The organism is Streptococcus macedonicus ACA-DC 198 (genome assembly GCA_000283635.1).
Lineage (GTDB): Bacteria > Bacillota > Bacilli > Lactobacillales > Streptococcaceae > Streptococcus > Streptococcus macedonicus.
The window spans coordinates 491,201-606,543 of the sequence record HE613569.1; the positions used below are offsets into that span (position 1 = coordinate 491,201).

Here is a 115,343-nt window from a genome sequence, read left to right on the forward strand (position 1 = left end):
TGATAAAGCGCTAGATTTTTACCATAAGAAAACTGAGCAAACTTTTGAATGTCTTTGAGTGTTGCTTCGTCAATTTCCATATTTTTACTTAACATGAAATGAACAATAGTGTCTTCTGTAACGTAAAGTTTATCATTAGCGTCGATTTCTAAAAGATAAAGCCGTTTTTTCTTTTCAATTTTAGTGATTTTCATATATTCATTATAACAAAAATGTTAAAATAGAAGGGATTAGAATTAAAGTGTAGAGATGGGAGGGTGAGATGATGAAAGGTGATAAGAATAAAATAATTGATTGGGAGACAATTCTTCAGAAAAAAGAGCTTTCTGAGTTAGCAGAGGAAGATTTTTGGGATATGGATGATTTCATGTTTGACGATGATGTGCTTGATTTTGCTGGCAAAAGAGATGAACAAGTTGTGCCTAGAGATGTTCGGTTATCGGATGATTTGTATTTTGATATCAAGGGTCTTAAAGAGATGCTCGATTCTTTGGCTGGGAATTCTGAACAAATGTCTTTTGTTTTTTTTAGTGAAAAATTGAGATTAGCATCGCTTTATAAGGTAAATGGACTTTATCAAAAGGCTTTAACACAGTTTGAGGAGTTAAATAAATGTGATGAAAATGGTGACTATGGTTGTCATTATGAAATTGTGTCACTTTATATTTTGGTGTCGGATTATGCATCAGCTAAGGCTTTCTGTGAGAATTGTGTTTCTTATGAACATGATTATTTGCTACAAACGCTTCTTTTGATTGGTGCGATTCTTGCGGATGATGATTTTACTGCTCATGAATTGCTCAAACGATTATTTGATGAAGTTGAGGGATTTGAGGACTTTTGTTTATGTTCGGGTTTGTCATTGAGCAAGGTCTTGGCAGAAGATGATTCTGGTTTAAAACTTGAGTATGCTGAAAATGATATTGAGACTGTTTATGCAGCGTTTCGTCTTGTTTTGCCGTTGGTGGAGAGAGCAGCAAGTTATCTTTCGGGGTATTTGAGCAGTTATTGTTTGGATACGGTAATGGATATACTGTTGGATGAGCTTGATTTTTTGACGACAGCGCAGCTTGATGTCTTTGAAGAAAATGGTATTTATAGCATCAATGATTTCAAAGTATGGTCTGAAGAAGAGATTTTGGATTTGCCGAAAATTGAAAAAGTTACGATAGAAAATTTAAAAGATATAGGAGTCATATTTAGTCACTAATGAATTTAAAAGTAAAGCAAAAAATTCCTTTGAAAATTAAGCGTATGGGAATCAATGGTGAAGGGATTGGATTTTATAAGAAAACCTTAGTGTTTGTTCCGGGTGCTTTGAAGGGTGAGGATGTTTTTTGTCAAATTACAGCGGTTAAACGTAATTTTGCACAAGCAAGACTGATAAGTATTAATAAAAAATCGAAATTTCGTGTGGAGCCTGCATGTCCGATTTATCAAAAATGTGGTGGTTGTCAAATCATGCATCTTCGTTATGATAAGCAGTTAGAGTTTAAGGATGATTTGATTGCTCAGTCGTTGAAAAAATTTAAGCCTGCTGGCTATGAGAATTATGATATTCGCCATACGCTTGGTATGGAGGTACCATATCATTATCGTGCTAAGTTGCAATTTCAAACACGTTCATTTAAAGGAAGTGTAAAATCAGGTCTTTTTGAAGAAGGTAGTCATCGTTTGGTTGATATTAGAGATTGCTTGGTGCAAGATGAATTGACGCAAGCGATTATTAATCGTGTGACTGAACTTTTAGAAAAGCACCACATTCCAATTTACGATGAACGTAAAATTGCTGGGGTGCGTACGGTTATGATTCGTAAAGCTATTGCGACTAATCAAGTGCAGCTGATTTTTATCACTAGTCGAGATGTTTTTTTAGCCCCTGTCATTAAGCAATTAACGGCTGAATTTGACATGATTAAAGGAATTGCTGTTAATATCAACCGTTCTAAATCAAGTGAGATTTATGGTGAAAAAACTGAAGTTATCTGGGGAAATGCTGATATTTCTGAGGAAGTTTTAGATTATCAATTTTCGCTTTCACCACGAGCTTTTTATCAGTTGAATCCACAGCAAACAGAAGTGTTATATGGCCAAGCTGTTGCAGCGCTTGATGTTTCAGAAAATGACCATGTTATTGATGCTTATTGCGGTGTTGGGACAATTGGTTTTGCATTTGCAGCTAAGGTAAGGAGTATTCGTGGTATGGATATTATTCCAGAGGCGATTGCTGATGCCAAGAAAAATGCGCAACGTATGGGCTTTGAGAATACTCACTACGAAGCTGGACGCGCAGAGGATATTATTCCTAAGTGGTACAAGGAAGGTTACCGTGCGGATGCTTTGATTGTTGACCCACCACGTACGGGACTTGATGATAAGCTTTTGGATACTATTTTAAAATATCAGCCTGCTAAAATGGTTTATGTGTCATGTAATACCGCAACGTTAGCTCGAGATTTGGTCAAGTTGAGTAAAGTTTACGACGTTCATTACATTCAGTCGGTGGATATGTTTCCGCATACCGCACGGACCGAGGCTGTAGTGAAGCTACAAAAGAAGGAATGCTGAGAATCCTTGATTTCAAGCAGTTTTTCAAACATTTTGTATTTATTCCAGATGGTCTAGGAGGACTCAAAAAAGTGCAAAAAAAGGAGATTGAAGTTAGCGTTTTTATCCTGCCTGTCTGTGGAAGACACAAATATTAGATGTTTCAACGTAAACGAGAACATTTTAATAAGTGTTCTCGCTTTTTTAGTACGACGGGCATGTAGTACATCTGAGGTGAAAGTCCTCTGCGGGCACCCGCTACCGGTGAACCCAATAGCGACTCCCAAGCCTGACTATCGTGAGGTAGCGGGGAGAGGAAGGGATAGCGAAATCGTGGCACTACGAACAGAAACGTGATACGAAGGCGTATATAGCGGACAAGGTGGCTAAGAACATTAAAGTCCCAAAAGGTAGTCGTAACCTATATGCGTAAATCACGAGTGTAAATGAGGAAAGATGTACGACTTATCCCGTGAGGTCTCATGGGCGTCAATAAGACGTAGTAACAACGAATCATGAGAAGTCAGCCGAGGCCATAGTAGTGAAGAAACTTCTGTAATGGAAGTGGAGCGAAGGGCTAAACTATTAACCGGAGTATACCTACTTCACTTGTGTCTGTAAAAGAACGGTCTGATAGAACTGGAGGCGGTCACGTATTGACTAGAAGAAAGTTCGCCAATATAAGATATCCTACAGACACCGAAACAAGAAAGGAATACACACATGTCACAGTTACTAGATAATATCCTATCTCGTTCAAATATGTTGGACGCTTACAATCAAGTTAGAGCTAATAAAGGTTCTGCTGGAATTGAGCGACTAAACTGGGTCATCCGAGGTTGGATAAACTACTTTTCTATGACGAACATGAAATCAGTCATGGAAAGCATTGATGAACGATTAAGAACTCGAATAAGAGTTATTATCTGGAAACAATGGAAGAAGAAATCTAGGCGATTATGGGGACTTCTCAAATTAGGAGCACTGAAGTGGATAGCGAATAAAGTATCTGGCTGGGGAGACCATTATCAATTAGTGGCTCAGAGGTCTGTACCGAAACGTGCCATATCAAAACCAGTCCTCGCTAAACGTGGACTGGTTTCTTGCCTAGATTATTATCTAAAACGACATGCGTTAAAAGTTAGTTGAACCGCCGTGTGCCGAACGGCACGCACGGTGGTGTGAGAGGGACTAGAAATTAGTCCCTACTCGATTTATAGTGAGTAATCACTTACCTGTCAAGTGCTTTTTAAAATTTAAATTGAAATTTGCTTACAAAATTAAGAAGCATCAAGCTTTCCCTCATACAAAGATGCTATATTATAGTAATAAAGAGAAAGGACGATTTGAATGAGCTATTCTAAACTTTTAAAAGAAATAATGTACGATGAAGATAATATTTCATATACAGAAAGAGGGATAAAATCACTTTTTTCTGCTCCAGAGACTGCTAAAATTATAATCATAGCACAAGCACTGGGGATTCATGCTCAAGAGTTAGGTATATTTTTCAATGATTTAAGCGGCGATAAGCTTCGTGAATGGTTAGGTATTGATAGAGAATGTTTTTATGATTCTGGATATTTCGCAGTGGTCCCAATGGATTATTATTTTCCTGGAAAAGGTAAAACGGGGGACTTACCTCCAAGAAAAGGATTTGCAGAAAATGGCATAAGAAAACATTAGATCTCATGCCAAATAAACAATTAATACTTTTGATTGGTGCCTATGCTCAACGATATTACTTAAAACAAAGATCGACGGAAAAATTAACCAATACTGTAAAGAATTTCGATAGATATCTACCTGAATTTTTCACCCTTGTGCACCCTTCGCCACGTAATAATATTTGGCAGTCCAAAAATCCTTGGTTTCTAGATCAGGTTATTCCTGTTTTGCAGGAACGTGTTAAAGCAATTCTTAAATAAAGATTCGGAAATATACAGAGGATTGTTTTTATAGTCAAAATTTTTAGAACTGACACTATCGTAACTGAATAGAATTATAAAAATATAATTCTATGATTAATATCATTAAATCAATTGAACATAGTTAGATGTATTTGAAACAATCTAGACATTCTAGTATTTTTAAAACTTGATATAAATCAATTATTATATTTCTATGCTCGGTTATACTGGATATAACAAAGGAGGTAGAAATCATGCAAAGATGGTTATCACGTTATCGGAATTGGTTGACAGCAATAACTGGTGTTCTTATTATTCTTGCTTTTTCATCCAAATGGGTTTTTAGTAGTGAGCAGGGATCAGCTTATCTACTGTTTGTAGCTTCATTAGTTGGCGGTTTACCAATTTTTGTTCAAGCCTATCAAGCTCTTAGAGTTAAGGTCATTAGCATCGATCTCTTAGTAACTCTTGCTATTTTAGGGGCATTCGTTATTAAAGAGTTTGAAGAATCAGCTATTGTAGCTTTTCTCTTCTTGTTCGGTGCATACTTAGAACAAAGAACATTAGCCAAGACACGTTCTGCGATTAAGAATCTTGTCGAATTGGTGCCGGAGACTGCATTTCGGAAAGCACACAATGGTGACTTTGAAGAGGTGTCGGTTGAAGAAGTTGAAGAAGGTGACATTCTTATAGTAAAAACAGGTGGTAAAATCCCAGTTGATGGTGAAGTTATATTTGGCGCTGGTACCACAAATGAATCTAGCATAACAGGTGAGCCTATTCCAGTTTCTAAAGGTCTAGGAGATAAAGTTTTTGCTGGTACTATTCTCGAAAATGGGACCATACAACTTCGTACTGATAAAATTGGGGAAGACACAACTTTTGGGAAAATTATTGAATTAGTCGAAGAAGCACAAGACTCCAAATCAAAAGCTGAAAGATTTATTGATCAATTTTCAAAATACTATACACCTGCAGTTTTGTTGCTTGCTATTCTCGTTTGGCTTATTAGTCGCAATATTGAGTTAGCCGTTACTATTTTGGTTCTCGGATGTCCTGGTGCATTGGTTATTGGGGTACCAGTTTCAAATGTGTCAGGGATTGGAAATGGCGCACGACATGGTATTTTATTTAAGGGTAGTGATGTCATTACAAACTTTAGTAAAGTTGATACAATGCTATTTGATAAAACAGGAACATTAACTTATGGTAACCCTCAGGTTGCACAGACAATCTACTATAGCAGTGATAGGAGTCTTGCTGAGAGCTTACTGGCTAGTGTTGAGAGAGAATCAGATCATCCGCTCGCGAAAGCAATTGTGAAAAATTACTCAGGTTCTTTAGTAGAGGTAATTGACTCAACAGAGGTCGTTCAAGGTGGGGGAGTTGTTGCTCGTATTCAAAATCACCAAGTTCTCGTAGGGAACTCTTATTTGATGAATCAATATAATATTCCTTTCACTAACCAGATGAAGAGCGACATAGCAGGGATGGAAGCAGAAGGGAATTCAATTGTCCTAACTGCTATTGATGGACAAATAGCTCTTATTGTAGGGATTCGCGACCAGATTAGACAAGGAGTCAAGGAGGATTTAGAGACGCTTAAGAATATGGGAGTAAAAAATCTCATTCTATTGTCTGGAGATAATCAAGGCACAGTTGATTTAGTTGCTAGTCAGTTAGGCTTAACCGAGGCTTATGGTCATCTATTACCAGAAGACAAGGCAGAATTTGTGAGAAAACGTCAGGCAAGTGGAGAAATAGTAGCATTTGTCGGAGATGGTATTAATGATAGCCCATCATTGGCCTTGGCAGATATTGGAATTGCCATGGGAAACGGTACAGATGTTGCCATTGAAACTTCAAATGTTGTTTTGATGAATTCGGATTTTCACAGAATCCCTCATGCGATCGGATTGGCTAAAGCTACACGACGTAATATGATTGAAAATATCTTCATTTCATTGCTAGTCGTAGTAGTTCTTCTTATCAGCGTTCTCTCAAGTTCGTGGATGAATATGGCTATTGGCATGTTTGTTCATGAAGGTAGCATTCTCCTAGTTATTTTGAATGCTATGAGGCTTTTAAAATATAAAAGAAAATAGAGATTCTTGATATAAATCAATTTTTTATTCTAAATATCGTACTATACTAAAGATATAATAAGGAAAGGAAGTAAAGATGATGAAAAAAGCTATACTACAGCTTGAAACACTGGCTTGTCCAACATGTATGCAAAAAATTGAGGGAGCCATTAAAAGTGTAACAGGTGTCGATAAGGAAAGTGTCAAAGTTCTATTCAATGCCAGTAAGGCAAAAGTAAATTTTGACGCTAGTATGACAAACATTAATGAAATTGTGAAGGCAGTGCAAGCAATTGGCTATGATGTCCTAAAAGCATCAGAAAAATAATAGGAGAAAGTTACAATGTTAAAACAATTTTTTGAAGCAAACGATGAGATGCTTGATCTATATACAAATGCTATTACAAAAGCTCATGGGAAAAATCATCCAGAAGTCTTTGATGTTCGCAAAGTTTATGAAACAATTCAACATAAAATTAGGGATAATAATTTGGACCTATCAAATGAATTTTCAGAACTAAGAGCTCTTACAAAAGATTATACAATTCCAGATGATGCTTGTGAGACATTTACTAAAACTTATCAGCTATTAAAACAATTTGATGAATTATCTCAAGAATAGATTTTATCAATTAGAAAGAGGCTATCCATGGTTCAACACATTTGTGTGACACTTGTACCATTATTTAATTATCTGTCAGAAGATGAACAGATTAAAATTAATAGATTGGCACAACACAAACAATTTAAAAAAAATGAAATTGTTTTTAGACCAGGAGATGAAAATCTAGACATCGTGGCTCTCGGAAGTATGAAAGTATTCCAACTGTCTACAAATGGTGATGAACAGCTTTTACGGGTCGTTGAACCAGGTGGCTATGAGGGTGAGAATCAGTTGTTCGGTATTAAAAATGAATCTCTTTTTGGTGAAACTCTTGAAACAACTGAAATTTGTAGATTAAGTAAACAAGCTTTTGATCAAGTAATGCTTAGGAATCCACAAATAGCTCTTAAATTATTTGAATTAAGTGCGCAAAAGATGATTCAAGTGGAGAAGCAGGCCCATATTTTATCTATGGAGCGTGTTGAGGAACGTTTAGCGAACTACCTCTTGGATCTGTCAAAAGTAGCGAACGATTATCGGTTCAGTTTACCTATGAAGATGATTGATATCGCGCGATATATAGGGACTACCCCTGAAACTCTTTCTAGAAAATTTAGATTTCTTGAGGATAATAGATTGATAAAACGTTCAGGTAGAAAAATAATTATTCTTAACGGAGATGGCTTAATTGATTTATGAGGTGAAAAATGTCGTTTGACAAATTAAAGGAATATCTACCCTATCGAGGAGAAAAATATATTAAGCCGGAAAAGGCTGGTAATTATCGCCAGTATATGGTGGATTTAAGGGACCTAGCTCGACAGGCCCGGGATGAATTCAGTTTAATCAGTAAATCTTTTGAAGACAGGGTAAAGCCATTTAAAGCAGAGGGTTCTGTTGCAAAGTTTAAAAACAAATCATACTACTAATTGTTTTACAATAAATTATGCTGGGATACCCATTAAAACTTTAATTTCAGTACAGACTGAAAAGCCGAAGAGATTTCCTTCTTTTCGGCTTTCTTTATATATTCCTCGAATGGTTTCCATGCCCTTAATCGTGGTGGAGGCCGTACGGAGGCTTTGGTAAAATTTACTGCGACGTTTAATTGGACGATGATCTTGTTCAATGAGATTATTGAGATATTTAACTGTTCGATGTTCTGTTTTTAGATAGAATCCTTTTTTCTGTAGCTTTTTAAACGCACTACTTATAGATGGGGCTTTATCTGTAACGAGAACCTTTGGCTCTCCGAATGGCTTCTTTAATCGTTTTAAAAACGCATATGCTGCTTGTGTATTTCGCTTTTTACGTAACCAAATATCTAAAGTTAGTCCATCTGCATCAATTGCTCGATATAAATAGTGCCACTTTCCTTTGATTTTGATATAGGTTTCGTCCATTTTCCACGAATAAAAAGACTGTCTATTTTTCTTTTTCCAAATTTGGTACAGAACTTTACCGTATTCCTGTACCCAACGGTAAATGGTTGTATGACAGACATTAATCCCACGGTCATAAAGAATTTCTTGAACTTCTCGATAACTTAGATTATATCGAAGATAGTAACCTACAGCGACAATAATTACATCTTCCTGAAATTGTTTGCCTTTAAAGTGATCCATCTTTTGTCCTCCAAGCTATCTTTTTCCTCTATTCTATCTTAAAATTAGTTTATCAGGAAACTTTGCAACAGAACCAAGCAGAGCGTGTTAGTCAATGGATGAATCAATCTCAGCTATGTCGTCCACATTTTTGGTGTTACTTCCGATTGCCTTCCGATGATTTGGATGATTCAGCATTGGCTATTCGTCTTTATGGGGAATCTGATAATTTTGGAATTTCCGTTGAGGTTAGTTTTGTAGAAAGAAGGAGGTCTGAAAACAGTTTAGAGAAACAAAATAAAGTTTTGAATCTTCTTCCTTTTGGAGCCATGTATTATTTTGTACAAAAAAATGGTATAAGTTTCAAAATGGATGCAACAGAAGAAAATCGAAAGAGTTTACTAAAACAGGTCAAATCGGGTGAGGTTCGTAAGGTCTTGGTTAAACAGGATATTCCAATTGAGACTGACCACTCATTAGAACGGTTAATTGATGATCTATTAAAAAGTTTTGATGAATTACTGCCATTTTATAAGGAAACAAAGAAATAAACTAAAGGATAGGTAGAAGTAACACCTATCCTTTAGTTATAAAAATTATAGAAAGTCAAATTTATCCCAAAAAGAACGAAATAGTATAATTTTCTTTCCATTTCTATTTATTAATCCTTCTTCTTGAAAAGCTCTTAATTTACGGGATATAGTTTCAGGACTGGTAGCTAGATAGCTGGCTAGTTCTTTCAGTGAGACTGGTATCGTAATGGTCTCTTCAGTCATTACCTCTGAAGGGAGAGAGAGCTGACTGAAGTAGGTAGCTAAACGATCCTCTATTGAATCAATTGCCAGTAGTTGCAGTTGCTTCTCAATCTCTAAAGATTTGTAGGCATTTAATTGAAGTAGTTTGCAGCTTAATTGTGGGTAAAGATAGATTAACTTATTGAAATCTGACTTATATAGGATACATACTTTTGTTTCTTTAATGGCCTCTCCATAAAGAGAATCATTTGAGAGACCAAAGAGATAATTCTCTCCGTCATATTCTCCCTCATTAACAATACGAATAAGCTGTTCCTTACCAATTTTACTCAGTTTATAGATTCTCATAGCACCAGCTGAAATAATCGATAGCTGCTCTGGATCATCAGGAGAAAAAATAATTTCTCCCTTTTTAAAGGTTTTATGATATAGCAATTCTTGAACCTTACTCTGTTCATCGCAAGCAAGATTATTAAAAAGAGGAACCCGATGAACGCAGCCAATTTTTGTCATATTTTTATTCTCCCTTGCATTCTTTTATATTTCCTAAAAAATTGACCATGGTCAATTTTTTTTAATTAGGGAAGATATATAATTAAATCACTATATGTAGTGTCTGTTTTTATCATCAAATACAGTATATAGGAATTATACATATTAGGAGGGAAAAATGCAAGTGATTAGAATATACTATATCAGTCTTAGCGGGAATACGACTAATTTTCTTGAAAGATTAGATCATTATCTCCAGAGGGAACTTCAAGAGAAATTGGATTATGTTAATGTCAAGGATTTAGTAAAAAATAATGAATCATTGGAATTTGAAATCAAAGAACCTTACTTTGCTTTTCTACCAGCCTACCTTGAAGGAGGGAATGGTGTTACTACTGGTAATATCGAAATATTAACAACACCCCTCCGTAGGCTTATTGCATATAAAAAAAATAGTAAATATTGTATGGGCATCATCGGAAGTGGTAATCGAAATTTTAATAAACAATTCTGCCTGACAGCTCACCAGTATTCTGAGGAATTTGGATTTCCAGTATTAGATGAATTTGAATTACGAGGAACTGAGGAAGATGTTATTCGCATTTCAAATCGATTGAATACTAGGTTAATAGAGTGGAGATACAGTTCAGAGCTTGTATCATATAGGCACTTACCTAATCTGACATCACATCATATGCCTCATCCCTTGCGGCACAGTCATCATATTAAAGATGGGACTTGGGAAAAGATAACTATTTGGTCCGGGAAGATAAAGATTTTCGAATTGAGAGAGAATGGAGATGTTCTCAAAGAGTGTACTTATGACACTAGCAATCAACCACCATTTATTGAACCCCAAACATGGTATAAACTCTCTCCGTTAACGGAAGACCTAGTATTTTCCATTGATCTCTTTTGTAAAAAATCCGATTTTTTACATCAATAAAGGTAAAAATATAAAAATAGAAAGAAGACTAGAATGACAAAAGATTATTTTATTCTGAATAATATGTTAAATGTACCGGTAGAGGGACAGATTCCACTTCATTATGACAGGGAGGCGTTAGAAGAATATTTAAATACAGAAATTAGGGATAACTTGAAAACCTTTGATAGTATCGATGAGAAATTGGATTATTTAATTAGTCATGATTATATTGATGAAAGTGTTTTGAGTATTTATGGTAAAGATAATAGGATCTTTATCAAGGAGCTATTTAAGTTCGCCTATAACTATGGTTTTAAATTTCAAAGCTTTATGGCTGCCTATAAATTTTATAATCAGTATGCAATGAAAACAAATGATTCGAAATATTATTTAGAAAACTTTGAGGATCGTGCTGTATTTAATGCTTTGTATCTTGCGAATGGGGACAGGAATCTTGCTCATAAGATACTAGAAGAACTTATTTCCCAAAGATATCAACCTGCAACACCAACATTTCTAAATGCAGGTAAGAAGAGGCGGGGAGAAATGGTTTCATGTTTTCTTATTGATATTGAAGATTCTATGCTATCGATTGGTCGGAATATTAATTCAGCTTTACAGCTTTCTAGAATAGGTGGAGGCGTAGGGGTTAATCTATCCAATCTACGTGCAACAGGATCCCCTATAAAAGAAATTGAGAATGCTTCTTCGGGTGTGCTGCCTGTTATGAAATTACTGGAAGATTCATTTTCCTATAGTAATCAACTAGGACAACGAAATGGTGCAGGAGTAGTGTATCTTAATGTTTTTCACCAAGATATTCTGGAATTTTTATCTACTAAAAAAGAAAATGCAGATGAGAAAATTCGAGTTAAGACATTATCGCTAGGATTAGTAGTACCTGACAAATATTATGAGCTGCTTAAAACAAATGAACCAATGTATCTTTTTAATCCTTATCACGTTGAGCGAGTTTATGGTATCCCGTTTTCTTATGTTGATCTAACGAAAGAGTACGATACTATGGTGGCTAATGATGAAATAGAAAAAACTGTAATTAATGCTCGTGAATTAGAACAGGAAATTTCACGTTTACAACAAGAATCTGGTTATCCATATATTTTAAATATTGATACAGCTAATCGAACTAATCCTGTAAAAGGAAAAATTATTATGAGTAATCTTTGCTCAGAAATTCTTCAACCACAAGAACCGTCTATATTAAATCCAGATTTAAGTTATAAAAAGGTGGGGACCGATATTTCTTGCAACCTTGGTTCAATGAATATGGTAAACCTTATAAAATCTAAAGATTTTGGAAAGTCTATAGAATATGCGATTCGGGCGCTCACCACTGTTACTGATCGGGGTGCAATCAGTGAAGTTCCAACTGTGGCTAATGGAAATTCGCTCTACCATACAATTGGGCTTGGTGCAATGGGACTTCATACAGTTTTAGCTCTTAATGGTATTGACTATGAATCTGATGAAGCCTTAGAATTTGTAGATGCTTTCTTTCTGGCTATGAACTATTACTCTTTAAAGGCCAGTCACCAAATTGCAGTGGAAAAGAACGAAACTTTTCATGATTTTGAATACTCTCGCTATGCTGATGGAAGCTATTTTAATTATTATCTAGCGAAGGAATTTCATTTTACATCTGAAAAAGTGGCAAAGATATTTGAAAATATCTTATTACCGACAATTGAAGATTGGCAGTTATTAAAAGAAGATGTCATGAAAGATGGTCTCTACCATCGAAATAGACTAGCTATTGCTCCTAATGGTTCTATTTCTTATATCAATGAGACTAGTGCATCTCTTCACCCAATTACTCAATTAATTGAAAATCGTCAAGAGAAAAAAGTTGGTTCAATCTTTTATCCTGCTCCATACTTGTCGAATAAAACACTTAGATATTATAAGACAGCTTACAACATGGATCAACGAAAAATTATTGATATCTACGCTAAAGCTCAGCAACATATTGATCAAGGAATGAGCTTGACACTCTTCATGCGTTCTGTATTACCTGAAGGTATCTATGAGTGGAAGAAGCAAGGAAGTTCAAAATTAACAACTCGAGACTTAAATCGTCTTCGTAATTATGCTTGGACAAAAGGGATTAAGTCACTCTACTATGTTCGGACATATACGGAAGATGACGAATTCAATAGTGTAAATAATTGTGAATCTTGCATGATTTAAGGAGGTACTATGTCAAAAAACTATTTATATTATAGAGCCATTAACTGGAATGTTGTCGAGGATGAATTTGACAATGCAGTATGGGAAAGAGCTACATCACTGTTTTGGTTGGATACCAGGATTCCAATTGAAAATGATTTTACGAATTGGGTAAAGCTTAATTTGGAGGAACAAGAACAATTAAAGCGTTTACTGATACTTTTAACGAATTTGTCTACTAATCAGTCCATAGAGGTAGGTGAAATTGTTCGAAATGGTAAGTGTTCGCAACAAGAAGTTGCTATTTTAAATAATATTCAATTTATCGAGATGGTCAATACCAAAGCTTATAATCGAATATTGCTCACCTTTGATAAAGAGATTAATCTTAAAAAGTCATTTGAGTGGGTTGACAATGAATCACGTGTACTGGAATATTTGAATGATATTAATACTGTTTATAGAGAATCGAGTCTAGTTAAAAAAAGGTTCATAGCGCTATGTGTAGAAGGTCTCCTGAACTATGCTTATCTTGCATACCTTTTTGAGTTATGGATTAATAAAGAATTTAATAACCTCGGAAGTATGTTGGAAATGATTATCCGTAATGAGTCCTTGCATTGCTTTTATTTTAGTCATAAGATAAAGCTTCTACTAAAAGAATCAGACCTGCAAGAGGTTGAACGCTTCAAAGCATGGGGTTATGAAACTGTCGACCACTTTGTAAAGTTGGGGATTAATTTAATTGGTGACTTTTATTATTTGAAGGAGAGTAAAATAATCGCTAAAAACTTAATATTGCAGGAAGCTAATAATATTCTCATGGGGATTGGATTGAAAGAGCAATTTAGTTTTAATGCTGAGGTGTTGAAAGGAATAAATTATCGGTTAAATAACTTACGCGAGCATCATTTATCCATCTCTAGTAACAAATCAGCTTCAACCGATGAAGAGATTATGGAAGAATCTGATTACGAATTCTAGAGGAGAATATGTAATATAGGGATATAGGCTTAATTTGGTAATTAAACTAGAAATTAGGATTAGTGTCATTGATTTGGAATTAGTCTATGATACATAATTTTAAGGAACGGGGGTGATAGATACCGTTATCGTATTAATGAAAAAGGATAACAATAGATTGATCAATCTTATTACTGACTAGATATATATCGTATTAAAATCAATAATAGAGGTCTCAAGTCTTTATGATTAAGTAGGGGTAGGAACTTGCTTAGTAATTAGAAGGATAAGTTATTATGCATAAATTGCATTAGAGACTTATTAGAAAAAGTGATAATAGAGGGTAGAAATAAATAAAACTACTGTTTAAGAAAGGAATTATATTATGACAACATTTTTTGGGAAAAACGTTACAGTTTCAGCAGAGAGACAACTACATGTTGGTGATACAATGTCAGATTTTACACTAATGTCAAGTGACTTAACTCTTAAAAGTTTAAGTGATTTTGACGGGAAGAAGAAAGTTATCTCAATTGTTCCTTCACTGGAGACTGATTTATGTTCAACACAAACACGTACATTTAACAAGGAATTATCAGAACTAGAGGATACGGTTGTTATCACTGTATCAGTTGATTTACCATTTGCTCAGGCGCGGTGGTGTGGTGCTGAAGGATTAGATGTCGTTTTACTTTCTGACTATTATGATAATAGTTTTGGTAAAGCATTTGGTGTTCTCATGGGTGAGTGGCATTTACTAGCTAGGGCAGTCTTGGTTCTAGATTCTCAAAATACTGTTCAATATACAGAATATCTTGAAAATATCAATGAATCTCCTAATTATGAGCAGCCTATTAAGGTTGTTAAATCACTATAAGTGTGTGTTTTACGTACATCATATACTATTGATATATTGGTAATATTAATAAGTACAAAGGTAAGGGGAAAAGAATGCTAAATAAAACAATGAATTGGCAGCTTATAGAAGATGAATTAGATGAATATGTCTGGGATAAAGCAACTGCGCAGTTCTGGTTGGATACAAGGGTTCCTGTTTCGAATGACCTATTAGATTGGGGAAAACTTTCTGATATGGAAAAGGAGGTGGTGAAAAAAGCAGTTGGAGGACTTGCCTTATTGGATACGTTACAATCCGAAGAGGGCTTATATGCATTAAAGAAAAATGCAAGAACCTTAAAAGAGAAGGCTGTGTTGAGCGACTTCACCTTTATGGAATCCATCCATGCCAAAACATATGGAACTATTTTAATTTCACTTAATACATTCAAAGATATAGAAGAAATATATAATTGGATGAACAATGACCGTAGAATGCAATTTAAAGCTAGAAAGATTAATGAGATCTATCAGAACGGCACACCTATGCAGGTTAAGGTTGCAAGTGTCTTTTTAGAAGGAATATTGTATTATAGCAATTTCTTTATCCCCCTTTGGTACCGAGGTCAGAATAAATTAGCTAACTTAGCAGAACTTATTAAATTGGTTATACGAGATGAATCAGTACATGGTACATATTTAGGGTATAAGTTTAGACAGGACTTTAACGAGTTATCGATTACTGAACAAGAAAACTTTACTAATTGGATGTATTCCTTTCTAGAGGAGCTGTTAGACAATGAGTTTGCATATACTGAAGAAGTGTATTCTGAAATCGGACTAGTGGAAGATATTAAAACATTCGTGAAGTACAATGCAAATAAATCTCTGCAGAATATGGGATTTGATATATATTTTAAAGATGCCTCAGCAAATGATGTAAATCCAATTGTAATGAATGGCATTTCTATTGAAACAGCAAATCATGATTTCTTTTCACAGGTTGGTGCAGGATATCTAATGGGAGAAGCGGAGGAAATGCTAGATGATGATTATATTTTTTAAAAGGAATAACAAAAACGGGAGCTCCATTAGATGAAAACAACTAAACAACACAAAAAAGTTATCCTTGTTGGTGACGGTGCCGTAGGTTCTTCATACGCCTTCGCTCTTATTAACCAAGGAATTGCTCAAGAATTTGGAATTATTGAAATTCCTCAACTGTTTGAAAAAGCTGTAGGCGATGGACTTGATCTTAGCCATGCGCTTTCGTTTACCTCGCCTAAAAAAATTTATGCTGCATAATACTCAGACTGCGCAGATGCTGACCTTGTTGTCATTACTGCGGGTGCACCTCAAAAACCGGGTGAAACCCGTCTGGATCTTGTCGACAAAAACCTTGCTGTCAACAAATCCATTGTTACTCAAGTGGTTGAGTCTGGATTTGATGGCATTTTCCTTGTGGCTGCCAATCCGGTTGATATTTTAACTTACTCAACATGGAAATTTTCGGGTTTCCCTAAAGAACGTGTTATTGGGTCAGGGACATCACTTGATACTGCTCAATTTCGTCAAGCCCTTGCGGAAAAAATTGGAATTGATGCCCGATCTGTTTTGGGCAAAAGCCTGAAATCAACTACTCCTACATATAGCAAATACGGACTGAAACATGGCAAGCTGATGCGTGATTGGTTATTCGAACAGATTAAATAACGTTTTAAGAGTAGAAAATAGCTAACGAAAGATGTCACTTTATTTTTGACAGTAAAGGATTTTCTCGATATACTGGTGAAAAATTACGTTCGAGAGGGTATCCTAGGACATATGACAGTTATCATTCGTTTGGCTCGTTTAGAGGATGCCAAAGATTTACTTGCTATTTATCGTTATTATGTTGAAAAGACGGCTATTACTTTTGAGTATGAGGTGCCAAGTTTAGAGGAATTTCGGGAACGAATGCGTTCTATTATGGCTTTTTATCCGTATTTGGTAGCAGAAGAGGCAGGGCAGATTTTGGGTTATGCTTACGCGTCATCTTTTCATCCAAGAACTGCTTATGCTTGGTCGGCTGAGGCAACGGTGTATTTGGACAAGGCTGCGCGTGGAAAAGGTGTAGGACGTCAAATTTACCGTGCTTTGGAAGAATACTTGATAAAAATGGGAATTTTGAATCTCAATGCTTGCATTGCTTCAACTGAGACAGAAGATGCTTATTTGACAAATGGCAGTGAAAAATTCCACCGTGCCCTTGGTTACCAGTTAGTCGGAAAATTTCACCAGTCTGGCTATAAATTTAACCATTGGTATGATATGATTTGGATGGAAAAAATGTTAGGTGAGCACGATAACCATGTAAAACCTGTCAAATCAATTCATGAAGTTACACAAAAAGCTTAACTCATATCATATTCTGAGTTAAGCTTTCATTTATAAACATGAAATGCAGGTTTAGTGGAGTAGTTTGACAAGAATGAGTTGGGTAACTTTTTCTTGCTAGAAAAGTGATTTCATGTTACTATAAGTAGGTAGCCGCTATAGTTAAATGGTATAATAGAGCAATGGTAATGCTCCGTTCCGAGTTCAATTCTCGGTGGCGGCAAAGATAGTTTGGAAGCCTCGCTTGAGGCTTTTTTAGTGGAAATTTAAGCTTGTCCTTTGCCTTTCTTCCAAATCATAATCCCAACCAATCCTTGAGCAAACATGCCGAGGTAGCTGAAAGCGACGATTTGGTTTCCAATGGAAATAAATAGCATAAAACTAAGAAGGTCAACCAAAAGCCAAATGTAGTAGCCATCAAGGTGCCCTTTTACTTGTCGTTGTTGAGCAGTGAATGATAGTCCGTTTGTCAAAGCATCGAGGACAATTTTTTGTCCACCCATCCAGTAAGACAGAAAGCCAAGTCCAATTGTCCAAAAGAAAATAGCGAGAAAGACGTCTTTGGCTCCGAATTTTTTATCGACAACAAGTTCACCATTATCATTACGGCGTTTTTTCCAACTGTAATGCCCGATAAATTCGGTTACAAGATAATAAAAACTTGTAAACATATCACCGTAAATGCCTTGCATTCCAGCAACTAAAATCCCAGCGATATTTTGAATCCCATTTGCCTTAAAGGTGTGCTGCCATTGGAGCGCCAAAGTCCATGTTCCGATAAAGCCAAAGATTGACATGATAATTGAGAGAGTATTTAAGGCGGTAAAATCACCTGTGACTAGTGTCGGTAACATGCCATAGAGAGTAAAGCTAAGTGACGCCAGAAAAGTGATAATGACAAACATTTTTTCTTTAGTGTTTAGGCGATTCCATGCAAGGTTGAAAGAATTTTTAAGTGATAATTGTTTTTTCAAAATATGTTAATCTCCAATTCCAATTGATTTCATTTCTTGACGGATCATTTGATAAACTTTTGCCCAGTCCTCCGATTTTGTAACATCGATATGGTCGGTGTTGATTTTCATTTTAGGACTGTATTGGTAGTTTTCATACCAGCTGTTGTAGTGTGTGTGAAGGAGTTTGTAGTAATCAGTGAGCCCGTTAGTATTATCAGGCTGTTCAAAATCACGTCCACGTTTTTTGATGTTGTTCATGATGTGGTCAAAACTGCCTTCGAGGTAAATGAGCAAATCAGGGGATTTTTTAGGAAGTCCGTCAATCTCCTCCATCATGTTATCTAACAATTCTAGGTAAATCTTATATTCTTGTTCGCTGATACTGCCTTGAAGGGTATTGATATACGTAAAGAGAGCATCTTCGTAGATGGAACGGTCTAAGACATTATTATCAGTATAATAAGCTTTTTTAATGGCTTTAAAGCGTTTATTTAGAAAATAAATCTGCAAAGCAAAGCCGTATTTTTCAGGGTCTTCATAATATTTATCTAAAATAGGGTTGTTATCAACAGGTTCAAAGAAAGCTGTTGTGCCTAATTCTTTGGCTAAAAGAGAAGTATAGGTAGTTTTTCCAACTCCTATCATTCCTGCTAGAATAATCACGATGGTAATGCACCTCCAATATGCTAATGTAAGTGAGAATAGTTATGGAAATAGATTTGAGCATCTATTTAGAAAATGGTAGTAAATGTTTGGTGGAAGTTATGGTATTGTGGAAATAAGAAGATAGCCTCCTTTCTCTAAGTATTATCTATGTAGTGGTAAGAAATCGTTCTTGTTGAAACTGCATATTAAACACAATATCTTGTGTTCCGTATAAAATCTTAGCACTATATTTTGTGTTTTGCAAGACTTGAAAATTATTATTTTTGTGCTATACTGATTACTTTTATCTGAACGGATAGCTTGAACAAAATAACTAAAAGCATCCTGCTAGGTTACCATAAAGGTAATATCAGAATGCTTTTTATTGATGTGAATCTGCTTAATCAGGCAGTTTGGTTAAGTCGTAATAGTGTGGAATAATGTCCTCGTACTCATTGTTTTTATTGAGGAATCCTGCAGGAATCGTTCCAAGTTGGTGGAAGCCTAGTTTTTGATAGAGGGCAAGTGCGGCTTGGTTTGATTTGACAACGGCATTGAATTGAAGAATTCTAAATCCTAATTTTTTAGCAGTCCCATAGAATGGCGGACGAGTTTTTCACCGATATGTTGTCCACGAAAATGACTATCAACAGTGTAGCTGGTGTTGCAAATATGTCCACAACGTCCCACATTGTTTGGGTGAAGAATATACAAACCGATAATTTGTCCAGTATCTGCTTGGTAGGCAACGCCTGTGTAAGTTTGGACTTTGAAAAAGGCTTTTCCTGTCTCAAGAGTTAAGGTTTCAGTTTGTGGAAAGGCTACTCCGTCGGTCACGACTTGATTCCAAATCGCAATGGCTTGAGCGGTATCTTCGTCAGTAAATGATTTAAATTGAAGGTTCGTGTTTCTCCTCTTTTCGGAAAAAAACTTATCACTATTATAATGATTTTAACGGAATAATTCAACGGCAAAACTTAAAGCAATGTTTGCAATGCGGTCTTTGGTTTCAAGGTCAGCATCGTTAGCTAAAGTTCGAGGTTCCCAGGCTTCAGCGTCTAGATTATCAGCCGAATAAAAGCATTGAAAATGATTAATCTTGCGGAAGTTGGCAAATGCGGTAATCGCAGAGCATTCCATATCAACGGCGATAGCACCTTGTGTCTTTCGATTTGCCGTCTTTTGATGAGTTCACGGTAAATGCAGTCAGTTGTCCAAACCTTTCCTTCTGTATAGGAGATATTTTAGGCGTCAAGAAACTGTTTGAACTGTTTGCGATAGGTGTGATTGAGCGCAATTTCACTTGTTGGCGGAGCGTAGTGATAGCTTGTGCCTTCGTCGTGAATAGCGATTGTAGGAATGATGATTGAGGACACCGCACGTGCCAAAAACAAGGATAATTTCAGCACCCATAGCAATAATATCCTCTAAAATAGCAACATAGCCACTTGCCCCAATATAGGAGTTGAAAAAAGCAATTTTTTGCCCCTGAAACTTTAGCTCATAGATTAGAATTTCCAAATTTGCGACACTTGTTTTTGTGATTTCATGGTGAGGAAATTCAGCTAAGATTCGTGCGAAAGTTCCTCTTGCAAAACAGGTCACAGCGGTTTTGGGAAAATCTGGCAAATCTTGGATGACATTCCCTGGGTTAATAATCGCCGTTTGCTGATGGTCAAATTGTGATAAAATCATGCCAACACATCCTCCTTGAATTTCAAAATATTTTTAACATTTTACTTAAAAACTTTGGAAAAAACAAGATAATTCACTAAAAATGATGGTTTTTCTGAAAATTTCCCTGTAAAAAGAAATGATTCGTGGAAATCATGTTACAAATCCTTTACAAACTTCTCTTTTTGCCTATGTTTGTGTTATAATATGACCTAGGAAATCAGACGAGAGGTGTTTATGACTTACGAACAAGAATTTTTAAAAGAATTTGAAGCTTGGGTAGACTCACAAATCGCAATCAACGAAATGGCGATGGAAGCTAGTCGTAAGATTGTGGAAGAAGATAAGGATGAACGCGCAGCTGATGCCTACATCCGTTATGAAAGTAAGTTAGATGCTTACAAATTTATCCAAGGCAAATTTGCTAATTATAAATCCGGAAAAGGTTTCCACGAATTACCAGATAATCTTTTAGGGGAGAGAAATTACTAAAATGGCAAAGAAAAAGAATCGAAAAAAAGAGTACTTATTGAAATTGAAACGCGCAGGCATTATCAAAACTGCTGCAACAGCAACTGCTAAAGTAGCTACTAATGTTGTTTCAAAAGCGACTCTTAGTTTGGAAGAATTTTCAGCGATTTCTGCCGTAGAGGGCATTCGACCAAAACTTATTGAAACACTTTATAATGAAGGGATTAAATCAGTTTCCGATTTCAAAAACTTTACTGAAAAAGACGTTTTGGCCTTTAAAGGAGTTGGTCCAGCAACTGTTAATAAATTGAAAGAAAATGGTGTAGCTTTCAAAGCTTAATCTATTTGCGTTAGCTGACTAAATCTGTTAAAATAAAAACATTCAGAGGTGTCTTAAAAACCATTTGTTACAGAGAGCGGTGTGGTTGAGAAATCCGTACAAATATTAAGACTGGTTGCTGAACGTTGTAACTGAATAATCAAGTTGCGAGTGCTAGTCACTCGAATGTGGGTGGTACCGCGGATTTATAAAAAGTTCGTCCCTGTCGAAAGACAGGGGCGATTTTTTACCACCAAAATAGGAGAGAGCTTATGATTAAAATTTTAGGTCAGATTAAGGACAGTAAACTTCCTGATATTGAGACAGAACGGCTATATTTACGCCCACGTCTGGTCTCAGATGCTGAGGATATTTTTGCTTATGCGAGCTTGCCAGAAGTGACTTGGCCAGCTGGTTTTCCACCTGCAGAAAGCGTAGAAGCAGAGGCACATTATCTTGAAAACATTATGCCAAAGCGCTGGGTTGAGCAAAAGGTACCGTCTGGTTATGGTATTTGCTTAAAAGGGACAAATAAAGTCATTGGTTCGGTTGATTTTAATAAGCGCCATGCTGATGATGTTCTTGAAATGGGCTATCTGCTTCATCTAGATTATTGGGGGAAAGGATTCGTGCCAGAAGCTGCGCATGCGCTGTTGGAAGTTGGATTTACCCTACTCAATCTCCACAAAATTGAAATTGAATGTTATGGTTACAATAAAGCAAGCCAACGTATTGCTGAAAAACTAGGTTTCACCCTCGAAGCTCGAATCCGCGACCGCAAAGACGCACAAGGGAAACGTTGTGACCTGTTGCGCTATGGATTGTTGAAAAGTGAGTGGGAGGGGAGATGATGAATCTTGTCATTATTGGTGCACAAGCTTCAGGTAAGATGACGATTGGTCAAGAAATTGAAAAGATGACTGGTATGACTTTGTTTCATAATCACGATAGCATTGATTTTGTTATGCGTTTTATGGAATATGGACCTATCTCAACTGAACTCATTCGAAAAATTAGAATGAATTTTTTTGAAGCTTTTGCTCAGAGCAATAAACCTCTTATTTTTACTGTTGTAATTGATTTTAATGATTCAAATGATATTGATTTTTTGAGACAGATTCAAGATGTTTTTCACTCATTTAATAGAGAGGTCTTGTTTGTAGAACTTGAAACGGATTTAACTGAACGGCTTCGGCGTAATCGTACTGAGCATCGCTTGCAGTGCAAACCATTAAAACGTGATTTAGAATGGTCTGAAAATGATATTCTGTCAACGATGACATTTGCCCAATTTAATCCAGAGAAGTCACCAGAATTTCTTAAGTATTATTATAAAATCAATAATACTGATCTATCCGCTCGTGAATCAGCACAACTTATTTTACAAAAATTAAATGATATTGAAAAAATGTAGAAAGGACACATTATGTCAAAAGAACTTTCACCAAAATATAACCCGGCTGAGGTTGAGGCTGGGCGTTATCAAAAATGGTTAGATGAGGATGTTTTCAAGCCTTCTGGCGATAAGAAAGCTCATCCGTATTCTATCGTTATTCCACCACCAAACGTAACTGGTAAACTTCATCTTGGTCACGCTTGGGATACTACTTTGCAAGATATTATTATCCGTCAAAAACGTATGCAAGGTTTTGATACTTTATGGCTTCCTGGTATGGACCATGCGGGGATTGCAACACAAGCAAAAGTTGAGGCACGTCTTGCTGAAGATGGTATCTCACGTTACGACCTTGGTCGTGAAAAATTCCTTGATAAAGTCTGGGAATGGAAAGATGAATACGCATCAACAATCAAACAACAATGGGGTAAAATGGGTATCTCTGTTGACTACTCACGTGAACGTTTTACACTTGATGAAGGATTGTCAAAAGCGGTTCGTAAAGTCTTTGTTGAACTTTATAAAAAAGGTTGGATTTATCGTGGTGAATTTATCATCAACTGGGATCCAAAAGCTCGTACAGCCCTTTCTGATATCGAAGTTATCCATAAAGATGTTGAAGGTGCTTTCTACCACATGAACTATATGTTGGAAGATGGTTCACGTAGCCTTGAAGTTGCCACAACTCGTCCTGAAACAATGTTTGGTGACGTAGCCGTTGCGGTTAACCCAAATGATGACCGTTACAAAGATTTGATTGGCCAAAATGTTATCCTTCCAATCGTTAACAAAGCTATTCCAATCGTCGGTGATGAACACGCTGACCCAGAATTTGGTACTGGTGTAGTTAAAATCACTCCAGCACACGACCCTAATGACTTCTTAGTTGGTCAGCGTCATAACTTGCCACAAATCAACGTCATGAATGATGACGGTACAATGAACGAACTTGCTGGTGAATTTGCTGGTATGGACCGCTTTGAAGCTCGTAAAGCTGTCGTTAAAAAATTGGAAGAAATCGGTGCACTTGTTGAAATTGAAAAAATGGTTCACAGCGTTGGTCACTCAGAACGTACTGGTGTGCCAGTTGAGCCACGTTTGTCAACACAATGGTTCGTTAAAATGGACCAATTGGCTAAAAATGCTATTACTAACCAAGACACTGATGACGAAGTAAAATTCTACCCACCACGTTTCAACGATACTTTCCTACAATGGATGGAAAACGTTCATGACTGGGTTATCTCTCGTCAATTATGGTGGGGTCACCAAATTCCTGCATGGTACAATGCTGAAGGTGAAATGTACGTTGGTGAAGAAGCTCCAGAAGGTGACGGATGGACTCAAGACGAAGATGTTCTTGATACTTGGTTTAGTTCAGCCTTATGGCCATTCTCAACAATGGGCTGGCCTGACACAGAAGCAGAAGACTTCAAGCGTTACTTCCCAACATCTACATTGGTAACTGGTTATGATATCATCTTCTTCTGGGTGTCACGTATGATTTTCCAATCATTGGAATTCACAGGACGCCGTCCATTTGAAAACGTGCTTATCCACGGTCTTATTCGTGACGAGCAAGGACGTAAAATGTCTAAATCACTTGGTAACGGTATTGACCCAATGGATGTTATCGAGAAATACGGTGCTGACGCTCTTCGTTGGTTCTTATCAAACGGTTCTGCACCAGGTCAAGACGTTCGTTTCTCTTACGAAAAAATGGACGCTGCTTGGAACTTCATCAACAAAATCTGGAATATTTCTCGTTACATTTTGATGAACAATGAAGACCTTACGCTTGACCAAGCTAGCGCAAATGTTGACAAAGTTGTTGCTGGTACGGGTGGTAACGTAACTGACCGCTGGATTCTTCACAACTTGAATGAAACAATTGCCAAAGTTACTGAAAACTTTGATAAATTTGAATTTGGTGTGGCTGGTTATATCCTTTACAACTTCATTTGGGATGAATTTGCTGACTGGTACGTTGAATTGACAAAAGAAGTGCTTTACAGTGACAATGAAGATGAAAAAGTTATCACTCGTTCAGTTCTTCTTTACACCCTTGATAAGATTCTTCGTTTGCTTCACCCAATTATGCCATTTGTTACTGAAGAAATCTTTGAACAAATTTCTGAAGGTTCAATCGTAACAGCTGAATACCCAACAGTTAACCCAACGTTTGAAAATGAAGCTGCGCATAAAGGTGTTGAAAGTCTTAAAGACCTTATCCGTGCTGTCCGTAACGCACGTAGCGAAGTAAATGTTGCTCCAAGTAAACCAATTACACTTCTTGTGAAAACAAGCGATAAAGAATTGGAAAACTTCTTTAACAGCAATGTGAACTATATCAAGCGCTTCACAAATCCTGAAAAACTAGAAATTTCTTCTACCATTGAAGCACCAGAATTGGCAATGTCTAGTGTGATCACAGGCGCTGAAATCTTCTTGCCACTTGCTGACCTTCTTAACGTTGAAGAAGAATTGGCACGTCTTAACAAAGAACTTGCTAAATGGCAAAAAGAATTGGACATGGTCGCACGTAAACTCGGCAACGAAAAATTCGTCGCTAACGCTAAACCAGAAGTTGTCCAAAAAGAACGCGACAAACAAGTCGATTATCAAGCCAAATACGATGCAACAGTCGCTCGTATCGAAGATATGAAAAAATTGGTGAAATAATAAATCGATTATAAAAGAACGCCCCACTTCAACTAATGGTTGAAGTGGGGTTATTGGTGGAATTAAAGTAGAAAAATAAAATTAGATAATTAATTTCAATCTATTTGATTGATATAGTTTCCAATTTTTCTTTTTAGTTCTTCCTATTCAAGAGGAGATAGCAATTCTTGAATATACTGAGACTCTTTTTAACTTATGAGCTGTCCACTATCAAGATATGTAGTAGTATAAATAATGATTCTAAATCTTGGAAACTTTTTCCAATTTTTCTATTTTTTAAAAGAATCCATATGTATTTAATTAGTAGGTTAGTTTTTTCTTCATTGAGTTTTTCTTCGCTTAGGTAATAAGTCAGAGAATATAACTCAATATTAGCTGTACATTCTGTTACATTATCTTTAAAAGTTTCTAAGAACTCTAAGTATTTATCGTTATTAAGACTATCCTCTTGAATAATAAGGGCAAGTAATGAAAAAATGTTATAACTTTTATTTTCTTGTAATATAAGTTGTCTTAACCAATCGTTTTCATATTTGAATTTTTTTGACTTAAGAAAATCAAATTAACCATATAGTTGAAGTTATTATGTTGAAACATAATCTCTTTAAGTTTTATATATTCCAGTGCTATTAGTAGTGAATAACTCAAAGCTTTGTTATTATTAATTTTTGTTTTGAGCAAGTTAGAAACTAAGTTTGCAAAAAGCTCTCCAGTTTTATTTGGCATTCTTTTATGATAATAAATGTATCCAAGAAATATTTCATAATTAATTTCTTCAGTATTTACATCGTAATCATATAAGAATACACCTTTCATAAATTGTTTGTATGGATTGTATGAGAGGTTGTCGATGATTTTTTTATTCTGTTTAGATATTCTTCCTTGTGTTTAATCACTAATTCTATTAAAATACTTAAATATCCACCCAATTCAGAACCGAAAAATAGAATTATATCAAAATCTTTATTATCTGATAAGGAACTATCCAAATTGTTAGGAGATATACTAAAAAGTTTATTGATTATTTGTGTATTTAAATTATTTTGTTGAACGAAGTATGTGAAAAATTTTTCCTTATCATGTGAAAAGTGATTATCATTCATATTTTTTAAGCAGGTACTTATCGAAAAATTTATAATATTTTTTGGCAATTCTTCAATAATTGCAAGCTTATAAAATAGAGAAGAGTATCTGTTGAATAACTTTTTACTATTATTGCTCAAGAAAGTCCAAAATTTTTCTTGCAATTCTGTATTGAATTATTTGTCAATAATTCAATACAGAAATCGATTGTAGCATTAACAGTGTTCTCTTCCCAAAGCTTTTTAGGATTAAATTGATTTTCTTGAGAAGTTAACAAAATATTAAGAAGTTCTTGCTCTGATAAATTTAAAATCTGTTCTGCGGTTATAAATGAATTATTTCGAACAATAAAGGATGCTCCTCCAGTAATTAATTCGTGATAATTATCGAGAGGGAGTATTTGTTGTTCCTCAAGTTTTGAAGAATGTCTTTGTACAAAACTATTAAGTTCAGAGCCAAAAGTTTGGTCATTGAAATTAATATTGTTAATTAATTTTTCGACTAAATTACTTTCTAATGATATATCATTATCTAATTTTACTAATATTTTTTGTATGATTTTTCTAGAAATTAATTCTTCAGGAATTTTTTCTAGAAGGGATTCTTCATTGATAAAAATATGATTCTTGCTTAATAGTATATATATAATATTTATAAAATTCCACCTTCTAAAATTAATTCTTCAATTTTTGAGGTACGCAGATGACTGTGTTATGGCTGTAGGAAGTAGAGCATTAGCTATTCGAGTGATGCATTCTGTTACTCGCTATATTGAGAAATGTCTCGGTCTCAAGGTTAACGCTAGTAAGACCAAAATCACTAAGCCAACTCGTCTAAAGTATCTCGGCTTTGGCTTTTGGTATCAACCTAAAATAAACCAATGGGTAAGTCGTCCTCATCAAGATAGCGTTAAACGGTTTAAGGAAAAGTTAAAACTTCTTACCAGCTGTAAGCATAGTATAGAACTAGGTATGAGAATTCAACGGCTTAACTGGCTAATCAGGGGTTGGATAAATTACTTCCGTATCGGAGTGATGAAAACAATTCTCACCAAGATAGATAAGCATTTGCGAATTCGTTTACGAGAGATTATCTGGAAGTAGTGGAAAACCAAAGCTAAACGGCATTTGGGATTGCTTAAATTAGGTGTTCCTAGGTGGTTAGCAGACAAGGTATCGGGTTGGGGTAACCACTATCAACTGGTAGCCTGTCAGTCTGTTCTTAATCAATCTATATCAAAACCAATCCTCACCAAACGAGGATTAGTCAACTACATGGAACGACATGTTAACAGTTAATGGAACCGCCGTATGCCGAACGGCACGTATGGTGGTGTGAGAGGGACTACAAGTTAGCCCCTACTCGATTTATACTTATGCTAAACGAAAGGAGTCCCTATGTCATTTGAATCGGATATTTTTAGGAAGAAGCGGGTAGTGTTTGAGTGCTTGGTGCCGTTTGGTTTTCAGAAATCACAGGGTGGTTATGAGTTCCGCGAAACTATTTTGGACGGCGCTTTTGAAGTGCATGTCCATATTGCGGTAGATGGGGAGGTGTCAACTTATGTGATTGATACTGATTTGAACGAGGAATATCTTGCCATTCATGTGGCGCAAGCAATGGGAAATTTTGTTGGGCAAGTCAGAGAAGCTTATCTTGCGGTGCTTGAACGTGTGGCGGCAGATTGCTTTGAAGCTCTGCCATTTCTCAATCCACAAACCAATCGTCTCGCACACTACTTGCAAGCGACATATGGCGACATGTATGACCATCCTTTTGAAAAATATCCTGAGTTTTCGTCTTACCGTTATCCGCAGAATCATAAGTGGTATGCGTTGATTATGACGGTTGCGCGTGGAAAGTTGGATTTGGGCGATGAAACGTGGTCAAAAGAGGCGTTAGAACAGAAAATCGAGATTATCAATATCAAAGTTAATCCCAAAGACTTGCCTCGATTGCTTGAAATAAGAGGCATTTACCCATCTTACCATATGAGCAAGAAATCATGGGTGTCGCTAGTGCTGGACGAGACGGTTTCGGATGATTTGCTTTTTTCTTTGGTGAAAAATAGCAGAGCTTTAGTTTCAGGGAAAAGTCTTGGGAGCTTATCTGGGCCTGATTATTGGATTATCCCTGCCAATCTGAAATATTACGATATCGATGCGGAATTTGCAGCAAATTCGATTATTAATTGGACACAAAAAGCCAGTATTAAAGCGGGTGATTATGTTGCCATTTATATTACGGCACCAACACGCGCCCTTCGCTACCTTTGCCGTGTCTTAGAATCCGACATTCCAAATAGCGGTTATCGGGAAGAAAAATCAATTAAAAAATTAATGAAAATTGAGCTATTGCAAACTTTTTCAAATAGCCAATTTCCAATTGCTGTGCTGAAAGAATGTGGTGTCACTAACATTCGTGGACCACGCCGTATGACAAAAGAATTAATTACCTTGATTGATCGAACATAAAATCGTGAAATCTTGTGCGAAAGTGCAAGATTTTTTGTGTTTTATTTTAAAAAGAATTGAAAGAATATTCCAAAAAATACTTCAAAAGTATATACTATTTTAAAAACGGGGGATATTTTTTATATGAAAAAAGCAGAACAGAAAAATGCTAGTTTGCTTGTTTCAAGCAGCGCCATTTCAAAAATTGGAGATGTTTTATTTGATTATGTTAACAATTCATTCTTAGCTAGTTTTAATATGAATTCAATGGTGTTAGTTGGGGTATATCAATCACTTGAAAACATTATGGGAGTCCTTTTTAATCTTTTTGGTGGTGTGATTGCTGACCGTTTTCGTCGAAAGAAAATCATCATTTTGAGTGATTTTTTAAGTGGTCTAGCTTGTATAGCCTTGTCATTTATCAGTGATAATACATGGTTAATTTATGCGATTATTGTAGCCAATGTGTTTTTGGCATTTTTATCATCTTTTTTCAACACCTGCTTATAACGCTTTTACGAAAGAAGTGGTGGAAAAAGACAATATTGCTCTACTAAATTCTTACTTGCAAACAGCGGCTACGGTTGTCAAAATTGTGATTCCAATCGTTGCGGTCGGCGTTTATCGCTTGATAGGTATTCATGGTTCTCTGCTTTTGGATGGTGTTTCCTTTATATTATCAAGCATCATTGTAGTCTTTGTTTCTCCGATTTTAGAAGAAAATACAAAAAACAATCATTTTTCAATGGCTAGTATCTTTCAGGATTTAATCAGTGGCTTTCGTTATTTGGCACAAAAACGCCAAGTTTCGGTTTTGATTGCTCTATCGGCTTCTGTGAATTTTTTTATGGCTGCTTATAACCTATTACTACCTTACAGCAACCAAATGTTCCCGAAAATTACTGAGAATATTTACGGAACATTTTTGATAGCTGAAGCGGTTGGTGGGCTTATTGGTGCTCTTATCAGCGGTAGGGTTAATAAGAAATTATCAACTGACTTGTTAATGACTTTTTTGGCAGTTGCTGGTTTATTTCTTGGTTTAGCACCAATTTTGTACCATATTTTTCCAAATGTTGTTTTTCTGGCGCTATCACCAGCTTTTTGTAGTATCTTTTTGACGGTCTTTAACATTCATTCTTTTTCGCTTGTTCAAAGAGAAGTTGATAGCAATTATTTGGGGCGTGTTTTGGGAATTGTCTTTACAATAGCGGTGCTTTTTATGCCCCTTGGAACAGCTATTTTTACAATCATACTGCGCCCAGACTATGAATTTAATTATCTATTCGTTGGCTTAGCAGTAATCATCTTATCTTTCATTTTCTTGATGTCACTACGCAAAATAAATGATAAAGAATAATATTTGGTCAGAAAATCCTTTTTTAGAAAACTTTTGAAAATTATAACAGTTATTAAAAAAGAATCATTTTAACAATATAAAAAGACTTTGAAGAAGATTACACACACAACTTTTTCAGGTCTTTTTTCTTATATTTTTTTGATAAAAATGACTGAAATTCCTTGATATGATTGACTTATTCTAAATAAATGTAAGGTTTTATAACATAAACTCAAAAAAATTGTAGAAATTTTCAAAAAAGTATTTATTTTTTAAAATCTTAGGTGTATAATAGCTCTATCGTTGTAAAAGCGGTCACGAAATACAAAATTATCTCACTATCTTTATTTATCATTTTGGTATTTCAATAAAAAATTTTTAAGGAGAAGCATATGAAGAAAAGCTTTATTCAGCAACAGCAGGAGATTTCTTTTGTCAAGAATACTTTCACTCAATATTTGATTGATAAACTTGACATCGTTGAAGTGCAAGGACCTATTCTCAGTCAGGTCGGGGATGGTATGCAAGATAATTTGAATGGTATTGAAAATCCCGTATCAGTGCACATAAAACGTATTCCTGATGCTGAATATGAAGTTGTTCATTCACTTGCTAAGTGGAAACGTCATACCTTAGCACGTTTTGGCTTCAATGAAGGAGAAGGGTTTTTCGTACACATGAAAGCTCTCCGACCAGACGAAGAAGAATTAGATCCAATCCACTCTATTTATGTTGACCAATGGGATTGGGAAAAAGTTATTCCAAATGGTCGTCGCAACATCGAATATTTGAAAGAAACAGTTGAACAAGTTTATAAGGCTATTCGTTTGACAGAATTGGCTGTTGAAGCTCGTTTTGATATCGAAGCTGTTTTGCCTAAGAAAATCACATTCATCCACACAGAAGAATTGGTAGAACGTTATCCAGATTTGACACCGAAAGAACGTGAAAATGCTGCCGCTAAAGAATTTGGAGCAATTTTCCTTATCGGTATTGGTGGTATTTTGCCAGATGGTCAACGTCATGATGGTCGTGCACCTGACTACGATGACTGGACTTCTGAATCAGAAAATGGTTACCACGGTCTTAATGGTGATATCATTGTTTGGAATGAAGCTTTGAATTCTGCTTTTGAATTGTCATCAATGGGTATTCGTGTTGACGAGGAAGCTCTCAGACGTCAAGTTAAAATCACTGGTGACGAAGATCGTTTACAACTAGAATGGCATAAAGCTCTTCTTAATGGTCTCTTCCCACTTACTATCGGAGGTGGTATCGGTCAATCTCGTATGGCAATGTTCTTGCTCCGTAAGAAACATATCGGAGAAGTTCAATCAAGTGTTTGGCCACAAGAAGTTCGTGACACTTACGAAAATATTCTTTAAGTAGAAGAAATCTTATTTTAAGGACTAAGAAAAGTCGGCTAGGATAACTAGTCGGCTTTTTGATTTTGGGAATAGAAAAAGTTGTTAGAGCGATTTTCTAACAACTTTTGTAAAATTATTTAAATTAAATTGCTTACCACGGAAGACCTGCTGCAGCAATTTCAGCTTTTGAAGCGTATTGTCCATTTGGACGATGCCATCTGCCACGAGCATCTCTAGAGTATCCACTAGCAGTTTGTTGTTGTGCCTGTTTAGCAGCAGCTTGTTCTTGAGCTTGTTTAGCAGCTTCGGCTTCTTTGGCTTCAATAGCTGAAACGACAGCGTTGATATGGTTGTTGAAAGCTTCCTTTTTAGTTGAATTATTTACCGCATTAACTTTAATTTTAGCATCATCAATGTTATCACGCGATTGGTTATTTTCAAGGTTTTTAACCGCAGTTTCTGCTTTATCTTCTAGTTCTTTTTCTTTTTTAGCTTCAATGGCTGTTTTGACAGTTGCGATACGCTTTTGAAATTTCTCTTTTTTGTCAGCGTCTGTAACAGCATCAACTTTACTTGTTGCTAAAACAAGATTAGCCTGCGTTTGGTCTTTTTCGAAATTTTTTACGGCAGTTTCTGCACTGTTTTCAATCTCTTTAGTCTTTTGAATTTCCTTTTTGCCGATTTCAATGTAATTAGCATTTTCTTCTTTAAAATCAGCCATTTCATCTTGGCTATCTTTTAAGTCTGATTTGGCTTATTTGGCATCTTGGCTAAGCTGTTCAATCTTATCCTCTGCTTGGGAAAATTCTTGACTTTGGTTACCTTGATTAGAAAAACTAGCAATCAATAATACCGATAAAATGGTAATGGCAAGATTTTTCTTGTCTTTAAAGAAAGTTTTAAAATTCATCATAACTCCTTTATCCTAAAAACTTTGACAATTAAAATTATCACAATAATCACATCAAATCTCATTTTTAGTGTAAAGATGACTTGATCATTTTTTAAGGTATTTTATTTGAATTTTGCTATAATGGTTATTATGAGAGTTGTAGCAGGAAAATTTGGTGGGCGTCCTTTAAAGACGCTAGATGGAAAAATTACGCGTCCGACAACAGATAAGGTTAAAGGTGCTATTTTTAATATGATTGGTCCATTTTTTGATGGTGGACGTGTTTTAGATTTGTTTTCTGGTAGTGGAAGTTTAGCGATTGAAGCTATTTCACGCGGAATGGATGAAGCTGTGCTGGTTGAACGCAATCGTCAAGCGCAAGCTATTATTTTAGAAAATATCAAAATGACAAAGTCTGAGCAGCAATTTCACTTGTTGAAAATGAATGCTAATAAGGCAATTGGCGTTGTTAGTGGACAGTTTGATTTGGTACTTTTAGATCCACCATACGCTAAGGAAGAAATTGTCAAAAATATTACGGAATTAGAAGAAGCAGGGCTTTTGTCTGAGGATGTCATGCTGGTTTGTGAGACGGATAAAGCTGTTGATTTACCAGAAAAAATTTCAAATTTTGGCATCTGGAAACAAAAAACATATGGCATTAGTAAGGTTACGGTATATGTTAGGTAGAATTGAGTGATTTTATCACTAATGGAGACAATATGGCTAAAATTGGTTTATTTACGGGGTCTTTTGACCCTGTGACAAATGGGCATCTTGATATCATAGCACGTGCAAGCAAGTTGTTTGACACACTTTTTGTGGGCATTTTTTACAATAAAGCTAAGAATGGCTTCTTTAGCGTTGAAGAGAGACGGCAGATGTTAGAAGAAGCACTGCAAGAATTTCCGAACGTTAAAGTGATTACAGCGCGTGATTCTTTGGTGGTGGATATTGCTAAGCGTTTAGAAGTTGGTTATCTCGTGCGTGGTCTCCGTAATGGGAAAGATTTAGAGTACGAGGCTGATTTAGCGTTTTATAATCATTATCTGGCGTTAGAGATTGAGAGTGTTTTTTTATTGAGCTCTCCTGATTTGGTTCATGTCTCATCAAGTCGCATCCGTGAATTGATTTATTTCCATTCAGATATTTCAGATTTTGTGCCAACAAGTGTTGTCAAAAAAGTGGAGGAAAAATATGGCAATCTTAAAAAGATTTAAAGAGATTTTGAAAAAGTTGGGTCGTATTTTATATCGCTTTAAGTGGTGGATATTAGGTGTTGTAGGCATTGCTTTCTTACTATTTAGCTTGTTGTATCCGCTTGATTACTATATTGAAATGCCTGGTGGTGTTTATGATATTCGTAGCGTTTTAACAGTTGATAATAAGGAAGATGATGAAGATGGCTCTTATAATTTTGTGGCTGTCAAGGTTAGTCAGGCGACCTTGGCACAATTGGTTTATGCTTGGTTAACTCCCTACACAGAAATTTCGACAGCCGCAGATGTGACTGGTGGTTATAGCAATGCTGATTATCTTCGTATCAATGAGTATTACATGGAAACCTCTCAAAATACAGCGACTTATCAAGCCTTAACCTTGGCAGGAAAGGAAGCGACGCTTGATTATCAAGGGGTTTATGTTTTAAATGTTAGTGATAATTCGACGTTTAAAGGGATTTTGAATATCGCTGATACGGTAACTGGGGTTAATGGTCAGACATTTAACAGTTCGGCAGAATTAATGGCCTATGTGGCTGATTTGGATTTAGGGTCTGAGGTAACAGTTCAATATACATCAGACGGCGAAGCAAAAGAAGCCACAGGGAAAATTATTGAATTGTCAAATGGAAAAAATGGTATCGGAATCGGTTTGGTAGATCATACGTCGGTGTCATCAGATGTTGATGTTGATTTTCATACGAGTGGTGTCGGTGGTCCAAGTGCTGGTTTGATGTTTACGCTTGATATTTATGACCAATTAAATGGTGAAGATTTGCGTAAAGGTCGTAAAATTGCTGGTACAGGTACGATTGAATCAGATGGTTCAGTCGGGGATATTGGTGGCGCAGCACTCAAAGTTGTTGCTGCTGCTAAAGCTGGTGCGGATATTTTCTTTGTTCCAAATAACCCTGTGGATGAGGAAACATTGAAAAAAGATCCTGATGCGAAAACGAACTATGAAGAAGCTGTCGAAGCTGCTAAAGACCTCGATACCGATATGAAAATCGTCCCAGTCACAACGGTCCAAGAAGCAATTGACTATCTACGAAACAATGATTAAAACGAAAACATCTCTGTGAGTACGGAGATGTTTTTTGTTCACTTTAAATTAATTTTTTCTTAAGCTTCATTGGGTAAAATTTTCTTAAAATGTAGCAGTAGATTAGTAACAATAGATAGGAGGGAGTTATGACGAACTGGCAAAAGCGATTTGTGATTTGGTTTAATCTTGCCATTTTATTTATATTTTTAGATGTGAGTTTGTTGATATTTATTCGGTCGATTAATAGCGATGGAGTTTATCAGACAATGGAAATGAAATGGTTAACATTTTTGATGTGGACTCTCTGTTATGCTTTTGTTTGGATGTGTCAGGGTGTGGGATATATGTTTTTTAAACACATTAAACAAGCAAGAAAACAAGAAGATAGGCATGTGGTTTAATAGTAGATGATGAGTTGGATTTATAGAGTCTGATTCATTTTTTATGCTTAGTTTAATAAAAACAATACTTTAAATGGTATGAGAAATAGGAATTTTTCCTCGCTTTTCCACATGGGATTTTGTATGGCGTGTTTTACCATGGTGACGAAGTTTGCGAACAACCCCACGAGCACCATGTGAAAGAGACGTGTCGTCAAAGTGACCGCGATAGATAGCTCTATAAATGGTTTGATAACTAATGACGTGTCTTTCTCGTTCTAAACGTAATTGTCCCTCAATTTCTTCTGGCGACCATTGACACTCAAGAAAAAGATGCTTGACGGTCTGACTGAGTTCAGTGTCTATTTCTAATTTCCTTTTTCGCCCACAATGCGATTTAGCGAGACGATAAGCTGTTTGTGCCCTACTAGGCGAATAGTTGCCTTGTTTGGAATGACGTTTTAATTCACGGCTAATACTTGAGGGGTGCCGATGTAATAGTCGTGCTATTTGAGAAAAGGTCATCCCTTTAGTACGATAAATACTTTCTCGTTCATCTATGGTAAAATGATGGTAGCTCATAAGATTTCCTTTCGTAAGATGTTTGTTCAATCCTATTTTACTAGAAAATCTTATGAGTTTTTATTGTGCACTTATATTGTAAATTCAAGGTCAAAAAAATTCTTTGCAGAACGAATTGGGACATTTGTTTTGGTTTTTCTTGGGACAGGAGCAGCTGTCTTGGGCAGTGGAGCAGATAGTGTTGTTGGCTATGCGTAGATTGCATTGGCATTTGGCTTAACGATTGTGGCTTCTGCTTACAGTATTGGTACAGTTTCAGGTGCGATTTGAATCCAGCGGTTTCGATTGCAATGTACTTGAATAAACGTATTGAAGTAAGGAACTTGGTACTTATATTTTAGGACAGGTTGTGGGAGCACTTCTTGGCAGTTTTGCACTTTTAGCCATTACTGGTGATAATGCTACTTTAGGGCAAAATGTTGTTGCGGATGGCTACAGTCTTGTGACAGGCTTCTTAGTAGAAGTGATTTTAACCTTTATCTTTATTTTAGTTATTTTAACAGTAACTTCGAGTCGAAAAGGCAATGCTCAGTTGGCAGGTTTGGTTATCGGACTGACCTTGACGTTAATTCATTTTGTTGGTATTCCAGTAACGGGTATGTCAGCTAATCCAGCACGTAGTTTAGCGCCAGCGCTTTTGGCAGGTGGAGATGCTTTAAGTCAAATTTGAATTTTCATCTTGGCACCAATTGTTGGTGGAGTTCTAGCTTCTATTGTTTCGCAAAGTTTACTTGAAACAGAATAACATATGATAATCTGCATTAGTTTTAACTAGTGCAGTTTGTGTGTACAGATGTTTTTTAAAGGGCTCTCATTTAGGATGTTAATTAAAAAGAGTAAAAGGAGATGTTAAAAATGATGATTAAGTTTCGGAGAAGTAGGCATGTCGGCTAAAGGTAAGCGGTTATTGGTAGTGATAACGCTACTTGGTATCACGACAGTTTGTTCTGTTATTGGCTATCATGTTGACCGCCGTAACGATTTTAAAAGGGCTTATGAACATGGAACGTTATTTGAGCAGCCAGATGTGTTAATGAACAGTCAACGTTATGTAACTGTTATTGAAGAGGCTGACTATGAAGTGGATAAAGTTGATTACGTCATGCATAATCGGATTGTACCGCTCACGACAACTGGTACGCCAGCGATTACGATTGAGTCATCAAGCAATAGTAGTGCCTTTTTTGTGACATTTGAAACGACAGAAGATGAGCAAGAAGTGTCGGTTTATTTTGAGTTAGATGGTGATTTTAATATCGCTTATCAAATGGTAAGAGATGCTCAAGGAAATGATGTTGCTATAACAACGACGCAACAGACGAAATTACTCAATATCGTCAAAAAAGAAGTAAGAAAGATGCTTAAAACGATTTATCGGACAATGTATCCTTAAAAAGTAGTAGGATGAGTTAGCTTTTTAAAGTCTGGCTTATTTTTTTTGTGATAAAAATGGCTTAAAAACGCTAGAATATCACTATTTACACGGAAAATGCTATAATAAAACTATGACAGAAAAGCTAACGATTTTACATTTAAATGATTGGCATTCGCATTTTGAAACCTATCCAAGATTAAAACGATTCTTCCAAGATTATGCTGACCAAGATGCTGAGGTTATCAAGATTGATGTTGGTGACAATATTGATCGTTGGCATCCGATGACTGATGCAACGCAAGGAAAATATAATGTTCAATTGATGAATGAGCTAGGCATTGATTTTGCGACAATTGGGAATAACGAGGGCATTGGACTAGCTAAAAAGATGCTCAATCAAGTCTACGAAAGTGCCAATTTTGATGTGATTTTAGGAAATTTAGAGGATAAAGCTGGGCGTCCAACGTGGGCTAAGCCTTACAAGGTTTATGAGACAGCTCTTGGGACAAAGATTGTCTTTTTAGCCTACACTTTTCCTTATTACCTAACGTATCATCCAGGTGGTTGGCAAGTGCTGGACCCAATCACATGCTTAAAGCGTGATTTGGAAATTCCAGAGGTCAAATCAGCAGATTTCCATATTTTATTGAGTCATCTTGGTTTGCCATTGGATGAAAAAATCACCGCAGAAGTGCCAGAAATTGACTTGATTATTGGTGCTCACACGCATCATGTCTTTGAGGACGGTGCTTGTCTTAATGGCACTTATTTAGCCGCTGCTGGAAAATATGGTCAGTTGGCTGGTGAAATCAACTTGACCTTTGAGCACCATGAGCTGAGCGATATCACCATTCATACCCACGAAACGAGTCATATGCCAAGTAAGCCTGGTGATAAAGAATGGATAGAAACAGTTGAAGCGAATGGTCGCAAACTGTTAAGCCAAGAAGTAGTCAAATCTTTTGACCATGAATTAAGCCTTGATGAGTCATGTCAAATCGTTATGGCAGCAATGAAAGAATACGCTAATGCAGATATTGCCATGATAAATTCTGGTTTAGTGGTGACCCCATTTTCTAAAAATGTCACCAAGGATACACTACATCATTCCTTACCACATCAAATGCGCTTGGCAAGACTAGAAGTGACGACTAACGAATTAACGACGATTTGCAAAGACGTCTTTTCACAAGCAGAATTGTTAGCTAATCAACAAATCCGTGGCATGGGCTTTCGCGGAAAGGAATTTGGTAGGGTTTTAACTAGCGGCTTTGATTACAAAAATGGAAAAATAGTGTATAATAAAAAGGTTACGAATGAAAAGGACACTATCAGTTTAGTCTTAGTTGACCAGTATTACTTTGCACGTTATTTTGAGACCATAAAATCTCACCAAGCAGAGTTACTTTTTCCCGAATTACTACGTGAACTGGTAGAGACCTACCTTAAAAAATAATATGAATTTTAGCGATTAAGAGAGGAGACCGATGAGAAAAGATATCTCTCCTGAAATGTACAATTACAATAAATTCCCCGGTCCGCAATTTGTGGTGTTCTCTGACCGTGTCAAGAGTGATGATATTGAATTGTTAATTTTGGAAAATGAGAAGAATGCTTTTGATGCAACTGTGTTTAGTCAACGTTTTTCAGGAATTTTACTAAAATACGATTATATTGTCGGTGATTGGGGAAATGAACAGTTACGTTTGAAGGGATTTTACAAGGATGACCGAGATGTTAAGAAAACAAATCGCATCTCACGTCTAGACGATTACATTAAGGAATATTGTAATTTTGGTTGTGCTTATTTTGTGCTTGAAAATTTAGAGCCTCGTCGTGTTAAATCTGACGACGATAAGCCAACGAAACGTCATAAATCACAAAAACGCTCATCACAGAAAAAGAAATCAGAACCTAAAAAATCTGACCGCTCGGCAAATAAACATTTTAAGAGCCAAAAACGTAAAGATACAAAAGTATGTGGTGAACATCAACAAAAACGAGAACAACAAAAAGAAATTCAATCGGCAAAAAAACAATTTGTGATTCGCCGAAAAGAGAAATAGGAAGGATTTGGTATTTACAGAATGCAAACAGAAACTAAGGACATGAAGCCCTCGATTTACGGTTTAACACGTGATGAATTGATTGAATGGGCAATCGAACACGGGGAAAAGAAATTCCGTGCGACACAAATTTGGGATTGGCTTTACCGTAAACGTGTCCAATCTTTTGAAGAAATGACAAACATCTCAAAAGATTGTATCGCTGTTTTGAATGAAAACTTCTGCTTGAATCCTTTGAAACAACGTGTGGTTCAAGAAGCTTCTGACGGAACAGTCAAATATTTGTTTGAATTGCCTGATGGCATGTTGATTGAAACAGTATTGATGCGCCAGCATTATGGCTTATCAGTCTGTGTGACATCACAAGTTGGTTGTGACATGGGGTGCTCATTCTGCGCTAGCGGATTGATTAAAAAACAGCGTGATTTGACAAGTGGCGAAATTACATCACAAATCATGATGGTGCAAAAATATTTTGATGAACGTGGTCAAGATGAGCGTGTGAGTCACGTGGTTGTCATGGGAATTGGTGAACCATTTGACAATTACAACAATGTTTTACGCTTCCTACGTACGATTAATGATGACAATGGTTTAGCAATTGGTGCGCGTCATATTACGGTTTCAACATCAGGTTTAGCACATAAAATCCGTGATTTCGCCCACGAAAGCTTGCAAGTGAACCTTGCTGTGTCACTTCATGCGCCAAACAACGAATTGCGTTCACAAATCATGCGTGTTAACCGTTCATTCCCACTTGAAAAACTTTTTGCAGCGATTGAATATTACGTTGAAACAACAAATCGTCGTGTGACATTTGAGTATATCATGCTAAATGAAGTCAATGATTTTCCAGAAAATGCGCAAGAATTGGCTGATTTGACGAAGAAAATCCGCAAGTTGTCTTATATTAACTTGATTCCGTACAATCCAGTATCAGAGCATGACCAATACAGCCGTTCAAGTAAAGAACGTGTAGCTGCTTTTTACGATGTTCTCAAGAAAAATGGGGTTAACTGTGTCGTTCGTCAAGAACACGGAACTGATATTGATGCAGCTTGTGGACAGTTGCGTTCAAATACTATGAAACGTGACCGTCAAAAAGCTGTTGCTGAAAAAACAAACTAATGATGTCAAGATTTTTGGATAAGACTGCTGAATTAACGCCAATGGGACGTCGGATTATAAAGGTGCTTGTGGTTTTATACGCCATAGCCATTTGTTTGATGTGCTTTAGCCCACAAACGACCATTGATGGTATTGAAACACCAAATATCATTTATTACGGTCGTTTACGTTTCTTGCTTATGCCCTTTAACACGTTTGTTGGGTTTAGCCAATTAGACGGATTTTTGGAGATTTTTTTGGTAATTGCGCAAAATGTGATGAATATTTTTCTGCTTTTTCCCTTAATGCTAGGGGTGGTAGCATTATGTCCGAAATTGAGAACGTCGCAAAGAGCTACGTTATTGGCGTTTATTATCAGTCTTTGCATTGAAACTACACAGATTGTGGTGGATTTGCTGTACAATGCTAATCGTGTTTTTGAAATTGATGACCTTTGGACAAATACCTTGGGTGGTTTGCTAGCCTTTTTAGCTTATCAGTGGTTTGTCAAACAATATCAGAAATATCAAAGAGAAAATTAGGTTATAAAGAGTGAGATGACTATTTTCCAATGAATAGTTGTCTTGCTCTTTTATTATTGAAGTCGTGAGTCGTGTTTTAGTTTACGTGGTGTGAAATAATGCTAAGATGAGTTGATGAGGAAATATAACTTGACTTAGAGTTCACTCCAAGGTGTATAATAGCAGCTAGAAAGTAGGTTTTATGAAAATTATAAAAGATCTCTGGTGGTTTTTTCGTCAGGAGAAAAGGCGCTATCTGATTGGGATTATTTCTCTGAGTTTGGTGGCGGTTTTAAATCTTATTCCACCTAAAGTTATGGGAACAGTTATCGACCGTGTGACGGCGGGCGATTTAACACACTCTGAATTACTATTAAATTTATTGTGGCTAGTCTTATCAGCAGTTGCCATGTATTTTTTGCGTTACATTTGGCGCATGTACATTTTTGGAACGTCTTATCGTTTGGGGCAAATTATGCGCTTTAGGCTTTTTGACCATTTCACAAAAATGTCACCGAGTTTTTATCAAAAATACCGAACAGGTGATTTGATGGCGCATGCAACGAATGATATTAATGCCTTGACACGTTTAGCTGGTGGTGGTGTGATGTCAGCAGTTGATGCCACGATTACAGCCATGGTAACCTTAATTACCATGTTTTTTACGATTTCTTGGCAAATGACCTTGGTTGCCATTATTCCGTTGCCGTTCATGGCTTATGCAACCAGTCGTTTAGGACGTCAAACGCACAAGGCGTTTAGTCAATCTCAAGCGGCTTTTTCAGAGCTTAATAACAAGGTTCAAGAGTCGGTTTCTGGTATCAAGGTGACTAAATCTTTTGGTTATCAAGATGATGAGTTACAGTCTTTCCAAGAGACCAATGAAATGACTTTCAAGAAAAATATGACGACCATGAAGTATGATGTCATGTTTGACCCTTTGGTGCTTTTATTTATCGGAGCAAGCTATGTGTTAACATTATTTATGGGAGCAATCATGGTTGCGGCTGGTCATGTGACGGTCGGTAGTCTGGTAACGTTTATTACTTACTTAGATATGCTTGTCTGGCCTTTGATGGCGATTGGTTTTTTATTCAATATGGTGCAACGTGGATCGGTTTCCTATGAGCGAATTAGTCAGCTATTGCAACAAGAATCAGATGTTAAAGAAGCCGAAAATCCACTCCCAGCGATTAAAAATGGGCGTTTGGTTTACGATATCGATGCTTTTCACTATGAAAATGAAGAAACGCTTGCGGATATTCATTTTGCGCTTGAACAAGGTCAGACTTTGGGCTTAGTTGGGCAAACAGGTTCTGGAAAGACAACTTTAATTCGCTTGCTACTGCGGGAATATGATTTGCAAGAGGGACAAATCACGCTTGACGGGCATGATATTAGAGAATATCGATTGGCTGATTTACGTCGCTTGATTGGCTATGTTCCCCAAGACCAATTTTTATTTGCGACGAGTATTTTAGAAAATATTCGTTTTGGGAATCCGAAAAGCTCTTTGGCGCAGGTTGAAGCAGCAGCTAAATTAGCGAGGGTTTATGACGATATTGTAGCAATGCCTGACGGTTTTGAGACAGTGATTGGTGAAAAGGGTGTCAGTCTGTCTGGTGGGCAAAAGCAACGTATTGCCATGAGTCGTGCCATGATTCTTGACCCTGATATTTTGATTTTAGATGATTCTCTTTCAGCGGTTGATGCCAAGACCGAGCATGCAATTATTGAAAATCTTAAAGAAACACGGCAGAATAAGTCAACGATTATCACGGCGCATCGTTTAAGTGCAGTGGTTCATGCTGATTTGATTTTGGTGCTGCAAGACGGACATATTATTGAGCGTGGTCGTCACGAGGAACTTATTAAACAAGGTGGTTGGTACGCTGATACCTATGAAGCTCAACAATTAGAAATGGAAGAAGATGCTGATGAAGAATAATGCAAATCAATGGCGGGTTTTTAAGCGTCTCATGAGCTATCTCAAGCCATATAAATTTTTGACAGCTTTGGCTTTAGCTTTGCTATTGTTGACGACGGTGGTAAGAAGTGTCATTCCTTTGATTGCTTCTTACTTTATCGATCATTTTTTGACTGATATGAATCAGACAGCTATGTTGATTTTGGTTGGTTATTATCTCATGTATGTCTTGCAGACGATTATCCAATATTTTGGGAATTTCTATTTTGCGCGTGTGTCATACAGCATTGTCCGAGACATTCGTCGAGATGCCTTTGCCAATATGGAAAAACTGGGAATGGCTTATTTTGACCAGACGCCAGCAGGTTCGATTGTGTCGCGTTTAACCAATGATACGGAAGCTGTCAGTGATATGTTTTCAGGAATTTTGTCTAGTTTTATTTCAGCGATTTTCATTTTCACGGTAACGTTATTGACCATGTTAAGATTGAACGCTGTTTTGACGGGTTGGGTTGCTATTTTTCTCCCCTTTATTTTTATTTTGGTTAATCTTTATCGTAAGAAGTCGGTTGCAGTCATTGAAAGGACACGTGCTTTGTTGTCGGATATTAACAGTAAACTTTCTGAGAGTATTGAAGGGATACGTATCATTCAATCTTTTAGTCAAGAGGACCGTTTGAAAGACGAATTTGAAGCGATTAATGAGGAGCACGTGCTCTATGCCAATCGTTCCATGGCGTTAGATAGTCTTTTTCTTCGCCCAGCTATGTCGCTGTTAAAACTCCTTGCTTATGCTATTTTAATGGCTTATTTTGGTTTTCGTGGCATGGAAATTGGGATTTCAGCAGGGTTAATGTACGCTTTCATTCAGTATGTTAATCGATTATTTGACCCTTTGATTGAAGTGACGCAGAATTTTTCAACGCTACAAACGTCAATGGTTTCAGCTGGTCGTGTGTTTGATTTGATTGATGAACGGCAGTACGAACCTGAACAAAAAAATGGCGAAGCAACCGTGCAAGCTGGGAATATTGAATTTAAAAATGTCAGCTTTTCTTATGACGGTGAACGCCAAATTTTAGATAATATCTCATTTAAGGTAAATCAAGGCGAAACGATTGCCTTTGTTGGCTCGACAGGTTCTGGTAAATCATCGATTATCAATGTTTTCATGCGCTTTTATGAATTTCAGTCTGGAGAAGTTTTGCTTGACGGCGTTGATATTCGTGAGTATCCTAAAGAAGAGTTGCGCCGTAATATCGGTCTCGTTTTGCAAGAACCTTTCTTATATCATGGTACAATTAAGTCCAATATCAAGATGTATCAGGATATTTCAGACGAAGCTGTTCAAGCCGCTGCGGCATTTGTAGATGCTGATCAATTCATTCAAAAATTACCTGAAAAATACGAGACAAAAGTCACCGAACGTGGTTCGAGTTTTTCAACAGGACAACGTCAGTTAATAGCTTTTGCAAGAACCGTGGCTAGTCAGCCTAAAATCCTTATCCTTGATGAAGCGACAGCTAATATTGATTCTGAAACTGAAACCATTGTTCAAGAATCATTGAAAAAAATGCGCCAAGGTCGGACAACGATTGCTATTGCGCACCGTTTGTCAACGATTCAAGATGCTAATTGCATTTACGTGCTGGACAAAGGCAAGATTATCGAATCTGGCAACCATGACGAACTCCTTAGCCAAAAAGGTACTTACTATCGCATGTATCAATTACAAGCAGGCATGATGGAGAACTAAGGGAGTGAGACAAATAAAGTCTCTAGTGGAGACTTTATTCATGAACCTAAAAATTAAAAGGCGAATCAGTAGTTTCGCAGAAACTTGATTTCTCAGTAAGTCTTAATTTCTTGTTGCTGACCTAAAACGGTCTATCCCCAGATTGTTGAAGTCCAAACTACTGCGTCTTGTAAATAATAACTATGTAAACAAAGAAGCTGAGCACTTTTTGTCCCAGCTTCTTTTTTAGTCTCTAAAACATGACAAAAGTCATGTGATATCATGACATTATGAGCTAAAAAGCTTGGCTATTTTTTCATAAAATAAATTTATCACAGATGAGAAAATTGGAGATAATGAAATGATAACAGTTGAGAATTTATCTAAAACAATTAAAGGAAAGTCGATTTTGCAAGATATTTCCTTTGAAGTAGTTGCTGGAGATTGTGTGGCATTGATTGGTCCTAATGGCGCTGGTAAAACAACCTTGATGTCATGCTTGTTAGGTGATTTGAAAATCAGCAAAGGAAAGATAGTCATCAATGCTTTAGCACCGAAAAGTCAGCAATTAAAAGAAATCGTAGCCGTGTTACCACAGGAAAATCGTTTGCCGCAAAAGTTAAGAGTGTCTGAACTCATTGAATTTTTCAAGTCCATTGCCAAGACACCTTTAGTAGACCAAGAAATTGATAAGATTTTGCAATTTAGCGAGGAACAAAAAGCCCAATTGACAGAGAAATTGTCTGGTGGACAAAAACGCTTATTAGCATTTGCCTTATGCCTCATTAGCCAACCGAAAATTCTTTTCTTAGACGAACCAACGGCAGCAATGGATACCTCAACACGTCAGCATTTTTGGCAGATTATCCAAAGTCTGAAAGCAAAGGGTGTAACGATTTTTTATTCGAGCCATTATATTGAAGAAGTGGAACATACGGCAGAACGCATTTTGGTCTTGCATCATGGAAAATTGCTGCGTGATACGACACCGTTTGCCATGCGAGAAGCTGAACACGAAAAACAGCTGACTTTACCAAAAACCTTTTTGCCGATAGTGGAAAAATTACCACATATTGATAATATTGAACTGAAAAACGACACGGTGACATTTATGACCAAAGAGATTGATAGTGTCTGGCAGAAATTGCAAGAGCAAGGTTGCCAGATTACCGATATTGAAATTCAAAATAAAACGTTATTAAATACATTGTTTGACCAAACACAGGAGGATGAAAAATGATTGCTTTATTGAAAATTGAATGGATTAAAACATGGCGTTTTTGGATGACCTTTGTTTTGTCGATTGGTATGCCTGTTTTCTTTTTCTTGTTTTTCTCAGGTATGGAACTGTCGTCGAATTCTGAAGAACAAAAAGTGCTTGTGACAGCTTACATGCTGACAATGACTGCTTTTTCTATGTCAAGTTTTGGATTTTTCTCATTTCCAGCTATGCTTGTTGAGGATAAAACGAATCATTGGTTGACTTATATTGAACATTCTTCTGTTCCTATTTGGCAGTATTATTTGGCAAAAGTGATTCGTGTCTTGTTTTGCTTCTTACTTTCTATCGTGGCGACCTTTTTATTTGGAGCTATTTTCCGCGGGGTGAGCATGCCACTTAGTCGTTGGTTTGGAGCAGGTGCTTTGTTGTTGGTATCAAGTTTCCTTTTCTTAGCATTTGGGCTATTAATTTCACAAATTAAATCACAACAATTAATGACGATTGTCGGAGATATTTCTTTCATTGGTTTAGCCATTATCGGTGGTTCATGGATGCCGATTGAGAATTTCCCAGACTGGATGCAAAAGATTTCTAAAGTAACACCAGTTTATCATGTGAATCAATTGGTGACACAGTTTGCTCAAAAGGGGCAGATAAATGGCAAGTCCTTGATTATCATACTCGGCTATGTCATAATAATAGCAGCATTAGCGCTTATGATTAAGAATAAAACTGAGGTTAAATGATATTGAAAAGAATTAGGGGCATTCATCCGTTATTTTATATGCCATTAGCATTTCTAGCATTCCCTGTTTTAGGGGCATTCTTTTTTGATTACCCAACTTGGACACTTGGGATAACTTTTCTGTTTTTACTAAGCTATTTATTTCTCACACATTTTGAAGAAAATATCCTAACAAACCTTTGCTGGATTTTTATGCTACTTTATATTGTTTATATGACAATTTATGTAGATGGTGGCATGATGTGGTTTACCTTTTATTTTAATAGTTTGCTAGTTTTTCGATTTCAAGATAATTACACTTCCTTTCGATTTCTCGCTTATGATTTAGCAATGCTGTTTATGATTATTGCTGGTGTCAGTTTGGCAGATGACTTATCGTCACGGGTAATGATTTTTTTGGTTCCTGTTGTTAATTATGGCATTTTAGTTTATTGGATGGATGATCAAAAAAATGAAATTCAACGAAAAGCAATCATGGAAAAGAATCGCACCATTAATCTTTTATTGGCTGAAAATGAGCGAAACCGTATTGGGCGTGATTTGCATGATACTTTGGGGCAAGTTTTTGCGGCAATGACCTTAAAAACAGAATTAGCACTCAAGCAATTGGAAAAAGAAAAATATGACCTTGTCAAAAAAGAGTTGGAAGAATTGAATCAAACCAGTCGTTCTTCCATGCATGATGTCAGAAACATTATCAATAATCTCAAATTCAGAACGGTGAGCGAAGAAATTGAGCATTTGAATGAGTTTTTTGCCATGACAGATATTGATTATCAGCTGCAAAATGATTTGAATGTGGAAGCCATGGCACCCTTGATGCAGTCAAGTATCGGTATGATTTTGCGTGAATTAAGCAATAACGTCATCAAGCACAGCCAAGCGCAAACTTGCCGTATTCACCTTTTTGAAAACCAAGAAAAATTAGTGATGACCATTACAGATGATGGAATTGGTTTTGACGACTTAACAGGAAATGAATTAAAATCCATTCGTGACCGTTTGCTGTTTGTCAAGGGAGATATGGAGATTTTATCTCAAGCTAAACCAACTATGATTCAAGTTAGTATCAGTTCAAAGGAGAATTAAGATGAAATTGTTAGTTGCCGAGGACCAATCCATGTTGCGAGACGCGCTGTGCCAATTGCTTCTTATGGAAGATGATGTCGATGAGATTTTGCAAGCAGGAGATGGCGTGCAAGCTATTGGCATGTTACAAGTGGAAAATGTTGATGTGGCTATCCTTGATGTGGAAATGCCGAAAAAATCAGGTCTGGATGTTTTGGAATGGATTCGAAAACATAAGGAAATGAAAGTGATTATTGTGACCACGTTTAAGCGCGTGGGCTATTTTGAACGAGCCGTTAAGGCAGGTGTTGACGCTTATGTCCTAAAAGATCGCTCAACATCAGAACTCATGACGACCATTCACACGGTGCTTGCAGGGAAAAAGGAATACTCATCAGAGCTCATGGAAAACATGATGACCCAAGATAACCCACTTAGCCAACAAGAAAAACGCATATTACAATTAATATCACTTGGCAAAACAAACCAAGAAATCGCTGATACCCTTTACCTCTCAAACGGAACTGTCCGAAATTACATCTCATCTATCCTTAACAAATTATCCGCCAACAACCGCGTAGAAGCCATAAGAATCTCCGAAGAACACGGATGGGTGTAGGGGGAAATTTTTTCTAGCTGAAAGCAACTGCTTGGCAATGTAATATCATCAATGAAAGCGCATCTTTTAAAAGTTGATACCATGTATATTTTTTGTTTCTGAGATGAGGTGGTAGAAAATTATGCGTAACTATTTTATTGTCTTTGATAATATTTATCTTCGTTTTGCTGGTTTGCCAAGTATTATTCATTTATTAATTCAATTTGTTGCTTTTTTATTTTGGCTGAGGGATTTTTTCGTACCTACTCTCGAAAAGAATATTACAAAAGGTTGTGAATAGCTTGATGTAGATTTGTGACTTATTTCACTGGCTTTATTGAAAGAAAAAGAGATTTCTGAAGTATCTTTTTGACCTTAGCGATATCATTTAGCGTGATATGGCTGATTGATACAGCTAAGAAAGTCAAAGGAAATTAAAAGAACTTTGCTAAATGTGGTGGGCGGTAGCACTTGCTGTTGGGGGCATGGTAATAAGTGAAGATGGTTTACCCATTATTCCATCTGTTTTTATCACCAAAAGGCAAAACAAGCGGTGATCTATTTCTTTACGCTTTATGGTGGCTTGAGTTTAGTCATAAAATAAGGCTTTGAGTTGTTTTGTGTGAATTCGTATCGGATGGGATTTTTAGTGACTTCTTTTATGCACCTCTATAATGGAATGGTGAAAAAGGGCAATCAAGACTTTATCAAAAGTGTTTTTTCTATTTTTTTTATTCTTTGCATTTATGGATTTTAGCTATGATAAGTGTTGTTATAAAGTGAAATTATTTTAGAGGAGGTTGAGGCAAAGATGCGCAGCCTCTTTGTTTATGTCACTCAAACCAATTATCGTGGAAGGTATCAATAAAAGATATTTTCTTTGGTCTGGAGAATAAAAAATAAGTTGTTTTGAAAAAACATGTTAGATGATATAATGATGATATGAATAAAGAAAGATTGCATATTGTTTTAAACACAGACATTATTGACCAGTTGAATCTTGCGAGTGGGCAAGAGCTGGAAGCCGAGTTATACGCTGATAAATTAGTGCTGCAAAGAGAAGAAGAGGCTGAACGGCGTACCCTTTCGAGTTGGGTATTAATTATTGCGACTGTTTTGCTTAGTGTGGTCTTTTTTGCCATTAGTTCTATGCAGGACAAGAGTCAGATTTTATTAGTTGGCGACTACTCGATTATCACCTTTTTGATTGGCTTTGGCGGGGTGCTAGGAATGGCAATTTTTACCATTACCTTCATTCTCAATCGTCGTCTATTTCTGGGTGGGCTAAAAGCACGTGTTTTCTGGCGGATGCTTCCCGTCATTATCATATCCTTTACGGTTATTTTGTTGCTGGCTTTGCTAGGGTTTGGTTGGCTATTGGAACAGATTTTTACAGGAGCGTCTTTTGATAAATTAACAGCTACCTTGCTTTTAGGGATTTCGATTTATGCTCTAAGTGCGCTTTGGGGGCAAATAGCAGAGCAGATTAGAGCAAGTTGGTTGACGACAGTATTTATGGTTATTATGATTAGTGGCGTTTTTATCTCCATGGCAACCAATAGTTCATTGCAATGGTGGCACTTTAATCTTAGTTTTTTAGGAACAAAAGAAGCTAAAGATAGCTGGCAATTCAATTTGACCTTAATGTTGTCGGCGCTGATTTTAATTGCGTTGGTTGATTACCTCTTTATCGCTCTCGGTGAAAAATACGGCAGAAATTGGAAATTACGACTGATGCGCGTGATGCTAACTCTACTAGGGCTTGATTTGGGTGCTGTTGGCTATTTTCCAAATAATGCCAACTCACATCTTTTGCATACCCGTGTGGCTGGTTACTTGGTTTTTATTATCATTGCCTTGATTATCAGTATTAAATGGCTTTTACCAAATGTGACCCGAGATTTTCTGGTAATGTCGTATGTGATTGGAGGCATGTTAGTTGGACTCGAAGTAGCTTTTGAGGTGGTTCACTATTTGTCTTTGACAGCATTTGAAATAAGTGCTTTCTTATTAGCTTTTACATGGCTAATTAGGCTTATCAATCATTTGGAGCGCCTACCTGTTCCAGAAAAGAAAATCATGACCGTTACGCTTGAATCATTTTAATCTTTTTAACATCATCTCTAAGCTTTTAGTCTGAAAATACGGGTGACTAGTGGTTTGGAGATATTTTTTCACATTAAAGCTCTTTTTAGGGGCTAAAAACGTACATTTTGGTGAAAAATGTTGTATTTTTTAGAAAATTCTCAAAAAACGCTTGACAAGGAGAAAAGCGGTGGGTATAATGTTAATCAATCAGAAAGTAACAAGGATTTGCTTACAGAGAGCCCGTGATTACTGTGAACGGGTAGCAGGTGGTTGTGAAATTGGGCTGATGGTATATTGTTGAAGATAAGAAATAGTTTTCAGGTGAGCACCCCTTATCGTGCAGCTCCTTGCTAGAGGAGATAGAGATGACGGAGCATGATTTTCCGTTAAATTGAGGTGGCACCGCGCTAATAGATTAGACGTCCTCACACAGAAGTTTTTTTCTGTGTGAGGTTTTTTGTTTAGCATAAGTGAGTTAGGTAGCAAACTGCGAAAAGATTTCTTAAAAACAAAGTGAAGCAAACGCTGATGATGAGTTGAGAATTAGTGGTACGTTTCAGGTAGGCACTCCTTATTGTGCAGCTCCTTGTTGGAGGAGATAGAGATGACGAAACTTATTTTTCGTTAAATTGAGGTGGCACCGCGCTAATAGATTAGACGTCCTCACACAGAAGTTTTTTTCTGTGTGAGGTTTTTTGTTTAGCATAAGTGAGTTAGGTAGCAAACTGCGAAAAGATTTCTTAAAAACAAAGTGAAGCAAACGCTGATGATGAGTTGAGAATTAGTGGTACGTTTCAGGTAGGCACCCCTTATCGTGCAGCTCCTTATTGGAGGAGATAGAGATGACGAAACTTATTTTTCGTTAAATGAGGTGGCACCGCGCTAACTAGCTTTAGACGCCCTCACACAGAAGTTTTTTCTGTGTGGGGTTTTTTGTTTAAAAATGGAGGAGAGGTAATGAGAGATTTAGCAGCAGTTCGTCAAGAAATAGATAAGATAGACGAACACTTAATCACATATTTAGCTAAACGACAGTGTTTAGTTGAAGAAGCAGGGCTCCTAAAACCTAAGAATGATACTCAAGCGGTAAATACGCAAGAACGTGTTGAAGAAGTCATTAGAATTAGAAATTGTTGTGAGCGTGCACGAGCAGCAAATTCATCTCCTCGCATTGCAGAAGCTATCTGGCGAACGATGATTGGAGCGTTTATAGCGTTAGAGACAGAAGTAAATAGTCAGTCAAAAAAATAGAAAAGAGTTTTTTATGCGAAAAATTTTAACTGCTGATACTTTAACACCTATTCTTGCTTATATGCGAGTTCAAGGTGAGCATAAGGTTATTCTTGAATCAATTCCACGAGAAAAAGAAAATGCGCGTTTTTCAATCGTGGCTTACAATCCTGTTTTTGAAATCAAATATGAAAATGGCGAGATAACCGAAAATGGTCAAGTCATTACTGGTGACCCTCTTGATTATCTCAATCACGTAACGGTCAAGGGAGAAGCTACTGATTTGCCTTTTGGTGGCGGTGCAATTGGCTTTGTCGGTTATGACATGATTAGCCTTTATGAAAATATCGGAGACATTCCTGAAGATACTATTGAAACGCCAGATATGCATTTCTTTGTTTACGAGTCTTATTTAATTTTTGATCATAAGACAGAAAAAGTTTACGTGGTTGAAGATAATATTTACAGTCATCGTGACAATGATGCGACACGTCAAGCGCTTGGTAAGGTCGTCAAAGATTTGCAAACACAAGCGCCAAATGAATTTTCTCCACAGGAATTACATCCTTTAACCTTCAAGCACCATATTGAAAAAGAAAAATTTGAACAGATAGTGAATACGGCTAAGAAACTAATTCGTGAGGGAGATATGTTCCAATGCGTGTTTAGTCAACGTTTCTCAAGTCCGTTTGAGGGTGACCCGCTTGATTACTATCGCAATTTGCGCGTGACAAATCCGTCAAATTATCTCTATTTCTATGATTTTGGCGATTATCAGATTATTGGCGCAAGTCCAGAAAGTTTGGTTTCTGTGAAAAATGGCGAAGTCACTACAAATCCGATTGCAGGCACACGTCCAAGAGGGGCAAACGATGCTGAAGATGCTGCGCTAGCTAAAGACTTGCAAGCTGACATCAAAGAAACAACTGAGCACCGTATGCTAGTGGATTTAGGACGAAATGATATTGGAAGAATTTCTCAAAACGGTACGGTCAAGGTGACGAAATACATGGAAGTTGAGTATTTTCGTTATGTCATGCATTTGACGAGCGTGGTTAAGGGGCAATTGCTACCAGATGTGCAAAGTATTAATGCTTTGAAAACGACTTTACCAGCTGGTACCGTATCAGGTGCACCGAAAATTCGTGCCATGAAACGCATTTACGAATTGGAAGAAGAAAAGCGTGGTGTTTATGCGGGAGCGATTGGTTATCTTTCGGCAACTGGTGACATGGATTTTGCCATTGCGATTCGGACAATGATTCTCAAAAATCAAAAAGCTTACGTGCAAGCAGGAGCAGGAATTGTTTATGATAGCGTAGCAGAAAATGAATTTTACGAAACGATTAATAAAGCTAAAGCGATGACACGAATAGGGGATAGCCAATGATTTTACTAATTGATAATTATGATTCTTTTACCTATAACCTAGCACAATATTTGGGAACTTTTTCAGACGTTCAAGTGTTGCGAAATGATGATGCGGCATTGGAAGCAGCTGCTCAAACCGCTGATGCGCTTGTTTTATCACCAGGTCCTGGTTGGCCAGCTGATGCTGGAAAATTGGAAGAAATGATTCGTTTATTTGCTGGAAAGAAACCTATTTTAGGAATTTGTCTTGGGCATCAAGCGATTGCTGAAACCTTTGGTGGAAAGCTCGGCTTGGCTAAAAATGTCATGCATGGCAAGCAAAGCGATATTGAGCTTTTGGCAGAATCACCTGTTTTTTCAAATCTAGCAAATGAATTACCAATAATGCGTTATCATTCGATTGTTGTGACGGAGATGCCAGAAGAGTTTGAGGTCGTGGCAAAAACAACGGACGACCAAGAAATTATGGCAATTCAACACAAGAACTTGCCAATCTATGGGCTTCAATTTCACCCAGAAAGTATTGGCTCACCAGATGGGCTTCAAATGATTGAAAACTTTGTGCGATTAGTTGTTGAGAAATAAAGCGAGGAAAAACAATGAAAGAACTTTTTAATCAAATTGCTAACAGAGAAGATTTATCCGAAGAACAAGTTGAGGCACTTTTTGATGGCATTTTAAATAATGATGTCTCAGAAAGCGAGATTGCGTCTTTTCTCATGGGGCTTAAGGTTAAGGGAGAAACGCCTTCTGAAATTACTGGAATTGTGCGTGCGCTTAAAAGTCATGCGGCCGATTTACCGCAAGCATTTGATGACGCCATGTGTAATTGTGGCACAGGTGGTGACCAATCTTACAGTTTTAACATTTCAACAACAGCTTGCTTTATTCTAGCAGCAGGTGGCATTCGTATCGCCAAAGGTGGTAATCGCTCGGTTTCATCAAAATCAGGTTCTGCCGATGTCCTCGAGGAATTGGGTGTTAATATTGCAGCTTCACCAGAAACGCTTTCTAAAGCACTAGACGAGGTTGGACTTGCCTTTATCTTTGCGCAAACCATGCATCCAGCTATGCGTTTTATTGGTCCAGCTCGTAGAGCTTTAGGAATCCCAACGATTATGAATATTGTTGGACCTTTGGCAAATCCACTTGACCTTGAAACTCAATTAATGGGTTTGTATCGTGCAGATTTGCAAGAAACGGCTGCGCAAGTTATGCAAAAACTCGGTCGTCAACGTGCCATTATCATTACTGGTCCAAATAACATGGATGAAGCAGCGCTATATGGTACCAATACCTATACGCTTTTAGATAATGGCAAGATTAGCCTACATCAGTTTACTTATCAAGACCTTGGAATGCCAAAAGTTGAACTTGATGATATTGTTGGTGGAGATGCCAAGCAAAATGCAGAGATTTTGCTGAGCGTTCTTCGAAATGAACCTAGCCCTTACCTTGAAACAACGGTATTGAATGCTGGGCTTGGCTTTTACGCTAATGGAAAAGTGGATAGTTTAGAAGAGGGTGTTGCCCTTGCTCGCCAGTTGATTGCAGATGGTTCAGCCCTTGCTAAGCTTCGCCAATTACAAGAGGTGCAAATATGAGCAAAGAATTTCTCCCAACTATCTTGAAGCAAAAAGCAAAAGAAGTGGAAGAGTTAGAAATGAAATCCTTACAACCACTTCGTGAGACTTATAAGCTGTATGACTATCTCAAAAATAATGCCAAGAAACTTCAAGTGATTGCTGAAGTTAAAAAAGCTAGTCCTAGCCTTGGTGACATTAATCTTGATGTCGACATTGTCAAACAAGCTAAAACTTACCAAGACAGCGGTGCGGCAATGATTTCGGTGCTGACAGACCCTTTCTTCTTTAAAGGTGACATTGATTACCTCCGTCAGATTTCTAGTCAAGTGAGTATTCCAACACTTGCCAAAGATTTCATTATTGATGAAAAACAAATCATTCGTAGTCGTAATGCAGGAGCAACCGTGATTTTGTTGATTGTGGCAGCTTTGCCAGAAGCTCGCTTGAAAGAGCTTTATGATTTTGCGACAGGGTTAGGACTAGAAGTTTTACTCGAAACGCATAATTTACCTGAATTTGAAGTCGCACATCGCATTGGTGCTAAAATTATCGGCGTTAATAACCGTAATTTAGTGACTTTTGAAACAGATATTAATACCAGCTTAGAATTATCAGCGCATTTCAAAGAAATGCCAGTTTATATTTCAGAATCAGCTATTTTCACCAAAGACGATGCTGCCTTGGTTGCCCCATTTTTCAATGGCATCTTGGTTGGCACGGCATTGATGAAAGCAGATAATGTTTCTGAAAAAGTGAAGGAGTTGCAAATTGACAAAGGTTAAAATTTGCGGGCTTTCAACACAAGCAGCCGTGGAACAGGCAGTCAAAAGCGGAGCAGATTATATCGGTTTTGTCTTTGCCAAAAGTAAGCGGCAAGTTGGCATAAAACAAGCTAACTATTTAGCTCAGTTTATTCCAGAAACTGTCCAGAAAGTGGGTGTTTTTGTAAGTCCAACATTGGTGGAACTTCAAGAAGCGATTACTAAAGTGCCTCTTGATTTTGTACAAATCCATGGAGATTTTGAAGAAGAGCTCTTTAAGAAAATTGATGTTCCAAATATTCGTGCCATTCCTGTCCAAAAAGCACTGGAAGAAATTGATAGTCAAGCGGATTATTTATTATTTGACGCCCCTTTGGCTGGTTCGGGCAAGATATTTAATTGGGAATTATTAAAAGATAAGAAAATCACGAAGCCATATTTTTTAGCAGGCGGATTAACTGTCGATAATGTCCAGCAGGCCATAACTTTCTTTCATCCTTACGCTGTTGACGTTTCTTCTGGTGTTGAGACGGATGGTGAAAAAGATTTATTGAAGATTGCAAAATTTATAGAAAGTGTGAAAAAATGAGCTATAACCAACCAGATACTAATGGATTTTACGGAAAATTTGGTGGACAATTTGTTCCCGAAACACTGATGACTGCGGTTATCGAACTTAATAAAGCTTACCGCGAAGCTGAGGCAGACCCAAGCTTTCAAGAAGAACTCGATGCGCTTTTGAAAAATTATGTCGGTCGTGAAACACCGCTTTATTACGCAGAGCGTTTAACAAAACATATCGGCGGTGCGAAAATTTACCTCAAACGTGAAGACCTAAACCACACAGGTGCTCATAAAATTAACAATGCCCTCGGTCAAGTTCTTCTTGCTAAACGAATGGGTAAAAAGAAAATTATTGCTGAAACTGGTGCTGGTCAACACGGGGTTGCAACAGCAACAGCAGCTGCACTTTTTGACATGGAATGTACGATTTACATGGGTGAAGAGGACGTAAAACGCCAAGCACTAAATGTTTTTCGTATGGAATTGCTAGGCGCTAAAGTCTTTTCTGTAACTGATGGTTCACGCGTTTTGAAAGATGCCGTAAATGCAGCCCTTCGCGCATGGGTAGCTAATATCGAAGATACACACTACATCATGGGGTCAGCTCTCGGACCTGCACCTTTCCCTGAAATGGTTCGTGACTTCCAATCTGTTATCGGTCAAGAAGCAAAGAAACAATATGCAGAGATTTCAGGAGGAAAATTGCCTGATGCTGTCCTAGCCTGTGTTGGCGGTGGTTCAAATGCGATTGGTCTTTTCTATCCATTTGTCGAAGATGAATCAGTTGCTCTTTACGGTGCTGAAGCAGCAGGACATGGACTTGATACTGAAGAGCACGCTGCAACATTTGCCAAAGGACGCATAGGTATTTTGCATGGCGCTTTGATGAATGTTTTGCAAGACCGCCATGGGCAAATCATGGAAGCTTTCTCAATTTCAGCGGGTCTTGATTATCCAGGCGTTGGTCCAGAGCATTGTCATTTTAAAGATATCGGTCGTGCCACATATGATTCTATTACTGATGATGAAGCACTTGAAGCATTTATGCTCCTATCACGTTTGGAAGGGATTATTCCTGCGCTTGAATCAAGCCATGCCATTGCTTTGACTCAAAAAGTGGCTAAAGAATTAGGTCCAGATAAATCAATCATTGTTTGTCTATCTGGACGTGGCGATAAAGATGTTGTGCAAGTAAAAGAACGTTTGGAAGCAGAAGGGAAATAGACTATGACTAAGACACTCACAAAACATCTTGAAAACATTGCAACAAGCGGTAAAGGAATTTTTGTGCCATACATTATGGCAGGAGACCACGAAAAAGCTTTAGACAGTTTGTTTGACACCATTACTTTTTTGGAAAATAGCGGAGCTTCTGCTATTGAAGTAGGCATTCCATGGTCAGACCCCGTTGCTGATGGACCAGTCATTGAATTGGCAGGGCAAAGAAGCTTGGCTAATGGTGTGAATTTGACAGCGATTGTTCAAAAATTACAAGAAAAACAAACGACAATTCCTTTGGTCATCATGACTTACATCAATCCTGTCTATCAATACGGCATTGAGAAATTTATTGCTGACTTGAAAAATACGTCTGTTAAAGGGTTGATTATTCCTGATTTACCACACGAACACGAGAATATGGTAAAACCATATCTTACCGACACAGATATTGCGCTTGTGCCACTCGTTAGTCTGACAACAGGTATTGAACGTCAAAAAACGTTATGTAAAGATGCTGAAGGATTTATCTATGCCGTTGCTATTAATGGTGTTACTGGTAAAACTGGTAATTATCGTGATGATTTGGATAAACATTTGACCAATCTTAAAACCATTGCTGACATTCCTGTTTTAACAGGTTTTGGTGTCTCAACTCCAGCGGACATTGAGCGATTTAACAAAGTATCAGACGGTGTTATTGTCGGAACAAAAATTGTTAGAGGCTTACACGAAGGAAAAACAGATGATGTTGCTGACTTCGTCAAATACGGCTCAAATTATCAAAAATAAACTCATTTCAGCAAAAAAAAAAACAGAGATTCCTTTGATGTGGAGTCTCTGTTTTTAAGTTATTTTATTTAGAACAAATCAATGATGAGTTTTAAATTGAGCAGTGTTAATACAATAGCGACGAGATAGCCGAGAATAGTGTTCCATTTGGCATTGACAAATTTTCCCATAATCTTGCGGTTTGATGTGAAATAAACCAAAGGAAAAATAGAAAACGGCAAAGCTATGGATAGAAAGACTTGAGAATAGACGATTAGCTGGTCAAGGACACTTTCTTGACTACCGTAGAGAACAGCGGCAATCATAACGGGTGCAAGAGCGGCCAAACGTGTCACCAAACGAATCACCCATTGTGGCAAATGGAGTTTCAAAAAGCCCTCCATAACAATCTGTCCAGTTAGTGTTCCTGTAATAGTCGAATTTTGCCCGCTGGCAAGTAGAGCGATAGCAAACAAAGTGGATAGAGCAGCACTGGCAACGCTCCCTGCAATTTCAGAATTTTGAAGGGCAGCATACATTTGTGAAAAAGCATTAATCTCGCTAGCATGTCCATAAAAGAGCGAAGCCCCTAAGATGAGCAACAAGGAATTAACCACGAAAGCAAGCGTGAGTTGAATGTTAGAATCCCAAGTCATGAAACGCACGGCTCGTTTGATAGAATCTTGGCTCTCGTAATTAACTTTTCGTGTCTGCGAAATTGAAGAATGGAGATAAAGATTATGTGGCATAACTGTCGCCCCAATAATCCCCAAAGCTAATGTCAATTTACTATTAACGCCACTTTGTTTTAAATCTAAAATCGATGCATTAGGGAGATAACCATGCAAAATTCCTGAAAGACTTGGCTTTGATAAGATGACCAAGTAAAGGAAAATAATCAAAATGGTTGCAATCAAGGTCGATACGATAGCCTCAATTTTACGGAATCCCAATTTCATCAAAGATAAGAGAATAAAGACATCTAAAATCGTGATGAAAATCGAGAATAACAAAGACCAACCAAAAAGTAAATGAAGAGCAATTCCCGAACCAATGACTTCAGCCAAATCTGTCGCCATTAATGCTAATTCAATCACAATAAAAAGTAAGTAGCGGAGCTTCTTTGGCGAATGTGCAGCTGTTGCTTGAGCCAAATCAAATTTGGTCACGATACCTAATTTTCCAGCCATTTGTTGCAACTGCATCGCAATCAAAGATGAGACGAGGATAACAAACAAAAGCAGGTATTTATAAGTTGCTCCACCGACTACGCTAGTAATCCAGTTACCAGGGTCCATATAACCAACGGCAACCAGAGCTCCTGGTCCAATAAAGGCTCTAAGGGTACACCAAAATGAGGCATTTTTGGGGACAGCAATACTTTGATTAACTTCACTGAGTGATTTTTGGTAATGTGTAGAAGTTTCCAAGGCACTACCTCTTTTCTAAATCTTTTATTAACACTTATTATAGCAGAAAATTTTAAAAAATAAACCATATTTAATTAAAAAATTAAGCGTAGTTAAAAATAAATAAAATTAGGTATCCTAAAAATAAAAATGGCACAAAGGGAATCCGTTTATTTGTCTGGAAAAAGTAGTAAATAATACCTGAAAGAGAGCCAAGCTCGATAATCCATAAAATAGTTTGAAGGTCAAGAAGCAGACTCAAACTGGCAAGGTAGAAAAAATCACCGCTACCGATTTTCAAATCAATTAGCTCTGCCACTATCCCAAAAGCCAAAAGAATAATAGCTAGCGCACTAATCGGCGTGACAAAAAGCAAAAAAATACTTGGAAGGAGCCAAATCAATAATGGAAACTCTTGACGTTTCAAGTCATAAAGACTAAGAGTTGTGCTAAAAAACAAGATAAAAACTTGGTCGAGTGAGAGAAGTGCGCAATAGTAAAGTACGACAATGCCCCCAAAATAAATCTCTAACAGCCCATACCAGAAAGAAATTTTGGTGTGGCAAAAACGACAACGTGAATGATTTATCAGTTGAGAAAAAATGGGAATCAAATCACGAACGGCAAGTTGTTGTCCACAAGAATCACAATGACTGGCAGGAAAAATGATTGATTTTTCGGGAAATCGATCAACGATTAAACTAAGAAAAGAAGCAATAGAAGCCCCTAGAAAAAAGAATAATAAAATGTCCATACTAGTTTATTCGAAAAATAATTAAAAAAGTGAGCATATTATTTGCTCTTTATTTAGAATTATTCTAAAATATTATTGTAAAGCAAAGGATGAGGAATCCTAAAATGTCATTTGACGAGGAGGTTTACTATGACTCAAACAATCACTGAAAACATTTACGCATCTATAACACATAATATCTCACAAAAATCAACTGCTAAAAATGCTAAAACAAAAGCTGTTCTTAACCAAGCGGTTGCTGATTTGTCAAAAGCTGCCTCAATTGTTCACCAGGTTCACTGGTACATGCGTGGAGCAGGCTTCTATTATTTGCATCCAAAAATGGATGAATTGATGGATGGTCTTAACGCTTCATTGGACGAAATGAGCGAACGTTTGATTACGATCGGTGGTGCTCCATATTCAACATTGAAAGAATTTGATGAAAATTCTAAACTTGAAGAAACAACTGGTTCATTTGATAAAACAATGGATGAACATTTGGCACGTTTAGTTGACGTTTATACTTACTTGTCAGCACTTTACCAAGTTGGGCTTGATGTCACTGACGAAGAAGGCGACGCACCTTCTAATGATATTTTCATGGCTGCCCAAGCAGATGCTGAAAAGACAATCTGGATGCTCCAAGCCGAACGCGGACAAGCACCAGGAAACAAATAATTTTCAAAATAGATAAAAAAACGTCCACTGGACGTTTTTTTACTCGCCTATAAACAACAAAGCAGGTCGCATGACCTGCTTTGTTGTTTATGTTAAAAGTATGTAAAAACCAGAGAAACCGATTGCATATTCTTATTGAAAATGCTAGTTTTTTTTGATAAAATGCTTCATATGAAAACATTATATGATGTGCAACAATTGTTGAAACGATTTGGTATTTATGTCTATATCGGTAAGCGTCTTTATGATATTGAAGTCATGAAACTGGAATTAGAAAAATTGTATGAAAATGGATTGATTGACAAGACGGATTACCTGACAGCTGAATTGATTTTGCGACGTGAGCACCGTTTAGAAATGGAGAAAGAAAATAATGACTAAAAAACTTTTAGGGATTGACCTTGGTGGGACAACGATTAAATTCGGTATCCTAACACTTGAGGGAGAAGTGCAAGAAAAATGGGCAATTGATACGAATATACTTGAAGATGGTAAACACATTGTCCCTGATATTGTTGAATCAATTAAACACCGTTTGAATCTTTACGGTTTGACAAAAGATGATTTTGTAGGTATCGGTATGGGGTCTCCAGGTGCTGTTGACCGCGCTAAAAAAACAGTTACAGGTGCTTTCAACTTGAACTGGGCACACACTGAAGAAGTCGGTTCAGTTATCGAACGTGAACTTGGGATTCCATTTGCTATTGATAACGATGCAAACGTAGCTGCACTTGGTGAACGTTGGAGAGGTGCTGGCGCAAATAATCCAGATGTTGTTTTTGTAACACTTGGAACTGGTGTTGGTGGCGGTGTTATCGCTGACGGTAACCTTATCCACGGTGTCGCTGGTGCTGGTGGAGAAATTGGTCACATGAATGTTGAACCAGTTGATGGATTTAAATGTACTTGTGGTAACAAAGGTTGTCTAGAAACAGTTGCTTCAGCAACAGGTGTTGTGCGTGTGGCTCGTCATTTGGCTGAAGAATACGAAGGTGATTCAAGCATCAAAGCTGCCATTGACAATGGTGATGTGGTGACAAGTAAAGACATCTTTGTCGCTGCTGAAGCGGGTGACCATTTTGCCGATTCAGTTGTTGAAAAAGTTGGTTTCTATCTTGGTCAAGCAACAGCAAATATCGCAAACATCTTGAACCCAGATTCAGTTGTTATCGGTGGTGGTGTTTCAGCTGCAGGTGAATTCTTGCGTAGTCGCGTTGAAAAATATTTTGTCAGCTACGCTTTCCCACAAGTGCGCAAAACAACAAAAATTAAAATTGCCGAACTTGGAAATGATGCTGGTATCATCGGTGCAGCAAGTCTTGCAAGTCAATTTGTAGATTAAGGGGCGCAACATGAACTGGATTATCGTTTTAGTTATTTTAGTTATTTTAGTTGCTATCGTTGCTTGGATGGCTTGGACTTATTTTAGTCTCCGCCGTGTAGCGAAATTTATTGATAATGCTGAGTTTGAAAGCATGATTCACACAAGTCAATTGATTGATGTGCGTGAGGCTGACGCTTTCAAGACAAAACATATCATGGGAGCTCGTAATCTTCCGGCTAATCAAATTCAACTCTCAATGTCTGCTATTCGTAAAGATAAACCTGTTCTTTTATACGATAGTAGTAGAAGTTCAGCAATTCCACGTGTTATTAGAACACTTAAAAAAGCAGGCTACACTAATCTTTATGTTCTTAAAGACGGCTTTGACTACTGGACAGGAAAAGTTAAAGAAAGTTAATCATTTACCAATATATGGAATTTGAAAAAGAAAATTTAAAGAGAAAAAACGATGAGAGTAAGGATGCCCTGAAATCAAAATATCTCAAAAATCAGATTTTCCAATTAGATTTGGAATTAAGCCAAGTAACAGACGAAGATGAGAAGAAGAGACTTGAAGCATTACGCAATGTTTACGTCGAAAAATTGCAAGAAAACAAGAAACGTCGTTTAATCAGGATTCTTTTAATCAGTCCATTGGTTTTCTTGGCTCTGATTATTTTGTATCTCGTCGCAGCTTTCAATCGCGAAACAACCGCCAATAATAAGTCGGAATGGTCGCCATCTACAACGGCTACGTCAACAAGTTCATCTAGTTCTTCAAGTTCATCAAGCACGAGCGAGACCAAGACCTCTTCAACGATAAAACAAGGTGTCCCTGCGGAGCTTGTTGGAAATTGGAAAACAGCTGATTTTGATGGAGTTATTTTGACAATCAGTGAAGATGGCACAATGACTAAAAACCAGTCTAATTATATCATTACAGAGCGTGTTTCTGGTTATGAAGAAGTGGCACAAGGTGTTTATCGTTTTTATCCTGCTGATGGAAGTGATAGTGAAGCCATCGGTGCACTTATTTTTGGTGGTATCGGTGGTAGTTACCAAACAACACCAAAATTTGCTTCAGGAATTTATGTCAAAAATGGCTATATTTATCCACAATTTTGGACAACAACCTCTAGCAAATTTACTTATTCGTTAAACACTAATCTCAAATTAGTACCAACCGACCAAGCAGCTGTTGTTGATGCCATTGATACTAAAAATTTAACGACTGAGCAAGTGGAAGCTTGGGTTCTTACCATTTATGCTTCGCAAAATCAATTATCTGATGAAGATAAAGAAAATTATTTCGTAAATGTCAAAGCATATGATGACAATTTGGTTTATGCTAGTGTCCGTAAAAAAAGCGATTCAAAAACACGTTTAGCCTTATATCGTGTTAATGCAGACGGCTATCTTGAACAAGGCACACTCGAAGCAACAAATTGGAGCGTTGTCAGCACCGCTTATGTCGAATAAGACAATGCTGAAATAGTTAAAATATAACAAAAGATGGGACGTGGTTCCCATCTTTTTTGGGTTATGGAAAGAGAAAGATTGGTGATATCAATGTTTTCTGAGGAGGAGAAGTTTTTATTGAAAATCACCAACCAAAGCAGCAGTTTCTTGATTAGTTCCGTTAGGATTGAAAAATACCCAACCAAAATGATTTGTGAACTTTGAAGTGCCCAAATGTGCTTGTTTGGACGCTTCAGAACTTGGTAGAAACGTCCAGTCATGATGTCATGTCTAAGGTTTTTGTACAGTGTAATCTGCTGTTTTATAATATTTTTTGAGTGTTCGTCTAAACTTAATAAATCCAGTTCATAGCCAAGAATTCCAGAGATGGCAACGTTGAAACGTGTTTCTAAAGGGGTATTACGTTGAATTTGACCATTTGGAACTTGAGAGACATGGTTAGATAGGCAAGTGATTGGGTAGGCAAGAGCAGTATTTTCTTGGATATCCAATCCGGCAATCGCATCGGTATTGTCGCTAACCCAGATTTGACGGCTATAATAAAGAATACCTAAATCAAATCGTCCGCCCCCTGATGCCAACCTTCAATGAGGAAATTTGGGTAACGTTCAAGTAATTTTTCGTATAATTGATAAATACCTTGAGCATAGCGATGAAGAAATTCTCCTTGTCTGATGCCGTTTTTGGCGAGATAATTGGAATAAACTTCGGTTAAATTTTGGTTAAATTTTGGTTAAATTTTGGTTCATATCTCATTTGAGATAATCTAGTTGTGTTTCATCGATAATCAAAGACATTTGTTCAAAAATATTTTCGACAACAGCTGGATTGATAAAGTCAAGCACTAATTGACCACGACCGTATGAATAACGTTCTTGTGTTGGCTCAACAATCCAATCAGGATGCTTACGATAAAGCTCGATATCCTCGTTAACCATTTCGGGTTCAAACCAAAGACCAAATTGTACCCCCATTTGGTGAATTTTTGGGGCAAATACTTGTAATCCATTTGGAAATTTTTCAGGATTTGGGTACCAATCACCTAATGATGAGTGGTCGTTGTTGCGTTTAGCAAACCAACCATCATCAACGACAAAACATTCTATGCCCAATGCTGCGCAAGGGTTAAAAGCTTGTTTTCATCGAAATCAAAAACGTAAGTCTCCCAGCTATTTAGTACAATTGGTCGCTCTCGTTTTGCCCAGAATGGAGAAATGATATGTTCAGAAATAAAACTAGCGTCTTCTTGTACTAAGCCATTGAGACTGTCTTGACTAAAACTTAAAACAGTTTGCGGTGTTGCAAAATTTTCATTTGGTTTTAGTTGCCAAGAAAAAGCATAAGGTGAAATCTCACTCATTAATCTTGCTTGATTCCATTCATTAACATCAATTTGTTGAATGAAATTACCAGAATAAACCAAGTTTGCTCCACAACACATGCCTGTGTCAAAAGTCGTTTCTTTTTTGGCAATAGCGACAAAGGGATTGTGTTGATGATTACTTGTACCAGTTAAACTTTCGACTTTAAAACTTCCTTGTTGAAGTGGGTATTTTTTTAATTGACGTTCTGAAATCCAAGCACCTGAAAAATGATAAGCCTGATAGTCGTTGGTATCTTCTAGCCAAAAGGTTGAGGAGAGTGCGCGTGTTAAGACAATATCATGTTGTCCATTGTTGTTAATAAGGACGCGTTTGCTTATATTTTTTCCTTTTTTAAAAAAGACATATTCTAAAGTGACTTGTAATTGCAACCCAGCATCTTCTAGTCTAAGGCTTAATATTTCAGCGTCATCATTTAGTCTGACATGTGGTCCAGAATAGGAAAGCTTTTCTTTTTGAGGATCGTAATCAAGGTATTTTAACTCTAATTAGTGTGGGGTATCATGGACGGTCACTTCAAGTGAAGCCTCTTGGAAAGCCGTTGTCCCATAAAGGGCGCATTCTTGATGTTTATCAGCTAATGTAAAACTGCTATTTTTGGCATATTTAACAGTGCCAGCAGCTTTGCCTTCTGAGTGTTCTAAAAGGGAAAAGTCATCTTCTTTTAGCGCTAATGTTGGACCAAAATACAGTTGTTCAAGTTGTCTATTTGGCATGATTTTGATGAGGTAACTCATATCAGTATTTGACAAGCGAAAAATATTGTTTATTTTTGTAATTGACCCCCTAAGCAACCTTTGTGGCAATTTACTTGAGACGTTTGGCTGCTTTGTATTTGAAAACGAAGTGGTATAATAACGAGACAATAAAGAAATTAACTTGCTTACTTTTATCAGTGAAACTATTAGCTTCTTGATACTCGATTTTTGTCTTACCATTAACGGTCTCAAAAAGAAAACATTGTAAAATATTGCCGCCAGCGTAACTACTTGACAGTTTTAAAGAGTGATTTTTTTCATTTCAATGACGGTTGTTTTACCCCAAACTCTCTCTTTAATCATTTTAGTGAAAAATGGTTTCTTAATTGTCATCTGTTCCTGAAGTTGGGTGATGTAGTTATCGTAGTATTTGAAAAATTGTAGTGTTTCCTCAATGATTTCTTGATAAATCACCTCAACAGGACAATCAATTTGTTTAGAGTAGCTTAATACGGTGTTTTCAATCATTTTCTGCTACACTTTCTGTTGCAGGATTAGCTTCATCAGCGAGATATGTTTTGTCAATTGCCATCATGAATGGAAGCCAAATCGCAATAGAAACTGCCACGTTAACCAGTTGTAAAATCCCACCAGCAATAGAGGTTGTTCCAATCCAGCCTGAAAGGAAAACAGGTGTTGTCCAAACAATAGTGACACCAATTGGACGAGGAACAAAACCAAGATAAATAGCATAGTATGACGTTAACACGGTCACAACAGGAGGCAAACTCCAAGGGATGAGTACCATTGGAGTTAAAACCATTGGAAGTCCAAAAGTAATCGGTTCAGAAATATTGAAGAAAGCAGGAACAGCTACCATTTTCATTGTGCTTTTTAGGCGAAGTGAGCGTGCTAGGAAAAGTTATACCAGAACAACACCCAGAGTCATTCCGTTACCACCAATAAGTGGGAAAATTCTCATGAAAGTTGAACAGATGATGTGCGGTAACGATTTTCCAGCTTGAAAGGCAGCATAATTTTCGAGGTTTGATGTTTGCAGTAGTGGTTCAGTTATGGCGCCAACAATCATTTGACCATGAACTCCAAACCAACAAAGGAGTTGGGCAGCGACAACGGCAACGAGAGTAGCAGGCAAACTTGTTCCAAGACCAACTAAAGATTGTTGTAAAACATTAAATAAACAATCAAAAGCATTGCCCCAACTTGTAAAGGTAAAGAGGTAACGAACGGTGTTGAAAATCAATAGAGATGCCGCACTTGGAATAATCGATGTAAATGATGTTGCAATCCCAGGAGGCACTTGTTTTGGCATTTTTATGGTAATTTTTTTATTTTCTGGGTAAGCAAAAATGACTGTCGCTAAAAATCCAGTTAGGATGGCTACAATCATTCCTTGAGAGCCAAGCTTTGCTGTCGGCATGTAAACTTGACCTTTTACTGTTTTAAATGGAAGAAGTAGTAGGAAAGACGATAAACTAACAGCACCAGCATAAATCCTTGAGCATTTAAGATAGTTAGCAAAATGATAACCAACACCAAAAGTAACAAATAATACTGTGACATTCATTGTTGCATTTCCGATTGGACCAGAAAAATCATTCAAAAAGGTTATGAAACCGTCAGGTAAAAATTTGTCGAATCCAAAGGTAGCGGGTAAATTTTGGATAATCATCATAATAGATGCAAACATTGTGGCTGGGAAAGCAACCATAAAACCATCACGTAAACTGGTTAGATGCTTGTTTTCACAAATAGCCGTAGCCAGTGGCATCATTTTTTGTGTGATTTTGTCAGTTAAAGACATAAGTAACCTTCTAAAATAAAATGGATATTTTTTTAATCCACAAAATTATTGTAAACGCTTAGAATATATAAAGATATGGATTTTCGTTTTTTATTTATGGAATTTTGTGACTTTTGGAGAAAGTAATGAAAATTATTAATTATTCTAATGACTGTTATCAAAATATAGATGTGATGCTTTATAATTACGGCTATGAGGAATGTGATTCTGGGCATTTTTATGGACCTGCTGTCAGAAAAAAAGTTATATGATTCATTACATTACAGCTGGTAAAGGGATTTTCAGAGTTAATCATCAAACATATGAGTTATCAACAGGCGATGCCTTTTTAATGAAACCAGGTGAGGAAATTTATTATGAAGCTGATAAAAAAGAACCGTGGTGCTATGCTTGGATAGGTGTTCAAGGTGCGAAAATTGAACACTACCTTGGTTGTACGAATTTGCTTGAAAAGCCAGTATTTCATTATGATAAAGACGAACGCTTGGTCAAGATTTATAATCAATTCTTTAAGGCAACAAAGGAGCCAGTTTTGTTGAGAGAACTTAAAGCTAATCGTGCTATTTATGACTTATTTGCTTTCTTGATTGAAAATTTTCCAAATCATCAATCTCAAGATAAAAAAGATGGCTTGTCTTACATCAAAGAAGCTGTCGCTTATTGCAATCTTAATTTAGATAAGCCGATTAAAGTCCAAGAAATAGCTGATTACCTTAACCTCAATCGCTCTTACTTAGCTCGTTTATTCAAACAAAAAATAGGCGTCAGCTTAAAGCAATATCTATCACATTTGCGGATTGAGAATGCCAAAGAATTATTAACAAAAACGGAATCACCAGTCAATGTCATTGCGTGTTCCATTGGATTTTCAGACCCATTATATTTCTCTAAGTTTTTTAAAAAATGGACAGGATACTCTCCAGAAAAGTACCGTCAAGTTGAAGTCAATGTTCAAAACAGAAAGCAATAGGAATTTTTATTAAAATAATACTTTTTACATACAATAGAAGCTAAATCCGTTTCTGAAAACATTTACACTTGTTTTATCGCTGTTTTTTCATAGGATTTGTGGTATAATTCAAAAGTTATAATAAATTTAAAAAATCGAGGAATCATGACTAAATTAAGAGAAGATATTCGTAACGTGGCGATTATCGCCCACGTTGACCACGGGAAAACAACCCTTGTTGATGAATTATTGAAACAATCACACACACTTGACGAACGTAAAGAATTGCAAGAACGTGCAATGGACTCAAACGATCTTGAAAAAGAACGTGGTATTACAATCCTTGCTAAAAATACTGCAGTTGCTTACAACGGTGTTCGTATCAATATCATGGACACACCAGGACACGCGGACTTCGGTGGAGAAGTTGAACGTATCATGAAAATGGTTGACGGTGTTGTGCTTGTTGTCGATGCTTACGAAGGAACTATGCCTCAAACACGTTTCGTGTTGAAAAAAGCTCTTGAACAAAACTTAACACCAATTGTTGTTGTTAACAAAATTGATAAACCATCAGCTCGCCCAGCAGAAGTTGTTGATGAAGTTCTTGAACTCTTCATCGAACTTGGTGCTGACGATGACCAATTAGAATTCCCAGTTGTTTACGCATCAGCTATCAATGGTACATCATCACTTTCAGATGACCCAGCTGATCAAGAACACACAATGGCTCCAGTCTTTGACACTATCATTGACCATATTCCAGCGCCAGTTGATAACTCAGAAGAACCACTTCAATTCCAAGTATCACTTCTTGATTACAATGATTTCGTTGGACGTATCGGTATCGGACGTATTTTCCGCGGTACTGTTAAAGTTGGTGACCAAGTTACTCTTTCAAAACTTGACGGTACAACTAAAAACTTCCGTGTTACTAAATTGTTTGGTTTCTTCGGACTTGAACGTCGTGAAATCCAAGAAGCAAAAGCTGGCGATTTGATTGCTATCTCTGGTATGGAAGACATCTTTGTCGGTGAAACAATCACTCCAACAGATTGCGTTGAACCGCTTCCAATTCTTCACATTGATGAACCAACACTTCGAATGACATTCTTGGCAAATAACTCACCATTTGCAGGTCGTGAAGGTAAATTCGTTACATCTCGTAAAGTTGAAGAACGCTTGCTTGCTGAATTGCAAACTGACGTATCACTTCGTGTTGAAGCAACTGATTCACCAGATAAATGGACTGTATCAGGTCGTGGTGAATTGCACTTGTCTATTCTTATCGAAACAATGCGTCGTGAAGGATATGAACTTCAAGTATCACGTCCAGAAGTTATCATCAAAGAAATTGACGGCGTGAAATGTGAACCATTCGAACGTGTTCAAATCGACACACCAGAAGAATACCAAGGTTCAGTTATCCAATCATTATCAGAACGTAAAGGTGAAATGCTTGATATGCAATCAACTGGTAATGGTCAAACACGTCTTGTATTCTTGGCACCAGCACGTGGACTTATCGGATATCCAACTGAATTCCTTTCAATGACTCACGGTTACGGTATCATGAACCATACATTCGACCAATACTTGCCAGTTATCAATGCAGAAATTGGTGGACGCCGTCGTGGTGCTCTTGTATCTATCGATACTGGTAAAGCAACAACATACTCAATCATGTCTGTTGAAGAACGCGGTACAATCTTCATTAACCCAGGTACTGAAGTTTACGAAGGAATGATTATCGGTGAAAACTCACGTGAAAACGACTTGACAGTTAACATCACTAAAGCTAAACAAATGACTAATGTCCGTTCAGCTACGAAAGACCAAACTGCTGTTATCAAAACACCACGTATCTTGACGCTTGAAGAATCACTTGAATTCTTGAACGATGACGAATACATGGAAGTAACACCAGAATCAATCCGCTTGCGTAAACAAATCCTTGATAAAAACTTGCGCGCTAAAGCAGCTAAGAAGAAAAAATCTGCAGAGGAGTAAAACAGTCCAGAAGACTGTTTTAGGTCCGATCCTAAAAACAAAAAAAGCGAGGAAATCTGTTAGATTAAATCAAGTCTTCGCTTAAAACTGATAAATTGAATTGTAAAAGAAAGGAGTTATGAATGTTTTATTTAATCGTTGCTACTTTGATTGTTTCGTATTATTTTTTCATGGCTCCAAAAACAATTCGCAGCACTTTAAATATGATTGGTATGGTGGGAGCAGTAGCTTTATTGCTCGTTTTGGCAGCTATGAGTTTTGTCAAAATTATGCAATCACCACCAGAAATCTTTCTTGGACTTGCTATGGTTGCCTTAGGATTCTTCGCCATAAGAGATGTCTATCGCTTACCGTCTAAGAAAGATGAAAAAAAGCATTATAGCAAGAAAAGCTGAGGGGTACTCAGCTTTTTTCGTATCTTTGTCAGCTTTGTGGCGGGAAATGTCGTAAGATATTGAAAAACACCTTAAATAAATGTAGAATATTATTATACTTGCAATGTTAGAATGGATGTATGATGAAAACAATTAAAATATTTGAAAATAAAAAAGTTTTGGTACTTGGTTTGGCAAAATCTGGTGAAGCCGCAGCACGACTCCTTGAAAAATTGGGCGCTATCGTTACTGTCAATGACGGTAAACCATTTGATGAAAATCCTGCTGCACAATCACTGCTTGAAGAAGGAATCAAAGTTATCTGTGGTAGCCACCCGTTGGAACTTTTGGATGAAAATTTTGAATTAATAGTTAAAAACCCAGGTATTCGATACGATAATCCAATGGTAGCACGTGCTATCGAAAAAAATATTCCAGTTATCACAGAAGTCGAGCTAGCTTACATGATTTCAGATGCCCCAATCATTGGAATTACTGGTTCAAATGGTAAAACAACGACAACAACCATGATTGCCGAAACACTTAATAACGGTGGTAAATCTGGGCTTCTTTCAGGAAATATCGGTTTTCCTGCTTCAGAAGTTGCGCAAACAGCAACAGATAAAGACATTTTGGTTATGGAATTGTCTTCTTTCCAATTAATGGGAACAGATACTTTCCACCCACATATCGCTGTTATTACTAACCTTATGCCAACTCATATTGACTATCATGGAACTTTTGAAGAGTATGTTGCAGCAAAATGGAACATTCAAAAGAATATGAGTGCTGATGATTTCGTCGTGCTTAATTTCAACCAAGATTTGGCAAAAGAATTAGTACAAAAAACAGTAGCCAAAGTCGTTCCATTCTCTACAACTGAAAAAGTTGACGGTGCTTACTTAGACGGTGATACGTTGTATTTCAAAGGTGAAGCTATCATGAAAGCTTCAGAAATCGGTGTGCCAGGTAGCCATAATGTAGAAAATGCTTTGGCAACTATTGCCGTAGCAAAATTATCAGGAATCGCAAATGATGCTATCAAAGAAACCTTGACTCATTTTGGTGGCGTAAAACATCGTCTTCAAGCACTTGGTGAGATTAATGGTGTTAAATTCTACAACGATTCAAAATCAACTAATATTTTAGCAACTCAAAAAGCCCTTTCAGGCTTTGATAATTCAAAAGTGATTTTAATCGCTGGTGGTCTTGACCGTGGAAATGAATTTGACGAACTTGTTCCAGATATTACTGGGGTTAAATTAATGGTTATCCTTGGTGAATCAGCTCCGCGTGTCAAACGTGCAGCTGACAAAGCAAATGTTCCATATGTTGATGCCAAAGACGTTGCAGACGCTGCTCGCATTGCTTATGACAAAGCTGAAGCTGGTGATGTTGTTCTCTTAAGCCCTGCTAATGCTAGCTGGGATATGTACAAGAGCTTTGAAGTTCGTGGTGACGAATTTATCGCAACCTTTGAAGCAATTAAAGGAGAATAAACATGGCTAAGAAAATTGTCTTTACTGGCGGTGGAACCGTTGGTCATGTAACGTTGAACCTTATTCTTATTCCAAAATTTATCAAAGACGGTTGGGAAGTTCATTACATTGGCGACAAGAATGGCATTGAGCATGAACAAATCACCAAATCAGGTCTTGATGTGACTTTCCATTCCATTGCAACAGGAAAATTAAGACGTTATTTCTCATGGCAAAACATGCTTGACGTTTTCAAAGTGTCATTTGGAATTCTACAATCATTGGCAATTATTGCTAAAATTCGACCACAAGCCCTCTTTTCAAAAGGAGGATTTGTGTCAGTTCCACCAGTCATTGCTGCTAAGACGTTAGGCGTTCCTGTATTTGTTCATGAATCTGATTTGTCTATGGGTTTGGCAAATAAAATCGCCTATAAATTTGCGACAACAATGTACACAACTTTTGAACAAGCTGAAGGCTTAGCAAAAGCAAAACATGTTGGAGCGATTACAAAAGTCGGCAGTAAAGTTGACTATGATGACAGTAAAATTGAAGAGATAAAAAATCATTTTGACCCTAATTTGAAAACACTTTTGTTTATTGGTGGTTCTGCTGGGGCACGTGTTTTTAATGATTTCATCACTAATACTCCTGAATTAATCGAGCATTTCAATGTTATCAACATTTCAGGGGATAAATGTTTGAATGGTTTAAGTCAAAACCTCTATCGTGTTGACTACGTCACAGACCTTTATCAACCTTTGATGGATATGGCTGATGTGGTTGTGACGCGAGGTGGTTCAAATACTATCTTTGAATTGGTTGCAATGCACAAATTGCACTTAATTGTTCCTCTTGGGAAAGAAGCCAGTCGTGGTGACCAATTAGAAAATGCAGCTTATTTTGAGAAAAAAGGCTATGCTCGTCAGCTTGCTGAAGAAAAATTAACCTTTATTAATCTTGAAGAAGAATTAGCTCAACTTTTTGCTCATGAAGATAGTTATAAAACAGCAATGGCGACTTCAAACGAAATCAAATCACAAGATGAATTTTATCATCTCATCACGCAAGACATCTCTAAAACCGCAAAAGGAATGTAAATGACAAAAGAGAAAGAGCAAGATAAAAAAGAATCTAAAACTCAAAATGACGAAAAGCTTGCGCTGACAGAATGGCAAAAACGCAATATTGAATTTCTGAAGAAAAAAGAAGCTGAAGAAGCTGAGAAAAAGAAACGTCAAGAAAAATTACGTTTAGAACGCACGCCGCATGTCAAAAAAGAAGATGACGACGAGGAAGAAAAAGACTCCCAGTCTGAAAAGAAAGCTGACAAAGAGACAACTAACGGTGATGCTGACGAACAAGAAATTGTTTCTAAAAAAGAGAAAAAACAAAAAGCAAAACAAGCTAAAAAAGCCAGAAAAGAAAAAAAGAAAAAAGAGAAAAAAGAGAAAAAGGAGCTCACACAACTTCAAAAAGCGAGATGTCGTGCTTATCCTGTTCTTATTGTTGCTGGTGCAGTTTTGCTAATATCGCTCTTTTTGGTAACGCCTATTAGCAAGCAAAAAACAGTCACAGTTTCGGGAACATCAACAACAACTTCTGATTCTGTTTTGACTGCGTCGGGCATAAAAAGCTCAGATTATTTCTTCTCGCTGATTTTTAACCATTCAGCGTATGAAAAAAGTATTTTGAAAAACGATAAAATGGTCAAAGAAGCTAAAATCGTTTATTATTTTCCGAATAAATTCATGATAAAAGTGAAAGAATATGATATTGTGGCTTATGCTCAGACGGATGATGGCTACCAACCAATTCTTGAAAACGGAACTCACCTTGATGTTGTTGGGGCGTCTGAATTACCTGATACTTTCCTGACTATCAATCTTTCTTCTGAAAGCGATATTCAAAAATTGATAAAAGCTTTTTCAAAACTAGATAAAGATTTGGTTAGCCAAATTCAAATTGTTAGCTCTGCGAATTCTTCGACGACAGCTGATTTACTTCTTTTGGAAATGCACGATGGTAATACTGTTCGTGTACCATTGTCAGAAATTGTTGAGAAATTACCTTACTACACAAAAATTAAGGGAAATCTGACAGAAGCCAGCATTGTTGATATGGAAGTCGGTATTTACACAACGACAGAAACTATTGAGTCCGAAGCTGCCGCTGAAAAAGAAAGTGCTAGCTCAGAATCAAGTGCTGAAAATACAGAGTCTAGTGATACCGAATCAACAACAAAATCTAGCGAGGAAACTCAGACAGAATCAAGTGATACAGAAGTATCAACAGAAGCATTTGCAGTAGATGGTGCTAGCGATAATAACTCTACTACAGAGGAAAATCCGAATAATATGACATCTGGTATGCAGGTTGGTCAACAATAAAATTAAGTTTCTATAACAAAAAAAGTAAAATGATAACATTTTACGTTTTTTTATGATATAATATTCTCTGAATGATTCTGATTTTATACAGATTTTAGAATAGTAAATGATTGGAAAGATAGTGAGGTCGAGTGAATGGCTAGAAATGGCTTTTTTACAGGTTTGGATATAGGAACAAGCTCGATTAAGGTTCTAGTAGCAGAATTTATTTCTGGCGAAATGAACGTGATTGGTGTGAGTAATGTTCCTAGTGAGGGAGTAAAAGACGGGATTATTATAGATATTGAGGCTGCTGCTGAAGCGATTAAAAAAGCGGTTGAGCAAGCAGAAGAAAAAGCAGGAATGACAATTGATAAGATTAACGTAGGTCTTCCAGCTAACTTGCTTCAAATCGAACCCACCCAAGGGATGATTCCAGTACCTAGTGAATCAAAAGAAATTAAAGATGAGGATGTTGATAGTGTTGTTAAATCAGCATTGACAAAAAGTATTACTCCAGAACGTGAAGTAATCTCATTGATTCCTGAAGAATTTATCGTTGATGGTTTCCAAGGAATTCGTGATCCACGTGGCATGATGGGGATTCGCTTAGAGATGCGTGGTTTGATTTATACAGGACCAAGAACTATCTTACATAATCTTCGTAAAACAGTTGAACGTGCAGGCATTAGTGTTGAAAATATTATCATCACACCGCTTGCTATGGCAAAATCAGTTCTTAATGAAGGTGAACGCGAATTCGGTGCTACTGTAATTGATTTAGGTGGCGGTCAAACGACTGTTGCTTCTATGCGTGCACAAGAATTGCAATACACTAACATTTACCCAGAGGGCGGTGAATATGTAACCAAAGATATTTCAAAAGTTTTAAAAACATCTATGCAGATTGCTGAAGCCCTTAAATTCAACTTTGGACAAGCTAACCTAGAGGAAGCAAGTTTGTCAGAAACTGTCCAAGTTGATGTCGTTGGTAGTGATACACCTATCTCAGTTAGCGAGCGTTACTTGTCAGAAATTATTTCTGCGCGTGTACGCCACATCCTAGATCGTGTTAAACAAGATTTGGAACGTGGACGGTTGCTCGACTTACCAGGAGGTATTATTCTTGTTGGGGGTGGAGCAATCATGCCAGGTGTGGTTGAAGTTGCTCAAGAGATTTTTGGAACAACAGTTAAACTACATGTTCCAAATCAAGTTGGTATCCGCAATCCAATGTTTGCTAACGTCATCAGCCTTGTTGAATACGTTGGTAAAATGAGTGAAGTGAATGTGATTGCGCAACGAGCAGTTTCTGGCGAAGAAAATCTTCGACGCAAACCAGTTGATTTTGAACCACAACCGCAAGTACAACCACGAGTGGTCTATAATAACGACCCAGTTGTACCAGCAAATGATAACCTAGTACCGCAACCCACTCAGGTTCCACCAGTTCAAAAACAAGAAGAATCAAAACCAAAACTAAAACTTGGTGAACGTGTTCGTAGTATTTTTGGAAGTATGTTTGACTAAACAATAAGTGAGGAATAAAAATGGCATTTTCATTTGACACAGCATCAGTACAAGGTGCAGTTATTAAAGTTATCGGTGTTGGTGGTGGCGGAGGCAACGCTATCAACCGTATGATTGATGAAGGTGTTGCTGGTGTTGAATTTATCGCAGCAAACACTGATATCCAAGCATTGAGCTCATCTAAAGCTGAAACTGTTATTCAGTTAGGCCCTAAATTGACTCGTGGGCTTGGTGCTGGGGGACAACCTGAAGTAGGTCGTAAGGCTGCCGAAGAAAGTGAAGAAGTGTTGACAGAAGCTCTTACAGGGGCTGATATGGTCTTTATCACTGCTGGTATGGGTGGTGGTTCTGGTACAGGTGCTGCACCAGTTATCGCACGTATTGCTAAAAGCCTAGGTGCTCTTACTGTTGCTGTTGTAACACGTCCATTTGGTTTTGAAGGAAACAAACGTGGTAACTTTGCAGCAGAAGGAATTGCAGAACTTCGTGAACAAGTAGATACATTACTTATCATTTCAAATAATAACCTTCTTGAAATTGTTGATAAGAAAACACCTCTTCTTGAAGCGCTTAGCGAAGCTGATAATGTTCTTCGTCAAGGTGTTCAAGGTATCACTGACTTGATTACAAGTCCTGGTCTTATCAACCTTGACTTTGCCGATGTTAAAACAGTTATGGCAAACAAAGGTAACGCCCTTATGGGGATTGGTATTGGTTCTGGTGAAGAACGTATTACAGAAGCTGCTCGTAAAGCAATCTTCTCACCACTTCTTGAAACTACAATTGATGGTGCGCAAGATGTTATCGTTAACGTTACTGGTGGACTTGATATGACTCTTATAGAAGCAGAAGAAGCTTCTGAAATCATTAGTCAAGCAGCAGGTAAAGGTGTTAATATCTGGCTTGGTACATCTATTGATGATACGATGAAAGATGAAATCCGCGTAACAGTTGTTGCAACAGGTGTTCGTCAAGACCGCGCTGAGCAAGCAGCAGGATTCCAACAACCAACTCGTTCATTTACTCAAGCTAATGCACAACAAGCAGCAGGTGCTCAATACGCTTCAGAGCGTACACAACAACCAAATCAAACAACATTTGAACGTCGTTCAAGTTTTGACTATGATATGGGTAAAAGCCATGCTATGCCAGCTTCACAACAGCCAGCAGCTAACCAATCTCAACAAAAAGAAAATTCATTTGGTAACTGGGATCTTCGCCGTGACAACATTGCACGTCCAACAGAAGGTGAATTAGATAGTAAATTGACAATGTCAACATTTACAGCCAATGATGATGATGCGGATGATGAACTAGAAACACCACCATTCTTTAAAAATCGTTAATGACAGATTTTCAAAAAAATAAAGACCTTGTTTTTGAACAAGTTGCGCAGGCTGCGCAACAAGCCAATCGTTCTAAAGAAAGTGTCAATGTTATCGCCGTGACGAAGTATGTTGATAGTGGTGTTACTGCTCGTCTTATTGACACAGGTATTGAACATATTGGTGAAAATAGGGCCGATATGTTTCTTGATAAATATGAAGCCTTAAAAGATAGAAAATTGACTTGGCATTTAATTGGAAGTTTGCAACGTCGAAAAGTTAAAAATGTGATTAACTTTGTTGATTATTTCCATGCCTTGGATTCTGTCAAACTTGCTTCAGAGATTCAGAAACGAGCAGAGCATACTATCAAATGTTTCTTACAGGTTAATATTTCAGAGGAAGAGAGCAAACACGGTTTTAAAGTTTCGGAAATTGACGAAGCTTTAGCCGCAATCTCTGAATTTGATAAAGTGGAAATCGTGGGCTTGATGACAATGGCTCCGAAAGAAGCTTCTGAAAGTGAGATTGAAGAAATTTTTGGAAAAGCAAACCAACTTAGACAAGAGTTACAAGCTCGCCAATTACCTCATATGCCTTTTACGGAATTAAGTATGGGGATGAGTGGTGATTACAAAATTGCGATTCGCAATGGAGCGACTTTTGTTAGAATTGGAACATCATTCTTTAAATAACGGGAGAACAAAAGATGGCATTTAAAGATAAATTTGACAAACTAATTTCTTATTTCGACACTGATGAGGTAAGTGATGTTGAAGAAACTGTTGAAGAAGAGGCTCAACGCCCACGTGTTCAACAGCAAGCAGAAGCAGTACCACAACAAGCCCAAAGACGTGCTGAACCAGTTCAAAATGTTAGAATTCAGCAAGTTCAAGGTGGTGAAGCAGCTCGTCAACGTCTACAACAGCCTCAACATAGACGAGCAGTTGAAGAAAATCAACCTGTTCGTTCAATAAATCAACGTCGTGAAGAACAAATGCAAGTAAGTGCTAATCAAGCAACAACGACAATTACTTTGAAATTTCCTCGTAAATATGAGGATGCTCAAGAAATTGTTGATCTTTTGATTGTTAATGAATGTGTATTGATTGATTTCCAATACATGCTTGATGCACAAGCACGCCGTTGCCTTGACTTTATTGATGGTGCAAGTAAAGTTCTTTATGGAAGTCTTCAAAAGGTTGGTAGTTCAATGTACTTATTGACACCTTCTAACGTTATTGTTAATGTTGAAGAACTTGCTGTTCCAAATAACGGGCAAGACATCGGTTTTGACTTTGACATGAAGAGACGCTAATATATGATTTTTGTATTAATTGTACTATTAAGACTAATTCAGTTTTACTCTTATCTGTTATTTGCGTATGCTTTGCTTTCATGGTTCCCAGGAGCTTACAACACTTGGTTTGGAAGAGTCATGGGGCAACTGGTTGAACCAGTTATTAGACCTTTTCGCCGTTTTAATCTTCAATTCATGGGATTAGACTTTACGATTTTAGCCGTAGTAATTGCGCTAAACGTTTTAAGTCGTATTCTTATCATGATTTTTGCGTAATATGGCGATGAAAAAGGGTTTATATCAGCATTTTCGACCAGATGAGTATGATTTTATTGAAAAGATTGATGATCTTGCTCGTCGTGTCGAAGAAACTTATGCATATGCTTTAACAGATTTTCTAAATCTTCGCCAAGTTGATATCGCAAAAAGCGTTATTGGCAATCGAAGATTACACTATTTTGTTTCGAGTGATTATTATCCAGCTGAATACGCTCGACTTATTGTGGCACCTGACTATTATGAGTTTAATCCTGAGGATTTTGAATTAACCTTACTTGAGGTGAATTACAATTCAAAATTTAATCAGCTGACACATTCTCAGATTATGGGGACTTTACTTCATAAACTTGGGATTAAACGAACAGTCATCGGAGATATTTTAGTTGAATCTGGTTATGCACAGCTTTTGGTAAAGCAAAATATGGCTGATTACTTTAGAGCTAATGTGACTAAAATTGCTAAGGCTAGTGTTTCACTAAAAGAAATTCCTCTGGAACAGTTAATTGCAGGTGAGAAAGATAGTCGGCAACTGGACATCATAGTTTCTAGTATGCGCATGGATAAAGTTCTTGCAACAGTTTTGAATCTTTCAAGAAGTCAAGCAGTGCAGTTGATAGAAACTGATAAAGTAAAACTTAACTATCAAATAGTTGATAGAGCCTCAGAAATGCTTCAAGTTGGAGATTTGATTAGTGTTAGAGGATTTGGTCGCTTTTCTATTTTGAGTGAAAATGGTTTCACCAAAAATGGAAAATGTAAATTGACCGTAGATAAGATGATACATAAATAAGGAGAAATCAATGGCACTTACAGCACTTGATATTAAAGATAAAACATTTAAATTAAAATTTCGTGGTTACGACGAAGAAGAAGTTAATGAATTTCTTGATATTATTGTAGATAATTATGAAGACTTGGTTCGTCGTAATCATGAACAAGAAAACAAAATCAAAGATTTAGAAGATAAATTAGCTTACTTCGATAAAATGAAAGAATCATTGAGTCAATCAGTTATCCTTGCACAAGAAACAGCTGAAAAAGTTAAAACATCTGCTAACGATGAAGCTGCTAACCTTGTTAGCAAAGCTAACTATGATGCACAACATCTTATTGATGAGGCTAAATCAAAAGCTAATCAAATTTTACGCGATGCAACTGATGCAGCCAAACGTGTTGCTGTGGAAACAGAAGATTTGAAACGTCAAACACGTGTATTTCACCAACGTTTGGTAGCAGCTATCGAAGGACAACTTGGTTTAACAAATTCACCAGAATGGACAGAATTGTTGCAACCAACAGCAGTTTATCTTCAAAACTCAGATGCTGCTTTCCGTGAAGTTGTTGAAAAAGTTTTGGAAGAAAAAGTTCCAGAAACAGATGACGAATTATCAATGGATGCAACACGTCAATTTACACCAGAAGAAATGGAAGAATTGCAACGTCGTGTTGAAGCAGGAAACAAACATCTTGAAGAAACACAAAAAATTGCTATTGTAGATGACAACGAAGCAGATTCTGAAATCAATCTTAACGAAACACAAACATTTAAATTAAATATCGAAGAATAAGAAAAACACGGTTGATAGTCAATATTCACAGCGAGCAGGCGATGGTGTGAGACCTGCAATCACTTGGGTATCAATTATCCTTTTCTAACATTTTTACCTGAATCAAGTAGGGTAAAAGGGCAAACTCACCTTACGAGTTAAAGAGGGAAATTTAGATTTTAAAGACTAAATTTCTAAACTAAGGTGGTACCACGAGCTTTCGTCCTTTTTGAGACGAAGGCTTTTTTGTTTAACCATATATGTTAGGTCATTTTCTGTTATTGGCAATGTCAATGATAGTTAAATATTATTATTTATAAGGAGTAGTCATGAAACTAAAAGATACGCTTAATCTTGGGAAAACTGCGTTCCCAATGCGTGCTGGACTTCCAAACAAAGAGCCAAATTGGCAAAAAGAATGGGAAGAAGCAGATATCTATGCTAAACGTCAACAATTAAATGAAGGCAAACCTTCTTTCAATCTCCACGATGGACCTCCGTACGCTAACGGAAATATTCACGTTGGTCACGCCATGAATAAAATTTCAAAAGACATTATTGTTCGTTCAAAATCAATGTCTGGTTTCCGTGCTCCTTACGTTCCAGGTTGGGATACACACGGACTTCCAATTGAACAAGTTTTGGCTAAACAAGGTGTCAAACGTAAAGAAATGGACTTGGTTAACTACCTTGAGATGTGTCGTGAATATGCACTTAGCCAAGTTGATAAACAACGTGAAGATTTCAAACGTCTTGGGGTATCTGCTGATTGGGAAAATCCATATATCACATTAAGTCCTGAATACGAAGCTGCTCAAATTCGTGTCTTTGGTGCAATGGCTGATAAAGGTTACATCTACCGTGGTGCAAAACCTGTTTACTGGTCATGGTCATCTGAATCAGCACTTGCTGAAGCTGAAATCGAATACCATGATATCGATTCAACATCACTTTACTATGCTAACAAAATTAAAGATGGTAAAGGTGTGCTTGATACTAATACTTATATCGTTGTTTGGACAACAACACCATTTACAGTAACAGCTTCACGTGGTTTGACTGTTGGTCCTGATATGGATTACGTTGTTGTGAAACCAGCTAATGATGACCGAAAATTCGTTGTTGCAGAAGGACTCTTGGATAGCTTAGCTGAAAAATTTGGTTGGGAATCATTTGAAGTTCTCGCTAAACATAAAGGTACTGAACTCGAATACATCGTTACAGAACACCCATGGGATACAGAAGTAGATGAACTTGTTATCTTGGGTGACCACGTTACACTTGATTCAGGTACAGGTATTGTCCATACTGCCCCTGGTTTTGGTGAAGATGACTACAACGTTGGTGTTAAATACGGATTGGAAGTTTTTGTTACTGTTGACGAACGTGGTATCATGATGGAAAATGCTGGTCCAGATTTCCAAGGTCAATTCTACGATAAAGTTGTTCCGACTGTTACTGAAAAACTTGGTGATCTTTTGCTTGCTAGCGAAGTCATCACTCACTCATACCCATTTGACTGGCGTACTAAGAAACCAATCATCTGGCGTGCTGTACCACAATGGTTTGCATCAGTTTCTAAATTCCGTCAAGACATTCTTGATGAAATTGACCGCACAACATTCTATCCAGAATGGGGTCGTACACGTCTTTACAACATGATTCGTGACCGTGGTGACTGGGTTATCTCACGTCAACGTGCATGGGGTGTGCCACTTCCAATTTTCTATGCTGAAGATGGTACAGCTATCATGACGAAAGAAGTGACTGACCACGTTGCTGATTTGTTTGCTGAACATGGTTCAATCGTTTGGTGGCAACGTGAAGCTAAAGACCTTCTTCCAGAAGGATTCACTCATCCAGGTTCACCAAATGGTGAATTCACTAAAGAAACTGATATCATGGACGTATGGTTTGACTCAGGTTCTTCATGGAATGGTGTTATGAATGCTCGCGAAGGTTTGGAATATCCAGCTGACCTTTATCTTGAAGGTTCTGACCAATACCGTGGTTGGTTCAACTCATCATTAATCACTTCAGTTGCCGTTAACGGACATGCTCCTTACAAAGCTGTGCTTTCTCAAGGTTTCGTCCTTGATGGTAAAGGTGAAAAAATGTCTAAATCACTCGGAAATACAATCCTTCCAAGTGATGTTGAAAAACAATTTGGTGCCGAGATTTTACGTCTTTGGGTAACTAGTGTTGATTCTAGCAACGATGTTCGTATCTCAATGGATATTTTGAAACAAACATCAGAAACTTACCGTAAAATCCGTAACACACTTCGTTTCTTGATTGCCAATACAGCAGATTTCAATCCAAATACAGATGCAGTTGCTTACGAAAACTTGCGTGCAGTTGATAAATACATGACTGTTAAATTCAACCAATTGGTAGCAACAATTCGCAAAGCTTACGAAGCCTATGACTTCATGGCGATTTACAAAGCTGTCGTGAACTTCATCACAGTTGATTTGTCAGCATTCTATCTTGATTTTGCTAAAGACGTTGTTTACATCGAAGCAGCAGATAACCTTGCTCGCCGTCAAATGCAAACAGTTTTCTACGATATTTTAGTTAAAATCACTAAATTGTTGACACCAATTCTTCCTCACACAGCTGAAGAAATCTGGTCATACCTCGAATTCGAACCAGAAGAATTTGTTCAATTGTCTGAATTACCAGATGCTGAAGTCTTTGCAGGGCAAGAAAATATTCTTGAAGAATGGGATGCCTTCATGACACTTCGTAACCAAGCTCAAAAAGCTTTGGAAGAAGCTCGTAATGCTAAAATCATTGGTAAATCATTGGAAGCTCATTTGATAATTTATGCTAGCGAAGAAGTGAAAACTCTTCTTACAGCACTTGATAGTGATGTTGCTCAATTGTTGATTGTATCTCAATTGACTGTTACTGATGAACCTGCGCCTGCTGACGCAGTAACCTTTGATGATGTTGCGTTCACAGTTGCTCATGCTGACGGACAAGTTTGTGACCGTTGCCGTCGTGTTGCCCCAACAGCTAAAGAACGTTCATACGGTGTTACTATTTGTGACCACTGTGCTGAAATCGTTGAAGCAAACTTCCCAGAAGCAGTAGTAGAAGGATTTGAAGTTAAAGCAAAATAACATCACTTTATTGTTTAACAAATACAAAAAACGAACTCAAATTTTTGAGTTCGTTTTTTACATACTAAAGCAATAAAAAATCAGGTTGCGAAGACCTGATTAGTGAGCTATTGGGAATGAAATTTCAATTAGATTTGCTGTATGCAAGGTTTTTAGTTGGTCTAATTGAACGATTGATTTGTCGATTTTACGTTTGAGGAAAAATTCACGAATGGCTTCAATTTCACTATCTTTAATAGCGCGATATTTGTTTGAAATCAACAGCTCGTAGTGTTTTGGCGCTTGTGTGAAAATAACATCAGTATTTCCTGCAGAGTAGGTCTCGACGAGCTTGGCGTCCGTATTTTGCAACTGATTACGAACTAGCTCAGAATGACTACTTGTTGTGTTGATTAACCTCATAGATCTCCTCCTTTTTGATTTTCTACCTTATTATAACACTATTTTGAGTGAAAAAATAGAATAAGAGATATTAGTGATGATTTTTTTTCCAAGCTTCAACGCCCCATTTGTGGCTACCGCGTTTTAGTTTTTCAATAGCTTTATCAATTGGAAACCAAGATAGGTTGTTGAAGTCTTCCAAAGGAGCATCAATTTCTTCAAAATGTGTCACTTCGTAGATATAAGCGGGATTATAAAAGTATGTATCACGATGGCGAGAGTAAAAATACTCATCTGCCTGTCCATAGTAATAACCTAGCTCAGCCGAAAAGCCCAATTCTTCAATGAGTTCACGTTTTAAAGCTGAAAAATGGTCTTCACCTGCCTCGATTTCTCCGCCAGGAAGAAACCAAGAACCATTAGGTGCTTGAACTAGGATAATCTGGCTTTTATCAGCGTTGGGAATAACGGCATAAACACCATAGCGTGCTTTGTAATCAACAGTTGTAAGTTTTTCACCGAAAGTTGGATTTGTCATGATATTCTCCTATGAAAAATGTGATAGAAATAGTGGAGACCGAAATAATTAATACGAGTGTCTATTGGTGATATTATACTAAAAAAATGAACTTTTTTCTATAAAATTGTCGGAATATTTCGATTTTAATTTTGTGACAATTTATGCATTATAAAAATAGCAGAGAAGTTTGCTAAAATCTGGAATATCATCAAGTCTTGTTTTTTTTGTTGCTGAGAAGTCATTTGAAGTAAAGAGAAAGAGTTTGGAACAACAATAGTTCCAAACTCTTTAGAGTTTCATTATTCTGATTCTGCTGAAACGGTTGTTTCTTCTTTTTCAACCTTTTTATCAGATTTGATGATAATTTTATCATTGCTTGTCATAGCAGCTTTCAAATCTTTTTCGCTTGGATTTTCAAGATAGAAGTCTGTAATGGCATCTTCAATGTGGTCTTGGATAGTACGACGTAATGGACGAGCTCCCATTTTAGGATCGTAGCCAAGTTCAACTAATTTTTCTTTTACCTTATCAGTGACTTCGAGGTGAATATCGTTAGTTGCTAGACGTTTATTGACATCGTCAAGCATAAGGTTAACAATTTGGAAAAGATTGTCCTTGCTAAGAGCCTTAAATTCGATAATACCGTCGAAACGGTTCATGAATTCAGGGCTGAAGTAGTTGCTAAGTTCACCAAGGACAGAATTTGTACGTCCTTCACGAGCAGCACCGAAACCAACTGAAGCTTCTGTTTTACCAGTACCAGCATTAGAAGTCATGATAATAATAGTATCTTTGAAGCTTACTGTACGACCTTGACCGTCAGTCAAACGACCGTCATCAAGAACTTGCAAGAACATATGCATAACATCAGGATGCGCTTTTTCAACTTCGTCAAGAAGGATGAGTGAGTATGGATTACGGCGAACTTTTTCTGTCAATTGACCAGCTTCTTCGTAACCAACGTATCCTGGAGGTGCTCCAACAAGTTTAGCGACCGCATGTTTTTCCATGTATTCAGACATATCGAAACGAATCATGTTGTCAGCTGAGCCGAAAAGTTCAATCGCTAATTGTTTAGAAAGTTCTGTTTTACCAACACCAGTTGGTCCAACAAAGAGGAATGAACCGATTGGACGATTTGGTGTACCGAGACCGACACGGTTACGACGAATGGCTTTGGCAATTTTGTCAACGGCATCATCTTGACCAATGACGTGTGTTTTCAAATCATCAGCGAGATTGATTAATTGTGATTGTTCCTTTTCTTTCAAATCACCAACAGGAATGTTAGTTTTTTCTTCAACGATAGCTTCGATAGTCTTTTCAGTAATAACTGGAATATCGTCTTCGTTGATTGTTTGTTGTTGCATTTCCTTGTATTTAGCGATTTGGTCACGGAAATAAGCTGCGCGTTCATAATCTTCCTCGCGAGTAGCTTGTGTTTTTAGGTTTTCAGCTTCCGCTAAACGCTTGTCGATTTCTTGTGGGTCAACAAAGTTAAGGGTTAAATTCATCTTAGAACCAGCTTCGTCTAGCAAATCAATGGCTTTATCTGGGAGGAAGCGGTCTTGAATGTAACGGTTAGAAAGATTTGCGGCAGCCTCAATTGCATCATCGCTGTATTTGACATGATGATAATCTTCGTATTTCTTTTGAATACCACGAAGAATCGTAATCGTTTCTTCCACGCTTGGTTCATTAACTTTGACAGGTTGCATACGGCGTTCAAGTGCTGGATCTTTTTCAATAATGCGGTATTCATTGAGTGTCGTAGCACCAACTAATTGAAGTTCACCACGAGCAAGTGCTGGTTTTAAAATATTACCAGCGTCCATGTTACCGTCGCCTGCAGAACCAGCACCGACAATTTCGTGAATTTCGTCAATGAAGAGAATAACGTCCTTACGTTCACGGATTTCTTCCATGAGTTTTTGCATACGTTCTTCAAATTGACCACGAATACCTGTTCCTTGTACAAGGCTAACGACATCAAGACGAATAACTTCTTTATTTTGAAGTTTTTGTGGAACGTCACCATCTATGATTTTTTGAGCTAATCCTTCAACAACGGCTGTTTTACCAACCCCAGGTTCACCAATAAGAACAGGATTATTTTTTGTACGACGGTTAAGAATTTCAATCACACGAATGATTTCGGCATCACGCCCAATGACAGGGTCGATGTCACCGCGACGAGCAATATCAGTAACGTTGATACCAAATTCTTCTAGCAAACCTTTTTGTTGTTGTTGGCTAGCTGCGCCGTTTGGACGATAATTGTTATTATTGCCGCCGTTATTTCCACCACCTGATTGTGTTGGAGGCGTATTTTGGAAATCTTGTCCACCGAATGCGTGGAAATTATTCAAATTACTGAAGAAATCATCAAAAGGATTCATACCAGTAGATTGATTTTGTGTGAAAGAAGCTGTTGCATCTCTTAAACCACTTAAAATAGTATTGTTAGGGTCAGTTTTCATGATTTGATAGCAGTTTTGGCACAAATCAATTTGCTTTTGCTGACCATTGACATTTGTATAAAGATGAATTGTTGATTCGTTTAAATGACAATTTTGACAGAGCATATAAAATACCCTCCTTTCGTAATGGCTTGACATTGACAATAAAGGTCAAAGATAGTCAAACCTTATGATTCTATTATAGCACTAGGTTAATAGAAATCAAGTAAAAAGCATTAAAAAATTAGCACTATTATGCTAAGACTGCTATTCTTTCTCAGAGTCAATCTGACTGGCTGACATAGACCCCATAGCAGCACCAAAAATTACCCCACCAAGGATGATTGCGATAAGTTCAAGAGGATTTGTGAAGAGTTCTAAAGGATTTTCTCCCTCTTGCCATTTGCTAAAAGCGTTAAAAACGAGCATGCATAGTGCAAAAATTCCACCAGCTAACCAGCCCTTTTTGCGAGCTTTCTGTCGTGTCTGTTCGACTTTATTTTTAGGGACTTCCAATGATGTTTGCAAATCACGATTGGTCAACATAACAAGAAGAATAATAGGAATAACAAAAATGAGGACGAAGAGATTAATATAGAGAAAAGTGGCGGTTGCTATCGTTTGGTTGATGAGTAAAATAATAGTAGAAAAGAATAACTCAAAGAAAAAGAGACCAATAAACAGTTTATTGCCGATACGGTTAACCTCTTCTTCGCGATATTCGTCTAATTCACCATTAATTCCGTAGAAACGTTTAATAAATTTTAACCAAAGCGATGTTTTTTTGTTTTCATAATGATTCTCCTTTAAAATTACCAAAATTATAGATGTCTATTCTCCCCAAAAAGTGTGTTTAAATCAGTTTGCAGTACCTCCGCTAGTTTGATACAAAGGTCAAGCGACGGATTATATTTATCGTTTTCGATGAGGTTAACCGTTTGGCGGGCAACACCTATTTGTTTTTTAGCAAAAATTTTTTGATACTTTCCTTAAGTGTACGGACGGCAGCGACTTCCGTCGGAATTCCATGCCTAAGTTTTGAGCCGAGAGTCTCAAAACTTCCGAGTGGCTGTTCTTTTATTATTCAGCCACTTTTACTACAGCGGAAAGTATCGTTTTGTTTGCTCGCTTCGCTCGCAAATAATCCATTGATAAAATGCTATTAAGTTTTTCAAGAGAAAAGTTTGTTTGTATGCGTTCTGATTATATATTGATTATATGTGACATATCAAATATAAATGACAAATGTGGTGGCATTTTGGGGGAGATGATTTTTTATTTTTATTCAAAATTTGCTTGACAAAATGTATAATTATGCTAAAATTAGGTATATTATTCAAAAAAAGGATGGACGATTGTATGGCTATTAATGATTCATTTTTGAAAGAGATTGATTTTACTAAGGAAGAACTGGTTGAACTGATTGATTTAGGATTGAAATTTAAAGAGTTGAAAAAGAAAAGAATTCCTCATAAATATTTAGAGGGGTTGAACATTGCTCTTATTTTTGAAAAGACAAGTACACGAACACGTTCAGCTTTCACGGTGGCTGGGCAAGATTTGGGCATGAACGTGACTTATCTTGGTAGTAGCGAGATTCAACTTGGTAAAAAGGAATCAGTCATTGATACGGCAAAAGTTCTTGGTTCGATGTTTGACGGGATTGAGTACCGTGGTTTCAAACAAGAAGATGTTGAAGCCTTGGCTGAGTATTCTGGTGTGCCAGTCTGGAATGGTTTGACAGATACTTGGCATCCAACACAAATGATTGCTGATTTCATGACCTTAAAAGAAGTTTTTGGAAAATTAGAAGGCTTGACGATTGCTTATGTCGGTGATGGGCGTAATAATATGGCAAATTCTTTGCTTGTGACTTCGGCAATTCTTGGTGTCAATGTTAAAATTATTGCGCCAGCTAGCTTGCAACCTGAAGCTGAAATTATTGAAATTGCTCAAAAATACAACAATGGTGCTGAATTAACCATTACAGATGACCTTGCTGTGGTTAAAGGTGTTGATATGCTTTACACTGATGTTTGGGTATCAATGGGAGAAGAAGTTGATTTCAAAGAACGTATTGACCTCTTATTGCCTTACCAAATCAATGCAGAACTACTAGCAAAAACTGGAAATCTTGATGTGATTGTCATGCATTGCTTACCAGCTTTCCATGACCTTAATACCGAAATTGGTCAAGAAATTTATGACAAATATGGTCTTGCAGAACTTGAAATTACCGATGAGATTTTTCAAAAATACAGTTCAATAATTTTTCAAGAAGCTGAAAACCGTATGCATTCTATCAAAGCGATTATGTACAATTCACTAAAAGCAATTTAAGGGATAATAATCACTGAAAAAATGGCACTTTTGACAGGAATTTTTGATAAAGGCAAGAAAATACATTCCTTTGTTGTTTGTTTGTAGGAAATTATGTTAAAATAGTATGGACAATAAACGAAGAGGAGAATAGTCATGGAATCACATTTGGTGAGAATTATCAATCGTCTTGAGTTAATGACAACTGATAGTAGTAATCTTAAACGTAATTTTGAACGTGATGGTGTCGTTGTGGCAGAAGTGTCATTCAGCAATGACCCTGAAAATGGTCCAGTTTTCACTTTGCGTGATGTTGAAGCGCGTGAGTCTTACTCATTTGATAGCATCGATTTAATCGCAATGGAAATTTACGACCTTCTTTACTAAAATAAAGAAAAATTCAGGACAGAGTATAAGGTTTTTGTAAAGCCCTGTTTAAGTGTGGTTTCAACGTTTTCTTATATTGCTATTTTGAATTGCAAAAAGTTCGCAAACTGTGAGCTTTTTATTTTTTTGTTTATTAAAATGCTAGAAATGCTGTTATATCAAGTGTTTACGCCTGTTTTTAGAAAAATGAATTATTGGTATTTTTATTCAATCTGTGTTATAATTAATTGATTATTGCTTATAGGAGAAATAAATGGATTTTTCATTTTTACCAAAATATTGGGCTTATTTTAACTATGGTGTCCTTGTAACTATTATGATTTCAGCATGTGTTGTTTTCTTTGGGACGATCATTGGTATATTGGTTGCTTTAGTTAAACGTACAAATATAAAAATTTTAAATTGGATTGCTAGTTTTTACGTTTGGGTCTTTCGTGGGACTCCAATGGTCGTTCAAATCATGATTGCCTTTGCTTGGATGCACTTTAATAATGCGCCAATCGTTGGCTTTGGTGTTCTTGATCTTGATTTTTCACGTTTGCTTCCAGGTATCATTATTATTTCGTTAAATAGCGGAGCTTATATTTCTGAAATCGTTCGTGCTGGTATCGAAGCAGTGCCAAAAGGACAGCTTGAAGCGGCGTATTCGCTTGGTATTCGCCCATTCAATGCAATGCGTTATGTCATTTTGCCGCAAGCCTTCAAAAATATCTTACCAGCACTCGGTAATGAATTTATCACCATTATCAAAGATAGTTCACTTCTTCAAACTATCGGTGTTATGGAATTGTGGAATGGTGCCCAATCGGTCGTAACAGCAACATATTTACCAATCACACCGTTGTTATTTGCTGCATTCTACTACCTCATGGTGACAACTGTGATGTCATTCTTAGTGAAACGACTTGAAAAACGCATGGGAAACGGAGGTAGCAACTAATGTCAGAAACGCTTATTTCAATTAAAGGGCTTCATAAAAATTTCGGAAAAAATGAAGTGCTAAAAGGAATTGACCTTGATATTAAATCTGGTGAAGTGGTTGTTATCATTGGACCTTCAGGGTCAGGAAAATCAACATTTCTTCGTACAATGAACTTACTTGAAACACCAACAAAAGGTGTGATTACTTTTGAAGATGTTGATATTACAGATAAGAAAAATGATATTTTCAAAATGCGTGAAAAAATGGGAATGGTTTTCCAACAGTTCAATCTTTTCCCAAATATGACGGTACTTGAAAATATCACATTATCACCAGTCAAAACAAAAGGTGTTTCTAAAGCGGAAGCAGAAGCAAAAGCCTATGATTTGCTAGATAAAGTTGGACTTCGCGACAAAGCAGATGCTTATCCAGCTAGTTTGTCAGGTGGTCAACAACAACGTATCGCGATTGCGCGTGGACTTGCTATGGATCCAGATGTCTTGCTCTTTGACGAACCAACATCAGCGCTTGACCCAGAAATGGTTGGTGAAGTGCTTGGTGTTATGCAAGATTTGGCGAAATCTGGGATGACAATGGCGATTGTTACCCATGAAATGGGATTTGCACGTGAAGTAGCTGACCGTGTTATCTTCATGGACGGAGGTGTCATTGTTGAACAAGGAACGCCAGAAGAAGTTTTTGAACAAACCAAAGAAGCTCGTACAAAAGATTTCTTGAGTAAAGTTTTATAATAGAATAAAAAAACCTCGGTTAAGTGAATAAACTCAATTGAGGTTTTTTTGTTCTGGAAGAAGTTGAATATAGGTAAAAACGGATATTTAATTAGATTAAAATGAGTGTAATTTTATATATTAAGTACACTTAATTTTTAGAATTTAGTTATTTTTAAAAAATGTAAATAATTGAAATAAGAATGAAAACGTCTATATTATAATGATTCTAAATAGACAAATATCTTATTTAGAACAATTATAATTAATTGAATAATTAAAGAAAAAATTAATTTTTATAGAAAATTTGCTCTATTTTTATGATATAATGAATCGGTCGGAAGGTCAAATGTTTTATCAAAAAATTACGAGGAGGTCAAGAATTTTGATTTTGCAAAATGCTAAAGTTGATATTCCCTACACAGTCGTTAGTATTGATTTGCCTGATAAAAGTGTTCGGCATTTATCAAACTTAGGGTTAAAAGTTGGTGCTTCGTTAAAAGTCGTTTCAAAAACATCAACCAGTGCAATTGTCATGCTTAAGTCAAGTCGTTTGGCATTTGATCAGTCAATTTTAAATCATATTGATGTTACTGAAGAAGAAGGAGAACTTGAAACTTTGCCCCTTTCAGAGTTGAAAGTTGGAGAATTTGCTTATGTGGATGGTATTTATGTTATTAATGAAGCAAAACGTCGTCTTATGGATATGGGATTAACACGCCATACCAAAGTTTACCTTCGTAAAGTAGCGCCATTAGGAGACCCTATCGAAATTAGTTTACGTGGTTACGAGTTAACCTTACGTAAATCAGAAGCGCAGATGATTAGTGTTGTGAAAGTAGATAGTGAGAAGAAAAAATGACAGAGATAGCCTTAATTGGGAATCCGAATAGCGGAAAAACAAGTCTCTTTAATTTATTGACAGGAACAAGTCAACGTGTTGGTAACTGGCCTGGTGTTACTGTTGAACGAAAAAGTGGTACAGTTAAAAAGCACAGTGATTGGAAAGTGCAAGACTTACCAGGGATTTACTCAATGTCACCTTATACGCCAGAGGAAAAAGTGGCGCGTGACTATTTGTTGAGTAATCATGCGGACAGTATTCTTAATGTTGTTGATGCGACAAACTTGGAACGTAACCTTTATTTGACAACGCAGTTGATTGAAACAGGTATTCCCGTGACCGTTGCGCTTAACATGAGCGATGCCCTCAAAGGTCAAGGAAAAACGATTAATATCGATAAACTTTCTTATCAACTTGGTGTTCCAGTTGTTTCTACTAGTGCTGTTAAAAATATGGGCATTGAGAAAGCTGTTAAAAAAGCAGCTCATACTACTAAAGAAAACGTTGATACCATTCAATATCCTACTTATAGTGATAAATTTGAAGCGGCAATTAAACAAATTATTGATATTTTAGGTGATATAGTTCTAGAACGTTCTGCACGTTTTTATGCTATTAAACTTTTTGAACGTGATGCTTTGGTTCAAAATGAAGTAGAATTGTCAGAATTTCAAAAAGGTGAAATCAATGAAGTGATTAAAATCACCGAAGAAATTTTCACAGAGGATTCTGAATCTATCGTTATCAATGAACGTTATGAATTTATCGAACGTGTGGCTAAAATGGCACAGAACCAAGATAGCAATTTCAAGATGACGATTTCAGATAAAATCGACCGTGTCGTAACAAACCGTATTTTGGCATTGCCGATTTTTGCGGTAGTCACGTTCTTGGTTTATTACCTATCTATTCAAACAGTCGGAATAATGTGGACAGACTGGGTGAATGATGTTCTCTTTGGTGATTTAGTGCCAAATTGGGTACAAACTGGTCTAGATTACTTGCATGTATCTGGTTGGTTAGAATCATTGATTATTGACGGAATCGTTGCAGGGGTTGGTACGGTTCTTGGTTTCTTACCACAAATCTTTGTTCTATTTATCTGTTTGGGTATTTTAGAAGATATTGGTTACATGAGCCGTATTGCTTTTGTCATGGACCGTATGTTCCGACGCTTCGGGTTGTCAGGAAAATCTTTCATTCCGATGTTGATTGCGACAGGGTGTGGTGTGCCTGCGATTATGGCAAGTCGTACCATTGAAAATGAACGTGACCGTCGTATTACCATTATGACAGCAACGTTCATGCCATGTTCAGCTAAATTGGAAATTATCGCTTTGATTGCGGGAGCATTTTTCCCAGATAATCCATTTGTTGCGCCATCTACATATTTCATCGGTTTCTTGACAATTATTTTATCAGGGATTGCGCTTAAGAAAACAAGTTTCCTTGGAAGCTACGTTAGTCCATTTATCATGGAATTGCCAGCTTATCATATGCCAAAAGTGTGGTCAGTATTACGTTATGCCTTTGGTAAAGCTATGAGCTTTGTAAAACGTGCTGGTACCATCATTTTCAGTTTGACGGTTATTATCTGGTTTATGTCATCTTATGATTTTGCTTTCCAAGCTGTTGATACGGAGCATTCAATCCTTGCTGCTCTTGGTAGAGCAATTGCTTGGATTTTCCAACCACTTGGTTTTGGTGACTGGAAAGCTACTGTTGCAGCTGCGACAGGGCTTGCAGCTAAAGAAGCCGTTGTTGGAACATTCGGTGTCTTGTATAATGACAGCACAACTAGTGGTTTGTATCATGCTTTGCAATTGGATTACACATCATTAGCAGCTTACTCATTCTTAACATTTAACCTGCTCTGTGCGCCATGTTTTGCTGCAATGGGTGCTATCAAACGTGAAATGGGAGATGCGAAGTGGACAATTGGTGCAATTGGCTTCCAAACAGGACTTGCTTATGTGGTTAGTTTGATTATCTATCAACTTGGACTTGTTGTTTTCTATGACAAAGACATCACATTCTGGACGATTGTAGCCATTATCTTGTTGATTGCTATTATTTACTTTATCGTTAGAAAACCAAGACAAGTTAAAGAAAAAGTGATTGCTTTGGATAATCTAGAAATGGCTGGAGAATAACGCTATGGCAACGATTATTATTGCTGCAATTATTGCATTTGCGGTGTTTATGGGCTTTCGTAGTTTCATCAAAGGAAAAGGTTCTTGTGGTGATTGTGATTGTAACTGCCCAGTCAAAGATGAAATGCATAAAACAGCAAAGTAAACTAATAAGAGAAAGCTTGCTCATTTTGGGCAAGCTTTTTGTAGGTATAAAAGACAGTATCGATAATATTTTAAAGAATTTTCTGAAAATTGAATATAGTGCTGTTTTCTGGTACAATGGAAGAAATATATTTTTGGGAGAATGATATGGCAACAATTATAGATGGAAAAGCCTTAGCTGTCAAAAAACAGACTGAATTAGTTGAAAAAGTTGAAAAATTAAAAGCTGAGACTGGTGTTGTGCCTGGTTTGGTCGTTATTCTTGTTGGTGATAACCCAGCTAGTCAAGTTTATGTCCGAAATAAAGAACGTTCTGCTAAGAAAGCAGGATTTTTAAGTGAAACTGTTCGCCTTTCAGAATTAATCAGTGAAGAAGAATTGATTCAAGTGATTGAACAATATAACGAAGATGACCGTTTCCATGGTATTTTGGTGCAATTGCCACTTCCTGCACACATTAATGATAAGCGTGTGATTTTAGCAATTGACCCTAAAAAAGACGTAGATGGTTTCCACCCAATCAATACAGGACACCTTTGGCATGGACGTCCTGTCATGATACCGTGTACGCCAGCTGGCATTATGGAATTGCTTCGTGAGTATGACATTGATTTAGAGGGTAAAACAGCTGTCATCATTGGTCGTTCAAATATCGTCGGAAAACCAATGGCGCAGCTATTATTGGACAAAAATGCAACGGTTACCTTGGCGCATTCTCGTACACGTCATTTGGCGCGTGTGACAAAACAAGCTGATGTTTTAATCGTGGCAATCGGTCAAGGACATTTTGTGACCAAAGAATTTGTGAAAGAAGGGGCAGTGGTTATTGATGTCGGTATGAACCGTGATGACAATGGTAAGCTCATTGGAGATGTTAAATTTGACGAAGTTGAACCACTTGCAAGTTTTATAACACCAGTACCTGGTGGTGTTGGTCCAATGACCATTACAATGCTTATGGAACAAACATATCAATCTGCCCTTAGAAGTGTGAAAACATGATTATTGATGAATTATTGGCGCGTCAAGTGATTACAAAGCGACAGCCACATTCTCACAAAGGAACATACGGTCGTGTTCTTTTAATTGGTGGATTTTACCCTTATGGTGGAGCGATTATCATGAGCGCCTTAGCCACGGTTAAAAGCGGTGCTGGATTAGTGACTGTGGCGACTGAGCGTGACAATATCGCAGCACTTCATAGCCATCTTCCAGAAGCTATGGCTTTTGATTGTGATGATAAGGAGCTATTTTATGAAAATTTGACCAAGGCTGATGTGGTTTTGATTGGTCCTGGTTTAGGGAAAAATAGCAAAGCAGAAGCCGTGTTTCAAATGGTTTTGGAGCATATTTCTGAACACCAGATTTTGATTATTGACGGCTCCGCTTTGAATTTATTGGCAAAAGTTAAGCCAATCACAGTCAAAACGCATCATCTCATATTGACACCGCATCAAAAAGAATGGGAAAGATTATCAGGAATCGCTATTTCGAACCAGACAATCGAAAACACCAAAGCAGCTCTGCAAGAATTTCCAGAAAAGACCGTCTTAGTGGCTAAAAGTCATCAGACTAAAATCATTCAAGGAAATCAAGTCGGCGAGCTAACTGTTGGCGGTCCTTACCAAGCGACAGGTGGTATGGGAGATACGCTTTGTGGCATGATTGCAGGCTCTGTTGCCCAGTTTAAAGATAATCTCTTTAACAGTGTTGCCACAGCAACGTACCTACATTCCTACATCGCTGACCAACTCAGCAACCAAGCCTATGTCGTTTTACCAACGACAATTAGCGCAGAACTCCCCCGTATCATGAAAGGACTCTCGGAGAGATAAATATAGAAAACACAATGTTAACATCTTGATTATCAAGAATAGCATTGTGTTTTTATTAAATACTACAAAAAAATTCAAAAATGTTACAAATATTACGTTTTTGTGTTTAATTTTACAGATATATACTTTATAATATTTTTCAGAATTGGCCGATTCTAATAATTAATGGTGATGATTTTAGCTATAAAATCAGCTGTCGTCACTGTTTTATGAGAAAGGGTTGTAAAATAACCGTAACATTACTCTGCTCAGTCTTGTTACTTGGAGCTTGTTCAAATGTAATTGGACAAGGTGGGGATGCTAATCAACATCCATATTACAGAAATTAAACATCTTAGGGAGAGAAATTATGAAAAAAAGTATGTTTGGTCGTGAGGAGCAACGTTTTGGTATCCGCAAATATAGTGTTGGGGTTGCTTCTGTTTTAATCGCAAGTGTGCTAGTTATGGGAGGAGGGCAAACTGTTTCTGCTGATGATGTGGTGTCAGCGGATACTATTTCAACGGAGCTAGTAACAGACGTTCAAGAAGAAAGTGAGAATCTATCTGCTATTAGTGAATCTAATGTTCAAGCAGATGTCACAACAGAAGATGAAAATACTGAAGCAGTCACTTCTGATGAAGCTGATGAACAAGCCGTTAGTCAAGTAGCAAATGAAAATCAGCCAGAAGAAACTGCTGATGTTGCGAAAGAAGAGCAAGTAGAAGGAAGTAATGCCACTGAGACATCTGAAGCACGTAAGGTTGAATCAAACGAAAATGAGATTATTAATATAAATGTAGCGCAAGCGAGCAAAAATGTTCAAACAAATCAGGCGTGTGTTTTTAAAGAATCAAAAATTCCTATAACAGCTAATAGCCTACCTAATCAAGGCTATTACACTTATACCAAACAGATGGAAGTCAAAAATACACCGGAAGCTACTGCACCAGTTGCTTTTTATGCCAATGCTGGCGACCGCATTTTTACGACCAAGTTTTGAGCGAAGATGGCTACCAATGGATTTCTTATAAATCTTGTTCAGGTCAACGTCGTTATGCTGCTATTCAGAAATTGACACCAACAGTTGTTCAAAAATTGTCTGGCTCTATTAATATTTAGAATGTTAGTAGCCAAGGTTTTGAAGTTCTTGTGACAAATGTTTCAGATCCTGAAGGTGTAAAAGCGGTAAAAGTTCCAGTCTGGACAGATAAAAATGACCAAGATGATATTATTTGGTATGACGGTGTGAAACAGACTAATGGCGACTACAAAGTTATTGTCAAAACTGCTGAACACAAAGGCGAGACTGGCAATTATAATGTGCAACTCTATTACCTTGAACAAAGTGGGAAAATACAAGGTATCGAGGGTAAAAAGGTTACTGTTCCATAGAAAACAACTGGTGTGCAAAATATTCCAGAACAAGTTTCTTATACCTTTAACGAAGTTGTCGAAGTGAAAAATGAATCTAAAATGTCAGCGCCAACTGAATTTACCTTTGAAAAAGGATTTAAACTTGGTTACTACGATAAGGTTTTAGAAGCTGACAATTACCAATGGATTTCTTATGTTAGTCATGGTGGATTGAGACGTTATGTATTGATTAATTAGAATTGTTAAGTTTAGAGATATTGCTACTACTTGGAAATGATTTTCTAGTGGGAGCATTATTTTAGGGAAGAGAGATGCAAAAGAAGTTTTCAAAAAGGATTACTGTTTTATTTTTAGCTTTGTGCTTTACCATTCTTAGCTATTGTCTTTATCGAAATATTAATAAAGCTATTCAGTCAAGGCAGCAAGAAGTACAGATTCAAGAGAAAAACGAAAAGAAAGTTTATCCTAATTTGGCAAATTAAAGCAATGTGAGTATTCTTGTTTCGATTAAGTAACAGAAGATGATTATTTATTCTGGAAATCAAGTAATATTTAAGACGACCGTTTCGACAGGTGCTAAAGATAGTCCAATGCCGACAGGAAAATTTGCTATTGAAGCTGAACGTGGTGATTTTTTCTACAATGAAGAATCTAGTGAGGGAGCTTATTACTGGGTGTCTTTTAAAGACCATGGAACGTATCTCTTTCACAGTGTGCCAACGGATTATAACGGAAATGAAATTAAAGAAGAAGCTGAAAAATTAGGAATACCTTATTCTCATCGTTGTGTCAGAATATCAAAAGAAGATGCCAAATGGTTTTACAAGAACATCTCTGAGGGAGTTACGGTTAGCATTCATTGATATTGGCAATATAAAATTTTCTAAAATTATAGATCAGCCTTTCAGGAGGTAGAATTAAAACTGACTGTTTTAATTCGGTAACAAGAATCGCTAGAAGATCAAGTTTCTGTAAAAGGACTGATTATTACTCGAGAAAAAACCATCCACTGGATCTAACTCGCTTTCTGATATTCGGGCTCGTGAAAAAACTATCCATTGGATAGTTTTTTTTAATCCAAAAATCCTAAAATAAGAAAGTGAAGAGTGGGCGTGATAACGCATTGTATCAATATTTTAGTTTTTTTGATATAATTATTTTGATATGCAAAAATTGTCTAATGTACGGAATTTTATGGAAAGGAGCCTACTATGTCGGATTATTTAAGTGTCTCGAGTTTGACTAAATACCTTAAATTAAAATTTGATCGTGATCCTTATTTGGAACGGGTTTATTTGACAGGTCAGGTCTCCAATTTTCGTCGTCGTCCAACGCATCAATATTTTTCATTGAAAGATGAAAATGCGGTGATTCAAGCGACGATGTGGGCAGGAATCTTTAAAAAACTTGGTTTTGAGCTGGAAGAAGGCATGAAAGTCAATGTTGTTGGTCGTGTCCAACTTTATGAACCAAGTGGTTCTTATTCGATTATTATTGAAAAAGCTGAGCCAGACGGAATTGGTGCTTTAGCGATTCAGTTTGAACAATTGAAGAAAAAATTAGCAGAATCTGGTTATTTTGATGAGCGACATAAGCGTCAATTACCACAATTTGTTAAGAAAATTGGTGTTGTTACAAGTCCAAGCGGAGCAGTCATTCGTGATATTATCACGACCGTTTCACGACGCTTTCCAGGGGTTGAAATCCTCCTTTTTCCAACAAAAGTTCAAGGTGAAGGTGCTAGTCAGGAAGTGGCTGCAAATATTGCCAAAGCCAATGAGCGAGATGACCTTGACCTTTTGATTATCGGTCGTGGTGGAGGTTCGATTGAGGATCTCTGGGCGTTCAATGAGGAAATCGTTGTTCAAGCTATTTTTGAATCACGTTTGCCAGTTATTTCAAGTGTCGGACATGAAACTGATACGACTTTGGCGGATTATGTGGCTGACCGTAGAGCGGCAACGCCAACAGCAGCCGCTGAATTAGCAACGCCAGTAACGAAAGCTGATATTATTTCTTGGATTGCGGAGCGCCAAAATAGGGCTTATCAAGCTAGTCTGCGCGTGATTAAACAAAAACAAGAACGTTTGGATAAACTCGCAAAATCCGTTATTTTTAGACAACCTGAGCGATTATACGACGGATATGTTCAAAAATTGGACCGCTTGACGACTCAGTTGACGAACACTATGCAAACTCAATTTAATCAGGCTAGTCAACGGCAACAACTGCTAAATCAACGTCTTTTGGCTGTTGACTTAGGAAGTGATATTCGACATTATCAAGAGCGCTTAGAAGCTTTTCAACGCCTTTTAATATCTAGCATGACAAGTCAATATGATAGTAAGTTAGCACGATTTGAAAAGGCACAAGATGCTTTGCTGTCTTTGGATACTAGTCGAATTATTGCCAGAGGCTATGCTATGGTACAAAAAAGCGAAGAAATTATCTCAAGCGTGACAGATGTTACAGTAGGTGACCAATTGACTGTTCGACTAAAAGACGGTCAGCTTGAAGTGGAGGTAAAAGATGCCAAATAAAAAAACATTTGAAGAAAATTTACAAGATTTAGAAGCTATTGTTACCAAACTTGAAAATGGTGATGTCGCTTTGGAAGATGCTATCGCAGAATTTCAAAAAGGCATGGTGTTATCAAAAGAGCTTCAAAAAACGTTAGAATCTGCTGAAAAAACACTTGTCAAAGTGATGCAGGCTGACGGAACAGAAACGGAAATGGATGCCTAATGGATAAATTAAACGAAATCAATCAGGCAATTCGACGTTATTATGCACAATCAGATGTTGTTTCGCCAGATTTAATTGAAGCGATTCTTTATTCTGTGGAGGCAGGCGGAAAACGTATCCGTCCCTTGATTTTCCTAGAAATTCTGGAAAGTTTTGGGATTGAGTTGACAGAAGGTCATTTTGATGTGGCAGCTGCTCTTGAAATGATTCATACAGGTAGTTTGATTCATGATGATTTGCCAGCAATGGACGATGATGATTATCGTCGTGGGCGTTTAACCAACCACAAAAAATTTGATGAAGCAACGGCGATTTTAGCAGGAGATAGCCTCTTTTTAGACCCATTTGGTTTGGTGGCAAATGCTGCGCTATCAGCTGATACCAAAGTTTGTTTGATTGCAGAATTATCACAAGCTTCAGGCACTTATGGCATGGTTGGTGGACAAATGCTTGATATGAAAGGCGAAGAGCGTAAGCTTAATCTTTCAGAATTGCAATTGATTCATGCAAATAAAACAGGGAAATTATTGACTTTTCCAGTTGTGGCGGCAGGAATTGTTGCGAATTTATCAGCTGATGATTTAAAGTCATTGCGCGAAGCAGGTAGCTTGGTTGGGTTAGCTTTCCAAGTTCGTGATGATATTTTAGATGTGACAGCAACATTTGAAGAAATTGGAAAAACGCCGAAAAAAGATTTGCTTGCCGATAAGGTGACTTATCCAAGCTTGCTTGGTTTAGAAAAATCATATGACATTTTGAATCAATCAATCGACCAAGTGCTAGCTATTTTCCAAAAACTTTCGGAAACACAAGCGTTCAATGCAGGAAAAATCACTGAAATGATAGAAAGGTTGCGACTACATGCCTAAGGAAAGAGTTGATGTGCTTGCCTATAAACAAGGGCTTTTTGAAACACGTGAACAAGCAAAACGTGGTGTCATGGCAGGTTTGGTTGTCAATGTGATTAATGGTGAGCGCTATGACAAACCAGGTGAGAAGATTGACGACGGGACGGAGCTAAAGCTCAAAGGTGAAAAATTAAAATACGTTAGCCGTGGTGGGCTGAAATTGGAAAAAGCTTTACAAGTTTTTGAGATTTCTGTTGACGGTCAAACGACAATCGACATCGGTGCTTCAACAGGTGGTTTTACCGATGTAATGCTTCAAAATGGGGCAAAACTTGTCTATGCGGTTGATGTTGGTACCAATCAATTGGTTTGGAAACTTCGTCAGGATGAACGTGTTCGTAGCATGGAGCAGTATAATTTCCGCTATGCTGAATTGGCGGATTTTACAGAAGGTCAACCGACTTTTGCTAGTATCGACGTTAGTTTTATCTCTTTGAATTTGATTTTACCAGCGCTTCACAATATTTTAGCTGATAATGGTCAAGTTGTGGCTCTTATCAAACCACAATTTGAGGCAGGACGTGAGCAGATTGGTAAAAATGGAATTGTTCGTGATAAAGCTGTTCATCAAAAAGTTTTGGAAAATGTGATAGATTTTGCTCTAAATTACGGATTTACGGTTAAAGGGCTTGATTTTTCACCGATTCAAGGTGGACATGGTAACATTGAATTTTTGGTTCATTTGGAAAAATCAACTGATGCTCAAAATTTAGTGACTGCCATGATTTCAGAAATTGTAGAAAAGGCACATAAGGAATTTAAAGATGAAAAAGAGTGAACGTTTAGAATTAATCAAAAAAATTATTGCTGAAAATGCTGTTGAGACACAGCATGATTTGCTAAAATTGCTTGAAGCAGAAGGTTTGACATTAACGCAAGCTACTGTTTCACGTGACATGAATGAAATTGGTATCATCAAAGTACCGTCACCTGAAGGTCCTTATATTTATGGGCTTTCAAAAGATAAAACCAAAAAAGTTGGTCAAGTTTCTGTGCCAATTAAAAGTACTGTTGTTGCGATTTCAGAAGAAACAGCAGGACTTGAAAACATGATTAATCTTGATGTGATTCCAGGAAACAGCCGTTTGATTAAACGCTTCTTGTTGGAAGATTTTAAAGATGTGATTTTCAGTATTATTGCTGATGATGATAGTTTGTTAGTAGTTGCCAAAACAGCTGAAGGAGCAGCAACAATTCGCCAAGAAGTGCTTAAATGGATGAAAGACCGTAACTAAGGGAGGTCACCCAATGCTTTTAGAAATTTCCATTAAAAATTTTGCCATTATCGAAGAAATCTCGCTCACTTTTGAAAATGGTATGACGGTTTTGACAGGGGAAACTGGAGCGGGGAAATCGATTATTATTGATGCCATGAACCTCATGTTGGGGGCGCGGGCTAGTCTTGACGTTATTCGTCATGGGGCTAACAAGGCTGAAATTGAAGGGCTTTTTTCGGTTGGTGAAAATCCTGCGCTCACACAGATTTTGGAAGAAAATGGCATCGATGTGACAGAAGAATTGATTATTCGCCGTGACATTCTGCAAAATGGTCGTTCTATCGGTCGTATCAACGGACAAATGGTGAATCTGTCAACGTTACGTGCCGTTGGGCAGTATCTCGTTGATATTCATGGGCAGCATGACCAAGAAGAATTGATGAAGCCCAATATGCACATTCGGATGTTGGATGAATTTGGTAATGAACAGTTTGCTGATGTCAAAAAACATTATCAAGAGCTTTTTGAAAGCTATCGTCAATTGCGTAAGCGTGTCGTGACCAAGCAAAAAAATGAACAAGAGCATAAAGCGCGTATTGAAATGCTAGAATTTCAGATAGCAGAGATTGAAGCGGCAGCCTTGAAAGCTGGTGAGGACCAAGTGCTCAACCAAAAACGTGATAAATTGCTTAATCATAAAAACATTGCAGATACGTTGACCAATGCTTATGTCATGCTTGATGACGAAGAATTTTCAAGTCTGTCTAACATTCGTTCAGCCATGAATGATTTGATGACGCTCGAAGAATTTGATGCGGACTATAAAGAAATGTCAGCCAACGTTTCAGAAGCTTACTATATCTTAGAAGAAGTCACGAAACACCTAGGTGATGTCATTGATGACCTTGATTTTGATGCGGGAAGCTTGCAACAAATCGAGTTGCGCCTAGAGGTGATTTATAGCATTACACGCAAATATGGCGGTAGTGTTGATGATGTTTTAGAGTATTATGATAATATCACCAAGGAATACAATCTTTTGACTGGAAGTGATGAGTCATCTGATGATATGGAAAAAGCCCTTAAGCGCTTGGAAAAAAGATTGATTGTTGCTGCTGAAAAACTCAGTCAAGAACGTCATTCCTTGGCCAAAGATTTGGAAGCTGAAATCAAGCAAGAATTGGCTGATTTGTACATGGAAAAGGCTGATTTTCAAGTCCAATTCACCAAAGGGAAATTTAATCGTGATGGCAATGAGGCTGTTGAATTTTACATTTCAACAAACCCCGGCGAAGGTTTCAAACCACTCGTTAAAGTTGCGTCTGGCGGTGAAATTTCTCGCTTGATGTTGGCTATTAAATCGGCATTTTCACGTAAAGAGGACAAGACAAGTATCGTCTTTGACGAAGTGGATACTGGTGTATCTGGTCGCGTTGCGCAAGCTATTGCTCAAAAAATCTATAAAATCGGAAGTAACGGACAAGTCTTGGCAATATCGCATTTACCACAAGTGATTGCTATTGCTGATTATCAGTTCTTTATCGAAAAACGCAGTGATGAAAATACGACTGTTTCAACGGTTCGCTTGTTGACCGAAGAAGAACGGGTGGAAGAAATTGCTAAAATGCTTGCTGGTAGCGATATTACCGAAATGGCGCGCGAACAAGCTCGCGAACTTTTGAAGAAATAAAATTGAAGCCACAAGGCTTCTTTTTTGCGCAATTAGACTTTCTCTGATAAAATCTCCCCTAAGTTTTAAAAATTTGGTATAATTAATTTTAGAATAAAATTTAGATATAAGTATTGAAAGTATGATAGGATAGAAAATGAGTAAAATTAAAATTGTTACGGATTCCTCTTTAACTATTGAACCTGAGTTGGTTGAAAAATATGACATTACCATTATCCCGTTATCGGTCATGATTGATGGTGTCGTGTATTCAGATAGTGATTTGAAAGAAGAAGGAAAATTCCTTAACATGATGCGAAACAGTAAGGAATTGCCAAAAACAAGTCAGCCGCCAGTAGGCGTTTTTGCAGAAGTTTATGAAAGCTTGATGAAAAATGGTGCTGAGCATATTGTTTCCATTCATATCACACATACACTTTCAGGGACAGTTGAAGCAGCACGTCAAGGGGCTAATTTAGCAGGTGCTGACGTTACCGTTATTGACTCGACTTTTACAGACCAATGTCAAAAATTCCAAGTTGTTCAAGCTGCAAAATTGGCTCAAGAAGGTGGTAGCTTACAAGAAGTTATTGCTAAAGTTGAAGAAGTTCGTCAAAAGTCTGAACTTTATATTGGTGTGTCAACGCTTGAAAATTTGGTAAAAGGTGGACGTATCGGACGTGTGACTGGTCTTATTAGCTCACTTCTTAACATTAAAGTTGTTATGGAAATGGTTGATTGTGAATTAAATCCAATTATTAAAGGACGTGGTCTAAAAACGTTCAATAAGTGGCTAGACAATTTTATTGAATACGCTAAAGGTAAAAAAGTAGCAGAAATCGGTATTTCTTACTGTGGTACGGCTGATATGGCAAATGAATTTAAGGAAAAGTTACAAGTGTTAGGAGCTCCGATTGCTGTTCTTGAAACAGGTTCAATTATCCAAACACATACTGGTGAAAACGCCTTTGCGGTAATGGTACGTTATGAGTAAGAAAAAGAATATTTTAACTGGGTTTGCTTTCTTTTTAGCAAGCCTTCTTCTGTTTATTGTTATTTTTAGTGTGCTGATTCCAAAATCTGATACGGAGCTAACAAAGAAAGATTTTTTGGCGCAAGAAGCGACACCGTTTAATTATGTGGCGATTGGTGATTCGTTGACGGAAGGAGTTGGTGACACTACTAACCAAGGTGGCTTTGTTCCTTTGCTAGCGCAGAGTTTAACGGATACCTATGATTATCAAGTTACCGCTAGTAATTACGGTGTTTCTGGAAATACCAGCAAGCAAATCTTGCAGCGGATGCAAGAAAAGACAGACATTCAAAAATCGCTGGCTAAGGCAGATATGATGACATTAACCGTTGGTGGAAATGATGTCATGGCAGTTATTCGAAAGAATTTAACGAGTTTATCTGGGTCATCTTTTACCAAACCTGCCAAATCTTATCAGAAACGCTTGCGTCAGATCATTGAATTAGCGCGTGCAGAGAATGAAGATTTGCCAATTTATGTTTTGGGTATTTACAATCCGTTTTACCTCAATTTCCCTGATATGACGGAAATGCAAGAAATCGTTGATAATTGGAATGACGCTACTGAAATTGTCACCGAAGAGTATGATAATGTCTATTTTGTGCCTATCAACGATGAGTTATATAAGAGAATTAATGGTGAAGAAGGAATTGTTTCAACTTCTGGTGACCAGACAACCGTGATTAACGATGCACTTTTTAGTGGTGACCATTTTCACCCAAATAATATTGGTTACCAAATCATGTCAGATGTAACAATGGAGAAAATCAGTGAAACTAAAGAAGAATGGAAAGAAGATTAATTGGTGGAAATGGGGATTTCTCCTCATTTTGGCTATAAATATTGCGTTTGTTGGCGTTGTTGCTAGTCGTTTGATTCAAGTGAGGGAACCAGCGGCTGAGAACGTTAGTTCTAAACAAACGGATAGTGTTAAGGTTGGGACTTTTTCAACAAATCGTGAGCAATTAAACGAAACTGTTGCTGCTTATTTGGAAGATTATCAGACAGACCAGATGTCTTATACCGTTTATGCCACATCATCAGCGATTATGTTTGAAGGGACATACACACTTTTAGGCTATAAAGTGCCGCTTTATATTTATTTTCAACCTAGCTGTCTTGATTCTGGGGCAGTTCAGCTAAAAATTACATCATTTTCAGTTGGCACACTTTCCTTGCCTGAATCAGAGGTTTTGAAATACATTAAATCAAGTTATAAATTGCCAAGTTTTGTCGAAGTTTTACCAGACGAGTCAGCGATCAATATTAATATTCAAAATTTGGAGAACGATGCAGACATTTATTTGGAAGCGACAACTATCGATCTTGTCGGAGACCAATTTAACTTTGATATTTACAAGAAAAACGACTAAGAAAACGTTTAATACTTGACCTAAAAAGTATTTTTGGGTATCATAGAACGTGTTAAAGTGTTAACGCTTAGAAATTAATTGGAGGATTTGTTAAATGGCTAACAAACAAGATTTAATCGCTAAAGTTGCAGAATCAACTGAGCTTACTAAAAAAGATTCAGCAGCAGCTGTAGATGCAGTATTTTCAGCAATCGAAAGCTTCCTTTCTGAAGGCGAAAAAGTTCAATTAATCGGTTTTGGTAACTTTGAAGTTCGCGAACGCGCAGCTCGTAAAGGTCGTAACCCACAAACTGGTGAAGAAATTGAAATTGCAGCTTCAAAAGTACCTGCATTCAAAGCTGGTAAAGCACTTAAAGACGCTGTAAAATAATTTACATTTAAAAGTCCATCATATTGCGCTTTATAGCCTGATTGATGGGTTTTTTATTATGTTATGGACACTCTTGGGAACAAATATTTTTAGAAACTTGTTAGATGGTTTGTGATATAATTAAGCTATGAAAGTTAGTTTATTAGCTATCAAAATCAACAGAGAAAAATCAGAAGAGAGTGTACTATGGATAAATCCCTTTTAATCGTTGTCATTTTTTTAGGCGTTTTTTCAATTTTGAAAGTTATCATGTTTATCGCTTATAGCTTTGTGATGAAACCTAAAGTAGATGAAAACGGCAAGGTCATTGAACAAGGAAAAACAGAAAAGACAGAGGAAGAAACCGAGGAAGCTCATCAAAAAGAAGATGATGACTTCTGGGATGATTGGTGATAAGAAAGTCTTTTTTTGATACTTTCCTTAGGTGGTGCCGTCGGCAGGTTCAACAGTCCAGTGGACTGTTGAAGAAATCCAAGGAATTCCTAAGAGTCGCAGTGGTTGACTGGCAGTTCTTATTTTGCTTCGCAAAATTGCGACCAACCTAGTCAACTGTGCGGGGGGCGGTACAACGAACTATGAATATTGGGGTTCTGTACTACTCCCTCAAAACTTCCGGGTGGCTAGTTTTATTGATGTTGCAGCCACTTTCACCACGGCGGTAAGTATCGTTTTGCTGCTCGCTTTGCTCGCAAATAATCCTAAGATTGAACAAAGACAATAATTCTTTATAACTTACTTTATTAAAAAGTAGGTTTTGCCTACATTTTGGTAGTTGTCCGTTGGCTGCTTTTTTTACTTGTCTAGAAATAGAAAAGTGAGTAGTGTCCATTGGGCACTTTTTTACTCGGTCATAGTTAAGATGTTGGGTCAATTTTATGGGAGTTTTTATCATGAGTGTTAAAAAATTAAAATTCAAGAATATAAGAAGAATATTAAAGAAGAATTTTTCTTAAATAATATAAAAATACACTGAATGTTAGATATTGCTGATGAAAAAGTTAAAAACTAACATGATTTGATAGATATTTTTTGACTATAAATACATAACAAAATTTTTTTGGTGAGAATTTATAATATAGAATACTTGATATTATGGGTTTTTTAGGAAATTTGTGATAAATGATGTCAGAAAAAACTAACTTGATAAAGTCTAAAATTCCTTATATGATGGAATACATGGGTAAAAAAATAGAAAAAACTTTTTTTGGACAACCTAAAGCTTTGTTTACATTATTCCAAACAGAACTTTGGGAAAGATTCTCGTATTATGGCATGCGTGCCATTTTGATTTATTATTTGTATGCATCTGTTACCGCGCCTAATCCAGGTTTAGGACTTCCTAAAACTCAAGCAATGGCTATCGTTAGTATTTACGGTGCACTTGTATATCTTTCAGGAATTATCGGTGGATGGTTTGCAGACCGTATTCTCGGGGCTTCTCAAACAATTTTCATCGGTGGTATTTTTATCACTTTAGGACATATTGTTCTGGCTATTCCGTTTGGTTTAACATCTCTTTTTATTTCTCTTTTTTTAATTATTCTGGGAACAGGGATGTTAAAATCCAATATTTCAAACATGGTTGGTCACTTATATGCAGCAGATGACCCACGTCGTGATACAGGATTTAATATATTTGTCGTTGGAATTAACATTGGTTCATTACTTGCTCCTATTGTAGTAGGGACAGTTGGTGAAAGCATCAATTATCACCTAGGTTTCTCGCTTGCTGCAATCGGAATGATTTTTGCTTTGTTTATTTATTGGTTTGGACGCATGAAACAATTCCCAGAATTGGGAAATAAACCGTCTAACCCATTAAGTCAAGAAGAAAAACAAAGCTTGTTAGTGAAGTTGGGTGTTGCTTTAGTCATTATCCTTATTGCTGGATTCTTCGTTTATCGTTTAAATCCATCAAACTTTGTTAATAATATCATCAATATTCTTTCATGGGCAGGTATTGTCATTCCATTTATTTACTTTGTGACAATGTTTACCTCAAATAAAGTTTCAAGTACTGAACGTAAACAATTGTTGGCATATCTTCCATTGTTCTTATCTTCGATTGTTTTTTGGTTAGTCGAAGAACAAAGTTCAACAGTTATTGCGGTTTGGGGTGAAACACGTTCAAACCTTAATCCAACTATTTTAGGCGTCACTATTCATATTGACCCTTCTTGGTATCAATTGCTTAATCCATTATTCATCGTTGTATTAACACCTGTTTTTGTATGGATTTGGAATAAAATGGGTGATCGTCAACCGTCTGTAGTTACAAAATTTGGATTGGGTCTATTGTTAACTGGAATTTCATACCTTATTATGGCTGTGCCAGGTATTTTATACGGTACACATGGTCGCGTGAGCTTCATGTGGTTAGTAGTGATGTTCGCAATTCAAATGTCTGGTGAATTGTTAATTTCTCCAGTAGGTCTATCTGTTTCAACTCGCCTTGCACCGCTTGCTTTCCAATCACAAATGGTTGCTCTTTGGTTCTTGGCAGATTCAACATCACAAGCAGTAAATGCCTTGATTACACCATCTTTCAATAAAGGAACAGAAGTAGCATTTTTTGGTATTTTAGGCTTAATCTGTATTGGCATTGGTGTGGTATTATTCCTTGTCAAAAAACCAATCTTGAATTTAATGCGTAATGACTAAATAGGAAATAGCTTATTATCAAAACTCATATCTTTCTGAGGTGAAAAATAATAGAAAGAAAAAAGCATCTGAGACATTGTCTCAGATGCTTTTTGGCCTTTGTGATAGTTAATCAATATATTTTAATTTGCCACAGAAATCTTCAAGGCTTTTGTAGCCTTTTTCTTCCATAATGGCTTTTAGTTCATTCGTAATACGTTCAAAGACTGCTGGACCTTCTTGGTGTAAAATTGTCCCTAGTTGAACCATGCTAGCGCCACTCAAGATGTGCTCGAAAGCATCACGCCCTGTTTTGACACCGCCTGTTCCGATGATTTGGATAGATGGTTTAAGGCGTTGGTAAAAAGCGTGGACATTAGCAAGCGCTGTAGGTTTAATATAGTCGCCACCGATACCGCCAAAGCCATTTTTAGGTTTGATAAGTACGGTTTCATCTTCGATAATCAAACCATTTCCGATAGAATTGATACAATTCACAAAAGTGAGTGGAAATTGATTAAAAATCGCAGCTGCTCGGTCAAAATGAGCGATATCGAAGTAAGGTGGCAATTTCACACCAAGTGGCTTAGTGAAATAGGTAAAAATATCCCTTAAAAGTGTCTCTGTTGTTTCAAAATCATAGGCAATTTGAGGTTTACCTGGAACGTTTGGACAAGAGAGGTTTAATTCCACCAATCCTTGGTAGTCAGAATCTTGGACGGCTTTAAGAATGGTGTGTGTTTCTTCTTCTGACATGCCAACAAGTGATAAGAAATGATGTTTGCTATTTGGTGTATTTTGGAGCTCTGTAACGTAGTCAAGATAATATTGAAAACCGTTATTTGGTAAGCCCATTGAGTTAATTGAGCCAAGGCTAGTGTCTGCGTAACGTGGTTCAGGATTACCAGCGCGTGCTGTCAATGTCCCTGTTTTTGTAACGAAAGAACCAGCTGCAGAGGCATCAATTTCTACCAATTCTTCACGTGTCATGCAATAAACGCCAGCGGCATTCATGAAACAGTTGTCAAAATCGAAAGCACCAATTTTTGTTGCTGTTGAAACCATAAAGTCCTCCAAGAATAGTGTAGTAGCTAGAAAGATATTTTTAAGCCACCTTTATTTTACTATTTAGTTAGAAGGAAAGCAAGTTATTTCCGAACGTTTTAGTTTGAATTCATATCAATGACTGGTTTTACTGTAAATTTTCGGTCTTTTATTACTTGTAAAGCCTCTTTTGTTTGTTCAAATGGGAATGTTTGGCTAACAAGGTTTTTTACTTTTTGCTCTTGAGCAAGGTCAAAGAGCTCTTCGATCATTGTTGCAAGATCTTGGGCTTGTTGAGGATTGTGTGATAAATGAGCGCCGCCAAGATTTAAGACGTCAATGCTTAAGGCGCGGCTAAATAAGTCACTTGGATTGTTAATGCGTGGTGGTGAAACAACCGTAATCAGACTGCCATTATAAGCTAATCGTTTCAAATCTTCGGTTGATTCGTCTTTACCAATGGTATTGATAAATCATGTCAACACCCAGTTCGTCAGTGGGTGCGGCAATTCGCCTACTAACATTTTCTGTCTTGTAATCAATCACGATATCTGCACCGAACAATTTGACAAAATCAACCTTAGCAGTTGAAGCTGTGGTATAAACCGTCAAGCCAGCCATTTTGGCTAATTGGTAAGCAGGGACACTGGCAAATTCAGCTAGGCAACCTTGTTTGGTTAAATTGCCATGCCCAGCCACACGGCCACCGATTTGAAATTGAGTGACATGCTCACCAAGTTCAACAATTTCTCCTACAATATCCATACCGATGATATGCGGAAATGTCCAAGCATCAACACCGGTTTCGATAACCTTGAAATCGACAGGAGTAAGCCCAACAGCGGTCATTTTGACGAGAACGTCGTTTGCTGCAATCTTAGGTTTTGGAATATCTATTATTGCTAAATCAGAAATCGCTCGTTGTGAGCTGTCTGTAAGTGCAAAAACTTTTATTACTACCTCCAAAAAAATTGTATATACAAGAATTGTAGCACAAATTCCTTATTTTGGATAAAATCCAGTATTTCCTTGAAAAAGAGTGGTAAAAGTGCTATATTTTATTTATAAAACAATTGAGCAATTGTTCAAATATTTTATAAATTGATATAGGAGTAATTTTAGATGATAGAAGATAGCCAAACACAACAGTTGCTTGAGGGAGAGTTATTGGAAAATGTTTCAGATTTTTTCAAGGCTTTGGGAAATGGGACACGTTTACAAATCATTTGGTGTCTAAGTCGGGGTGAATTAAAATCTAGTGAGCTAGCAGCTATTTTGCAAATGAGCCCGTCAGCTATTTCACACCAATTGACCTTGTTGAAAAATCTGAAAATTGTATCTGTACGACGTGAAGGAAAAAATCAGATTTATGCTTTGGCTGACAAGCATATCAGTCAGGTTTTAGATTCCGTCGTGGAGCATTATGAGGAGGACTGACAATGTCAGAAAAAAACAAAAAATCCCTTAGACGGATTTTACTAGCGACTTTAGGATTTTTGCTAGTTTTTGGAGTGGTAAAGGCAACACAACCATCTTTACCAGTACAGGCTGCACTTTACGTCATACCATATCTTATTGCTGGATATGATGTTTTAAGAAAAGCGGTGCTGAAAATCAGTAAAGGAAAAGTTTTCAGCGAACACTTTTTGATGACGATAGCAACGTTAGGAGCATTTGTCTTGAGTTTTATGACAAAGGAATCTGAGTTTGCGGAAGCTGTTTTTGTCATGATATTTTACCAAGTTGGTGAATTATTTGAACATATTGCAGAAGGTAGCAGCGAAAAATCAATTGCAGAATTGTTAAATTTACGCCCAGACCTTGTTCACTTAGAAAAAGGCGATGAGGTAGTTGATGTTGACCCACAAGAAGTGCAAGAAGGGCAAGTCATTTCTATCCATCCTGGAGAAAAAGTGGCCATAGACGGTATTTTGATTGCTGGTGAATCCTCTGTTGATACAGCAGCTTTGACAGGTGAAAGCTTACCACAAACGCTTCAAGTTAGTGATCAAGTTCTTTCAGGAATGATTAACATGACAGGGGTTATTCGTGTTAAAGTTTTGCATTCTGTAAAGGATTCAACGTTAAGCAAGATTCTGGATTTACTGGAAAATTCTGCTGCTAACAAGTCAAAAAGTGAGCATTTTATGACAAAATTTGCGGCTGTTTATACGCCAACTGTGGTGATTGCAGCGGTGATTTTGGCTGTTTTGCCACCTCTCGTTTCTGGTGATTTTGCTGGGAATTTTCCAGAATGGTTTAGCCGTGCATTGACTTTCCTTGTGATTTCGTGTCCGTGTGCGCTTGTGATTTCAATTCCTTTGAGCTTTTTTGGAGGATTGGGAGCTTGTTCAAAAGCAGGTGTATTGGTTAAAGGGTCTAATTATTTGGAAAGTCTAGCTTCGCTTGAGAGTTTGTTTTTTGATAAAACTGGAACTTTGACAGAAGGTGTTTTTGAAGTAACGGCGCTTCATCCCAATGATATTACGGATGAGCAGTTGTTACATTTAGCTAGTCATGTGGAACGTTTTTCAACTCACCCAATTGCCCAATCGCTTCGCGAAGCTTATGAAAAAGAAGCAGATGATTGTTCCATTACAGACGTGACAGAAAAGTCAGGATATGGTGTCAGCGCTATTATTAACGGACATAATATTGCTGTTGGAAATACCAAATTCATGGATAGCCTAGGGGCAAAATGGAAGGCTTGTAGCAAAGTTGGAACAATCGTTCATGTTGCTATTGACGGAGCGTACGCAGGGCACATTGTGATTTCTGATTGCATCAAGTCAGACACCAAGGAAGCCTTGGAACAATTTAAACAAGCTGGCGTTAAGCATCTGGTGATGTTGACAGGAGACCGCCGTGAAGTTGCTGAAAAAATCGCTGATGATTTGGGCATCACAGACTATCAAGCGGAGCTATTGCCAACAGATAAGGTTAATGAACTTGAAAAATATCTTGCTAAAAAATCACAACGTACCACAGTTGGCTTTGTCGGTGACGGTATCAATGATGCACCAGTTTTAGCCAGAGCTGATGTTGGAATTGCCATGGGTGCTCTAGGAAGTGATGTTGCCATTGAAGCGGCAGATGTGGTTGTCATGAATGATCAATTGTCAAAGATTGCCAAAGCAATTAAGATTGCTCGCAAGACCATTTGCGTTGCTCATGAAAACATCATATTCTCAATTGGTATCAAAGTTCTAGTATTATTACTAGCGAGCCTCGGAATGGCGAATATGTGGCTAGCAATTTTTGCAGATGTGGGAGTAGCGATTCTCGCAACCTTGAATGCCATGCGTACCATGACATTGACATAAAAAATAATTTGATTTATAATAGCATCAATCATATAGAAAGCTACCACTTTCCCCGGAAAGTGGGGAATGGCGATAACATCATTTCGTAGGGATATCCTTTTGGATAAAGAAATGGTGTTGTTGCCATTTTTTATTTTATCAAGAAAAGGAGAACAAAATGACGTGGATTTATTTGATTTTAGCAGGAATATTGGAGGTTGTTTGGGCAACGAGTATGAAATTAAGTGAGAATTTTAGCAGGCTTGGCTACTCAATGGTAACCATTCTTGGAATGGTTTTAAGCTTTGTCTTTTTAGCGCGTGCGTTAAAGGACCTTCCAATGAGTCTTGCTTATCCGATTTGGACAGGGATTGGTGCAATCGGAACAGTAGTTGTTGGAATTGTCTTTCTGAAAGACCAATTATCACCGCTTGCCTACCTTTTTTTGATTTTGGTTGTCATTGGAATTATCGGTTTAAAAATGACCAGCGGACATTGAGTCTTTTAGAGAAAATTAGTAATTTTACTAGCTTTTTTACAGCTTTTTGGGTAGAATAGTAAAGGTAAGCGACTTTATCTGGTCGTAATAATTAATATGGCTAGAATGCTGAGCCAAAAATAGTCTAACTTATCAAGTCGCTGGACTGATAGGCTAATACCTATTTTTCGCTGTGCGTTAATAGCCTTTGTATTACTTTAAAGGAGACTTTATCTAATGGTAAAATTAGTGTTTGCACGCCACGGTGAATCTGAATGGAACAAAGCTAACCTTTTCACTGGTTGGGCTGATGTTGACCTTTCAGAAGAAGGTACAAAACAAGCTATCGAAGCTGGAAAATTGATTAAAGAAGCAGGAATCGAATTTGACTTTGCTTTCACTTCAGTTCTTAAACGTGCTATCAAAACAACTAACCTTGCTCTTGAAGCTGCTGACCAACTTTGGGTTCCAGTTGAAAAATCATGGCGCTTGAACGAACGTCACTACGGTGCTTTGACTGGTCAAAACAAAGCTGAAGCTGCTGAAAAATGGGGTGACGAACAAGTTCACATCTGGCGTCGTTCATACGATGTATTGCCACCAGCTATGGCTAAAGATGACAAATACTCAGCACACACTGACCGTCGTTATGCTCACCTTGACGACACAGTAATTCCAGATGCTGAAAACTTGAAAGTTACTTTGGAACGCGCTCTTCCATTCTGGGAAGATAAAATCGCTCCAGCTCTTAAAGACGGTAAAAACGTCTTTGTAGGTGCACACGGTAACTCAATCCGCGCTCTTGTAAAACACATTAAACAATTGTCAGATGACGAAATTATGGATGTTGAAATCCCTAACTTCCCACCACTTGTATTCGAATTCGACGAAAAGTTAAACGTTACAAACGAATACTACCTTGGTAAATAATCTGATAGTAGATTATAAG

At 37.2% G+C, this 115,343-nt stretch carries 114 protein-coding genes, 1 tRNA gene and 14 pseudogenes (1 of these 129 cut by a window edge); 103 read left to right on the forward strand and 26 right to left on the reverse strand.

The window, feature by feature from the left end:
• Positions 1–194 carry the 5' end (the start) of a recombination regulator RecX gene (recX, locus tag SMA_RS02625; protein WP_014294083.1) on the reverse strand. The gene continues 583 nt to the left of window position 1, outside the view, so 194 of the gene's 777 nt are visible here — the first part of the coding sequence; it begins with the start codon at positions 192–194; its stop codon lies off the left edge, out of view.
• Positions 195–265: 71 nt separating this feature from the next.
• On the opposite strand from recX, the gene SMA_RS02630 reads away from it, so the two are divergent.
• The 9 genes and pseudogenes from SMA_RS02630 (at position 266) to SMA_RS02670 (ending at position 8,074) form a co-directional block, all read left to right on the forward strand.
• Entirely contained in the window at positions 266–1,210 is a 945-nt protein-coding gene (locus SMA_RS02630) for a hypothetical protein (RefSeq protein ID WP_014294084.1), read from the forward strand.
• Positions 1,210–2,568 (forward strand): 23S rRNA (uracil(1939)-C(5))-methyltransferase RlmD, encoded by a 1,359-nt coding sequence (gene rlmD, locus SMA_RS02635; protein WP_014294085.1) that lies wholly within the window; start codon positions 1,210–1,212, stop codon positions 2,566–2,568. Before SMA_RS02630 ends, rlmD begins: the two co-directional genes overlap by 1 nt.
• A 789-nt stretch (positions 2,569–3,357) precedes the next feature.
• Positions 3,358–3,696, forward strand: a pseudogene (locus SMA_RS02640) (group II intron maturase-specific domain-containing protein); the annotation flags it as partial.
• 201 nt (positions 3,697–3,897) lie between these two features.
• Positions 3,898–4,475 (forward strand): annotated as a pseudogene (locus SMA_RS02645) (uracil-DNA glycosylase family protein).
• 236 nt (positions 4,476–4,711) lie between these two features.
• Complete coding sequence (locus SMA_RS02650) at positions 4,712–6,562, forward strand: heavy metal translocating P-type ATPase (protein ID WP_014294088.1); 1,851 nt, start codon at positions 4,712–4,714, stop codon at positions 6,560–6,562.
• A 79-nt stretch (positions 6,563–6,641) separates the two neighbouring features.
• On the forward strand, positions 6,642–6,869 hold the full coding sequence (locus SMA_RS02655; RefSeq protein ID WP_037619394.1) for a heavy-metal-associated domain-containing protein: 228 nt from the start codon (positions 6,642–6,644) through the stop codon (positions 6,867–6,869).
• A gap of 15 nt (positions 6,870–6,884) precedes the next feature.
• Positions 6,885–7,163, forward strand: a complete 279-nt coding sequence (locus tag SMA_RS02660) for a hypothetical protein (protein ID WP_014294089.1) — start codon at positions 6,885–6,887, stop codon at positions 7,161–7,163.
• A gap of 27 nt (positions 7,164–7,190) precedes the next feature.
• The gene (locus tag SMA_RS02665) at positions 7,191–7,844 is read left to right on the forward strand and encodes a Crp/Fnr family transcriptional regulator (protein ID WP_014294090.1); all 654 of its coding nucleotides are present in this window, start codon (positions 7,191–7,193) and stop codon (positions 7,842–7,844) included.
• Between the two features lie 8 nt (positions 7,845–7,852).
• Complete coding sequence (locus SMA_RS02670) at positions 7,853–8,074, forward strand: hypothetical protein (RefSeq protein WP_014294091.1); 222 nt, start codon at positions 7,853–7,855, stop codon at positions 8,072–8,074.
• Between the two features lie 15 nt (positions 8,075–8,089).
• On the opposite strand, the gene SMA_RS02675 is transcribed toward SMA_RS02670, so the two are convergent.
• Positions 8,090–8,770, reverse strand: a complete 681-nt coding sequence (locus tag SMA_RS02675; protein WP_014294092.1) for an IS6 family transposase — start codon at positions 8,768–8,770, stop codon at positions 8,090–8,092.
• A gap of 74 nt (positions 8,771–8,844) precedes the next feature.
• Here SMA_RS02675 and SMA_RS02680 point away from each other — a divergent pair.
• Positions 8,845–9,300, forward strand: a pseudogene (locus SMA_RS02680) (hypothetical protein); the annotation flags it as partial.
• Positions 9,301–9,345: 45 nt separating this feature from the next.
• On the opposite strand, the gene SMA_RS02685 reads toward SMA_RS02680, so the two are convergent.
• A complete protein-coding gene (locus tag SMA_RS02685; RefSeq protein WP_014294094.1) occupies positions 9,346–10,017 on the reverse strand; it encodes a Crp/Fnr family transcriptional regulator in 672 nt (223 codons plus the stop codon).
• A gap of 157 nt (positions 10,018–10,174) precedes the next feature.
• On the opposite strand from SMA_RS02685, the pseudogene nrdI reads away from it, so the two are divergent.
• The 9 genes and pseudogenes from nrdI to SMA_RS02725 form a co-directional block, all read left to right on the forward strand.
• Positions 10,175–10,612, forward strand: a pseudogene (gene nrdI, locus SMA_RS11810) (class Ib ribonucleoside-diphosphate reductase assembly flavoprotein NrdI); the annotation flags it as partial.
• Positions 10,610–10,942 (forward strand): TehB-like domain-containing protein, encoded by a 333-nt coding sequence (locus SMA_RS11815; RefSeq protein WP_318248502.1) that lies wholly within the window; start codon positions 10,610–10,612, stop codon positions 10,940–10,942. The pseudogene nrdI and the gene SMA_RS11815, both read left to right, overlap by 3 nt.
• A gap of 33 nt (positions 10,943–10,975) precedes the next feature.
• On the forward strand, positions 10,976–13,132 hold the full coding sequence (gene nrdE / locus SMA_RS02695; RefSeq protein WP_014294096.1) for a class 1b ribonucleoside-diphosphate reductase subunit alpha: 2,157 nt from the start codon (positions 10,976–10,978) through the stop codon (positions 13,130–13,132).
• Positions 13,133–13,141: 9 nt separating this feature from the next.
• Positions 13,142–14,095 (forward strand): ribonucleotide-diphosphate reductase subunit beta, encoded by a 954-nt coding sequence (locus SMA_RS02700; RefSeq protein ID WP_014294097.1) that lies wholly within the window; start codon positions 13,142–13,144, stop codon positions 14,093–14,095.
• A 364-nt stretch (positions 14,096–14,459) separates the two neighbouring features.
• The gene (gene tpx, locus SMA_RS02705; protein WP_014294098.1) at positions 14,460–14,951 is read left to right on the forward strand and encodes a thiol peroxidase; all 492 of its coding nucleotides are present in this window, start codon (positions 14,460–14,462) and stop codon (positions 14,949–14,951) included.
• Between the two features lie 74 nt (positions 14,952–15,025).
• Complete coding sequence (gene nrdF, locus SMA_RS02710) at positions 15,026–15,976, forward strand: class 1b ribonucleoside-diphosphate reductase subunit beta (protein ID WP_014294099.1); 951 nt, start codon at positions 15,026–15,028, stop codon at positions 15,974–15,976.
• 30 nt (positions 15,977–16,006) lie between these two features.
• A pseudogene (locus tag SMA_RS11290) lies at positions 16,007–16,525 on the forward strand (lactate/malate family dehydrogenase); the annotation flags it as partial.
• 210 nt (positions 16,526–16,735) lie between these two features.
• Positions 16,736–17,308 carry a GNAT family N-acetyltransferase gene (locus SMA_RS02720; protein WP_014294100.1) on the forward strand — a complete coding sequence of 191 codons (573 nt, stop codon included), beginning with the start codon at positions 16,736–16,738 and terminating at the stop codon, positions 17,306–17,308.
• A gap of 131 nt (positions 17,309–17,439) precedes the next feature.
• Positions 17,440–17,510: transfer RNA gene (locus SMA_RS02725), tRNA-Thr, on the forward strand.
• A gap of 43 nt (positions 17,511–17,553) precedes the next feature.
• On the opposite strand, the gene pnuC is transcribed toward SMA_RS02725, so the two are convergent.
• The 4 genes and pseudogenes from pnuC to SMA_RS11825 form a co-directional block, all read right to left on the reverse strand.
• Positions 17,554–18,261, reverse strand: coding sequence for a nicotinamide riboside transporter PnuC (pnuC, locus tag SMA_RS02730; protein ID WP_014294101.1), 708 nt, complete (start codon positions 18,259–18,261; stop codon positions 17,554–17,556).
• A 6-nt stretch (positions 18,262–18,267) separates the two neighbouring features.
• Positions 18,268–18,906: a deoxynucleoside kinase gene (locus SMA_RS02735; protein WP_014294102.1), complete on the reverse strand. Its 639-nt coding sequence runs from the start codon at positions 18,904–18,906 to the stop codon at positions 18,268–18,270.
• A 558-nt stretch (positions 18,907–19,464) separates the two neighbouring features.
• Complete coding sequence (locus SMA_RS11820; protein WP_257235461.1) at positions 19,465–19,725, reverse strand: GNAT family N-acetyltransferase; 261 nt, start codon at positions 19,723–19,725, stop codon at positions 19,465–19,467.
• A gap of 114 nt (positions 19,726–19,839) precedes the next feature.
• Positions 19,840–20,583 (reverse strand): annotated as a pseudogene (locus tag SMA_RS11825) (nucleoside phosphorylase).
• 216 nt (positions 20,584–20,799) lie between these two features.
• Here SMA_RS11825 and SMA_RS02755 point away from each other — a divergent pair.
• The 5 genes from SMA_RS02755 to SMA_RS02775 all read left to right on the forward strand — a co-directional run bounded on the left by SMA_RS02755 (position 20,800) and on the right by SMA_RS02775 (position 25,430).
• Positions 20,800–21,054 carry a DUF1912 family protein gene (locus SMA_RS02755; protein ID WP_006531604.1) on the forward strand — a complete coding sequence of 85 codons (255 nt, stop codon included), beginning with the start codon at positions 20,800–20,802 and terminating at the stop codon, positions 21,052–21,054.
• Between the two features lies 1 nt (position 21,055).
• Positions 21,056–21,373 (forward strand): helix-hairpin-helix domain-containing protein, encoded by a 318-nt coding sequence (locus SMA_RS02760; protein WP_006531603.1) that lies wholly within the window; start codon positions 21,056–21,058, stop codon positions 21,371–21,373.
• A 251-nt stretch (positions 21,374–21,624) separates the two neighbouring features.
• A complete protein-coding gene (locus SMA_RS02765) occupies positions 21,625–22,203 on the forward strand; it encodes a GNAT family N-acetyltransferase (protein ID WP_006531602.1) in 579 nt (192 codons plus the stop codon).
• The gene (locus tag SMA_RS02770; protein WP_014294103.1) at positions 22,203–22,766 is read left to right on the forward strand and encodes a hypothetical protein; all 564 of its coding nucleotides are present in this window, start codon (positions 22,203–22,205) and stop codon (positions 22,764–22,766) included. The genes SMA_RS02765 and SMA_RS02770 overlap by 1 nt, the downstream gene beginning before the upstream one ends.
• Positions 22,767–22,778: 12 nt before the next feature.
• Positions 22,779–25,430, forward strand: a complete 2,652-nt coding sequence (locus tag SMA_RS02775; protein ID WP_014294104.1) for a valine--tRNA ligase — start codon at positions 22,779–22,781, stop codon at positions 25,428–25,430.
• Positions 25,431–25,943: 513 nt separating this feature from the next.
• Here SMA_RS02775 and SMA_RS11475 read toward each other — a convergent pair.
• Positions 25,944–26,246 (reverse strand): hypothetical protein, encoded by a 303-nt coding sequence (locus SMA_RS11475; protein WP_014294105.1) that lies wholly within the window; start codon positions 26,244–26,246, stop codon positions 25,944–25,946.
• A gap of 893 nt (positions 26,247–27,139) precedes the next feature.
• On the opposite strand from SMA_RS11475, the pseudogene SMA_RS10665 reads away from it, so the two are divergent.
• The 4 genes and pseudogenes from SMA_RS10665 to asnA all read left to right on the forward strand — a co-directional run.
• Positions 27,140–27,811 (forward strand): annotated as a pseudogene (locus SMA_RS10665) (group II intron maturase-specific domain-containing protein); the annotation flags it as partial.
• Between the two features lie 99 nt (positions 27,812–27,910).
• Positions 27,911–28,987, forward strand: coding sequence for an MmcQ/YjbR family DNA-binding protein (locus tag SMA_RS02795; RefSeq protein WP_014294108.1), 1,077 nt, complete (start codon positions 27,911–27,913; stop codon positions 28,985–28,987).
• A gap of 123 nt (positions 28,988–29,110) precedes the next feature.
• Positions 29,111–30,326: pseudogene (locus SMA_RS02800) on the forward strand (MFS transporter).
• 371 nt (positions 30,327–30,697) lie between these two features.
• On the forward strand, positions 30,698–31,690 hold the full coding sequence (gene asnA / locus SMA_RS02805) for an aspartate--ammonia ligase (RefSeq protein ID WP_014294109.1): 993 nt from the start codon (positions 30,698–30,700) through the stop codon (positions 31,688–31,690).
• Between the two features lie 133 nt (positions 31,691–31,823).
• On the opposite strand, the pseudogene SMA_RS02810 reads toward asnA, so the two are convergent.
• Positions 31,824–32,582, reverse strand: a pseudogene (locus tag SMA_RS02810) (hypothetical protein).
• Positions 32,583–32,714: 132 nt separating this feature from the next.
• On the opposite strand from SMA_RS02810, the gene rsmD reads away from it, so the two are divergent.
• The 4 genes from rsmD to SMA_RS02830 all read left to right on the forward strand — a co-directional run bounded on the left by rsmD (position 32,715) and on the right by SMA_RS02830 (position 35,230).
• On the forward strand, positions 32,715–33,254 hold the full coding sequence (rsmD, locus tag SMA_RS02815; RefSeq protein ID WP_039670565.1) for a 16S rRNA (guanine(966)-N(2))-methyltransferase RsmD: 540 nt from the start codon (positions 32,715–32,717) through the stop codon (positions 33,252–33,254).
• A 32-nt stretch (positions 33,255–33,286) separates the two neighbouring features.
• Positions 33,287–33,784 carry a pantetheine-phosphate adenylyltransferase gene (gene coaD, locus SMA_RS02820; RefSeq protein WP_014294113.1) on the forward strand — a complete coding sequence of 166 codons (498 nt, stop codon included), beginning with the start codon at positions 33,287–33,289 and terminating at the stop codon, positions 33,782–33,784.
• The gene (locus tag SMA_RS02825) at positions 33,762–34,847 is read left to right on the forward strand and encodes a SepM family pheromone-processing serine protease (RefSeq protein ID WP_014294114.1); all 1,086 of its coding nucleotides are present in this window, start codon (positions 33,762–33,764) and stop codon (positions 34,845–34,847) included. Before coaD ends, SMA_RS02825 begins: the two co-directional genes overlap by 23 nt.
• A gap of 128 nt (positions 34,848–34,975) precedes the next feature.
• Positions 34,976–35,230, forward strand: a complete 255-nt coding sequence (locus SMA_RS02830) for a DUF3923 family protein (protein ID WP_014294115.1) — start codon at positions 34,976–34,978, stop codon at positions 35,228–35,230.
• A gap of 72 nt (positions 35,231–35,302) precedes the next feature.
• On the opposite strand, the pseudogene SMA_RS02835 reads toward SMA_RS02830, so the two are convergent.
• Positions 35,303–35,791: pseudogene (locus tag SMA_RS02835) on the reverse strand (transposase); the annotation flags it as partial.
• A 75-nt stretch (positions 35,792–35,866) separates the two neighbouring features.
• Between SMA_RS02835 and SMA_RS02840 the strand changes: the two are divergent.
• The 22 genes and pseudogenes from SMA_RS02840 to trpA all read left to right on the forward strand — a co-directional run bounded on the left by SMA_RS02840 (position 35,867) and on the right by trpA (position 57,765).
• A pseudogene (locus tag SMA_RS02840) lies at positions 35,867–36,536 on the forward strand (MIP/aquaporin family protein).
• Positions 36,537–36,674: 138 nt separating this feature from the next.
• Entirely contained in the window at positions 36,675–37,184 is a 510-nt protein-coding gene (locus tag SMA_RS02845) for a hypothetical protein (protein WP_014294119.1), read from the forward strand.
• Positions 37,185–37,296: 112 nt separating this feature from the next.
• A complete protein-coding gene (locus SMA_RS02850; RefSeq protein ID WP_014294120.1) occupies positions 37,297–38,622 on the forward strand; it encodes a bifunctional metallophosphatase/5'-nucleotidase in 1,326 nt (441 codons plus the stop codon).
• A gap of 31 nt (positions 38,623–38,653) precedes the next feature.
• A complete protein-coding gene (locus SMA_RS02855; RefSeq protein ID WP_014294121.1) occupies positions 38,654–39,232 on the forward strand; it encodes a YutD family protein in 579 nt (192 codons plus the stop codon).
• 21 nt (positions 39,233–39,253) lie between these two features.
• The gene (rlmN, locus tag SMA_RS02860) at positions 39,254–40,360 is read left to right on the forward strand and encodes a dual-specificity RNA methyltransferase RlmN (RefSeq protein ID WP_014294122.1); all 1,107 of its coding nucleotides are present in this window, start codon (positions 39,254–39,256) and stop codon (positions 40,358–40,360) included.
• Positions 40,361–40,362: 2 nt separating this feature from the next.
• A complete protein-coding gene (locus tag SMA_RS02865; RefSeq protein ID WP_044563210.1) occupies positions 40,363–40,881 on the forward strand; it encodes a VanZ family protein in 519 nt (172 codons plus the stop codon).
• Between the two features lie 181 nt (positions 40,882–41,062).
• Positions 41,063–42,808, forward strand: coding sequence for an ABC transporter ATP-binding protein (locus tag SMA_RS02870; protein WP_014294124.1), 1,746 nt, complete (start codon positions 41,063–41,065; stop codon positions 42,806–42,808).
• Entirely contained in the window at positions 42,798–44,543 is a 1,746-nt protein-coding gene (locus SMA_RS02875; protein ID WP_014294125.1) for an ABC transporter ATP-binding protein, read from the forward strand. Before SMA_RS02870 ends, SMA_RS02875 begins: the two co-directional genes overlap by 11 nt.
• 340 nt (positions 44,544–44,883) lie before the next feature.
• The gene (locus SMA_RS02880) at positions 44,884–45,762 is read left to right on the forward strand and encodes an ABC transporter ATP-binding protein (RefSeq protein WP_014294126.1); all 879 of its coding nucleotides are present in this window, start codon (positions 44,884–44,886) and stop codon (positions 45,760–45,762) included.
• A complete protein-coding gene (locus tag SMA_RS02885; RefSeq protein ID WP_014294127.1) occupies positions 45,759–46,490 on the forward strand; it encodes an ABC transporter permease in 732 nt (243 codons plus the stop codon). The genes SMA_RS02880 and SMA_RS02885 overlap by 4 nt, the downstream gene beginning before the upstream one ends.
• Positions 46,487–47,578, forward strand: coding sequence for a sensor histidine kinase (locus SMA_RS02890; protein ID WP_014294128.1), 1,092 nt, complete (start codon positions 46,487–46,489; stop codon positions 47,576–47,578). Before SMA_RS02885 ends, SMA_RS02890 begins: the two co-directional genes overlap by 4 nt.
• A gap of 1 nt (position 47,579) precedes the next feature.
• Positions 47,580–48,176, forward strand: coding sequence for a response regulator transcription factor (locus tag SMA_RS02895; RefSeq protein WP_014294129.1), 597 nt, complete (start codon positions 47,580–47,582; stop codon positions 48,174–48,176).
• Between the two features lie 121 nt (positions 48,177–48,297).
• Positions 48,298–48,456 carry a hypothetical protein gene (locus tag SMA_RS11835; protein ID WP_014294130.1) on the forward strand — a complete coding sequence of 53 codons (159 nt, stop codon included), beginning with the start codon at positions 48,298–48,300 and terminating at the stop codon, positions 48,454–48,456.
• A 641-nt stretch (positions 48,457–49,097) separates the two neighbouring features.
• Positions 49,098–50,261 (forward strand): permease, encoded by a 1,164-nt coding sequence (locus SMA_RS02905; RefSeq protein WP_014294131.1) that lies wholly within the window; start codon positions 49,098–49,100, stop codon positions 50,259–50,261.
• Positions 50,262–51,200: 939 nt separating this feature from the next.
• Positions 51,201–51,494 carry a chorismate mutase gene (locus tag SMA_RS02910; RefSeq protein ID WP_014294132.1) on the forward strand — a complete coding sequence of 98 codons (294 nt, stop codon included), beginning with the start codon at positions 51,201–51,203 and terminating at the stop codon, positions 51,492–51,494.
• Between the two features lie 13 nt (positions 51,495–51,507).
• The gene (gene trpE, locus SMA_RS02915) at positions 51,508–52,863 is read left to right on the forward strand and encodes an anthranilate synthase component I (protein WP_014294133.1); all 1,356 of its coding nucleotides are present in this window, start codon (positions 51,508–51,510) and stop codon (positions 52,861–52,863) included.
• Positions 52,860–53,429, forward strand: a complete 570-nt coding sequence (locus tag SMA_RS02920) for an aminodeoxychorismate/anthranilate synthase component II (protein ID WP_009853664.1) — start codon at positions 52,860–52,862, stop codon at positions 53,427–53,429. The genes trpE and SMA_RS02920 overlap by 4 nt, the downstream gene beginning before the upstream one ends.
• A gap of 14 nt (positions 53,430–53,443) precedes the next feature.
• A complete protein-coding gene (trpD, locus tag SMA_RS02925; protein WP_014294134.1) occupies positions 53,444–54,448 on the forward strand; it encodes an anthranilate phosphoribosyltransferase in 1,005 nt (334 codons plus the stop codon).
• A complete protein-coding gene (gene trpC / locus SMA_RS02930; protein WP_014294135.1) occupies positions 54,445–55,212 on the forward strand; it encodes an indole-3-glycerol phosphate synthase TrpC in 768 nt (255 codons plus the stop codon). The genes trpD and trpC overlap by 4 nt, the downstream gene beginning before the upstream one ends.
• A complete protein-coding gene (locus SMA_RS02935; RefSeq protein WP_014294136.1) occupies positions 55,199–55,780 on the forward strand; it encodes a phosphoribosylanthranilate isomerase in 582 nt (193 codons plus the stop codon). The genes trpC and SMA_RS02935 overlap by 14 nt, the downstream gene beginning before the upstream one ends.
• Entirely contained in the window at positions 55,777–56,979 is a 1,203-nt protein-coding gene (trpB, locus tag SMA_RS02940) for a tryptophan synthase subunit beta (RefSeq protein ID WP_014294137.1), read from the forward strand. The genes SMA_RS02935 and trpB overlap by 4 nt, the downstream gene beginning before the upstream one ends.
• 3 nt (positions 56,980–56,982) lie before the next feature.
• Entirely contained in the window at positions 56,983–57,765 is a 783-nt protein-coding gene (gene trpA / locus SMA_RS02945; RefSeq protein WP_014294138.1) for a tryptophan synthase subunit alpha, read from the forward strand.
• A 68-nt stretch (positions 57,766–57,833) separates the two neighbouring features.
• On the opposite strand, the gene SMA_RS02950 is transcribed toward trpA, so the two are convergent.
• The gene (locus SMA_RS02950; RefSeq protein ID WP_014294139.1) at positions 57,834–59,174 is read right to left on the reverse strand and encodes an Nramp family divalent metal transporter; all 1,341 of its coding nucleotides are present in this window, start codon (positions 59,172–59,174) and stop codon (positions 57,834–57,836) included.
• Between the two features lie 82 nt (positions 59,175–59,256).
• Entirely contained in the window at positions 59,257–59,907 is a 651-nt protein-coding gene (locus SMA_RS02955) for a prepilin peptidase (RefSeq protein WP_014294140.1), read from the reverse strand.
• A 129-nt stretch (positions 59,908–60,036) separates the two neighbouring features.
• On the opposite strand from SMA_RS02955, the gene SMA_RS02960 reads away from it, so the two are divergent.
• The 5 genes from SMA_RS02960 to SMA_RS02980 all read left to right on the forward strand — a co-directional run bounded on the left by SMA_RS02960 (position 60,037) and on the right by SMA_RS02980 (position 63,370).
• Positions 60,037–60,567, forward strand: coding sequence for a Dps family protein (locus SMA_RS02960; protein ID WP_014294141.1), 531 nt, complete (start codon positions 60,037–60,039; stop codon positions 60,565–60,567).
• 171 nt (positions 60,568–60,738) lie between these two features.
• Positions 60,739–60,948 carry a YqgQ family protein gene (locus SMA_RS02965; RefSeq protein WP_012961615.1) on the forward strand — a complete coding sequence of 70 codons (210 nt, stop codon included), beginning with the start codon at positions 60,739–60,741 and terminating at the stop codon, positions 60,946–60,948.
• Positions 60,941–61,909, forward strand: a complete 969-nt coding sequence (locus tag SMA_RS02970; protein ID WP_014294142.1) for an ROK family glucokinase — start codon at positions 60,941–60,943, stop codon at positions 61,907–61,909. Before SMA_RS02965 ends, SMA_RS02970 begins: the two co-directional genes overlap by 8 nt.
• A gap of 10 nt (positions 61,910–61,919) precedes the next feature.
• Positions 61,920–62,309 carry a rhodanese-like domain-containing protein gene (locus SMA_RS02975; protein WP_014294143.1) on the forward strand — a complete coding sequence of 130 codons (390 nt, stop codon included), beginning with the start codon at positions 61,920–61,922 and terminating at the stop codon, positions 62,307–62,309.
• A gap of 14 nt (positions 62,310–62,323) precedes the next feature.
• Positions 62,324–63,370: a hypothetical protein gene (locus SMA_RS02980; protein WP_014294144.1), complete on the forward strand. Its 1,047-nt coding sequence runs from the start codon at positions 62,324–62,326 to the stop codon at positions 63,368–63,370.
• On the opposite strand, the gene SMA_RS11840 is transcribed toward SMA_RS02980, so the two are convergent.
• The 6 genes and pseudogenes from SMA_RS11840 to SMA_RS02995 form a co-directional block, all read right to left on the reverse strand.
• Entirely contained in the window at positions 63,358–63,951 is a 594-nt protein-coding gene (locus tag SMA_RS11840) for an alpha-galactosidase (protein WP_014294145.1), read from the reverse strand. The genes SMA_RS02980 and SMA_RS11840 overlap by 13 nt on opposite strands.
• 171 nt (positions 63,952–64,122) lie before the next feature.
• Positions 64,123–65,177 (reverse strand): annotated as a pseudogene (locus SMA_RS11850) (alpha-galactosidase); the annotation flags it as partial.
• Positions 65,178–65,240: 63 nt separating this feature from the next.
• Complete coding sequence (locus SMA_RS11855; protein WP_223246236.1) at positions 65,241–65,504, reverse strand: hypothetical protein; 264 nt, start codon at positions 65,502–65,504, stop codon at positions 65,241–65,243.
• Between the two features lie 246 nt (positions 65,505–65,750).
• On the reverse strand, positions 65,751–65,978 hold the full coding sequence (locus SMA_RS11860) for a hypothetical protein (protein ID WP_014294149.1): 228 nt from the start codon (positions 65,976–65,978) through the stop codon (positions 65,751–65,753).
• Positions 65,971–66,336 carry a hypothetical protein gene (locus SMA_RS11865; protein WP_318248492.1) on the reverse strand — a complete coding sequence of 122 codons (366 nt, stop codon included), beginning with the start codon at positions 66,334–66,336 and terminating at the stop codon, positions 65,971–65,973. The genes SMA_RS11860 and SMA_RS11865 overlap by 8 nt, the downstream gene beginning before the upstream one ends.
• A gap of 36 nt (positions 66,337–66,372) precedes the next feature.
• Positions 66,373–67,275 carry a PTS sugar transporter subunit IIC gene (locus tag SMA_RS02995; RefSeq protein WP_318248493.1) on the reverse strand — a complete coding sequence of 301 codons (903 nt, stop codon included), beginning with the start codon at positions 67,273–67,275 and terminating at the stop codon, positions 66,373–66,375.
• Between the two features lie 125 nt (positions 67,276–67,400).
• Here SMA_RS02995 and SMA_RS11870 point away from each other — a divergent pair, with 125 nt between their 5' ends.
• The 15 genes from SMA_RS11870 (at position 67,401) to ileS (ending at position 83,564) form a co-directional block, all read left to right on the forward strand.
• A complete protein-coding gene (locus tag SMA_RS11870; RefSeq protein WP_257235434.1) occupies positions 67,401–67,526 on the forward strand; it encodes a cupin domain-containing protein in 126 nt (41 codons plus the stop codon).
• Positions 67,523–68,245 (forward strand): AraC family transcriptional regulator, encoded by a 723-nt coding sequence (locus SMA_RS03000; protein WP_318248494.1) that lies wholly within the window; start codon positions 67,523–67,525, stop codon positions 68,243–68,245. Before SMA_RS11870 ends, SMA_RS03000 begins: the two co-directional genes overlap by 4 nt.
• A 144-nt stretch (positions 68,246–68,389) precedes the next feature.
• A complete protein-coding gene (gene typA, locus SMA_RS03005) occupies positions 68,390–70,234 on the forward strand; it encodes a translational GTPase TypA (RefSeq protein ID WP_014294150.1) in 1,845 nt (614 codons plus the stop codon).
• A 122-nt stretch (positions 70,235–70,356) separates the two neighbouring features.
• A complete protein-coding gene (locus tag SMA_RS03010; RefSeq protein ID WP_014294151.1) occupies positions 70,357–70,629 on the forward strand; it encodes a DUF3165 family protein in 273 nt (90 codons plus the stop codon).
• Positions 70,630–70,751: 122 nt separating this feature from the next.
• On the forward strand, positions 70,752–72,107 hold the full coding sequence (gene murD, locus SMA_RS03015) for a UDP-N-acetylmuramoyl-L-alanine--D-glutamate ligase (protein WP_014294152.1): 1,356 nt from the start codon (positions 70,752–70,754) through the stop codon (positions 72,105–72,107).
• A gap of 2 nt (positions 72,108–72,109) precedes the next feature.
• Positions 72,110–73,186, forward strand: coding sequence for a UDP-N-acetylglucosamine--N-acetylmuramyl-(pentapeptide) pyrophosphoryl-undecaprenol N-acetylglucosamine transferase (locus SMA_RS03020; protein ID WP_014294153.1), 1,077 nt, complete (start codon positions 72,110–72,112; stop codon positions 73,184–73,186).
• Positions 73,187–74,476: a cell division protein FtsQ/DivIB gene (locus tag SMA_RS03025; protein ID WP_014294154.1), complete on the forward strand. Its 1,290-nt coding sequence runs from the start codon at positions 73,187–73,189 to the stop codon at positions 74,474–74,476.
• Positions 74,477–74,611: 135 nt separating this feature from the next.
• Positions 74,612–75,985, forward strand: coding sequence for a cell division protein FtsA (gene ftsA, locus SMA_RS03030; protein WP_014294155.1), 1,374 nt, complete (start codon positions 74,612–74,614; stop codon positions 75,983–75,985).
• A 20-nt stretch (positions 75,986–76,005) separates the two neighbouring features.
• Positions 76,006–77,331: a cell division protein FtsZ gene (ftsZ, locus tag SMA_RS03035; RefSeq protein ID WP_014294156.1), complete on the forward strand. Its 1,326-nt coding sequence runs from the start codon at positions 76,006–76,008 to the stop codon at positions 77,329–77,331.
• On the forward strand, positions 77,331–78,005 hold the full coding sequence (locus SMA_RS03040) for a YggS family pyridoxal phosphate-dependent enzyme (protein ID WP_014294157.1): 675 nt from the start codon (positions 77,331–77,333) through the stop codon (positions 78,003–78,005). The genes ftsZ and SMA_RS03040 overlap by 1 nt, the downstream gene beginning before the upstream one ends.
• A 14-nt stretch (positions 78,006–78,019) precedes the next feature.
• Positions 78,020–78,628 (forward strand): cell division protein SepF, encoded by a 609-nt coding sequence (locus SMA_RS03045; protein ID WP_014294158.1) that lies wholly within the window; start codon positions 78,020–78,022, stop codon positions 78,626–78,628.
• Positions 78,629–78,631: 3 nt separating this feature from the next.
• Positions 78,632–78,886 carry a YggT family protein gene (locus tag SMA_RS03050; protein WP_014294159.1) on the forward strand — a complete coding sequence of 85 codons (255 nt, stop codon included), beginning with the start codon at positions 78,632–78,634 and terminating at the stop codon, positions 78,884–78,886.
• A 1-nt stretch (position 78,887) separates the two neighbouring features.
• A complete protein-coding gene (locus SMA_RS03055; RefSeq protein WP_014294160.1) occupies positions 78,888–79,679 on the forward strand; it encodes a YlmH family RNA-binding protein in 792 nt (263 codons plus the stop codon).
• Between the two features lie 10 nt (positions 79,680–79,689).
• Positions 79,690–80,457, forward strand: a complete 768-nt coding sequence (locus SMA_RS03060; protein WP_014294161.1) for a DivIVA domain-containing protein — start codon at positions 79,690–79,692, stop codon at positions 80,455–80,457.
• Positions 80,458–80,765: 308 nt separating this feature from the next.
• Positions 80,766–83,564, forward strand: coding sequence for an isoleucine--tRNA ligase (gene ileS / locus SMA_RS03065; RefSeq protein WP_014294162.1), 2,799 nt, complete (start codon positions 80,766–80,768; stop codon positions 83,562–83,564).
• A gap of 99 nt (positions 83,565–83,663) precedes the next feature.
• Here ileS and SMA_RS03070 read toward each other — a convergent pair whose 3' ends face one another.
• From SMA_RS03070 to SMA_RS10815, 5 genes are all read right to left on the reverse strand, one after another.
• Entirely contained in the window at positions 83,664–83,966 is a 303-nt protein-coding gene (locus tag SMA_RS03070) for a DUF1827 family protein (protein ID WP_014294163.1), read from the reverse strand.
• 70 nt (positions 83,967–84,036) lie between these two features.
• Positions 84,037–84,483 (reverse strand): NUDIX hydrolase, encoded by a 447-nt coding sequence (locus SMA_RS03075; RefSeq protein ID WP_014294164.1) that lies wholly within the window; start codon positions 84,481–84,483, stop codon positions 84,037–84,039.
• A 281-nt stretch (positions 84,484–84,764) separates the two neighbouring features.
• Entirely contained in the window at positions 84,765–87,050 is a 2,286-nt protein-coding gene (locus SMA_RS03080; protein WP_014294165.1) for an ATP-dependent Clp protease ATP-binding subunit, read from the reverse strand.
• Between the two features lie 141 nt (positions 87,051–87,191).
• Positions 87,192–87,743: a DUF3278 domain-containing protein gene (locus SMA_RS03085; protein WP_014294166.1), complete on the reverse strand. Its 552-nt coding sequence runs from the start codon at positions 87,741–87,743 to the stop codon at positions 87,192–87,194.
• A gap of 2 nt (positions 87,744–87,745) precedes the next feature.
• The gene (locus SMA_RS10815) at positions 87,746–87,898 is read right to left on the reverse strand and encodes a helix-turn-helix transcriptional regulator (protein WP_081498600.1); all 153 of its coding nucleotides are present in this window, start codon (positions 87,896–87,898) and stop codon (positions 87,746–87,748) included.
• A 385-nt stretch (positions 87,899–88,283) separates the two neighbouring features.
• Between SMA_RS10815 and argF the strand changes: the two genes are divergently transcribed.
• The 25 genes and pseudogenes from argF to SMA_RS03200 all read left to right on the forward strand — a co-directional run bounded on the left by argF (position 88,284) and on the right by SMA_RS03200 (position 109,591).
• Complete coding sequence (argF, locus tag SMA_RS03090; protein WP_014294167.1) at positions 88,284–89,264, forward strand: ornithine carbamoyltransferase; 981 nt, start codon at positions 88,284–88,286, stop codon at positions 89,262–89,264.
• Between the two features lie 135 nt (positions 89,265–89,399).
• Positions 89,400–89,630 carry a DUF1797 family protein gene (locus SMA_RS03095; protein WP_003063726.1) on the forward strand — a complete coding sequence of 77 codons (231 nt, stop codon included), beginning with the start codon at positions 89,400–89,402 and terminating at the stop codon, positions 89,628–89,630.
• Positions 89,631–89,883: 253 nt separating this feature from the next.
• Positions 89,884–90,570: an amino acid ABC transporter permease gene (locus SMA_RS03100; RefSeq protein ID WP_014294168.1), complete on the forward strand. Its 687-nt coding sequence runs from the start codon at positions 89,884–89,886 to the stop codon at positions 90,568–90,570.
• Positions 90,570–91,304, forward strand: coding sequence for an amino acid ABC transporter ATP-binding protein (locus SMA_RS03105; protein WP_014294169.1), 735 nt, complete (start codon positions 90,570–90,572; stop codon positions 91,302–91,304). The genes SMA_RS03100 and SMA_RS03105 overlap by 1 nt, the downstream gene beginning before the upstream one ends.
• 364 nt (positions 91,305–91,668) lie before the next feature.
• Positions 91,669–92,145, forward strand: coding sequence for a ferrous iron transport protein A (locus SMA_RS03110; RefSeq protein WP_014294170.1), 477 nt, complete (start codon positions 91,669–91,671; stop codon positions 92,143–92,145).
• Positions 92,142–94,280: a ferrous iron transport protein B gene (gene feoB / locus SMA_RS03115; RefSeq protein ID WP_014294171.1), complete on the forward strand. Its 2,139-nt coding sequence runs from the start codon at positions 92,142–92,144 to the stop codon at positions 94,278–94,280. Before SMA_RS03110 ends, feoB begins: the two co-directional genes overlap by 4 nt.
• 4 nt (positions 94,281–94,284) lie before the next feature.
• On the forward strand, positions 94,285–94,425 hold the full coding sequence (locus SMA_RS10820) for a FeoB-associated Cys-rich membrane protein (RefSeq protein ID WP_014294172.1): 141 nt from the start codon (positions 94,285–94,287) through the stop codon (positions 94,423–94,425).
• Between the two features lie 146 nt (positions 94,426–94,571).
• Positions 94,572–95,426, forward strand: coding sequence for a bifunctional methylenetetrahydrofolate dehydrogenase/methenyltetrahydrofolate cyclohydrolase (locus SMA_RS03125; RefSeq protein WP_014294173.1), 855 nt, complete (start codon positions 94,572–94,574; stop codon positions 95,424–95,426).
• On the forward strand, positions 95,423–96,259 hold the full coding sequence (locus SMA_RS03130; RefSeq protein ID WP_014294174.1) for an NAD(P)H-hydrate dehydratase: 837 nt from the start codon (positions 95,423–95,425) through the stop codon (positions 96,257–96,259). Before SMA_RS03125 ends, SMA_RS03130 begins: the two co-directional genes overlap by 4 nt.
• A 361-nt stretch (positions 96,260–96,620) precedes the next feature.
• A pseudogene (locus SMA_RS11875) lies at positions 96,621–97,360 on the forward strand (SH3 domain-containing protein).
• A gap of 30 nt (positions 97,361–97,390) precedes the next feature.
• Complete coding sequence (locus SMA_RS11885; RefSeq protein WP_014294177.1) at positions 97,391–97,633, forward strand: GBS Bsp-like repeat-containing protein; 243 nt, start codon at positions 97,391–97,393, stop codon at positions 97,631–97,633.
• 12 nt (positions 97,634–97,645) lie between these two features.
• Positions 97,646–97,852, forward strand: coding sequence for an SH3 domain-containing protein (locus SMA_RS11890; protein WP_014294178.1), 207 nt, complete (start codon positions 97,646–97,648; stop codon positions 97,850–97,852).
• Between the two features lie 74 nt (positions 97,853–97,926).
• Positions 97,927–98,478, forward strand: a pseudogene (locus SMA_RS03140) (L,D-transpeptidase).
• Between the two features lie 348 nt (positions 98,479–98,826).
• Entirely contained in the window at positions 98,827–100,155 is a 1,329-nt protein-coding gene (gene xseA, locus SMA_RS03145) for an exodeoxyribonuclease VII large subunit (protein ID WP_014294179.1), read from the forward strand.
• A complete protein-coding gene (locus SMA_RS03150) occupies positions 100,145–100,360 on the forward strand; it encodes an exodeoxyribonuclease VII small subunit (RefSeq protein WP_003063737.1) in 216 nt (71 codons plus the stop codon). The genes xseA and SMA_RS03150 overlap by 11 nt, the downstream gene beginning before the upstream one ends.
• Positions 100,360–101,229 (forward strand): polyprenyl synthetase family protein, encoded by an 870-nt coding sequence (locus tag SMA_RS03155; protein ID WP_014294180.1) that lies wholly within the window; start codon positions 100,360–100,362, stop codon positions 101,227–101,229. Before SMA_RS03150 ends, SMA_RS03155 begins: the two co-directional genes overlap by 1 nt.
• A complete protein-coding gene (locus SMA_RS03160) occupies positions 101,222–102,046 on the forward strand; it encodes a TlyA family RNA methyltransferase (RefSeq protein WP_014294181.1) in 825 nt (274 codons plus the stop codon). The genes SMA_RS03155 and SMA_RS03160 overlap by 8 nt, the downstream gene beginning before the upstream one ends.
• Positions 102,033–102,503, forward strand: a complete 471-nt coding sequence (locus tag SMA_RS03165; protein WP_014294182.1) for an arginine repressor — start codon at positions 102,033–102,035, stop codon at positions 102,501–102,503. Before SMA_RS03160 ends, SMA_RS03165 begins: the two co-directional genes overlap by 14 nt.
• A gap of 13 nt (positions 102,504–102,516) precedes the next feature.
• Entirely contained in the window at positions 102,517–104,175 is a 1,659-nt protein-coding gene (gene recN / locus SMA_RS03170; protein ID WP_014294183.1) for a DNA repair protein RecN, read from the forward strand.
• A 136-nt stretch (positions 104,176–104,311) separates the two neighbouring features.
• Positions 104,312–105,148 carry a fatty acid kinase binding subunit FakB gene (gene fakB, locus SMA_RS03175; protein ID WP_014294184.1) on the forward strand — a complete coding sequence of 279 codons (837 nt, stop codon included), beginning with the start codon at positions 104,312–104,314 and terminating at the stop codon, positions 105,146–105,148.
• Complete coding sequence (locus SMA_RS03180; RefSeq protein ID WP_014294185.1) at positions 105,141–105,989, forward strand: SGNH/GDSL hydrolase family protein; 849 nt, start codon at positions 105,141–105,143, stop codon at positions 105,987–105,989. Before fakB ends, SMA_RS03180 begins: the two co-directional genes overlap by 8 nt.
• Positions 105,958–106,560, forward strand: a complete 603-nt coding sequence (locus tag SMA_RS03185; protein ID WP_014294186.1) for a YpmS family protein — start codon at positions 105,958–105,960, stop codon at positions 106,558–106,560. The genes SMA_RS03180 and SMA_RS03185 overlap by 32 nt, the downstream gene beginning before the upstream one ends.
• 94 nt (positions 106,561–106,654) lie before the next feature.
• Complete coding sequence (hbs, locus tag SMA_RS03190) at positions 106,655–106,930, forward strand: non-specific DNA-binding protein Hbs (RefSeq protein WP_014294187.1); 276 nt, start codon at positions 106,655–106,657, stop codon at positions 106,928–106,930.
• A gap of 186 nt (positions 106,931–107,116) precedes the next feature.
• Positions 107,117–107,323 carry a hypothetical protein gene (locus SMA_RS03195; RefSeq protein ID WP_014294188.1) on the forward strand — a complete coding sequence of 69 codons (207 nt, stop codon included), beginning with the start codon at positions 107,117–107,119 and terminating at the stop codon, positions 107,321–107,323.
• Positions 107,324–108,106: 783 nt separating this feature from the next.
• Complete coding sequence (locus SMA_RS03200) at positions 108,107–109,591, forward strand: peptide MFS transporter (protein WP_081498601.1); 1,485 nt, start codon at positions 108,107–108,109, stop codon at positions 109,589–109,591.
• A gap of 108 nt (positions 109,592–109,699) precedes the next feature.
• On the opposite strand, the gene SMA_RS03205 is transcribed toward SMA_RS03200, so the two are convergent.
• The 3 genes from SMA_RS03205 to SMA_RS11900 all read right to left on the reverse strand — a co-directional run bounded on the left by SMA_RS03205 (position 109,700) and on the right by SMA_RS11900 (position 111,580).
• A complete protein-coding gene (locus SMA_RS03205) occupies positions 109,700–110,635 on the reverse strand; it encodes a dihydroorotate oxidase (RefSeq protein ID WP_014294191.1) in 936 nt (311 codons plus the stop codon).
• A gap of 98 nt (positions 110,636–110,733) precedes the next feature.
• Positions 110,734–111,048, reverse strand: coding sequence for a zinc-binding dehydrogenase (locus SMA_RS11895; RefSeq protein WP_223246243.1), 315 nt, complete (start codon positions 111,046–111,048; stop codon positions 110,734–110,736).
• Positions 111,049–111,067: 19 nt separating this feature from the next.
• Positions 111,068–111,580 carry an alcohol dehydrogenase catalytic domain-containing protein gene (locus SMA_RS11900; protein ID WP_230937529.1) on the reverse strand — a complete coding sequence of 171 codons (513 nt, stop codon included), beginning with the start codon at positions 111,578–111,580 and terminating at the stop codon, positions 111,068–111,070.
• 156 nt (positions 111,581–111,736) lie between these two features.
• Here SMA_RS11900 and SMA_RS03215 point away from each other — a divergent pair, with 156 nt between their 5' ends.
• From SMA_RS03215 to SMA_RS03230, 4 genes are all read left to right on the forward strand, one after another.
• Complete coding sequence (locus tag SMA_RS03215; RefSeq protein WP_014294192.1) at positions 111,737–112,051, forward strand: ArsR/SmtB family transcription factor; 315 nt, start codon at positions 111,737–111,739, stop codon at positions 112,049–112,051.
• Positions 112,052–112,053: 2 nt separating this feature from the next.
• The gene (locus tag SMA_RS03220) at positions 112,054–113,937 is read left to right on the forward strand and encodes a heavy metal translocating P-type ATPase (RefSeq protein WP_014294193.1); all 1,884 of its coding nucleotides are present in this window, start codon (positions 112,054–112,056) and stop codon (positions 113,935–113,937) included.
• Positions 113,938–114,094: 157 nt separating this feature from the next.
• The gene (locus tag SMA_RS03225; protein WP_014294194.1) at positions 114,095–114,415 is read left to right on the forward strand and encodes a DMT family transporter; all 321 of its coding nucleotides are present in this window, start codon (positions 114,095–114,097) and stop codon (positions 114,413–114,415) included.
• Positions 114,416–114,631: 216 nt separating this feature from the next.
• Positions 114,632–115,324 carry a phosphoglycerate mutase gene (locus SMA_RS03230; RefSeq protein ID WP_014294195.1) on the forward strand — a complete coding sequence of 231 codons (693 nt, stop codon included), beginning with the start codon at positions 114,632–114,634 and terminating at the stop codon, positions 115,322–115,324.
• The last annotated feature ends 19 nt before the right edge of the window (positions 115,325–115,343 follow it).

Coding starts and splice junctions, on each gene's coding strand:
- SMA_RS02630 (WP_014294084.1), top strand. CDS start 266: ATGAAAGGTGATAAGAATAAAATAATTGATTGGGAGACAATTCTTCAG.
- rlmD (WP_014294085.1), top strand. CDS start 1,210: ATGAATTTAAAAGTAAAGCAAAAAATTCCTTTGAAAATTAAGCGTATG.
- SMA_RS02650 (WP_014294088.1), top strand. CDS start 4,712: ATGCAAAGATGGTTATCACGTTATCGGAATTGGTTGACAGCAATAACT.
- SMA_RS02655 (WP_037619394.1), top strand. CDS start 6,642: ATGAAAAAAGCTATACTACAGCTTGAAACACTGGCTTGTCCAACATGT.
- SMA_RS02660 (WP_014294089.1), top strand. CDS start 6,885: ATGTTAAAACAATTTTTTGAAGCAAACGATGAGATGCTTGATCTATAT.
- SMA_RS02665 (WP_014294090.1), top strand. CDS start 7,191: ATGGTTCAACACATTTGTGTGACACTTGTACCATTATTTAATTATCTG.
- SMA_RS02670 (WP_014294091.1), top strand. CDS start 7,853: ATGTCGTTTGACAAATTAAAGGAATATCTACCCTATCGAGGAGAAAAA.
- SMA_RS02675 (WP_014294092.1), bottom strand. CDS start 8,770: ATGGATCACTTTAAAGGCAAACAATTTCAGGAAGATGTAATTATTGTC.
- SMA_RS02685 (WP_014294094.1), bottom strand. CDS start 10,017: ATGACAAAAATTGGCTGCGTTCATCGGGTTCCTCTTTTTAATAATCTT.
- nrdE (WP_014294096.1), top strand. CDS start 10,976: ATGACAAAAGATTATTTTATTCTGAATAATATGTTAAATGTACCGGTA.
- SMA_RS02700 (WP_014294097.1), top strand. CDS start 13,142: ATGTCAAAAAACTATTTATATTATAGAGCCATTAACTGGAATGTTGTC.
- tpx (WP_014294098.1), top strand. CDS start 14,460: ATGACAACATTTTTTGGGAAAAACGTTACAGTTTCAGCAGAGAGACAA.
- nrdF (WP_014294099.1), top strand. CDS start 15,026: ATGCTAAATAAAACAATGAATTGGCAGCTTATAGAAGATGAATTAGAT.
- SMA_RS02720 (WP_014294100.1), top strand. CDS start 16,736: ATGACAGTTATCATTCGTTTGGCTCGTTTAGAGGATGCCAAAGATTTA.
- SMA_RS02755 (WP_006531604.1), top strand. CDS start 20,800: ATGACTTACGAACAAGAATTTTTAAAAGAATTTGAAGCTTGGGTAGAC.
- SMA_RS02760 (WP_006531603.1), top strand. CDS start 21,056: ATGGCAAAGAAAAAGAATCGAAAAAAAGAGTACTTATTGAAATTGAAA.
- SMA_RS02765 (WP_006531602.1), top strand. CDS start 21,625: ATGATTAAAATTTTAGGTCAGATTAAGGACAGTAAACTTCCTGATATT.
- SMA_RS02770 (WP_014294103.1), top strand. CDS start 22,203: ATGAATCTTGTCATTATTGGTGCACAAGCTTCAGGTAAGATGACGATT.
- SMA_RS02775 (WP_014294104.1), top strand. CDS start 22,779: ATGTCAAAAGAACTTTCACCAAAATATAACCCGGCTGAGGTTGAGGCT.
- SMA_RS11475 (WP_014294105.1), bottom strand. CDS start 26,246: ATGAAAGGTGTATTCTTATATGATTACGATGTAAATACTGAAGAAATT.
- SMA_RS02795 (WP_014294108.1), top strand. CDS start 27,911: ATGTCATTTGAATCGGATATTTTTAGGAAGAAGCGGGTAGTGTTTGAG.
- asnA (WP_014294109.1), top strand. CDS start 30,698: ATGAAGAAAAGCTTTATTCAGCAACAGCAGGAGATTTCTTTTGTCAAG.
- rsmD (WP_039670565.1), top strand. CDS start 32,715: ATGAGAGTTGTAGCAGGAAAATTTGGTGGGCGTCCTTTAAAGACGCTA.
- coaD (WP_014294113.1), top strand. CDS start 33,287: ATGGCTAAAATTGGTTTATTTACGGGGTCTTTTGACCCTGTGACAAAT.
- SMA_RS02825 (WP_014294114.1), top strand. CDS start 33,762: ATGGCAATCTTAAAAAGATTTAAAGAGATTTTGAAAAAGTTGGGTCGT.
- SMA_RS02830 (WP_014294115.1), top strand. CDS start 34,976: ATGACGAACTGGCAAAAGCGATTTGTGATTTGGTTTAATCTTGCCATT.
- SMA_RS02845 (WP_014294119.1), top strand. CDS start 36,675: ATGTCGGCTAAAGGTAAGCGGTTATTGGTAGTGATAACGCTACTTGGT.
- SMA_RS02850 (WP_014294120.1), top strand. CDS start 37,297: ATGACAGAAAAGCTAACGATTTTACATTTAAATGATTGGCATTCGCAT.
- SMA_RS02855 (WP_014294121.1), top strand. CDS start 38,654: ATGAGAAAAGATATCTCTCCTGAAATGTACAATTACAATAAATTCCCC.
- rlmN (WP_014294122.1), top strand. CDS start 39,254: ATGCAAACAGAAACTAAGGACATGAAGCCCTCGATTTACGGTTTAACA.
- SMA_RS02865 (WP_044563210.1), top strand. CDS start 40,363: ATGTCAAGATTTTTGGATAAGACTGCTGAATTAACGCCAATGGGACGT.
- SMA_RS02870 (WP_014294124.1), top strand. CDS start 41,063: ATGAAAATTATAAAAGATCTCTGGTGGTTTTTTCGTCAGGAGAAAAGG.
- SMA_RS02875 (WP_014294125.1), top strand. CDS start 42,798: ATGAAGAATAATGCAAATCAATGGCGGGTTTTTAAGCGTCTCATGAGC.
- SMA_RS02880 (WP_014294126.1), top strand. CDS start 44,884: ATGATAACAGTTGAGAATTTATCTAAAACAATTAAAGGAAAGTCGATT.
- SMA_RS02885 (WP_014294127.1), top strand. CDS start 45,759: ATGATTGCTTTATTGAAAATTGAATGGATTAAAACATGGCGTTTTTGG.
- SMA_RS02890 (WP_014294128.1), top strand. CDS start 46,487: ATGATATTGAAAAGAATTAGGGGCATTCATCCGTTATTTTATATGCCA.
- SMA_RS02895 (WP_014294129.1), top strand. CDS start 47,580: ATGAAATTGTTAGTTGCCGAGGACCAATCCATGTTGCGAGACGCGCTG.
- SMA_RS11835 (WP_014294130.1), top strand. CDS start 48,298: ATGCGTAACTATTTTATTGTCTTTGATAATATTTATCTTCGTTTTGCT.
- SMA_RS02905 (WP_014294131.1), top strand. CDS start 49,098: ATGAATAAAGAAAGATTGCATATTGTTTTAAACACAGACATTATTGAC.
- SMA_RS02910 (WP_014294132.1), top strand. CDS start 51,201: ATGAGAGATTTAGCAGCAGTTCGTCAAGAAATAGATAAGATAGACGAA.
- trpE (WP_014294133.1), top strand. CDS start 51,508: ATGCGAAAAATTTTAACTGCTGATACTTTAACACCTATTCTTGCTTAT.
- SMA_RS02920 (WP_009853664.1), top strand. CDS start 52,860: ATGATTTTACTAATTGATAATTATGATTCTTTTACCTATAACCTAGCA.
- trpD (WP_014294134.1), top strand. CDS start 53,444: ATGAAAGAACTTTTTAATCAAATTGCTAACAGAGAAGATTTATCCGAA.
- trpC (WP_014294135.1), top strand. CDS start 54,445: ATGAGCAAAGAATTTCTCCCAACTATCTTGAAGCAAAAAGCAAAAGAA.
- trpB (WP_014294137.1), top strand. CDS start 55,777: ATGAGCTATAACCAACCAGATACTAATGGATTTTACGGAAAATTTGGT.
- trpA (WP_014294138.1), top strand. CDS start 56,983: ATGACTAAGACACTCACAAAACATCTTGAAAACATTGCAACAAGCGGT.
- SMA_RS02955 (WP_014294140.1), bottom strand. CDS start 59,907: ATGGACATTTTATTATTCTTTTTTCTAGGGGCTTCTATTGCTTCTTTT.
- SMA_RS02960 (WP_014294141.1), top strand. CDS start 60,037: ATGACTCAAACAATCACTGAAAACATTTACGCATCTATAACACATAAT.
- SMA_RS02965 (WP_012961615.1), top strand. CDS start 60,739: ATGAAAACATTATATGATGTGCAACAATTGTTGAAACGATTTGGTATT.
- SMA_RS02970 (WP_014294142.1), top strand. CDS start 60,941: ATGACTAAAAAACTTTTAGGGATTGACCTTGGTGGGACAACGATTAAA.
- SMA_RS02975 (WP_014294143.1), top strand. CDS start 61,920: ATGAACTGGATTATCGTTTTAGTTATTTTAGTTATTTTAGTTGCTATC.
- SMA_RS02980 (WP_014294144.1), top strand. CDS start 62,324: ATGGAATTTGAAAAAGAAAATTTAAAGAGAAAAAACGATGAGAGTAAG.
- SMA_RS11860 (WP_014294149.1), bottom strand. CDS start 65,978: ATGATTGAAAACACCGTATTAAGCTACTCTAAACAAATTGATTGTCCT.
- SMA_RS11865 (WP_318248492.1), bottom strand. CDS start 66,336: ATGAAAATGGTAGCTGTTCCTGCTTTCTTCAATATTTCTGAACCGATT.
- SMA_RS02995 (WP_318248493.1), bottom strand. CDS start 67,275: ATGTCTTTAACTGACAAAATCACACAAAAAATGATGCCACTGGCTACG.
- SMA_RS11870 (WP_257235434.1), top strand. CDS start 67,401: ATGAAAATTATTAATTATTCTAATGACTGTTATCAAAATATAGATGTG.
- SMA_RS03000 (WP_318248494.1), top strand. CDS start 67,523: ATGATTCATTACATTACAGCTGGTAAAGGGATTTTCAGAGTTAATCAT.
- typA (WP_014294150.1), top strand. CDS start 68,390: ATGACTAAATTAAGAGAAGATATTCGTAACGTGGCGATTATCGCCCAC.
- SMA_RS03010 (WP_014294151.1), top strand. CDS start 70,357: ATGTTTTATTTAATCGTTGCTACTTTGATTGTTTCGTATTATTTTTTC.
- murD (WP_014294152.1), top strand. CDS start 70,752: ATGAAAACAATTAAAATATTTGAAAATAAAAAAGTTTTGGTACTTGGT.
- SMA_RS03020 (WP_014294153.1), top strand. CDS start 72,110: ATGGCTAAGAAAATTGTCTTTACTGGCGGTGGAACCGTTGGTCATGTA.
- SMA_RS03025 (WP_014294154.1), top strand. CDS start 73,187: ATGACAAAAGAGAAAGAGCAAGATAAAAAAGAATCTAAAACTCAAAAT.
- ftsA (WP_014294155.1), top strand. CDS start 74,612: ATGGCTAGAAATGGCTTTTTTACAGGTTTGGATATAGGAACAAGCTCG.
- ftsZ (WP_014294156.1), top strand. CDS start 76,006: ATGGCATTTTCATTTGACACAGCATCAGTACAAGGTGCAGTTATTAAA.
- SMA_RS03040 (WP_014294157.1), top strand. CDS start 77,331: ATGACAGATTTTCAAAAAAATAAAGACCTTGTTTTTGAACAAGTTGCG.
- SMA_RS03045 (WP_014294158.1), top strand. CDS start 78,020: ATGGCATTTAAAGATAAATTTGACAAACTAATTTCTTATTTCGACACT.
- SMA_RS03050 (WP_014294159.1), top strand. CDS start 78,632: ATGATTTTTGTATTAATTGTACTATTAAGACTAATTCAGTTTTACTCT.
- SMA_RS03055 (WP_014294160.1), top strand. CDS start 78,888: ATGGCGATGAAAAAGGGTTTATATCAGCATTTTCGACCAGATGAGTAT.
- SMA_RS03060 (WP_014294161.1), top strand. CDS start 79,690: ATGGCACTTACAGCACTTGATATTAAAGATAAAACATTTAAATTAAAA.
- ileS (WP_014294162.1), top strand. CDS start 80,766: ATGAAACTAAAAGATACGCTTAATCTTGGGAAAACTGCGTTCCCAATG.
- SMA_RS03070 (WP_014294163.1), bottom strand. CDS start 83,966: ATGAGGTTAATCAACACAACAAGTAGTCATTCTGAGCTAGTTCGTAAT.
- SMA_RS03075 (WP_014294164.1), bottom strand. CDS start 84,483: ATGACAAATCCAACTTTCGGTGAAAAACTTACAACTGTTGATTACAAA.
- SMA_RS03080 (WP_014294165.1), bottom strand. CDS start 87,050: ATGCTCTGTCAAAATTGTCATTTAAACGAATCAACAATTCATCTTTAT.
- argF (WP_014294167.1), top strand. CDS start 88,284: ATGGCTATTAATGATTCATTTTTGAAAGAGATTGATTTTACTAAGGAA.
- SMA_RS03095 (WP_003063726.1), top strand. CDS start 89,400: ATGGAATCACATTTGGTGAGAATTATCAATCGTCTTGAGTTAATGACA.
- SMA_RS03100 (WP_014294168.1), top strand. CDS start 89,884: ATGGATTTTTCATTTTTACCAAAATATTGGGCTTATTTTAACTATGGT.
- SMA_RS03105 (WP_014294169.1), top strand. CDS start 90,570: ATGTCAGAAACGCTTATTTCAATTAAAGGGCTTCATAAAAATTTCGGA.
- feoB (WP_014294171.1), top strand. CDS start 92,142: ATGACAGAGATAGCCTTAATTGGGAATCCGAATAGCGGAAAAACAAGT.
- SMA_RS10820 (WP_014294172.1), top strand. CDS start 94,285: ATGGCAACGATTATTATTGCTGCAATTATTGCATTTGCGGTGTTTATG.
- SMA_RS03125 (WP_014294173.1), top strand. CDS start 94,572: ATGGCAACAATTATAGATGGAAAAGCCTTAGCTGTCAAAAAACAGACT.
- SMA_RS03130 (WP_014294174.1), top strand. CDS start 95,423: ATGATTATTGATGAATTATTGGCGCGTCAAGTGATTACAAAGCGACAG.
- xseA (WP_014294179.1), top strand. CDS start 98,827: ATGTCGGATTATTTAAGTGTCTCGAGTTTGACTAAATACCTTAAATTA.
- SMA_RS03150 (WP_003063737.1), top strand. CDS start 100,145: ATGCCAAATAAAAAAACATTTGAAGAAAATTTACAAGATTTAGAAGCT.
- SMA_RS03155 (WP_014294180.1), top strand. CDS start 100,360: ATGGATAAATTAAACGAAATCAATCAGGCAATTCGACGTTATTATGCA.
- SMA_RS03160 (WP_014294181.1), top strand. CDS start 101,222: ATGCCTAAGGAAAGAGTTGATGTGCTTGCCTATAAACAAGGGCTTTTT.
- SMA_RS03165 (WP_014294182.1), top strand. CDS start 102,033: ATGAAAAAGAGTGAACGTTTAGAATTAATCAAAAAAATTATTGCTGAA.
- recN (WP_014294183.1), top strand. CDS start 102,517: ATGCTTTTAGAAATTTCCATTAAAAATTTTGCCATTATCGAAGAAATC.
- fakB (WP_014294184.1), top strand. CDS start 104,312: ATGAGTAAAATTAAAATTGTTACGGATTCCTCTTTAACTATTGAACCT.
- SMA_RS03180 (WP_014294185.1), top strand. CDS start 105,141: ATGAGTAAGAAAAAGAATATTTTAACTGGGTTTGCTTTCTTTTTAGCA.
- hbs (WP_014294187.1), top strand. CDS start 106,655: ATGGCTAACAAACAAGATTTAATCGCTAAAGTTGCAGAATCAACTGAG.
- SMA_RS03195 (WP_014294188.1), top strand. CDS start 107,117: ATGGATAAATCCCTTTTAATCGTTGTCATTTTTTTAGGCGTTTTTTCA.
- SMA_RS03200 (WP_081498601.1), top strand. CDS start 108,107: ATGGGTAAAAAAATAGAAAAAACTTTTTTTGGACAACCTAAAGCTTTG.
- SMA_RS03205 (WP_014294191.1), bottom strand. CDS start 110,635: ATGGTTTCAACAGCAACAAAAATTGGTGCTTTCGATTTTGACAACTGT.
- SMA_RS03215 (WP_014294192.1), top strand. CDS start 111,737: ATGATAGAAGATAGCCAAACACAACAGTTGCTTGAGGGAGAGTTATTG.
- SMA_RS03220 (WP_014294193.1), top strand. CDS start 112,054: ATGTCAGAAAAAAACAAAAAATCCCTTAGACGGATTTTACTAGCGACT.
- SMA_RS03225 (WP_014294194.1), top strand. CDS start 114,095: ATGACGTGGATTTATTTGATTTTAGCAGGAATATTGGAGGTTGTTTGG.
- SMA_RS03230 (WP_014294195.1), top strand. CDS start 114,632: ATGGTAAAATTAGTGTTTGCACGCCACGGTGAATCTGAATGGAACAAA.